Below are 110,796 nucleotides of genomic sequence, written 5' to 3'. Positions count from 1 at the left end.
AGCCTGGAACGCTGATCCAGCATTTCAAGGATGATGCCACCGCCTTCAACAACAAGAAGCACGAGGTCATCGACGGCAAGGGGGTGCTGAACAACCGTATCTCGGAATACATTTTCTCGCGGTTGAATGAAATCGGCGTGCCGACTCACTTCATCCGCCGGCTCAACATGCGCGAGCAGTTGATCCGCGAAGTGGAAATCATTCCGCTTGAGGTTGTGGTTCGCAACGTGGCCGCAGGTTCGCTGTCCACCCGCCTCGGCATCGAGGAAGGTACGGCCCTGCCGCGTTCGATCATCGAATTCTATTACAAGAACGATGCGCTGAACGACCCGCTGGTCTCCGAGGAGCACGTCACGGCCTTTGGCTGGGCGACCACCCAGGAAATCGACGACATCATCGCGCTCGCCATCCGCGTGAACGATTTCCTCTCCGGCCTTTTCCTGGGCGTCGGCATCCGTCTTGTGGATTTCAAGATGGAATGCGGGCGACTTTGGGAAAACGACATGATGCGTATCGTGGTGGCCGATGAAATCAGTCCCGATTCGTGCCGTCTGTGGGACGTGAAGTCCGCCGACAAGCTCGATAAGGACCGGTTCCGTCGCGACATGGGCGGTCTGGTCGAAGCCTATTCGGAAGTCGCCCGGCGCCTCGGCATCCTGGGTGAGAACGAACCGACCCTGGCGAAGGGCCCGATCCTGGTGAAGTGAGCGGACTGACGCTTGATCCCAACTGCGACGGGGGCCATAAGGCCCCCGCTTCTGTTAAGAATGGTGCTTCATGAAGGCGCGTGTGATCGTCACGCTGAAATCCGCAGTGCTTGACCCGCAGGGCAAGGCCATCGAGGGCGCTTTGCGCTCGCTCGGGGTCTCCGGGGTCCAGAGTGTGCGGCAGGGCAAGGTTTTCGACGTGGAACTGGCGGGCAATGACAAGGCGTCCGCCGAAGCCGTGTTGAAGGATGCTTGCGACAAACTGCTCGCAAACACCGTGATCGAGACCTATCGGGTCGAGTTTGCCGAATGATCGCACGCGACATCGGTTCACGGCGCAGGTCAAGTTCAAGATGCTGTCGCAGGTCTAAGCCATGAAGTCTGCCGTCATCCTCTTTCCCGGGACCAACCGCGAGCGCGACATAGAGCGAGCCTTGAAGCTCGTCTCGCACTCACAGGTCACGACAGTCTGGCATACCGAGACAGAACTGCCTCAGAACACCGATCTGGTGGTTCTGGCTGGCGGCTTCTCCTATGGCGACTATCTCCGCTGCGGCGCCATCGCCGCGCGCGCCAAGATCATGGATGCGGTGCGGGTTCACGCCGACAAGGGCGGTCTGGTGCTGGGCATCTGCAACGGATTTCAGATTCTCTGCGAGGCGGGCATGCTGCCAGGGGTTCTGGTGCGCAATGCCAAGCTGCGCTTTGTGTGCCGTGAGGTGCATCTGCGCGTCGAGCGCGCCGACACCGCGTTCACGCGGGCCTATCGCAAGGGCGAGTTGCTGCGTGTTCCCGTGGCGCACGGGGAGGGCAACTACACCGCCGACGAGGAAACCATCCGCGTGCTTGAGTCGGAAGGCCGCGTGGCGTTCCGATACGCCCGGCGGGATGGCGACATCGACGAGGCGGACGGCCCCAACGGCGCCATTAATGGCATCGCGGGCATCTATTCCAGGAAGCACAACATTCTCGGCATGATGCCGCATCCGGAAAATCATATCGAGCCGGAGATCGGCCCGATCGATGGTCGCGGCTTGTTTGAAAGCTTGGCCGCCTCGTTGAAGGCGGCGTGATGATCACCTTGGATAAGATCGCGGCGCGGTCTTATCTGTGGGCTCGGCTCATTTCTCCATTAGTGTGAATTTCGATGCGACCGGGGTCCGTATGCCGCGGCGCGCCATCGGATGGGATCGGACGAACGTGAACCAAATTCCGAACACCCCCCGCATCTCCCCCGCGCTCGTGGCCGAGCACGGGCTGAAGCCGGATGAATACCAGCGTTTCCTCACGCTGATCGGCAGAGAGCCGACGATAACCGAACTGGGTATCGTCTCGGCCATGTGGAACGAGCATTGCTCCTACAAATCCTCGAAAGTCTGGCTCCGCACCCTGCCGACCACCGGTCCGCGCGTGATCCAGGGGCCGGGGGAGAACGCAGGCGTCGTAGATATCGGCGACGGAATGGCTGTGGTCTTCAAGATGGAGAGCCACAACCACCCCTCCTTCATCGAGCCCTATCAAGGTGCGGCCACCGGCGTCGGCGGCATCCTGCGCGACGTCTTCACCATGGGCGCGCGGCCGGTTGCGACGCTGAACGCGCTGCGGTTCGGCAATTGCCACCATCCCCGCACCCGCCACCTTGTGGCCGGCGTGGTGGCGGGCATCGGCGGCTATGGCAATTCCTTCGGCGTGCCCACGGTCGGCGGCTCGGTCGGCTTTCATGGCCGCTACAACGGCAACATTCTGGTGAACGCCATGGCTGTCGGCCTGGCGAAAACCGATGAGATCTTCTACGCGGCCGCGAGCGGCGTGGGGCGGGCCATCGTCTATCTCGGCTCCAAGACCGGCCGCGACGGCATCCACGGCGCGACCATGGCATCCGCCGAATTCGGCGACGGCGCCGAGGAAAAACGCCCGACCGTGCAGGTTGGCGACCCCTTCGCCGAGAAGCTGCTTCTAGAAGCCTGCCTTGAGATCATGAAGGCCGGTTGCGTGGTGTCGATCCAGGACATGGGCGCGGCGGGCCTCACCTGTTCCGCGATCGAGATGGGCGCCAAGGGCGACCTCGGGATCGAGCTGAACCTCGACGCGGTGCCGTGCCGGGAAACCGGCATGAGTGCCTATGAGATGATGCTCTCGGAAAGCCAGGAGCGCATGCTCATGGTTCTGGCGCCAGGCAAGGAAGAGGAAGCGGAGGCTATCTTCCGCAAATGGGGCCTGGATTTCGCGGTCATCGGCCAGACCACCGACACGCTGCGCTTCGTCGTGAAGCACAAGGGCATCGTCGAGGCCGATCTTCCCATCAAGGAACTCGGCGACGAGGCACCGGAATACTACCGGCCCCACACCGAACCTGAGCCCCGCAAGATCATCAAGCCCTCGGACGTGCCGGACGGCGTGTCCCTGGCGGATGCGCTTGAGCAACTCGTCATGTCGCCGGATCTCTGCTCGAAGCGGTGGATCTGGGAGCAGTACGACCACCTCATCCAAGGCAACACGGTGCAGAAGCCGGGCGGCGACGCCGCCGTGATCCGCGTCGAGAATGGCCCCAAGGCACTGGCGCTGACCACCGACGTCACCCCCCGCTATTGCGAGGCGGACCCCTTCGAGGGCGGCAAACAGGCAGTCGCGGAAGCATGGCGCAACCTGACCGCTGTGGGCGCCATGCCGATCGCGGTGACTGACAATCTGAATTTCGGCAACCCCGAGAAGCCCGATATCATGGGCCAGTTCGTGGGCTGCGTGAAAGGCATCGGCGCCGCCTGCGAGGCACTGGATTTCCCGGTCGTCTCCGGAAACGTGAGCCTTTACAACGAGACCAACGGCAAGGCGATTTTGCCGACCCCCACCATTGGCGGCGTCGGGCTGATCGATGATCTCGACAAGGCGATGACCCTGGCCTTCAAGGCCGCTGGTGAGCCGGTCTATGTGGTGGGCAAAACCGAGGGCTGGCTGGGCGCCTCGGCCTATCTGTTCACGGTCTGCGACAAGGAAGAAGGCGCGCCGCCACCGGTCGATCTGGTGGCCGAGAAGCGCAACGGCGATTTCGTCCGTGGGCTGATCCTGGAAGAACTCGTCACCGCCGTCCACGACGTGTCGGACGGTGGCCTCCTGGTGGCGATCGCGGAAATGGCGATCGCAGGCAACATGGGTGCCTCGCTCGACCGGCCCCATAATATTCCGGCTCACGCCTTCTGGTTCGGCGAGGATCAGGCGCGCTACGTGATCGTGGCCGCGCACGGGCAAGGGGCCGAACTGGTGCGGCGGGCCGAGGCCGCTGGCGTTCCCCTGACCAAGCTCGGCAAGACCGGCGGGGACCGGCTTGTCTTGCCCGGCGAACGCTCGATCTTTGTCGAGGGCCTGCGGGACCGCAATGAAACCTGGCTGCCGATCTACATGGGCGCGAGCGCCTGACGGAAGGATGACACCATGGCCATGCCTGCCGCCGACATAGAACGACTGATCAAGCAGGCGTTTCCCGACGCCGAAGTGAGCATCCAGGACCTTGCGGGTGACGGCGACCATTACGCCGCAACCATCGTTTCCGAGGCGTTCCGCGGAAAGAGCAGGGTGCAGCAGCACCAGATGGTTTATGCCGCCCTCCAGGGCAATATGGGCGGCGCGCTCCACGCGCTCGCCCTAAAGACCTCGGTGCCGGCCTAAAGCCATCCGCGCCTGAAATGGCCCTGCGCATGGCAGGGCCATCTTGCGCTTTTGATGTCGAGGACCGATCTTGAGGCATGAACCGGCGCGGCCGGCCCATTTTTAGGCGCAAGACATGAGCATTCGCGAATTCATCGACCGCGAGGTCAAAGGCAACGATGTGGTGGTGTTCATGAAGGGCACGCCGCAATTCCCCATGTGCGGCTTCTCCGGTCAGGTGGTCCAGATTCTCGACCACATCGGCGTGCCGTTCAAAGGCGTCAATGTTCTTGAATCCGACGAGCTGCGCCAGGGCATCAAGGACTATGCAAGCTGGCCGACCATTCCCCAGATCTACGTGAAGGGCGAATTCCTCGGCGGTTGCGACATTATCCGCGAGATGTTCCAGGGTGGCGAACTGCTTCCGCTTTTCGAGGAAAAGGGTGTTCCGATCGGCGATCGCGCCATCGGCTGATACGCCTTCGTCAACGCGAATAAAAAATGCCCGGGCAAGTCCCGGGCATTTTCGTTTTCAGGCGCGCCCGATTCAGGCGTGGCCGAACACGCGCTTGAAGATCGTATCGGCGTGCTTCAGGTGATAACCGAGATCGAACTTCTCGTTGATGTCGTCTTCGGAGAGGTATTTGCGCACATCCGAATCGTCCAGCAGGAAAGTCCGGAAATCCCCTTCGCCGCGCCAGACCCGCATGGCATTGCGCTGGACCAGACGATAGGAATCCTCACGGCTCGCGCCCTTCTGGGTCAGGGCCAGGAGCACGCGCTGGGAGTGGATAAGCCCTCCCAGCTTGTCCATGTTCCTCTGCATATTGTCCGCGTGCACCACCAGCTTGTCCATCACGCCGGCAAGGCGGGCGAGGGCGAAATCCAGGGTCACCGTGGCGTCGGGGCCGATCATGCGCTCGACCGAGGAATGGGAGATGTCCCGCTCGTGCCAGAGCGCGACGTTCTCCATAGCGGGCAAGGCGTAGGCGCGGACCATGCGGGCAAGGCCGGTGAGGTTTTCCGTCAGCACCGGATTGCGCTTGTGCGGCATGGCCGAGGAGCCCTTTTGGGACTCGGAGAAATACTCCTCCGCCTCAAGCACCTCGGTGCGTTGGAGATGGCGGATTTCGGTCGCGAGCCGCTCCACGGATGAGGCCACGACGCCCAGAACGGCGAAGAACATGGCGTGCCGGTCGCGCGGGATCACCTGCGTGGAGACCGGCTCCACCTGCAATCCCATCTTCGCCGCAACATATTCCTCAACCCGCGGGTCGATGTGCGCGAACGTACCCACCGCGCCGGAAATGGCACATGTGGCGATCTCCGCACGCGCCGCCACAAGCCGGGCACGAGCGCGCTGGAACTCCACATGGGCAATGGCGAGCTTGATGCCGAAGGTGGTGGGTTCGGCATGGATGCCGTGAGACCGGCCAACGGTGGGGGTCAGCTTGTGCTCGAACGCCCGGCGCTCCAACACAGCCAGCAGATGATCGACGTCCGCAATCAGCAGATCCGAGGCGCGGGCAAGCTGCACCGCGAAGCAGGTGTCCAGCACGTCTGAAGAGGTCATCCCCTGGTGGACGAAGCGCGCGTCGGGGCCGATGAATTCCGCGAGATGGGTCAGGAAGGCGATGACATCGTGCTTCACCTCGCGCTCGATGGCGTCGATCCGCTCCACGTCGAATTCAGCCTTGCTTCCAAGCTCCCAGATTTTCGCGGCGGCTTCCTGCGGGACGATACCAAGGTCCGCCATGGCCTGGGCCGCATGCGCTTCGATCTCGAACCAGATTCGAAAGCGGGCTTCGGGGGTCCAGATGGCGGCCATTTCCGGCCGGCTATAGCGGGGGATCATATCAGCGCTCGCGTGGTGTTCTGAAGGCAGCGATCTAACAGATCGCGGCGCGTTCGGGTAGGCGGCCGGTCAAGGCGTGCGGTTGCGGGCCAGCCGCGCCATCAGCGGGCGGAGCAGGGCCGGCATCAGATAGATCGGGAATTGGGCGAGGGCGACGTAGAGCCATGTGCTCTCCGGCATGATGCCGCCCGCCGCCGCGATCATGATGCCGAGGTTGCGATTGCCGGCGGCATAGCCGAGCATCACGTCCTGCCCCGCGCCCGCCCAGCGGAACACGAACACCGTTGAGAGCAGCCCGCACACGGAGACCAGGCAGGCGAGGGCCGCGATCCCCGCCACCAGGGCCGGTGCTTCCAGAAAGCGCAGGGTCACGCCGTCCATGAACGCCACCGCCAGCACCAGGAGAACCAGGACGTTCACGCCGTTGAAGTGGTCGTTGTACACGGCGAGGCGTCTTGGCCCCATCATAGCGCGCAGCAGCAGGCCCGCACCGGCCGTTGCGATGAGGATGAAGGCGAGCCGGCCCGCGAGAGCGAGCCCGTCGAGAGCAAGCGCGCCGTCGGTGAATGCCGACACCATCACCGGGGCGGTGAACGGCACGATGATGAGCGAAAGCAACATCACCGCAAGGCTCAGGGTGGCATCCACCCCGATCAGAATCGCGACCGCCGGCGTGGACATGAGCGGCGGGCCCGCCGCCTGGAGCACCATGGCCAGCATCACGCCGCTGTCGGATGGCGGCAGGATCCGATTGACCATGAAGCCGAACACCATGGGCAGCACCCCCATAATCCAGGCCAGTGCTGGGAGGATTACCCGAAGCTCACGCGCCTTGCGCAGGCGGGCGAGATCGGTGCGCATAAACGACATGACCAGAAGCGTGAACACGCAGGGCATCAGCAGCGGCTTTGCCGCCGCCGCGAGCGGAGGCACCGCCAGCCCGAGAAAAATGCTGGCGGCCACGGCGCGCGTGCCTTGCCGGCCGGTTGCGGCCAGCAGTCTTGAGGGGAAAGAGAGAAGCATGTGATCCGTCAGGCGGGGGCGCCATCCTGTCCTTCGCGGCAATGAAGGGCAACCCGTGCTGGCGTCGCGGCGCTTTGCCGGATAAGACCGCCGAACCTCGCCTGCGCTTTGCCTTTGCCACGCGCCGCGAGAGGTTTACCTTGGACGCGCCCATTCTCGCGCGTCGACGCCGGAGCGAGACATTGAAGTACGTGTCCACACGCGGCGAGGCGCCGCCACTGTCTTTCGCCGATGCACTCCTCGCCGGGCTCGCCAGGGATGGCGGGCTCTATGTGCCCGAAGCGTGGCCCACACTGTCGGCCGACGAGATCGCCGCGTTGGCCGGAAAGCCTTACGCAGAAGTGGCGCGACGGGTGATCAGCCCGTTCGTGGCCGGCGCGATCCCACAAGCCGCGCTCGACCTGATGATCGATGATGCCTATCGCAGCTTCCGCCACCCGGCCACCACGCCGCTGGTGCAGATCGCGCCCAACCGTTTCGTGCTTGAGCTGTTCCACGGTCCGACCCTGGCCTTCAAGGACGTGGCGATGCAACTGCTGTCGCGGTTGATGGACCACGTCCTCTCCCAGCGCAGCGCGCGGGCAACCATCGTCGCGGCGACCTCGGGGGATACCGGCAGCGCCGCCATTGAGGCATTCCGCCATTCGGATGCGGTGGATGTCTTCGTGCTCTTTCCGCACAACCGGGTGTCGGAAGTGCAGCGCCGTCAGATGACCACGGTCGGCGGCAGCAATGTCCACGCAATCGCCGTGGAAGGCACCTTCGACGACTGCCAGGCCCATGTGAAGTCCATGTTCAACCACCACCAGTTCCGTGACCGGCTGGCACTGGCGGGCGTCAATTCGATCAACTGGGCGCGCATCGTCGCCCAGGTGGTCTATTATTTCTATGCCGCCGTGGCGCTGGGGGCACCGTCCCGGGAGGTATCGTTCGTGGTGCCGACCGGCAACTTCGGCGACATCTTTGCCGGCTGGGTCGCCAAGAGCATGGGGTTGCCGATCCGCGACCTGACTATCGCTACCAACGTCAACGACATATTGGCGCGCACCATCGAGAGCGGTCGATATGAGGTGAGGGGGGTTCTGCCTTCCTCTTCGCCCTCCATGGACATTCAGGTTTCCTCGAACTTCGAGCGCCTGCTGTTCGAGGCGCTGGACCGGGATTCAGCAACGTTGCGCTCGCTGATGGCATCGCTGGCGCAGTCCGGCACGTTCACCGTCCCGCGCGATGCCTTCGCTGCGATCGTCGGCGAATTCTCCGCCGGCCGGTCGGACGAGCCGGAAACCGCGGCCATGATCTCGCGCATGTATCGCGAGGCGGATTATGTGGTCGATCCCCATACGGCTGTTGCGCTGAGCGTGGCCGGGAAGGTGGAGCACGCGCCGCGCGTTCCGCAGGTGGTCCTTTCCACCGCGCATCCCGCGAAATTCCCCGACGCTGTGGAAAGCGCGACTGGGCGCCGGCCCAGCTTGCCTCCGCACCTCGCGGACCTCATGACCCGCAAGGAGCGCGTGACCGTTCTGCCAAACGATCTTTCAGCCATAGAGACTTTCATCTCGACGCACGCGCGTATCGCGGCGGGAGCCGCCGCATGAGCGTTCAGCGTACGACACTTGAGAACGGCATCACCGTTATCTCCGATTCCATGCCCCACTTGGGCACAGCATCGCTCGGCATCTGGGTGGGAGCCGGCGCGCGGGACGAGAACGAGCACGAGCACGGTATCTCCCATCTCCTCGAACACATGGCGTTCAAGGGGACGCGGCGGCGCTCGGCGCGTCGCATCGCCGAGGAGATCGAGCAGGTCGGTGGCGACATCAACGCTGCAACCTCGGTCGAGCAAACCTCCTACAATGTGCGCGTGCTGGGCGAGGACGTGGGGCTGGGCCTCGATATTCTCTCCGACATTCTCACCGAGCCGGCCTTCGCACCGGACGAATTGGCGCGTGAGAAGAATGTGATCGTCCAGGAAATCGGTGCGGTCATGGACACGCCGGACGATCTCGTGTTCGACCTGTTCCAGGAATCCGCCTTTCCCGGCCAGGCGATGGGACGCTCGATTCTCGGCACGCCCGACACGGTGCGCAGTTTCGACCCGCAGCGCCTCGGGGCCTATCTCGGGCGCACCTATCGCGGCCCGCGCATGGTGGTCGCCGCCGGCGGGGCGGTGGATCATGAACGGTTCGCGGCGGAAGCCTCGGAACGCCTGCGGTCCATCAAGCCCGACGAAAAGGCCCCCGCGCCCAACGCCCATTATAAGGGCGGCATCTCGCTGACACCGCGCGATCTTGAGCAGGTGCATGTGGTGCTGGGGCTTGAGGGCCGCTCCTTCAGGGAGCCGGGCTATCACGCCCTCCAGGTGCTCACTAACGTACTCGGCGGCGGCATGTCCTCGCGCCTGTTCCAGGAGGTGCGCGAGGAGCGCGGCCTTTGCTACTCGATTTACGCGTTCCACTGGGCCTATGCGGACACCGGCCTGTTCGGGATTTATGCCGGCACTGATGTGGGCGATGTGGGGGAATTGACCGAGGTCGTGATCGACCAGCTCATTGCTGCCGGCGAGACCGCCAGCGAAATCGAGGTCGCCCGCGCCAAGGCTCAGATGAAGGTCGGTCTGCTCGCGGCGCTTGAAAGCTCCGGCGCCCGCGCCGAGCAATTGGCACGGCAGATCCTTGCTTTCGATCGGGTGGTGCCGGTGGAGGAGATCGTCGCCAAGGTCGAAGCCGTCACCGTGGAAGATGTGCGGACCGCCGCGCGCGAACTCGTGAAGGGCGGACGGCCGGTTCTCGCCGCGATCGGGCCGGGCAAGGGGCTTGAACCTGCGGCGCGCGTGGTGGAACGTCTGAGATAATCCGGCGTTTGGGCAACCCCGGTGCGCTGGTGTGACCTCGAAATAGACTCGGCATGTGGTTTCTAAAGTCGTTTCTCTCTCCCGAAATCCTGCCCGCCATTACGGGCGATGGCGTCTATCTGCGCGTGCCGCAGATGAAGGACTACGCCCAATGGCGCGATCTTCGGGAAGAGAGCCGGGCATTTCTGATGCCTTGGGAGCCGATTTGGCCGGCTGACGATCTCACGCGCGGCGCTTTCCGCCGGCGCCTGCGCCGCTATGCCCGCGACATGCTGCGAGACGAGGCGTATCCGCTATTTCTGTTCCGGAGCGCGGATCATCAACTGATCGGCGGCCTCACGCTCTCGAACGTCCGGCGCGGCATCTGCCAGGCCGCCAGCCTCGGCTATTGGATGGGTGCGCCCTATGCCGGAAAGGGCCATATGCGCGCGGCGGTCCGGGCGCTGCTACCGATCGCCTTCGATGCACTTGGCCTCCACCGTATCGAAGCCGCCTGCATGACCAACAACATGCCGTCCATCCGCCTGCTAGAGACTCTGGGCTTCACGCGCGAGGGCTTCGCCCGGCAATATCTCTGCATCAATGGGATGTGGGAAGACCACTTCCTGTTTGCCCGTCTGTACGATGATTTGGCAGCGATGAGCGAGCCGCGCGCCGAGAACGGCGCCACTGCACCGCCGCTGGCGGCGCAATAGACTCAGTTGCCAGAGGCTTTGGCGGGTGCGGGGGGAAGGGCCGTCGGCTGGGCCAGATGCTCCAGCACCGAACGCACCGCCGCCTCGCCGCCGCCCTTGTTGCGCACCGCCTCCAGCAGCGGCTGCGCTGCGCCCGAGCGTTGGATCAGGCTTTGCGGGTCGAGCATCACAAATGGGCTGCTCCACGATCCCTGAACGATGAAGGGAAGATCGAACGGCTGCGCGGGACGATCGCCGGAGATGCTTGTCGGCGGCTGAAGCACGGCGCGGCCCTGCAGGTCGATATCCCGGGAGCCGATGGCGACTTCGCCGCCAAGAGACAAGCGGACCTGCTTGCCCTCCATATTCGCCTGATCCAGCCGCGCGATGCCGTCGGAAATGGTGATCTTGGCGGTAAGCTGGTCGAACGGCGTGCGCCCGCCGCGAATGTCGCCGCCACCCGACAGGGGACGCCGCTCGATCCGCCGCATCACTTGACCGATGTCGATCCCGGCGATGGCACCGTTCGCCACCAGCATCGTTACATTGCCGGAAAGCGCCTGGGCCATGGCGTAATAGCTGGTGCCCTTGCTTTCCAGCACCGCTTCCAGATCGCCGATCCCCTCAATGCGCCGTATGCCGAGCACGTCGCCCAGCGCGCGGTCGAGCGCGATGCCCTTGCCGTCCGCTTGCAGGCGCAGGGCGCTCCCGCTGCCATCCGGTGCAGGCGCCAGATCGAGCGAGGCGCGCACGTTTCCGCCCCATGCCTGGGCGGTTGCAAGCGCCACCACCAGACGGCCGGAGCGCAGCACCGCGCTGGTCGCGACCCGCTCGAACAGCGTGTCGTCCATCCGCATGCGGGCGGCTGAGAGGCGCAGGTCGAGGTCGATCCGCGAGAGCGGGTTAACGTTGAGCCGTCTGCGATCCCAGGCGCCATCCGACGGCTCGGTCATCGCGATGCGGCCGTAGGGGGTGAGGTCGAGGGCGTCGGCCGCAAACGTTCCCTGGACGGCGGGCCGGTCGCCATCCAGCTTCAGGTTCACCGCACCTTCGCTGCGGTTGCCGTCCAGCTCCGCGCTCACGTCGGAAAGCTGCAAGCCTGCCCGGTCTGCGGACATGCGGCTGGAAAATGTAAAGCGTCCAAGGCCGCCAGACGCGGGAACCGGCAATCCAACCCAGGAGAACATGTCCCTTAAGGAGCGGGCTTCACCGCTGAAATCGCCCAGCGCTTTGGCGTGCGTGCCGCCGGACGAGGTGCCGCGAAAGCGCAGCCACGAAGGGCCTGATGTCACGTCGAGCCGCGCGGCGCTGGACTGCCCGGACAGGAAGGCGGCGACATTCATCAACTCGATGTCGACATCCGTGACACGGTCGCGCCATGCGAAGGCCACTTTGGCAACCAGCCCGGCACCCCCGGCGGACCGATCCAGACGGGCATCGATGCCGCTGACCAGTTCTTCGGTGAGCCCGTCAGCATTGCGCAAGGCAATCGTGCCGCCCACCAGCCGCAATTCCGGCATGTTCGGCCCGGCGACCAATGCCACCAGCGCAGACTTGAGCACCGGCGACTTGCCCGTGACCACCAGCGTCGGGCGCGTCAAGGTGACGTCCGCCACCTCCAAGTCGCCGACCAGCAGGGGAAGTAGCCGCAACCGGGCGACCATGCCGTCGGAATCCAGGGAAAGGCCGCCCCCCATGGGGAAGACCACCTTGTCCAGCGTCAGGCCCGGCGCCGGGAAAAAAGTGACGCGTGGCTCGCCCGCGAAGCGGGCGTGCTGGCCGGTGGATTTGGAAAGCGCCTCCTGCACCACCTTGCGCAACTCGGCGGCGGGGATGAGCAGGGGGGCAAGGGAAATGAGGCCAAGCCCGACAACAGCCAGAACGCCGACCACAATGGCCGATGCAAACATGACCTTGCGGGCGGTTGCGCCGAAAATCACCACCAAAACATCCGATTGTTCGGTCTGAGACAGACAGGGCCAGCCACGCAAAATGCGGCACTAATCTCCCGCCCCGAGAGAGCGCCACCTTCTAGCGGCTCTGTGTCTCTTTCATGGCTGGGACGGCCAAGGTCAGCCCAGCCGATGCAGCCGCGAAAGCCGCGCCAGAAAAAGGACGGGTATCAAGCCCACCAGTACGATCAGCAGGGCCGCGACCGCACCGTCCTCGTAGGTGCCGCGTGCCGCCTCGCCATAAACATGGGTGGCAAGCGTTTCGACCCCGAGGGGGCGCAACAGCAAGGTGGCGGGCAGTTCCTTCATGCCATCCACGAATACGATAAGGGCAGCCGTCGCCAGCGCGGGGCGCAGGAGCGGGAGATGAATGCGGCGGACCACGCTGGCCCGGGAGCGCCCGAGGCTGCGTGCCGCCATGTCGAGATGCGGAGAAAAGCCGGCGAACCCTGCCTCGACACCCCCGATTGGGATCGTCAGAAAGCGGATCGCGTAGGCGATCACCAAGGCCGCACCGGAGCCGGAGATCAAGAGCCCGGTGGAAATGCCAAACACCTGGCGCACCAGTTGATCCACCCAATTGTCGAACCCCGCCAGCGGCACCAGCAGGCCGATAGCCAGCACGGTTCCCGGCACCGCATATCCAAGACTCGCGATCCGAGAGAACAGGGAGGCCAGCGGCGACGCCGTGAGCCTGTAGGACACCGCGACCACCAGGCCGAGCGCCAGCGCGAGCGCTGTGCCGCCAAGTGCAAGAAGCGCACTGTTGCGCGCTTCCAGAAATACGCTGGGTGAAATCCCGTTCGCCTCGGCTCGCGCCAAGGCGGCCCAGCACAGGTGCGCCACCGGCACGACGAAGCCCAGCAAAACCGGCAGCGCGCAAAAGCCCAGAGCGGCCCAACCGCCCGGCCCGCTCAAGACCGTGCGCACAGGGGGGCGGGCGGACGCGCTGCTCGAATAGCGGGCGCGGCTGCGGGCGGCCCGTTCCGCCGCCACCAACGCGAAGACCAGGGCGAGCATCACGAGCGCGATCTGCGCGGCGCCGGGCAAATTGGAGCGGTTGACCCAGGTGGCGTAGATGGAAACGGTCAGGGTGCGGATGCCGAGAAATTCGGAGGCGCCGATATCGCCCAGTACCTCCAGCAGGGCCAGGGTGACGCCCGCGACGATCGCCGGCCGAGCCATGGGAAGGGCGATGCGCCATGTGGTGCGCCAGCGGCCGGCGCCCAGCGTACGCGCCACATCGAGCGCCGCCGCCGACTGCACCAGGAAGCTCGCCCGCGCCGAGAGGTAGACATAGGGATAAAGCACGCAGGACAGGACGAAGATGCAGCCCCCGATGGAGCGCACATCCGGAAGGCGCAAATCGCGCGGGCTGGAAATGCCGAGCCCCCAGCGCAGCGCGCTTTGGACCGGCCCCAGCGGGTGCAGAACATCGAGATAGGAATAGGCGACGATGTAGCCGGGCAGGGCGAGCGGCAGGAGAAGTGCCCAGTCGAGCACGCGGCGTCCGGGAAAATCGCACGTCGACACCAGCCATGCGCAGGGCACGGCCACCAGGGTCGACATCAGGCCGACGCCAACCAGAAGAACAAGCGTCTGCCACAGCGCGGTCGGCAGGACGTTTTCGATCAGATGCGGCCAGAGATCCCCCGAGCTCTGCGCCGCGATTCCGACCAGCGCTGCCACCGGCAACAGCACGAAGGCTGCGACGATGCCCGAGGCCGCCAACGGGCCGGTTCCGCGTCCGCGCATGAAGCGCGGGCGCGAAATCAAAGCGGATGTCGATGAAAGTCCGGACAAAACTCAGCTATCGAAGCCGACCCGGTCGATCAGTTCGCTGGCCTTCTTCCGGGCCTTGGCAATTTCCACGAGGGGAATGGAATCCACCTTCAAGGGACCAAGCGCCGCGATGACGGGATCGATCGCCGCGCCGGCCAGCACCGGATATTCAAAATTGGCTTTCGCATAGATCGCCTGCATCTCGGGGGAGACGGCAAACTCCAGCAGCTTGATCGCATTGGCCTTATTGGGCGCATTCTTGGCCACAGCGGCGCCGGTGGCGTTCACATGCGTGCCGTCGCCCTCGAAGACCGGAAGCACAACGTCGATGCCGTCGCCCCACTTGCGCTGATCCGGGCCGCCGGCGCCGGAGCGCATGAGGCCGATATAATAGGAGTTACCCACTGCCAGATCGCAGAGACCGCCGAGGATATCGCGCGCGCCTTCACGGTCGCCGCCGGCCGCCTTGCGGGCGAGATTTGCCTTAACCCCGCGCAGCCACGCTTCGGTCTTCGCCTCACCGTGATGCACCAGGTAGGCGGCGGTCAAGCCGACGTTATAGGGGTGCTGGCCGGAGCGGGTGCAGATCTTTCCCTTCCACTTCGGGTCCGCAAGGCTCTCATAGGTGAGCGACGCCAGCTTCAGGTCCTTCGCCGCATAGACGAGGCGCGCGCGCAGGGAGAGGGCATACCAATTGCCGGCGGGGTCGCGCAGGTTCGCGGGCACGGCACCGGTCAATACTGGGGTCTGCACTGGCTGTGTGACGCCCGCATCGACGATATCGAGCAGGTTGCCCACATCGACCGTCATGAGCAGATCAGCCGGGGACGCCGCGCCCTCTGCCTTCACCCGTTCCGCAAGGCCGTCCTTCACGAAGACGCTGTTGACGGTTATGCCCGTCGCCTTCGTGAACGCCTCGAACAGCGGGGCCGCCAGGGCAGGTTCGCGTGTGGTGTAGACATTCACGTCGGCAGCATATGCGGCAGGCGCGGCGAACCCGACGCAGGCGACGGCGGCAAACAGCGCCCGGTGCAGCACGTTTCTTGGCATGGCTTCCTCCAAGGGCGAAGCGACCGCATCAAACGGGGGCTTCGCACTGGATGTCGCCTAACGTAGGGGAATATTTCGCGTCAATAAAAGAGCGTGTGAGTCCGCAACGTTGGAGATGATCTAAACAGAGCCTTGGGCCGCCACAAAAACAAAAGCCCTGCACGACGGCCGGGCTTCCGTAGCGGAGTTTGTGACCAACTCAGTCGCTTTCGAGTTCACCGATGTGGTGCTGCGCATAAAGCTGCACGCCAAGCCGGGCGACCAGATCGAGCTGGGTCTCGAGAAAATCGATGTGACCCTCTTCGTCCGTCATCAGCTCTTCAAAGAGATCGCGGCTCGGGAAATCCTTCACCGTGGCGCAATAGGCGGCGGCTTCCTGATACAGCGCGCGCGCACCCTCTTCGGCCGCCAGATCGGCTTCAAGGATTTCCTTGATGTCCTGGCCGATCTTCAGCGGGTCGAGAACCTGAAGGTTCGGGAAGCCGTCGAGGAAAAGGATGCGGTCCACGAACTTGTCCGCATGCACCATCTCTTCGATGGATTCGGCGCGCCACTTCTTGGCCAGGGCCTTGAAGCCCCAATTGTCCAGCATGCGGTAATGCAGCCAGTATTGGTTGATGGCGGTCAGTTCCGACCGAAGGCCTCGATTGAGATATTCGATGACCTTGGAATCGCCCTTCATTTTGAAAGCTCCTTGCCCCGCATCCGCAGGGATGACCCTGTGTACCCTGGAATGATAGTTAGAGGAATTCTAAATTAAGCGCAATACCACAGATATCTCGGTGGAAAGCCCGATCCTGAAACAGGATCACTCTGCGGCGATCAGCTTTGCGGAGAGGGAAGCGGCCGGGCATTCTGCGGGGCATTCCGCGCACGATCCATGAACCTGGTCCAGGATTGCCCGGATCGTCCGCGCGCAGCGACCGCACTGAGGAGAGCAGCCAAGGCAACGGTACACCGCGCCAGTCGTGCGCACACCATCCGTGGCCGCGAGAACATCGCGAACCTGATGGTCTGAGAATACGTTGCAAGAGCAAACAATCATCGCGCTGACTGGCCGTTCGCAGTTTAGATTTCTTCTAAAGCATTGTCCTGTCTTCATTTTTCGCGACAGGGCCGGTCTGCGTCAATCCCGACAAGATGCGACATGGTGGCGAAACGGCATAAAATAAAGAACCGCTACCGCAGTTTCTAATCATTCTACTCTGGAAAGGTGGGATGAAAGCTTGGGGGTTGGCCTGGATATGCCCTGGCCAGCGGAAGTATCACGCGGGCAGGTAGATCTCGCAGAGCATTCCACTGTCGACACCACGTCGCAGCCGCAGTTCCCCGCCATTCGCCTTGAGCGCGGCCGAGATGCGCGCCATGCGGAACGGCTGGCCGGCGGCACTGAAGCGGTCCGAGATCATCACGGCGCGGGTCGGTGAAAGCGCCTGAGCGATCTCTTCTTCGGTCAGGCCCAAGCCGCCGTCGCGGATCATGATGACCACACCCTCGGCGCCGGTGTCCCGGCCGTCCTGACGGGCAGAGATGATGACCTGGCCGCCGGCGGGCGTTGCGCGCACGCCTTCCTCAAGCAGCAAGCGGACAATGCGGGAGAGAGCCGGCGCATTGAACCAGGCTTCCAGCGGCGGCATGGCATCCTGGCGGATCAGGATGCGGCGGCGGCGGGCGCTGGGTGCCACATGGTCTATGGCCTCCTGCACAAGTCCCTTTACATCCACAGTCTCACGGCCGCCGTCGAATTCGCCGGGGATGAGCTGCTCGATATCTTCCAGGCTCGCCAGCAATTGCAGGCCGGCCGCGACCGCAGCCTCTGCCTGCTTGGAATAGCGGCTGTTCCCTACCGGGCCGAATGTGGAGGAGCGCACCGCATCCACAAACCCGAGAATGCTGGTCAGAGGCACGCGCACGGCATGGGAGATCCGCCGTACGAAGGGCTCCATGGCCTGCGCCATCGCCGCTTCCTCATCGATCTGCGCCGCCCGGTGGACCGGGCGCTCCATGTGGGAGGTCGGTCCTGAAAGCTCAGCGGGCGCGTCCCGCAGCACCAGGCAGAAGCGCGGTGGCGCCTCCGTTGCCCTGACAAGCGTGGCTTCCATGACGGTTTCGGCACCCAGGCGATGGCGAAGCGTCACCTTGGCCTGTCCCGGTGCCGCCCCCGGGAATGCTTCCGCAGCCTGATCAAGCAGCGAGACCGCCGCCGTCTGGCTACCTGAGGCAAACAGCAGAGTGAAGGGCTCGCCCTGAAGCTCACTGCTCCTGAAGCCACACAACGCGGCGGCGGCTATGTTCATGTCCTCGATCGCGCCGGAATAATCGAGAAGCAAAACCCCGAAAGGGATCACATCGAGGGCTTCGGACCGCGCCTTGGCCTGTACCGCACCGATATCGACCGCAGGCAAAGCCACCTGAACCGGCGGCGGGGGCGGGGGCGCATCGATGATGCGCACCAGATGCACGATCGCCGGTTGCCCTTTCCAGGTGGAAGATAGCAGCCGTGCCTCGACCGGAATGCGATTGCCACCGCTGGTTTCCAGTTCAAGCGGTCCATCGGGAGACGGCCGGCTCAGGCGTGGAGAGAGCCCGCCAGAATTCCGGAACGCTCCGGTGTCCGCAACTCCGGTCCAGGTGAGGAGAGTGGCATTCACATGCACCAACTCGCCGCGCTGTTGGACAGCAAGACCGATGGGCAGACCATCAAGCAGCCCATCGTCCAGCCCGGACGGCGGCGCGGGCGGAGGTGGGGGAGGCGGCGGCAGTTCGACGGTGCGCACCACATGCACGATCGCCGGCTGCCCGCGCCAATCCGCCGGTACCAGCTTCACCTCAACCGGCTGCCGCCCTCCAGCGAGCGACTCGATCTCAAGCGGCCCGTCCGCAGACCGGCGGTTCAGGCGCGGCGACAATCCCCCTGACGCTCGGAACGCATCAAGGTCGGCGACACCGGCCCAATTGAGCAGGGTAGAATTGACGTGCACCGTCTCGCCGCGCTGCTGCACCACGAGACCGACCGGCAACCCATCCAGCAGGGCATCATCCACCCCACGCGGCGGCGCGGGCGGAGGTGGAGGAGGCGGCTCCGGCACCGCGGCGGGCACCTCGATGGTGCGCACGACGTGCACGATTGCCGGCTGTCCGCGCCAGGTGGTCGAAACCAGCCGAGCCTCGACGGGCAGCTTGGTTCCGTTGACGGATTGAAGCTCCAGCGGCCCGTCGAGAGACAAGCGATCAAGGCGAGGTGTCAGCCCGCCTATGGCCCGGAAGGCTTCGATATCGGCGACACCCACCCATCCAAGAAGCGTGGCATTGGCATGCACCATCTCGCCGTCTTGCTGAATCATGAGCCCGATGGGCAGACGATCGAGCAGCCCCTCATCCACGCCACGCGGTGGAGGGGGAGAGGCATAGATAGGTTGAACCGAAGTGGGCGCGACGATGCTCTCGGTAGCCGGCTTGGCAGGCTCCGTCGGCGGCTCGGGAGAGAGCGGCGCCGGCTTCTGCCAGCCATCGATCGCATCGTTGAGCGTGCGGGCGATCTCATGAAAGGCGGATCGTTCGCGGGCGTTCAGCGCGCCGGCCCGCAAGGGCACGACGTTGCGCGCCGCCTCAGGCTCTTTCTGCGCCGGGCGGGGCGGCGCTTCCCAAATCAAGCCGAAGCCGCGCACGCCAATGCGCCGCTTGGCCCCATCGAACAGCGGAACGCCACCGATCTCGATTCGCCGCGCAGGATCTTCGCCGGTCCACAGAACCGTGTCGGAAAAACTCGCGCCATCGGTGAGAAGCGCTGAGATGGCGGAGGCATCCTTCAATACGCCGTCGCTCGCGAGATCCGCGAAGGTCCTCCCCTGCCAGGATCGCAGGCGGGGCGCCAGCGCATCGAGAAACGAGCGCGAAAGGGCCGAAAGCCGGCCCTGCGCATCAGCCTCCCAGGTGAAGCGCACGGGCCGCGTCGCTTCCGGCACGGCGGGAGCAGGGCTGGAGGGCTCTTTTGGCGGGGCGGGGGTGTCGCCGATTACCACGGCCTGCGGGTCCGCGAACACCACGAGACGCCCCAGCGGAGAGTTCACCGCGAGGCACGAGAACATGTGGGGCACGAAGCTGGACGGCACCCGAACCCGCTCCAGCCGGGGCGTGCCGCTGGTGTGCTCCCCGAGGCGGTGGGCGACGCTCTTCACACCCATGGGGGCAGGCACATCACTCTCGATGCCCAGCGCCGCGCAGGGCGGAGTGGCGAGCAATATCTTGGAATCGGAGAGCGAGACCACGAATGACGCGAGATCCGTCCGTCGAAGCGGCGCAAGCGCCGGCTCGTTCAACGACAGAAGACGGGACGTGTGCTCGCTCATGACCTCGGTCTAGGCAACTGCCTCAAGAGGAAACTCGGGAAATCTCGCGGCGGGAGTATATTTCGCGCCGCATCACGAGTGTGTCATTCAAAGATTAACAGGGCCGCAATCGCATCATTGTCGCAGGGTTGCCGCATGATCGATGCTGGGAGCGAATAATCGCCCGCAAGCGAGACCTCCGCAGCAATGGGGGACGCCCGCCTCAACACCCGTCAACACCCTAAGCCATTGAGCAAATATGGTTTCGCGGGAGGGATTAGCGTCAAATTAATTCCATCCCGCGCGATCCGCATTTATCATCGCCTTGGACCCGCAAATTGCCGGTGATCCCCAAACGCCCGAGGAGTACCAACGATGACCAGCAAGTTCGGTCCCGACCTCGAGTTGCCGCCTGAGCTGCGCGCCATTGCGGAAAAGAATGTCGCCCAGGCGCGGCAGGCTTTCGACACCCTGTTCGATACCGCCCGCACCGCCGTGGGTGAGTCGGAGGAACGCCTTCAGGAGGTTCACTCCGGCATCAAGGAGATGCGTGCCAAGACGCTCGGCCTCGTCGAAACCAATGTGAATGCCTCATTCGATTTCCTGTTCAAGGTGATGCAGGCGAAGACGCCCCAGGAGGTTCTCAGCCTCCAGACCGCGTTCGTCACCCAGCAGGTCCAGGCGGTCGCGAGCCAGGCCGCAGCGTTCGGCAGCGATGCGCGCACGCTGGGCGAATCCACCGTCCGCTCGCTGGACGAGCACGCCCGCGCCCTCTCGGAACGCGTCCAGGCCCTGGGTGCGGCCGCTGCCGCGCATGCCAAGTCTGTCACCGAGGACTTTCAGACCGCCGGTGCCGCAGCTGCGAAGAACATGCAAAGCACGGCGGAAAAATTCGCCGAATCGGCTCCCAAGCCCTACGACCCGAACCGATCATACTGAACGGTTTGCGACGCTTTCTCGGGAATATGGTGCGGCGCAAAAATTTCATTTTGTGCCGCACATAACGTGGGTTAATATCGCAGTGGGATCGTGGATCACGGGTCCGGGGCGTGCGCGCAGCCGGTTTCCCTGGACCTGTAAGCCCACTCGCGCACCAACCCGCCTAACAGCGCACCGAGGACGCCATGAACGAGAGCTTTACCAAAGCGTTCCAGGACCAGATGGCCGCCGCCAGCAGTGCATTTTCAAAGTTTGAAGTGCCCGCTCCGTTCCGTGACATGGCGGAAAAGGGCGTGATCCAGGCCCGTGGCAATTACGAGAAGTTCAAGGCCGCCGCCGAGCAGACCTCGGGCGTGGTCGAGAGCACCTACTCCACCGCCGCCAAGGGCGTCGCCGAATACAATGTGAAGTCGCTGGAAATCCTGCGCTCCAACATAAACTCGGCCTTCGATTTCTTCTCCACCGTGCTGACCGCCAAGAGCGCAGCCGAAGCGGTGGAACTCTCGACCACGCACCTGCGCGGCCAGTATGAGAGCCTCCAGGCCCAGGCCAAGGAACTCTCCAGCCTCGCGCAGAAGATTGCCACCGACAGCTCCGAGCCCATCAAGAGCTCGGTCGAAAAGACCTTCCGCAGCGCGGCCTGATCTTTTTCGTTTGTCTCTATGCGAAGGGCGCCGGGCTTCCGGCGCCCTTCGTATTTCTAGGGTGGCGATGTGCTAGGGGAGCGACGGCCGTCAGGCGAAGCTGCCTTGACGCCGCCGCGTCCCCTTGCGAAGACCTCGCCGATTGCGCCATCGTGCCTTGCCTTGTCGGCCGGCGATGGACATCTCCGGAACGGCGTCCCACGAGCCAGCCATGCGCGCCTTAGGTACGATTTCTCCCATCCTGGTTGTCGGCCCCTCCTGGGTCGGCGACATGGTGATGGCGGGAAGTCTCATTGAGAGCCTGCGCATCCGCGAGCCTGGCCGCCCGATCGATGTCATCGCGCCTCCATCTGCCCTTCCCGTCGCCCGGCTCATCCCCGGTGTGCGCCGCACAATTCCGCTCGGCCTCGGCCATGGTGAATTCGGGCTCATGGCCCGGTGGAAGGCCGGCCGCGCCCTTCGGGAGGAAGGCTATGGCAAGGCCATCATTCTGCCGCGCGCCTTCAAGGCCGCCATCGTTCCCTTTGCCGCCGGCATTCCCGAGCGCATCGGCTATGCCGCCGAGGGCCGCAGCGTGCTGCTCACCGAGGCGCGAGCCGACCGCGAGCGCAAAACCGCCCGCACGATCGATCGTTTCGTGGCACTCGGCGCCCCCTATGGCGACCATCTGAAGGCGCCGCGTCCGGTCCTCTATCTCCCCGACGGCGCCATGGAAGCCGCGACCTCGCGCTTTCCCCTGTTGGGGGAGGGGCCGATCATGGCCCTGTGCCCCGGTGCGGAATATGGCCCCGCCAAGCGGTGGCCGGCCCGCAAATTCGCGCGGCTCGCCGCCATGGCCCACGCGGCCGGCTATCGTATCCGCGTGCTCGGCGGCCCGAAGGATGCGGAGATCGCGGCTGAGATTGGCGCATTGGCTGGCGTGCCGGTGGACAATCTGGTCGGTCGCACCAGCCTGATCGAAGCAGCCGCGATTCTCGCCGGCGCCGATGTGGTCATTTCAAACGATTCTGGCCTCATGCATGTGGCCGGCGCGCTCGATCGCCCGCTGGTGGTGCTCTACGGCTCCAGCTCCGAAAAGATGACCCCGCCGACCGGCCCCCGCTATCAGATCGTGTCACACGAACTTCCCTGCCGGCCCTGCTTCAAGCGGGAATGCCCGCTGAAGACATTGGCCTGCCTGGAAAGCATCCAGCCCAACGAGGTTCTGGCGGCGGCGGCGCGGATCAGGGGATGAAGCTTCTCATCGTGAAGCTCTCGTCGCTGGGGGATGTGGTCCACACTTTCCCCGCTCTCACCGATGCGGCGCGCGCCATTCCCGGCCTCGTGGTGGATTGGGCGGTGGAAGAAGCGATGGTGCCGCTGGTGCGGCTTCATCCGGCGGTGCGACGCGTCATCCCCGTGCCGCTGCGGCGCCTGCGCAAATCACCGCTTGCCGCGTGGCGCTCGGATGAAGGCAAGGCCATGCGCGCGGCGCTCGGTGCCGAGACCTACGACGTTGTCATCGATGCACAGGGGCTGATGAAAAGCGCCGCCATCGCAAGATTCGCCAAGGGCCCGCGTCACGGTTTCGGCTGGGGCAGCGCGCGCGAAGGCATCGCGACGCTTCTCTATCATCGCCGCCACGCCATTCCCGAGCGGGAACACATGGCGCAGCGCATTCGCAAGCTGTTCGCCGCCGCGCTCGGCTATGACCTGACGGGCCTCTCGCCCGATGCCGGGCTGAACGTTCAGCCGTTGTCCGCGCAGGCGCCCTATCTGGTGCTGCTCCATGGCACCACCTGGGCCACCAAGACCTGGACCGTCCTGCGCTGGCGGGAATTGGCAGAGACCGCAGCGACTGCGGGGCTGCGTACGCGAGTGTTCGCACTGGGCGAGGAAGAAACCCGCCGCGCCGAGGCCATCGCCCGCGATCTTCCCAGCGTGGAGATCGTTCCGCCCGCGCCGATCGAACAATTGGCGCCGGTCCTTGCCGGCGCAGCGGGTGTCGTCAGCGTCGATACCGGCCTTGGGCATCTCGCGGCCGCGCTGGGCGTGCCGACCATCGGCCTCTATGGGCCGACCGACGCGCGGCTGACCGGGCTCTACGGTCCAAGGGTACTGGAGCTGAAATCCTTCCGCCCCTGCGCGCCCTGCGAGCGTTCACACTGCAAGATCGCCCCCCACACGGTGGAGGGCCCGCCCTGCATGGTGGACCATGGCGCGCGCGGCGCATGGCGCGCGCTGAACGTGCTGCGCTTCGGCAATGCCGACAAGATGGACAAAGCCGGCTCAAGCGTGGCACAGGAAACCGCTTCGGCGCCGCAGGTGCCCCCGCTTTCATGACTGGAGCGAACCGCTCCCCAAGGTAGGCTCATGGCTTCTCCGGGCTCCCGCGACACGATCCTGGTCACCGGCGGCGCGGGCTTCATCGGCTCCAACATCGCCCGGGCCTGTGCGGCCGACGGGTTTCGCGTGGTGGTCGCCGACTGGCTGGAAGATGGCCCGAAATGGCGCAACATCTCCGACATCCCGCTCGATGACGTGATCCGGCCGGAAGCCGTCCTTTCTTTCCTGGAGCGGGAGGCAGGACGGGTTGGTGCGGTGGTCCACATGGGCGCCATTTCCGCCACCACCGAGCGCGACGGCGACAAGATCATCGCCCGCAATGTGCGCCCGACCCTGGATTTATGGGACCTCTGCGCCCGCAAGGGGCTGCGCTTCCTCTACGCCTCCTCGGCCGCGACCTATGGCGACGGCTCGAACGGTTTCCGCGATGAGGAGACCATCTCCGACCTTCTCGACCTCGCCCCGCTCAATGCCTATGGCTGGAGCAAGCTGATGGCGGACCGGCGCTTTCTCGCCGACATCCAGGCGGGCAGGCTGCATCCCCCACAATGGGCGGGGCTGCGCTTCTTCAACGTCTATGGGCCGGGCGAGACCCACAAGGGCGACATGCGATCGGTGATCCACAAGATCTACCCCACCGCTGCCGCCGGCGAGGCCGTCACCCTCTTCAAGTCCCACGATCCCGGCTACGAGGACGGCGGCCAGCTCCGCGACTTCGTTTATGTCGCCGACTGCGTCGCGGTCATCCGCTGGCTGCTCGAAACCCCGTCGGTGAGCGGCCTGTTCAACATCGGCACCGGCGAGGCGCGCAGCTTCGCGGATCTGGCACGCGCGGTATTCGCGGCGGCCGGAAAAGAGCCGCGCATCGATTATGTCGACATGCCCGAGACGATCCGTAGCGCGTACCAATATTTCACCCAGGCGGACATGACGAAGCTGCGCGCCGCCGGTTTCTCCCAGCCCTTCACCTCGCTGGAGGAGGGGGTGCGCCAGTATGTGACCGGGCATCTGCGCGGACGGAATCTGGCGACATGAGGCGCGATCTCCATGCTCTCTGAAGCCCATCCGGGACCCATAGCGGTGATCGGCGATGTGATCGTCGATCTTTACGTGACCGGCTCGGTCTCCCGCATCTCGCCGGAAGCGCCGGTTCCGGTGCTGGTGCACGGTATGGACAGGCTGGTGCCGGGAGGCGCCGCCAACGTCGCGGCGAATGCGGCAGCCATGGGTGCGCCGGTGCATCTCGTCGGCCTCGTGGGCGACGATCTCCGCGCCAACGAACTTCGCGCCGCCCTAGCGGCATTTCCTCAGATTTCGCTCGACGGGCTCGTTGCCGACCAGAGCCGACCCACCATCACCAAGACCCGCGTGATGAGCGGGCGCCAGCAGATCGTGCGCATCGATGCGGAAGAAACCCGCCCGCCCTCGGCCGAGGTAGAGACCCGCCTGATCGCCGCTGCAATCGCCGCGATCGCCAAAAGCAGCGTCGTGGTCCTCTCCGATTATGCCAAGGGCGTGCTCGGCGATGCGGTGATCGCGGCCATCATGGCGGAAGCGCAGGCGCGCGGCGTGCCGGTCATCGTCGATCCCAAACGGCGCACCTTCGGCGTCTATCGCGGGGCGACCCTGGTGACACCCAACCGGCGTGAACTGATCGAGGCCACCGGCCTTCCCGATTCAACCGACGCGGAAGCCGCAGCGGCGGCGGAGGCGGCCTCCGCCCAATTCGGCGGCGATGTCCTGGTTACGCGCGCCGAGAAGGGCATGACGCTCTGGCGCCGCGACGGCACGGTCCTGCACGTCCCCGCCGAGGCGCGTGAGGTCTTCGACGTATCCGGAGCCGGGGATACCGCGCTTGCCGCGCTGGCGACGTCGCTCGCCTCGGGCGAGGAACTTGAGACCTGCGTGCGCATCGCCAACGCGGCGGCGGCCATTGCTGTCGGCAAGCTCGGCACGGCGGTGGTGACGCGGGCGGAACTGGCGGCGGCCCTCGATCAAGCCCTGCCGCAGATGGAGACCCCCGGCGCCCTGGTCTCGCTCGAGCGCGCTGTTGAAATCGTGACGCGCTGGCGCTCGGGTGGGGCAACCGTGGTGTTCACCAACGGCTGCTTCGACCTTGTGCACCCCGGCCACGTCGCGCTTCTGGAGGCCGCCGCCAGCGAGGGCGACCGCCTCGTGGTGGCGTTGAACACCGATGCTTCCACCCGGCGCCTAAAGGGGCCGACGCGCCCGCTTCAGGACGAAACCGCCCGGGCACGCGTCATCGGCGCCATGCGCTGTGTCGATCTGGTGGTGCTGTTCGACGAGGACACACCGCTGGAGAGCATCACGGCCTTGCTGCCGGATGTCTTGGTGAAAGGCGCCGACTACGCGCCCGAAGCGGTGGTGGGGGCGGATGTCGTCATCACCAACGGCGGACGGCTGGTGCTGGCAAATATCGTCCAGGGCCGCTCCACCTCGTCTCTCGTGGAGAAGGCGCGCGGCTGACTCATTGCCGCGTGGCGAGCGGACGATATAGTCAAACGACATGGCACGCATGACGAGACAGGACAGGCGGATGCGGACAGCATTGAGCGCATCGGCTGCGCCCACCGCGCCGCAATGAGCCGGCGCGTCCTCGTTCTCGGCGGCGCGCGCTCCGGCAAGAGCCGGCATGCGGAAGCCTTCATCGAGGCGGCACCGCCGCCTTACGCCTATCTTGCCACCGCACAGGCCCTCGACGCGGAGATGGACGCGCGAATCGCGCTTCATCGCACGCGGCGCGATGCCCGCTGGCAGACCCACGATTGCCCGCTGGCCGTGGCGGACCTTCTGGCGGCGCTCCCACCGGAGATGCCGGTGCTCGTGGACTGCCTCACCTTGTGGCTGACAAATCATCTACTGGCGGACCATGACCTTGAGGCTGAGCAGGAGCGGCTGGTTTGCGCGCTCCACGCGCGCAGCGGCTTGACGGTTCTGGTGGCAAACGAGGTCGGCCTCGGCATCGTCCCCGACAACGCGCTGGCCCGGCGGTTTCGCGATGCCGCCGGGCGGCTCAATCAAGCCGTTGCAGGCGTTGCCGACCATGTGGTCTTCATGGTCGCCGGCCTGCCCATGGTCGTGAAGGAGAGTGCCCCGTGAACGCCGAGATCGAGGATGCCGAGGTCGCCCGCCATCGGGAAAAGATGGCGAAGCGCAAGGCGGTCCAGGATGCAGAGGTGGCCGGCAAGACCCTGGAGAAGGGCCTGCTGATCGTCCACACCGGTCCCGGCAAGGGCAAGAGCACCGCCGCCTTCGGCCTCGCCTTGCGTATGCTCGGACGGGGCCGGCGGGTCGGCGTGGTGCAATTCATCAAGGGCGCGTGGCAGACCGGCGAGCGGGACGCCTTCGCGGCATTCAGCGATCGGGTCGCATGGCACACCATGGGCGAAGGATTCACCTGGGAAACTCAAGACCTGTCCCGCGACGTCGCCGCAGCCGAACGCGCCTTCGAGAAGGTGCGCGAGCTGATGGCGGACGAGACCATTTCTCTCCTAATCCTCGACGAACTGAACATCGCCCTGCGCTACGCCTATCTCGACCTTGGCGAGGTGGTGGCGACGCTTTCCGCGCGCCGTCCGGACCTGCATGTCGTCGTCACCGGCCGAAACGCCAAGCCGGAGCTTATCGCCGCCGCCGATCTTGTGACGGAGATGGGGCTCGTGAAGCACCATTTCGCGGCCGGAGTTAAGGCGCAGGAAGGCATCGAGTTCTAGCCCGCCATGCCAGCACTCATGTTTCAGGGAACAGGGTCGGATGTGGGCAAATCCCTGCTGGTGGCGGGATTTTGTCGGGCATTCGCCAACCGCGGGCTCATCGTGCGGCCGTTCAAGCCGCAGAATATGTCGAACAATGCTGCCGTGACGGCGGATGGCGGTGAAATCGGCCGCGCCCAGGCGCTTCAGGCCCGCGCCTGCCGCGTTGCGCCTTCGGTGCATATGAATCCGGTGCTGCTGAAGCCACAGAACGAAACCGGCGCGCAGGTGGTGGTGCAGGGCAGGGTGATCGGCAACGCGAAGGCGGCCGCCTACCAGGGCATGAAGAAAGACCTGTTGCCGGCCGTGCTGGAGAGCTTTCAGCGCCTCAAAGGCGAAGCCGACCTCGTTCTGGTGGAGGGGGCGGGGAGCGCCTCGGAAGTGAATCTCCGGCGCAACGACATTGCCAACATGGGCTTCGCGCGTGCAGCAAATGTGCCCGTGATTATCATCGGCGACATCGATCGCGGCGGGGTCATCGCCAGCGTGGTCGGGACCAAGGCGGTTCTTGATCCCGAGGACGAGAGACTGGTTTCCGGCTTCATTATCAATCGCTTCCGGGGCGACCCCCGGCTTTTCGACGATGGAATGAAGCTGATCGCCCAGCACACTGGATGGGCTGCGCTGGGGCTCGTGTCACACTTTCCCGCCGCGGCAAGGTTGCCGGCGGAAGACGCGCTCGCCCTTGATGGCCCGCCGCCCCCCAAGCCCGGCGCAAAGGTCCGAATCGCCGTTCCCATTCTGCCGCATATCTCCAACTTCGACGATCTCGATCCGCTCGACGCCGAACCAGGTCTGGAGGTGCGCCGCCTGAGACCGGGCGACGTGCTGCCGACGGATACGGATCTCGTCCTCCTGATCGGCTCCAAGGCCACCTTGGCGGACCTCGCGGCGCTGCGCGCCTGGGGACTGCATCACGACATCATCGCCCACGCGCGGCGCGGCGGACGGGTGCTCGGCCTCTGCGGCGGCTACCAGATTCTCGGAGAGAGGGTGGACGACCCTCATGGCCTGGAGGGGCCGGCGGGAAGCATGGAGGGGTTGGGCCTGCTCAAGGTCGGCACGGTTTTGACCCCACATAAAAGGCTGGAGGCGGTTGAGGGCACCTCGCACCTTGGCGCGCGGTTCAGCGGCTATGAAATGCACATGGGCGAAACCACCGGCCCCGACTGCACCCGCCCCTTCGCGATACTGTCAGGCGGCGCGCAGGACGGTGCGTTGTCACCCTCCGGCCAGGTGATGGGCACCTATGTCCACGGCCTGTTTGGCGACGACCAGCAGCGCGCGGCATGGCTGGCACGGCTGGGCGCCGGCCCGGCGCGAGTGGCCTATGAGGCGCAGGTGGAGGAAACGCTGGATGCGCTCGCCGCGCATCTCTCAGCCCATGTGGACCTCAACCGCCTACTCAGCCTCGCGCGATAAGCAGGATCCCGGCGCCAATGCAGGCGAGGGCGATGAGCAGGCCATCGGCGATTTTGAAAAGCCGAAGTGCCGCGCGAATGTCCGCCGCATCGATCTCACGCCGGCCATCGCCCATGAACGCCGCCTCTGCCCGAATCCCGCCGTAAGATCTCGGCCCGGCGATGGAAATGCTGAGCGCTCCCGCCATCGCCGCCTCCGGCCAGCCGGCATTGGGCGAGCGGTGCTTTCGCGCATCGCGCAGCATGCTTGTCCAGGCTCGGGGCAGGGAGGCACCGGGCATCAGACCCGCCGCCAGCACGATCAGCACGCCGGAGAGGCGCGAAGCGGGCAGATTCGCCACATCGTCCAGCCGCGCGGCCGCCCATCCGAATGCCTGATGGCGCGGCGTCTTGTGGCCGATCATGCTGTCCGCGGTGTTCAAGGCTTTATAGGCGGCCGCGCCCGTGAGGCCTCCGCATGCCATCCAGACTGCCGGAGCGACGATGCCGTCCGAGAAATTCTCCGCGAGGCTCTCGATGGCCCCCCGCGCGACGCCGGCGACATCAAGCTGGTTCGGGTCACGGCCGACGATATGCGACACCGCCACACGGCCCGCATCGAGCCCGCCCGTCTCCAACGCCCGCGCCACCGCGGCGACGTGCTCGTAGAGGGACCGCTGGGCCAGCAGGGAAGACGCCAGCAGAGCCCCCAAAATCAAGCCGAAGGGCAGGGCGAGCAAAAAATGCTGGATGGCAATGGCGGGCAGGGCGGCGGCGAGCAGGAGCGTCAGCAGAGCGACGATCCCAAGTCCCCGCCGCAGTGCGAAAGAGAAGCCCTCCCGGTTCCAGCACCGATCCAGTGTGGCGATCAGCCGGCCGATCCAGATGACCGGATGCCCCGCAAGGCGCATCAGCCAGCGGGGATATCCGAACCCCACCTCTATCAGGAGAGCCAGGGCGGTCAGCGGAAAGAATGGCACGCGGTCGCCCCCGGAAGGCGCCGAGTCAGATGGTCCAGTCCAGATCCTCGGCCCGTTCCAGATAGCCGTTCTCTGCGAGATAGGCGATCACCCGATCGGCCAATTCCTCCGGCGTCGAGGTACTTGCGGGGAGACGCAGTTCCGGCGCCTCTGGCGGCTCGTACGCGCTATCGATACCGGTGAAATTCTTGATCAGCCCCTCGCGCGCCTTGCGGTAGAGACCCTTGGAATCGCGCTGCTCGGCAACTTCAAGCGGCGTATCGACGTAAATCTCCACGAACTCGTCTTTTCCCACGAGGTCACGGGCGAACTGGCGCTCGGCCCGGAACGGCGAGATGAAAGAGACGATCGCGATCAGCCCCGCATCCGCGAACAGCTTCGCCACCTCCGCGACACGCCGGATATTTTCCACCCGGTCGGCGTCGGTGAAGCCGAGGTCCTTGTTCAGGCCGTGGCGGACATTGTCGCCGTCCAGCACATAGGTGTGCCGGGAGGCCGCGTGAAGCTTCTTCTCCACCAGCGTCGCGATGGTGGATTTGCCGGCGCCGGACAGGCCGGTGAACCACAGCACCACCGGCTTCTGATGGTTCAAGGCCGCCCGCGCCGTCTTCGAGACCTTCAGTTCCTGCCAATGCACATTGGTCGCGCGCCGCAGGCCGGAGAGGATCATGCCCGCACCAACCGTCTGGTTGGTCATGCGGTCGATGACGATGAACGCGCCGGTGCCGGGGATCGTGTCGAACGGGTCGAACGCGATGGCCTCGCGCAGCGCGATGTGGACTTCGCCCACCTCATTGAGCGCCAGCGCGCGTGCCTGTTCGGGCGCGTAGGTGTTCACATCGATCTTGTGGCGAATCGAGGAAACGCTCGCCCCCACCGTGTGGGTGCCGATCTTGATAAGATAAGGACGGCCGGCAACCAACGGCTCGTCGTGCATCCAGATGATCTGGGCGGCGAACTGGTCGGCCAGTTCCGGGCGGGCATTCGCGGCAGCAAGAATATCGCCGCGCGACACGTCGATCTCGTCATCGAGCGTCAGCGTCACCGCCTGGCCGGCGCCCGCCTCGGGGAGGTTGCCATCCGCGGTGACGATAGCCTTCACTTTGGACACATGGCCGGAAGCCGCAACGGCGATCCTCTCGCCCGGCCGCACCATCCCGCTGGCGATGGTGCCGGAGAAACCCCGGAAATCCAGGTTCGGCCGGTTCACCCACTGCACCGACATGCGGAAGGGTAGCCCCTCAGCCGAGCGCGAAACGTCGACGCCTTCCAGATAGCGCACCAGGGTCGGCCCCTGGTACCAGGGCGTCCGCTCGCTCCGGGTCAGCATGTTGTCGCCGAAGCGGGCGGAAAGCGGCACCGCCTGGAAGCTGGTGAAGCCGAGGTCCGCGACCATCGCGCGATAGTCCGCAACGATGGCATCGAACCGCGCCTGCGAGAAATCCACGAGGTCGATCTTATTCACCGCCAGCACCACATGACGGATGCCCAGCAGCGAGACGATGAAGGAATGGCGCCGTGTCTGGGTCAGAATGCCCTGGCGGGCATCCACCAGAATGACCGCGAGGTCCGAGTTCGAGGCCCCGGTCGCCATGTTGCGGGTATATTGCTCATGCCCCGGCGTATCCGCGACGATGAACTTGCGCCGCTCCGTGGCGAAGAACCGATAGGCGACGTCGATGGTGATGCCCTGCTCGCGTTCCGCAGCGAGGCCATCCACCAGAAGCGCGAAATCGAGATCGTCACCGGCGGTACCGTATTTGCGGGAATCGCGGGCGAGGGTCTCGACCTGGTCCTCGAACAGCAGCTTGGTGTCGTAGAGCAGGCGGCCGATGAGGGTGGACTTGCCGTCATCCACGCTGCCGCAGGTGAGGAAGCGCAGCAGGCTCTTGGTTTCGGGCGCGAATAGGTCCAAGCGGGGAGCGGCGTTCATCAAAAGTAACCCTCCCGCTTCTTCTTCTCCATGGAAGCGGCCTCGTCATGGTCGATTAGACGGCCCGAACGCTCCGAGGTGCGAGCCGCCAGCATCTCGCGGACGATGGCCTCCAGCGTGTCCGCCTCGCTGTCGATCGCGGCGGTGAGGGGATAGCAGCCGAGCGTGCGGAAGCGGACCTTACGCTGTTCCGGCACTTCACCGGGCTCGAGGCGCATGCGCGCGTCATCCACCATGATCATCTGCCCGCCGCGCCACACCACGGGGCGCTCGGCGGCGAAATACAGCGGCACGATGGGGATCTGCTCGGCCAGGATATATTGCCAGATATCAAGCTCGGTCCAGTTCGACAGAGGAAATACGCGGATCGATTCTCCGGGCTTCACCCGTGCGTTGAACAGGTTCCACAGTTCCGGCCGCTGGTTCTTGGGGTCCCAGCCGTGATTGGCGGTGCGGAAGGAAAAGATGCGCTCCTTGGCGCGACTCTTTTCCTCGTCGCGCCGGGCACCGCCGAAGGCCGCATCGAACCCATGGGCGGTCAGGGCCTCCTTCAAGGCGTCGGTCTTCATCACGTTGGTATAGAAGGACGAGCCATGGTCGAAGGGGTTGATGCCCTGCGCCGCGCCGGCCTTGTTGGTGTGGACCATGAGGTTGAAGCCCAACTCCTTCGCGATCCGATCGCGGAAGGCGATCATCTCCTGGAACTTCCAGCCCGTGTCGACATGCAGCAGAGGGAAAGGCGGCTTGGCAGGGAAGAAAGCCTTCACCGCCAGATGCAGCATCACGGCTGAATCCTTACCGATGGAATAGAGCATCACCGGATTGGCGAATTCCGCCGCGACCTCGCGCATTATGAAGATGGCTTCAGCTTCAAGACGCTGGAGATGCGAAAGACGATCCGGTGAGATCCCTGCGGTGAGCGCGTCGGCGCTGTTCACTGCGGCCATCAATTTATTCCTGCTGCAGGGGCGGTCACCTGGACCAGCCGCAAATCGCCATAGGCGATGAAGGAGGGATTGGCGTAGGGCGCATCGCCCCCCGCTTGATCCTTGCCATAGAGGAATGGAGAGCCATCGACCTGGGTCACCAAGCCCCCTGCGGCGCGCAGCACAGCGTCCCCCGCAGCCGTGTCCCATTCCATGGTGCGTCCGAACCGGGGATAGACATCGGCCTGCCCTTCCGCCACGAGACCGAACTTCAGCGAGGAACCGGCAGCCAGGAACGACGTCACCGAGAGGCGGCGCAGCCATTCGTCGGTCTCGGGATTTCCATGGGAGCGGCTGCCCACGGCCGCGATCCCCTCGGAGGGTGCCGCGCGCACGCAGATCGGCTCTGCCGGCCCGAGGACATCATTCGCCACCAGCCGCCGGAACGCGCCCAGCCCCGCAGCGCCGGAATAAAGCACACCGAGGGCAGGGGCGTAGACCACGCCGATCATCGGCACCCCGTTTTCCACCAGCGCAATATTGACCGTGAACTGGCCATTGCGGGATACGAACTCCCGTGTCCCGTCCAGCGGGTCCACAAGGTAGAAGCACGCGCACGCGGCCGGCACGTTGCCCGCGGCCGCTTGCTCCTCGGCCACCACTGGAATGCATGGGGAAAGGCGCGCGAGACCTTGCAGAATCACCGCTTCAGCGCGGGTATCGGCTTCGGTCACAGCGGACGCGTCGGACTTGATCGCAACGGTGAAGTCGGTCGAATACACCGCCATGATCTCCCGCCCCGCCGCGATAGCGAGCAATTCCAGATCGGGGAGAAGAAGACTGGCGGCAAAATTCGTCTGCATCCAAAGGCCCTGATTGTGTGGCGATCCTTAGCCCTCGAAAGCCTTGATTGCAAGAATTTGAATGTGAATTAAAATAATAACATATTTTAATTGTATTTTATAATTTTGATGTCCTACAACATTTCACGGGACGTTGCCCTCTTCCTGTTATAAGGGCGCGTCAATCTAGCCGGCATAATGGCCCGCCGTGGCACCGCGGGAAAGTATAGCAAGGGAAAGCATCCATGCGCGTCGCAATGATCGGTACGGGATATGTGGGCTTGGTCTCCGGCGCCTGTTTCGCCGACTTCGGGCACCATGTGACCTGCATCGACAAGGATGCCTCCAAGATCGCCATGCTGAAGGAGGGGCGCATCCCCATCTTCGAGCCGGGCTTGGACGAACTTGTTGCGCGCAACGTCGCCGCAGGCCGCCTGGACTTCGACACCGACCTCACCCAGGCGGTAAAGGATGCGGAAGCGGTGTTCATCGCCGTGGGCACGCCCTCGCGCCGCGGCGACGGCCATGCCGACCTCAGCTACGTCTTCGCCGCCGCGCGCGAAATCGCGGCCGTGGCAGAGGGCTATACGGTCGTCGTCACAAAATCGACGGTTCCGGTGGGCACCGGCGATGAAGTGGAGCGCGTGATCCGCGAAGCGCGCCCGAATGCTGACATCTCCGTGGTCTCGAATCCCGAATTCCTGCGCGAAGGCGCGGCCATCGAGGACTTCAAACGACCCGACCGAGTGGTGGTGGGCGCAGAGGACGCACGCGCCGAAGCGGTGATGAGGGCCATCTACCGCCCGCTGTCCCTCAACAATCTGCCCTTGATGTTCACGGCGCGCCGCACGTCGGAGCTGATCAAATACGCCGGCAACGCCTTCCTCGCGACGAAGATCACCTTCATCAACGAGATCGCGGATCTCTGCGAGCAGGTGGGCGCCAATGTGCAGGACGTGGCGCGCGGCATCGGCCTCGACAACCGGATCGGTGCAAAATTCCTGCATGCCGGCCCTGGCTATGGCGGCTCCTGCTTCCCTAAGGACACGCTGGCTTTGACACGCACCGCCCAGCAGGTCGGCGTGCCGCTGCGGATCGTCGAGACCGTGGTGGCGGTAAATGATGTGCGCAAGCTGGCGATCGCACGGAAGGTGGAAAAGGCGCTCGGCGGGCAGGTGCGCGGCAAGACCGCCGCCATCCTCGGCCTCACCTTCAAGCCCAATACCGACGACATGCGGGACAGCCCGGCGATCTCGATCATCAACTCGCTCGTCGACAAGGGCATGCGCGTGCGCGCGTTCGACCCCGAGGGCATGGAGGAAGCCAAGCACCTCCTGCCGCCGTCGGTGGAATACGGGCAGGGGCCTTACGAGGTGGCCGAAGGCGCGGACTGCCTCGTCATCATCACAGAATGGGATGCCTTCCGCGCGCTGGATTTCGACCGTCTCAAGACCATCATGCAGCAGCCCGTGCTGGTGGACCTGCGCAACATCTACCTTCCGGAACAGATGGCTCAGCTCGGGTTTGTCTATGAAAGTGTCGGCCGGCCGGCTGGCGGACCCGATGCCGTCGTGCTCAGCGCGGCTGAATAGAGCAGGGCGCCTCATTCAATAGCCAAGATTTTCATAAGCTTGGCATGCGTAACAAGCTTGGCGTGAGGAACAAGCACGCGGGGCTCACGTTCGATGTTCAGGGTACAGGCAACAATGTCTGCCTTGAGATTTCAATCGAACGGGAGCTTCGCAATGGGCATCTTTTCCAAAGACATTCAGAACATGGATGATCTCTTCGTGCACACGCTGCGCGACATCTATTACGCCGAGAAGCGCATCCTGAAGGCGCTTCCCAAAATGATCGAGAAGGCGAGCGATCCCACGCTTAAGCAGACGTTCCAGTCGCACCTCGCGGAAACCGAAGTCCATGTGAAGCGTGTGGAGGAGGTATTCCGCATGCACGGCGTGGAAGCCAAGACGGTAACCTGTCCGGCGATCGACGGCATTCTCGACGAGGCCGACGACATCGCGGGCGAGGTCGCCGACAAGGAAGTGCTCGACGCCGCGCTGGCGGCAGCCGCGCAGGCGGTCGAGCATTACGAAATCACGCGCTACGGCACGCTGATCGCCTGGGCCAAGCGCCTCGGCCGCGCCGACTGTGCGCAGGTGCTGTCGAAGAACCTCGCCGAGGAAAAAGCGGCGGACCAGAAGCTCACTGCAATTGCCGAAGCCAAGCTCAACATCCGTGCGGCGGAGTAGGGCCGGCAATCATCTGTTCTCGGGAGCGGGCGCGGATTGGATCGGCGCCCGCTTTTTTTGGCTTCAGGGCGGAGCGGGACAGAGGACTTGGGCGGCTGAAATCGAAAACACTTAATTCGCAGAAGAGATATTATGGAACATATTTATATCCATTAACTCAAATGGTTGGTGCCGGGATCAAGGCGCGCGCCCTGATCGGCTCCCAACTGAGCATACGTCCCTTGTCGGAATCCTGGGCAACACTCGATAAATGGGGGAATGGAGCGGCTCGCTCTGCCTCGATAGGCCCGCACGCGACGCACGACGTGTAAGAGACGCCATCTCCCTGGGCTCGCTGTCATGCATGCTCGGCCGAGAGATAAGCCCGATGACGAATGGGCTTAAGGGAGAGATGCCTGCAGAGGATTGAGGCGCCAAGGATGGCCGGTTCAGCCGAGGATCAAGACCCTCCAGGCCGGAAGCGACCAACGACGGGCCGCGATACCGCTCTTGAGGCGATTCGTTACGTGAGTGGTGAAATACGTGCAACGGCCACCACTTAAGTCGACCCTCTCATCCTAAGGCAAAGATTCAGCAGCCGATTGAAAGCTCATCATGTCGTAGGCAGGCTCGACATTTTCGGGCAGGCGCGCGGCCAGTTCCGCATAGTCCAGATCGGTGTGCAGATTGGTCAAAATCGCCCGCCGGGGCTTCAGCGCTGCGATCTCGGCAAGGGCTTCCTCGACCGTGAAATGGGTCGGATGGGGCAGGTCGCGCAGCGCATCGAGGATCCACACATCAAGATTCCGCAGATGCTCGAGGCTATTTTTCGGGAATGCGCTCACATCGCTGGAATAGGCGACATCGCCAAAGCGGAAGCCGAATGCGTCGATATCGCCGTGGTGCATGCGGAACGGCAGGGCGCTAATTGACCCCCCTGCTCCGTCCACGACGATCTCCCGCCCTTCATGGAAGCGGCGCTCGATGATGATCGGCGGATAGCTGCTGCCGGCCGGCGTCTCGAAGCAATAGCCGAACCGCGCATGAAGCGCCTTGGAGGTTTCCTCGTCGATATAGGCGGTCAGCCGTTTGCGGTGGTGAATGACCAGGGGCCGCACATCATCGATGCCGTGTGTGTGGTCGGCATGGGAATGGGTGAACAGGACGGCATCGATATTGGTCACGTCCGCGTCGAGAAGCTGCTCGCGCAGATCCGGCGACGTGTCGATCAGAACCGTTGTGACGCCATCCGGCCCGGTCCGGCGCACGAGCAGCGAACAGCGCCGGCGACGGTTGCGCGGATTGGCGGGATCGCAGGCGCCCCACCCCTGCCCGACGCGCGGCACACCGCCGGACGAACCGCAACCCAGAATGGTGAAGGTCAAGGACATTGGAGAACCGATCCGTCTGCGTCTCGTGCTTACCCGCACCGGCGGGCTCAACCAAGCCCCCGCGTGCAGTAAGTGCGCAACCATCCACGCGCTGCGGCGTTAAAGGCAAGCTCGGCCGTTGGCCCTGCATGGCCCGCCGCTCCGGAGACGTCTCGTGCCCGCTTTTTTCTCCTCGCGCTGCCGGGTTGCCTAAATGGAAAATGGTGCCAACGGCCGGGCTTTGCAGCCACCACTCCTGACCACCGAGCAGGATGCCCCCCGCCCCCACCTGGGCAATGGCACAGTCAGCACGCTGGTGGGCTTCATCGCAATCGTCAGCATGTTGTATTTCGGCCGGGACGTGTTCGTTCCGGTGGCGCTCGCCGTGCTGCTGAGCTTCGTCCTGTCCCCCGTCATCCTCGTGCTGCGGCGGATCAAGGTGCCCCGCACGCTGTCGGTGGCGATCGTGGTGGTGGTCGCGTTCCTGGGCATCATCACGCTGGGCGGTGTGGTGGCGACGCAGGTGGGCGAACTCGCCAGCGATCTGCCGCGATACCAGCAGACCATGCGGGAGAAGATCCGCACGCTCAAGGAGACCACGGAGGGCTCCGGCACCTTCGACCGCCTGGCGCGCATGCTCCAGGAATTGGGCCGGGAAATCGATCCGCCCACCGCGCAGACTCAAAGCAACGCGCCGATGCCGGTGGAAATTCACCAGCCCTCCCCCGGCATGCTCGCCATGCTCCAAACCGTGGTCGAGCCTCTGCTCCACCCGCTCGCCACCATCGGCATCATCTTCATTTTCGTGATTTTCATCCTCCTGCAGCGGGAGGACCTGCGAAACCGCTTCATCCGGCTTGCCGGCGCCCACGACATCCAGCGAACCACCGCCGCGCTCGACGATGCGGCGGCACGGCTCTCGCGCTTCTTCCTCACTCAGGTGGCCCTCAACGCTGCATTCGGCCTGGTCATCGGCCTGGGACTGTGGGCCATCGGCGTCCCCAGCGCGGCCTTGTGGGGTCTTTTGGCGGCCGTGCTGCGCTTCGTGCCCTATATCGGCGCGGCGATCGCGGCGATCCTGCCGCTGATCCTCGCGGTCGCCATGGACCCCGGCTGGAGCATCGCGCTTTGGACTCTGCTTTTGTTCGCGATTGTCGAGCCATTGGTGGGGCACATCATCGAGCCCCTGGTCTATGGCCGCAGCACCGGTCTCTCGCCCGTGGCGGTGGTGGCGTCAGCCACCTTCTGGACCTGGCTGTGGGGGCCCATCGGCCTGGTGCTGGCGACGCCGCTGACGCTTTGCGTCGTGGTGCTCGGCCGGCATGTGGACCAGTTGAATTATCTCGACGTGATGCTGGGGGACCGCCCTCCCCTCACCGCCCCGGAACTTTTCTACCAGCGGATGCTGGCGAGCGACCCCACCGAAGCCACCAGCAAGGCGGAGGAATTCCTCAAGGAGGGCACGCTGCTCGCCTATCTCGACGACGTCGCCCTGCCCGGCCTGCGCCTTGCGGAACGTGATGCCGAGCGTGGCAGCCTGGACCCAGAGCGGATCGAGCGCCTGACCACCAGCGTGTCCGAACTGCTCGACAATTTGTCGGATCACGACATCGGCGCCCCGCATGGCGACACACGGGACCTCGAAGCCGAGGCGGCGCTGGAACTCGCGGGCCCGAGCCCCCGGTCATTTCCCACACTCGATCCCGAGATCCTGTCGCAGCGCTGGCGCGGCGAATCCGCGATCATCTGCCTGCCGGTTCGTCCCGGTCTCGACGATGCCGCCACTTCCATCGCCATCGACCTGTTGGCACGGCATGGATTTTCCGCGCGCCTGGAGGCGCCGGAGCGCATGTCGCGCAGCAATCTCGCCCATCTGGAAGGTTCGGGCGTGGCGGTGGTGGTGCTGTCCACGCTGGAGGCGCGCTCGGCCGCGCTGATGCGCTATTCCATCCGCCGCCTGCGCCGGCAGATCCCGGACGCCCGGATCGTGCTGTGTGGATGGGGTGCGCTCGACGACCGGGCATTGCGCAGCGCGCTGGAAACCGCGTCGGGCGCCGACATGGTGGTCGCAACCCTTGAAGAGATGCTGGCCGGCCTGCTGGATCTTGCCACCGAAAGTGCCGACCATGTCCCGGTGCCGTTGGCAACGACAGAACCGAGCGGACGCGACGTCCGACGCCCGGCTCCCACAACGATGTGAACCGGCTCCCACAGGCCACCTTTGAAATCGCCGCCACGCTCATGGCGCATGATGTAAAGGCCGTCGACCGACAGGATCGATCCCGCGGTGGCATCGATCATGGCGGTGGGACGGGCTATGGCGAACGATGGGACGCGGTTCATCACGCTGATGCCGGAAAAGCTGTTTGCGTGAGGGTGAATTCGAAAATGGGCGAGGCACATCAGCCTCGCCCTGAATTGTACGGCGAGGCTCAGAAAGCCACGGTCACGCGCGTATTGAAGGAGCGGCCTTGGCCGGCCACGGGATACCCCCATGCCGCCGACGTGCCCATCATGCTGGACACCTGATAGTTCACGAGGTTCGAGCCTCCGAGCGGCAGGTCATATTCTGTATCGAGGATGTTATCGATTCCGAAATCAAACTTGAATTGACCCAACTGATAGCTGGTTCGAAAGTTGAGCAGCGCATAGGCTGACGTCTCAAGTTCGTTGTGCACTTGGCTTACCTGGGTTTTTGCGCCAACCAATTGAACCTCGACGCTTGAACTCCAATTCCCGAGCACATGGTCTAGCGCCAACGTCGCATTGACCGGCATGATGTGATAGAGGTTGGTACCATCGGTGCGCTGCCCCCGGACGAAGTTCAGAGCGCCGCGAAAGCCACCCTGGCCCCACTTCGGATCATCCCATAGGGCCAGCTTTCCATCGATGTTTACGCCATATAGCCACGCATCGAAGTTGGCGAACTGGAGATAGACGAACGTGTTATCGGCGACCAGGTTGGTCGGCAGGTTGGAGAGGCAGCCCGCCAGATTGCACCGCTGGACGTCGATGTAGTCCTGCACATAGCTGTAATAGGGTGAGACGCGGACCTGCCAGACCTTCTGAGCGGGATCATGCCAATCTGCTGTGAAGCTAACGGTGTGAGCCTTTTCTGGCTCCAGATTGATGTTCCCGACGTATCCGTTGCCATCGCCGAACCAGCCGATCATCTGCATGGCCATGGCGTTGGTCGACCACGTATAGCGTTCGTAGAGGTTGGGTGAACGTGTCTTCCGAGACAGGCCAAGTTCATAGAGGCTGAACGGGTTCGCCTCATATCGGACGATGGCAGAGCCATCGATGTTGAAGTCTGTGCGAGCGTGGCTTTGCGCATTGAACGCGGCAGCGTCTGCTCCATACATCATCTGATCATAGCCCTGCACATCGCCCGTATTCATCCAGACGATGTCGTTGCGTAGGCCCACAATGGTGGTCCATTGGGCATCGATATGCCGCTCCCATTCTCCGAAATATCCGAAGCGCAGGCGCTGCCCGTTGTTAATGTTTTCGAACGTGTCCGGGCCCATCATCATGGAGCCAGCCACGGGGGGCCACCAGTCGTCGAGTTTGTTGTAGTAAAGCTCGTTGCCGATGCGGATGATATCGTGAGGCGAAAGACCTAAGGTCGCCTTGACCCGATAGCCCATATCCGTGCTGCGGGTGTCCATGGGCATGTCGCCGGTCTTGTCCGGCTGGATGAAGCCCATGGTGTGACGGACGCGGTTGGCGAAGACCGATGCTTCCAGCCGCCCCCAGTCGAAGTCCCCTTCATAATTGCCGTTGGCGTAGACGCTCTTGTTGTCGACCAGGTCCATGTACTGGTTCACATACCCTTGGTAGGGGATGAACTGTCCGCCGATTTGGAAGGTGAACAGGCTCTGATTGAACTGCTTGGCCACAGTCAAAGAGTGATTCTGGGTCTCGTACATGGTGGACTTGATGACAGTGCCGTTGCCGGACGTGTAGTCACTGGCGCGCGCCCACCCACCCGTATAGCGCACACTGGTGTCCTCGTTGGACACCGTGCCATTGAAGTCCGTCCCGTATGAGTTGCCGTTGCTCCGGTAAAAGCCGGAGAGGCTGCCGGAAACCGAAAGCGCCTGTCCTTGTGTGAACTTTGGCGGCGCCACCGTGACGTCGGCCTTTGCTCCCGTATAGTCGCCGCCGACACTGACGGGTGCGGTGCCCTGATAGATCTTAATGGTCGAAATCATCGCCGGGTTTACGTAGGACATCGGCGGGTTCATCTCGTTCGGACACGCCGGACTGAAGATCATGTTGTTGATCGCGATCTGCACCCGATCCGCACCCATGCCGTTGATTGCAGGCAGGCTCGATACGCCGCCAGCCCCCCAAGCAGCCCCACCGGGGACGCGCGTGAACAGAGAGCCGGAATCGCTTGTCCAAAGGGTCGCGTTCTGAGCCTCCTCTTGCGAGATGACGGTGCTATCCGCGGGAAGAAAGCCCCCGAGACCCGCCTGGCCCGCCAAGGGGGCTACAACGACGACAGTGGGGAGTTCCGTTATCGTCTGGGCGGCCACCCCGCCTGAAGCGAGCGGGGTCAAGCAAAGGGCGGCCAGGGAGGATCCCATAAACAGTGTCCTTCGGCATGCATGGGCGTGAAACGTTCGGCTGGTCATGGCGATTCCAGAAATGCTTGGAGGCTGGCCATAGCGCATTGCAAGACCGCGCAAGACCGCGCGCCTATCAGGCAGGCTCAGCAATGTTGTGATTGGTTAGGTGCCGGGATCGCGACCGGCGACGCCTCAGGCTGCGGTAGGTGGTCCGCGGGGCCTATGTGCCACACGGCCTTCTGCCGGCACGAGGGCAAGGCTGTGGGGCGCTGGAAAACTGACTTCCGCTGCCGCCCGCTCGACCAAGGGAATAGCCGGCGGCGTAGGCAAAATTCCGACGTCTACCCGAGATAGGCAGAGGGGGCAGTGCGAGAACGCCTTGGTGCCGTCGTCCGTACCGCTATCGTGCGGACTCGATGGGTCGTTGGCACAAAACTGGTAGAGGTCGGGCGAGGCTTCCAGCGAACGGCTGGTGGCGAAAGCGCTGGTCAGAACAAGCTGGAGCAACAGAGCATAGGCTAGGGTCCACGCAATGGTGCGCGTTCCCTTCCACCCCTGTCCCAGACGTTTGATCATGTCCCGCTCCCGGCGGGACTATGGCGCCTATCCCTACGGAAAAACAGGTCGGTCAGTCGGACAATGTGTCCCACAAAAGGCAGGGCCTCGCTCTCGCCTCAGCCATCGTTCGCCGATGACAACTGCGCCGGCCTAAGCCCGTCCTCCGAGCCAGCCTTCAACGCTACATCAGGGGCGATCGACGCTCAGCATCCGGATTCCGTGTTGCATCCGTGTTGCACGAAGATTTTGGAAGCGGTTGGAAACCGTTGAAAACCACGAAAGCGGATTGCAGGACAAAACGGGCGAAAAGAGCAGCCGGAGCACGCTTCTAAATAGTTAAGTATTTGATTTTAATATATCTTTTTTGGTTCCAGATGAAGGGATTGAACCCCCGATCTTCGGTTTACAAAACCGATGTCGGCTGCCACGGCTTCAAGTCCCTCTGGCGCCCTCTCCTTCCGCTCGCTGTAACGATCCACCAGGTAGTCGGCGTGGTCGCGGGTCAGCAGCGTGAACTTGAATAGCTCCTCGCACACGTCCACCACGCGGTCATAGAGCGGGCCTGGTTTCATACGGCCGGCCTCGTCAAACGCCTCGAATGCCTTCGGCACCGATGACTGGTTGGGGATGGTGATCATCCGCATCCAGCGCCCAAGCACGCGCATGGCGTTCACCGCGTTGAACGACTGCGACCCGCCCGAGACCTGCATCACGGCAAGGGTGCGGCCCTGGGTCGGCCGCACCGAACCTTCGGCCAGCGGAATCCAGTCGATCTGGCTCTTCATAACCCCGGTGAGGGTGCCGTGGCGCTCCGGGCTTACCCAGACTTGCCCCTCGGACCACAGTGAAAGATCCCGCAGTTCGCGGACCTTCGGGTGGTCGGCTGTGGTGTCGTCGGGGAGCGGCAGGTGGTGGGCATCATAGATGCGCACCTCGCCGCCCATATGCTCGAGCAGGCGCGCGGCTTCGAAAGCCAGGAATCGACTGAAAGAACGTGGCCGCAGCGATCCGTAGAGGATCAGGAAGCGCGGCGCGTGGGGGTGCTTTCCGGCAATGCCGAAGCTTTCATAGGTCGGCACCTGGACGTGGGACTGCACCAGGTTGGGCAGACCATCTGAGAAAAGAGGAATGGACTTGCTCACGGTTTCGTTGTCACCTATTATTCAATATATATTGAGATATTGAACTGATGATCAACGAACCGCAAGCCCTGTCCGCCTTCGCCGCGCTCTCGCAAGAGACGCGCTTGCGCATCGTGCGCCATCTGGTGAAGGCCGGCCCAGATGGCATGGCAGCCGGCGTCATCGCCGAAGCGGTCGAGGCCTCCACCTCCAATCTCTCCTTCCATCTGAAGGAGCTGGAGCGCGCCGGGCTGATCCAGTCCCGCCGGCAATCGCGCTCGATCATCTACAGCGCCGCCTATGGCGGATTATCCGACCTTGTGGAGTTCCTGATGCGCGACTGCTGCCAGGGACACCCAGAAGTTTGCACCCCCGCCGTCGCGGCCCTCGCCGCGTGCGGCTGTAACCCTGACCAGGAGCAGATTCATGGCTGATCGCGTCTACAATGTACTGTTCCTCTGCACCGGCAATTCGGCGCGCTCGATCATCGGCGAAGCGATGCTCAACAAGCTGGGAGAGGGGCGCTTCCGCGCCTATTCCGCCGGAAGCCAGCCAAAGGGCGCGGTGAACCCTTTAACCGTCGAGGTCCTGCAAGAGACCGAGTTCTCAATCGACGGTCTCAGCTCCAAAAGCTGGTCCGTGTTTGCTGAGCCCGGTGCGCCTGCGATGGATTTCGTGTTCACCGTCTGCGACGACGCAGCGGGGGAGGCGTGTCCGGTGTGGCCGGGCCATCCGATTACGGCCCATTGGGGGATCGAGGATCCGGCGGCTGCCACCGGCACGGCAATCGAGCGCAAGGCGGCCTTCGTGAAGGCGCAGCGCTATCTCATGAACCGAATCACCGCGTTCACGGCGCTGCCTATCGCTAGCCTTGACCGCATGGCGCTGTCGCTGCGCGTCCGCGACATCGGCCATCTTGCCGGCACCACCTCCACCCGGCCCGAGGTGGCATGATGGACGTGATTATCTATCACAATCCGGACTGCGGCACCTCGCGCAACGCCCTGGCGCTGATCCGCAATGCTGGCGTCGAGCCCCATGTCATCGCGTATCTGAAAACCCCGCCTTCGCGCGTTCTGCTGCGCCAGCTCATCGACCGTGCCGGCATCACCGTGCGGGCGCTGCTGCGGGAGAAGGGCACCCCCTATGCCGAGCTGGGATTGGGGGACACCTCGCTGAGCGACGACCAGTTGCTCGACGCAATGATGGCGCATCCGATCCTGATCAATCGGCCACTGGTGGTGACACCCAAGGGTGTGCGGCTCTGTCGGCCGTCTGAGGCGGTGTTGGACCTCCTGCCCCCGCAGCTCGGTGCCTTCACCAAGGAAGACGGCGAGCGCGTCATGGACGCGGCCGGACATCGTATCGGATAGCTGACCCTCCCACCTGCAAGAAAACCCACCCATGCTCGCCCTCGCGATCTTCATCGCCACCCTGATCTTCGTCATCTGGCAACCGCGTGGCCTGGGCATCGGCTGGAGCGCCCTTGCCGGCGCCGCCATTGCACTGCTGAGCGGCGTCATTGGCATCGCCGATATTCCGGTGGTCTGGCACATTGTATGGGACGCCACCTTCACCTTCGTGGCGCTGATCATCATCTCGCTGCTGCTGGATGAGGCGGGTTTTTTCCACTGGGCGGCGCTGCACATTGCCCGCTGGGGCAAAGGCCGGGGTGCCCTGCTGTTTCCGCTGGTGATCCTTCTCGGCGCGGCAATCGCCGCCGTGTTCGCCAATGATGGGGCGGCACTGCTGCTCACGCCGATCGTGCTTGCAATCCTGCTGCGGCTGAACTTCCCGCCGGCCGCTGCTATAGCGTTCATCATCGCCTGCGGGTTCGTGGCCGACAGCACCAGCCTGCCGCTGGTGATCTCCAACCTGGTCAACATCGTCAGCGCCAACTTCTTCGGTGTCACCTTCGGCCGCTACGCGGCAGTGATGGTGCCCGTGAATCTGGTGTCGCTCGCCGCCACACTGGTGGTGCTGTGGCTGTTCTACCGGCGCGACGTTCCCACCACCTATTCTGTGGCGGATCTCGAACCGCCGGCCGGGGCCATCCGCGACCGGACGGTGTTCCGTGCCGCGTTTCCGCTGCTTTCCGTGCTGCTGCTGGCCTATTTCCTCACGGCGCCCCTCGGAGTCCCGGTGTCCGTCGTCACCGGTGCCGGCGCTCTGGTCCTGTTGCTGCTCGCCGGCCGCGGTGAGGTCATTTCGGTGCGCAAGGTCGTTGCCGGCGCACCCTGGCAAATCGTGCTGTTCAGCCTGGGCATGTATCTCGTGGTCTATGGTCTGAAGAATGCCGGCCTCACCGATCATCTCGCCGGGCTGCTGACTTGGTTCTCCGGACACGGCATCTGGGCGGGAGCGATCGGCACGGGCATCGCCGCGGCGCTGCTGTCATCCGTCATGAACAACATGCCGAGCGTCCTGATCGGTGCCATCGCCGTGCAGCAAGCGCCGGACCTCTCGCCGCTCATGCGCGAGGTGATGCTGTACGCCAACATCATCGGCTGCGACCTCGGCCCCAAGTTCACGCCGATCGGCAGCCTGGCGACGCTGCTGTGGCTGCACGTCCTGGCCAGCAAAGGGCAGCGCATCAGCTGGGGCCAGTACATGAAGGTCGGCCTTGTCATCACCCCGCCCGTTCTGCTGATCACCCTGGCAGCGCTGGCGGTCTGGCTGCCGCTCCTCGGCGCGCAGTGATGGTCTCCGCCCGCCGCTGGCCGGTGGTAACCGCGCTCGGCGTGGTGCAGATTCTGGCATGGGGCTCCTCGTTCTACCTGCTGGCGGTGCTCGCCACTCCGATCGTCGCGGACACCGGCTGGCCGCTGCCCTGGGTGATGGGTGGCGTCTCGCTAGGCCTGCTGATCGCGGGGCTCGCGTCGCCGCGCATCGGCATCACAATCGGCATCCATGGCGGCCGGCCGATCCTTGCATCTTCGGCGCTTTTGCTGGCGCTGGGCCTGACTCTGCTCGGCTCCGCACCGAACCTGGTTGTGTTCTTCAGCGCCTGGATGTTGCTGGGTCTCGGCATGGGAGGCGGGCTCTACGACGCCGCGTTTGCCACCCTCGGCCGGCTCTATGGCGGCACGGCACGCAGCGCGATAACGACACTCACCCTGTTGGGCGGCTTCGCCAGCACTGTCTGCTGGCCGCTGGCCGCCCTACTGGCCGACCAAATCGGTTGGCGCGGCACCTGTTTCACTTTCGCAATATTGCAAGTGGCGGTGTCGCTTCCGCTGATCTTGTGGCTGATTCCAGCGGCTCCAAACCTGGGGTCTTCCTCAGTGAATGCAGCCCCCGTCATGCTGCGGCGCGGAGAAGCTCGCGCCTTTTACACCTTCGCGACCATCCTGACGTTTGGCGGATTGGTGATGACCCTGCTGGCGATCCATCTCATCGCTCTCCTGGAGGCGCGTGGGCTGCCTCCAGCCGTGGCTGTAGGGTTAGGGACCCTGATAGGTCCGGCTCAGGTTGGTGCTCGGGTGGTAGAGATGGCTGGGCGCGGTCGCTATAGCCCGATGTGGACACTAACCGTTGCGATCAGCTTCATCTCACTCGGGATTATTCTATTGGCCACAGAGGCGGCGCCCGCGGCTCTCGCCATCATTCTCTACGCAGGCGGTAACGGTATTTATTCAATATCACGCGGTACTGTGCCGCTCGCGCTATTTGGCCCGGACCGGTATCCGGCGCTCATGGGTCGCTTGGCTCGACCTGGCCTGATCGCCCAGGCTACGGCACCTTTGGTTGGTGCCTACGCTCTCACGACGTTCGGCGCGAATGCCACGTTCGAGTTTCTCGTCGCGCTCTCGCTCATCAATGTTGCGCTCGTCCTGGTTCTTTGGCGGGTGGACGGCTGTTCGCCGACCATAAGCAAGGGTGCGCATCAAGGTCGCTGATGGAAGCGACACTCCGATGAGGAACTGGCCGGCAAGGGAGCTGAAAGAGAGTCGCACAGATGCGACTCTACTTCGTGGCAGCCCTGAACCCCGGCGGCCTCAGGTAAGGGTCTGTGCGCTCTGGAGCATCGTCGCACCTCGCCTCCGCTAGATCGCGGCGCATCGCACTGGCGCGTCGGGACGTCGACTGGCGTACCCGAGCTTGAATGCCCTGGAGGCGAATTTTCTGGTCCAGCGTCTGGGCCTTGTTCATGTTCGTGCCTCCTTTGCTGGACTAAGTCGGACGGTCGCCGAAGCGTTCCAGTTGGGACGATCACAGGTTCCTGAGGGCACTTGAGTGTGACAGTCGCATGACCTACCGGTGTCGAGAGCGCTGCACATTATGTGGGCACACTGATCGGAGCCCGACATGTCGGAAAAGAAACAGGCCATTCAAGACGCTCTTGTTGCGGGGGCAAAACAGGACCTTCGCGGCCAGCCTCTCTATGATTTCGTTAAGCAGGAATGCCCCGAAGCTAAGTCCAAGAAAATCGTAGATGCGGCCCTTCACGCCCTGAGCGACCCGAAATTGCGGGAGCGCCACATCCTCGACATCATCTATGATCTGGCTCTCAGCCGTCGCCTTGCCGCCGACGAAAAGCATCATCCTCAGGGCGAGCCGGGTACTGGCTCATTTGGCCCCAAGTTAGACAAGCGCCCGAAGTCCTGAACTGAAGCCGGAGGACCGCGAGCGGGTGACAGCGCGCTGGCGCGGTGTCGGCTACCCAGCCGTCTCGCGGACCTACGAGCGACAGGGCCGCCCTCGTTGCCGCAGAATCCCCGGCGTGCAGCGCGCCGCGCGAAAGCCGGCAGGCTACTCGATGAGGCCGGTCTCAGCCGGCCCTGCACTCCCGGCAGGAATCAGCCCCGTCGCCCTCTCGGGTGGCGGGGTTTTTCTTTCCCTGCCCTACATAGCGCTTCCATCGTCCGTGGCGACTCGGCGGTCACCGACGCCCAGAGACGAAAAAGGCCACCCGAGGGCGGCCTATTTTCTTCAATTTTTTCAAGAGTTTAAATGGTCGGAGCGAGAGGATTTGAACCTCCGACCCCTAGTCCCCCAGACTAGTGCGCTAACCGGGCTGCGCTACGCTCCGACGTGGGGCGGAGGCTTAGACCATGACGGCACGCCGGACAAGCCCTCTGTTGTCGACCGGCCGGATGTGCCCTTTGATCGTGGCGCGCACCGTGTAATTGTCCCCACCTTGCCGAACGGGGGCGGATTTGGATTTTTCCTTCACACTGCTGGATCTTGCCGGCTGCGTTGCCATGCTGCTCTGGGGCACCCACATGGTCCAGAACGGAGTGCAGCAGGCGTTCGGGCCGCGCCTCAGAACCTTGCTTGCCGGCGCTCTGAAGACGCGGCTGCGGGCGTTTTTCGCGGGAATCGGTGTCACGGCCTTGCTTCAGAGCAGCACGGCCACCGGCCTGATGGTGGCGGGCTTCACGTCGGCCGGAATGGTGGAACTGGTTCCGGCGCTTGCCGTGATGTTGGGCGCCAATGTCGGCACCACGCTGGTCGTGCAATTGCTGTCGTTCGATGTGTCGGCATTCGCGCCGGCCCTGCTTCTCATCGGCGTTGTGATGTATCGCCGTAAGGGCAGCGCGACGTCGAAGGAGATCGGCCCGGCCTTCATCGGCCTCGGCCTAATGCTTTTCGCGCTCCATCACCTCATCGACATCTTCACCCCGTTCGAGGATGCGCCCTCGCTGCGCATTCTCATGGGCGCAATTTCCACCACACCGCTGATCGCTGTGATGGTCGCCGGCCTGATCACCTGGGTGGTGCATTCCAGCGTCGCGGTGGTCCTTCTGGCCATGTCTCTGGCCAGCAAGGGGGTGATTCCCCCGGAAGCGGCCATCGCCCTCGTCATCGGGGCGAATCTGGGCAGCGCGCTCAACCCGGTGCTGGAAGCCAGCAGCACTTTGGACCCCATGTCGCGCCGCATGCCGATCGGCAACCTGCTGAACCGCGTGTTCGGCACGCTGATCGGCCTCGCCCTGATCGGGCCGATCTCGGTGGCGATGATCAAGCTACAGCCGGATATCACCCGCGCGGTGGCGGATTTCCACACGCTATTCAACGTCGTGCTGGCGCTGCTTTTCCTGCCGTTCCTTGGATATTATGGGCGCCTTCTCACCCGCATGTTCCCCGATAAGGTGGATACTGCCGACCCGGCGCGGGCGCATTACCTCAATCCGGCGGCGGTCGAGACCCCGGTGGTCGCCATCGGCAATGCGGCACGGGAGGCGCTACGGCTTGCCGACATGCTGGAGAGCATGCTTCTGGACGTGCGCGTGGCGCTGGAGAAAGGCACCACCGACAGCATCGCAGAGGCGCGTAAGCTCGACGACGTGATGGACAAGCTCAACAGCGCCATCAAGGCCTATCTGCTCAGCATCGATCGCAACAGCCTGAGCGAACGCGACGAGCAGCGAATCGCGGAAATCCTCGCCTTCTCCACCAACATGGAACAGGCCGGCGATGTGATCGACAATTCCATGCTGTCGCTGGCGGCCAAGCGGCTGCGGCGCGGCCTGCCCTTCTCCCGTGAGGGGGAAATGGAATTGAGGGCGGTTTTCGAGCGCGTCATTTCCAATTTGCGCACGGCGGCGGCGCTGTTCGTGACCGACGATCCGCGCGCGGCACGCCTGCTCGCGGCGGAGAAGGCGATCTTCCGGGACATCGAGACCAAGGCCACCCAGGACCATATGGAGCGCTTGCGCGCGGGGCAGAACGACACCGCCGAGGCGAGCGGCCTACACCTGGAGGTGGTGCGCGACTTGAAGCGAATCAACGCTCACCTCGTCTCCGGAACCGCCTACCCGGTTCTTGAAAGAGGTGGAGAACTTCTGTCTAGCCGCGTTCCCAGTTAGCAAAATGAAGTATAGTTGGTTATGTCAATGTAGCTTCTGATTTGGATGGTAAGAACGTAGCTAATAGCGCGTGTTGATTATGTCGCAGTTTGCGATTTATCAACCAGAATAGAACAGATTCATCCACTCAAGTCCCCGCTGCCACCTTTCTGCCTGCCACAGGTGACATTCCTGCCGCATTAGCTCGTCATTGGGCTGACCTCCATCAACGATACGGAGGTTTTGGGCATGGTGATTGGGAAGGGGATTTTGCTCGCGTCGATGGCTCTTGCAATGGGTGTGGCAACGCAACCTGCACGGGCTGACGCGGGACAGACCGGCCTCGCATCCTACTATTGGCAAGGAAAGGGAACCGCGAGCGGAGAGCGCTTTAATGCCGGGGGATTGACCGCCGCGCATCGCTCATTACCGTTCAACACCAAAGTAAAGGTCACCAATCTGCGCAATGGGCGCACGGTGGTGGTCCGCATCAACGATCGCGGCCCGTTTGTTCGTGGGCGCATCATCGACGTCTCCCGCGCCGCAGCGTCCGAGCTTGGCTTCACCGGCCACGGCATTACCCGCGTCAGCGTTGCCGTTCTCGGCCAGGACGAGGAAAACACTGCCGCGCCGGCGCCAACCAGCCGCCGCACCCAACTCGCCTCCGCGATGGAAAGCCAGGAGCCGGAGCGCAAGGCCGAACCGCAGGTGAACGCACCTGCCACCGGTGCCGAGGGTTGGACCCTCGTTCCGCCGCCCGTCGCCGCAGCCACGACTGCGCCCCAAGCGACGGAAGCCCAAACACCGTAAGACAGCAGATTGTAAGCCGGCTTATTGTCCGGGCAAAACGCGCCCCGTGGACCCAGTCAGCCGCCTTCAGCTTTGATCAGGATCGAGTGCCGTGGTCAGGATGCGACGGCACTCGCCAAGCTCATAGAGCGTTGCTTGAAGCCGGTGCACGTCATCTCGCGACAGCACCGGCTGAGGCGGATGTACCGGCTGGGCCGCAAGACGCGGTTCGGATCGCAAGTGCGGCGGCAGATACTGCTCCGGCGGGCCATGACGGCGCGGCTCCGGGGGGAAATGATGCCCCTCCCCGTCGTCCTCGCCATATTGCCACGCGTCGTCGTCCGGCCCACCCAGCACACCGGTCAATGGACCCACCCGGCCGACACGCGCCGCTGCGTCGGGATCGGCGCGCCGGCGTGCGCGCGCCGGGATGTATTCCTCCGGAGGCCCCTCCGGAGGCGGCGTGTGTTCCTTGAGGCGGCGGATGCGCGCGTCCAGCGGTTCGGAAATATTGTCCACCGGCAGCGCCAGAACATCGTCCTCGAAGAAGGGAAGCAGCGGGTCTTCCAGTTCCGGAAGCTGCGCGGCGTCGGGAAGGCGCGATGCAGGCCCGCGCGAGGGTCGGCGCGCCACCGGTGCTGGCCTTGGCTCCGGCACCACGGGCGGCGGCACATGCCGAACCTCGGGCGCCCTGGGGTGGTCTAGCGGCGCATGGGCGCGGTAAAGCTCCGGCTCCGGCACGTCCGCCGCATCGTCGTCGAACGCCTCATCATCAAACGGCTCGAACGGCTGGCTCTCCAGCCGCACGGCTTCGAGGTGCTCTGCGCGGGCACGCTCCGCCAACGCGCGCTCGTGCGAAGCGCGATCCTGCAACGCGCGCTCTGCCAGATGGCGCTCCGCGAGGTGACGCTCGACCTCAATGCGGGTGTTTTCAAGCGGCTGATGCGCGGGCTGAGGCGGGATATAGGGTGCCGCCTCGAAGCCCGGCAGGAAATCCTCGAAGTGCGGCTCGGCGCCGGCGTGAGAGGTCTCGGGCATCTCCATGAACGACGGTTCGGACGCATCGCGCTCCACCGCCCGGTCCGGCTGGCGCTCCTTGCGGCGCGGCAGCAGCCCGAGCAGGCCGCCGCGCGGGGTGCCGGACGCCGCCGGTGCCGGCGCCACATCGGGAGCGGGCTTGCCGAGCGGGAGAATTGCCCGCCCTTCCAGAAGATCAGCGCCCATCGCCTGAACCTGGCGCGGACCATTGTCCTTCAGAATGCGCTGCACACCCTTGATGGTGTAGCCTTCGCTATAAAGCAGGTGCCGGATCGCGCGCAGCAGGTCCACATCGTCGGGACGATAGAAGCGCCGGCCGCCGGCACGCTTGACCGGCTTGATTTCGCTAAAGCGGGTTTCCCAGAAGCGCAGGACATGCTGGGGAAGGTCGAGGTGATCCGCCACCTCGCTGATGGTGCGAAAGGCGTCGGGCGATTTGTCCGAGGGCCTCGCTTCTGCCACCTGCCTTACGCCCCCGTTATCGGCACCGTCGCGCCCATGCCGTCACTGGCGAGCATCAATCGCGGTCGTCGCCATTTGCTGTGCGCCCGTTTATGCGATTCTTCAAGATGCTGGAGGGCTTGAAGACCATGACGTGGCGCGGTTCGATGGGGACTTCTTCGCCCGTCTTGGGGTTTCGCCCAACACGCTGACCTTTTGCGCGAACCACAAACGAGCCGAACGAAGACAGTTTTACGGTCTCCCCTCGCGCGAGAGCGTCGGCGATTTCGCCCAAAACGGATTCAACGAGAGTTGCGGATTCGGTTCGTGACAAGCCTACCTGCTGGTAGACGGCTTCGCACAAATCCGCACGCGTGACGGTCTTCCCAGCCATGTGTCTCCCCGGCCCCATGAGAGAAAGACAGCAACGGTCGACCCTATCCACTCGGGACAAGACCGGTCAATGTCATTAACGACTTATTACCATCTCACCAGGGCTGAACCCCAGGTGAACCCACCGCCCATGGCTTCCAAAAGGACCAGATCGCCCTGCCCGATCCGGCCATCCTTGCACGCCACATCGAGCGCGAGAGGAATGGATGCCGCAGAGGTATTACCGTGACGGTCCACAGTTGTCACCACCTTCGCAGGCGCAATATGCAACTTTTGCGCGCTGGCATCGATGATCCTGCGGTTTGCCTGATGCGGGACGAACCAGTCGATGGTTTCAGCGCTCTCTCCGGTCGCGGCGAAGGCGTCTTCGATCACATCGGTGATCATACCGACCGCGTGGCGGAACACCTCGCGGCCTTCCATGCGCAGATGGCCGACCGTCCCGGTCGATGAGGGACCGCCATCCACGAACAGCTTCGCGCGATGGCGACCATCGGTGCGTAAATGAGTGGTGATAACGCCCCGCCCGCCGCTTTCGGCGTCCGGAACACCCTCGAGAACCACCGCCCCTGCCCCATCGCCGAACAGGACGCAGGTGCCGCGATCCTCCCAATCGAGGATACGCGAAAAGGTCTCGGCGCCGATCACCAGGGCGCGTTTGAAGGATCCGGTGCGCAGATGGGCGTCGGCGGTCGCGAGGCCGAACACGAAGCCAGAGCACACCGCCTGGAGGTCGAACGCCGCGCCGCGAGTGATTCCAAGCTCGGCCTGCACCGTCGCGGCGGTTGCAGGAAAGGTCTGGTCGGGGGTCGAGGTTGCGAGCACAACCAAGTCGATGTCGTCCGCCCCGAAGCCCGCATTGGCCAGCGCGCGGGTCGCCGCCGCGATCGCGAGGTCCGATGTCTTCTCACCGTCCGCGGCGATATGGCGCTGGCGAATTCCTGTCCGCTGGACGATCCACTCGTCCGTGGTATCGACCCGCTGGACGAGATCGGCGTTTGTCACAACGTTTTCGGGAAGATAGGAGCCAATCCCTCGGACCACGGACCTTATGACGCTCACGATTGGCCTTCCGCTTCCACAGCCACCGTCTCGGACGCTACCGCCTCTTTGGGCAGGCGGTTGACGAGGCTGGTTTCGATCCGCGTCAGCAACTGGTGACGCACCATGTCGTAACCGACGTCGACGGCTGATGCGAAGCCGTCGGCATCGGCGCCACCATGGCTCTTGATGACGACACCATTGAGGCCGAGGAAAACGCCGCCGTTGGAGCGGCGTGGGTCCATCTTCTCACGCAGCATCTTAAACGCGTCGCGGGCCAGAATGTAGCCGATGCGGGCGCGCCAGGTGCGCCCCATGGCGGCGCGCAGATACGTTGCGATCTGCTTGGCCGTGCCCTCCGCGGTTTTCAGCGCGATATTGCCGGAGAAGCCCTCCACCACCACCACGTCGACGGTGCCCGCACCGATATCGTTGCCCTCCACGAAGCCGTGGTAGCGCATGTCGGGGTAGGTATCCTCGCGCAGAATGCGCCCGGCTTCCTTGACTTCCTCCACGCCCTTGATCTCCTCGACCCCCACGTTCAGCAAAGCAACGCTCGGCTGGGGGATGTCGAAAATGGTCCGCGCCATGGCAGCGCCCATGATCGACATTTCCACCAGGCCCTGAGCTGTCGCCCCGATGGAGGCGCCCACATCGAGCACGATGCTTTCGCCGCGCAGAGTGGGCCATATGGCGGCGATCACGGGCCGTCCGATCCCCGGCATGGTGCGCAGGTTGAACTTGGCCATTGCCATCAGCGCGCCGGTATTGCCGGCGGAGATGGCAGCGTCGGCTTCGCGGGTCTTCACCGCGTCGATGCAGCGCCACATGGTGGATTTGTAGCGGCCGTTGCGCAGCGCCTGGCTGGGCTTGTCGTCCATGCCGACCACGATCTCGGTGTGGACGATGCGGGAGACCGCCGCGAGCGCGGCATGCTTTTGGAGAATGCCGCGAAGCCGCGTCTCATCGCCAAACAGGATGAATTGCGCATCCGGGTGTCGCGCTTGAGAGATGGCGACACCGGCGAGCACGACCTCGGGGCCATGGTCCCCGCCCATGGCGTCGATCGATATGCGGACGGGCGCGCTCATTCAGGCCGAAATTCCCGTTGATTCCTTGCGATGCGCCTTGCCGGGCGCGCCGGGACAATAGCGGCTCGGGTGAACGCCGCAACTACCGGACACGCTCTTAGCGCATGTTCTCAAGATTTATCCTTTAGCCGGGCAAGCGCCGAAAACGGAGAGGCGGCGGTGGCGTCTTCCACCGGCGCCTCGAATATCTCGCCCGCACGACGCGGATAAGGGTCGATGCCAATCGACAAAAACTCGGTGACGAGCACGCCCAGGTCGATCACGCCGCCCACGATCACGTCCGGCGGGTCCAGGTCAGGCTCGTCGGTTTCGACCATGGGCTTGGGCGGCGCGTCGCTTTCAGGCTCGAAGCGGGCCTCGACCTCTTCCGCGATTTTTTCGTCGAACGGCTCAAGCGAAACCACGGACACATGACGGATCTCGCCGCTGATCCGCCCGGTCACCACGGCGCGATCACCCGATTTCGGCGTCACCTTGAGTTCGGCGACAAAACTGTGGAGCGCGACGATATTGACGTGCCGGGCAAGACGGGCGCGCGCCTCGGCGTCCGGCTCCAGCCGCACATTGAGGCCGCTGGCCGGCAGTTCGGCGACGCGCACAGGATAGGTATAGGGCAAATCAGACATGGACCTGACCCCGGTCGGTGGCAGCTTCAGGGAAGATATTGTCCCCAAGCATCAACTCAGCGAAAGGCTTAGCGGCGAGAATGGCAACCGCATCGCGGGCATACACGGCAAAGCGGGAGGCGGCGGCATCCGCCGGAGCGCATTCCAACACGTTGCGCGCCAGCGCAATGGCGAGCGCGTCGCCCTGCTCTTGAAGCGCCGAGTCATAAGCGGCGGTGCGGCCGTAGAACGCCTGCCCGATCTTCTTCATCCGCTTGGGAACCCCGAGATCGCCGATGCCCATTTCGCGCAGCGTGCGGTCCATGTCGTCAAGGAATGCATCGAAAACATCCTGCGACACGGCGCGCCCGACCCCGGTTTCGCCCTTCAGACGATGGCAAACCAGGAAAGTGTGCAGCAATAGCAGCTCGAAGCGCCCCTCGACTGTATCGGGAACGCAGAAGTCGGTGTAGAAAACCGGCCGCCGCGCCTGCGCCACGATCGCGCCATACAGGCGCTCAATGGTGGGTTGCGGCTGGTGTCGGCGAAACAGGCTGAACATCTTATCTTGACGGTTTGCGAGTTGGCTGCCGGACGCGGACGCCGGGCGAGCGCCTGGAATAACAGCGGCGTAGCGTGCTGACGCCGCAGTTGCAAGCGTTGCAAGTGGGTCGCTTAAAAGTGGGTCGCACGAGTGGGTCGCATTGGCTGGCAAGGCGAAGACGAGGGATTTGGCGTGGCGTCATCGGAACTTGAACGCAGAACCGGGCCCGGCCGCATGGCGGCCTGTGCCCTGCTCATGGCGGGGTTGCTCTCGGGCTGCGGCAACGGCGGCGTGAATTTGGTGGGCGGCTCCGGCACCAGCCTGAGCGGCGTCGTGCGCACCTATCAGCGCGGCTACGTGCTGTCGGAGGGCGCGCTTGAGCAGATTCCGGTCGGCTCCAGCCAGGAGCAGGTACTGCTGGTGCTCGGCACCCCCTCGACGGTCTCCACCGTGCAGGGCGACGTCTTCTATTATATCTCGCAGGTCGAGAGGAAGGTCGCGTTCCTGAAGCCTGAGATCACTGAGCAGAAGGTGCTCGCGGTGTATTTCGGCAAAGACCGCCGGGTTGCCCGCATCGCCAATTACGGGCTTCAGGACGGCAAGGTGTTCGACTTCGTCTCGCAGACGACACCGACCTCCGGCGCGGAACTCAGCGTGCTGAAGCAACTGCTCCAGGCGACCAACTTCTCGCTCTGACAAACCATCGCGTTCCGCGCGATCCCCCTCTCCCGCTTGCGAGAGCTCTGCGAAAGGGCTCTCGCAAGCGCCCTCGGTTCGCTATGCAAAGGCCGACCTGCTTTTACCTCTCCCCGAGGGGGAGAGGTCGGCTGCGAAGCAGCCGGGTGAGGGGGCTCCGACATTTCAGGACTGGAACGGGTGTCCCCCTCACCCCAGCCCTCTCCCCCTCGTGGAGAGGGGGCATGCCGCAGTCACTCGACAAACACCCCCAAACGCGTGCCATGCATTTCGCAGAGCTGCCGCTTGCGGGGGAGGGCTGGGGAGCGAGCGCGACGACCTCGCCCCTCGCCGACCCTCATGCCCGGCTTGTCCCGGGCAATCCTCCGGTCGCTGGAAATGAACTCTCAAAGATAAGCGCGGGCGATGGCGAGAAAATCCTTCGCCTTCAGGCTCGCGCCGCCGACCAGCGCTCCGTCCACGTCGGCGGCATTGAGCAGGGCGACGCAGTTTTCCGGCTTCACCGAGCCACCGTAGAGGATGCGCACCTGTGCGGCCGCCGCGCCGATTCGCTCGGCCAGCACCCGGCGAATCGCGCCGTGGATTTCCTCCACATCGCCGACCGTGGGAACGAGGCCGCTGCCGATCGCCCAGACCGGCTCGTAGGCGACCACGAGATTTTCACCCGTCGCGCCCTCCGGCACCGAGCCGCGCACCTGTTCAGCCACCACCGGGAGGGCCTCACCCGCCTCGCGCTGCGCCTGCGTCTCGCCGACGCAGACGATGGAGACCAGCCCGGCGCGCCAGCCCGCCTCGGCCTTGGCGCGGACCTCGGCGTCGGTCTCCCCATGGTCGGAGCGCCGCTCGCTGTGCCCCACGATCACGAAGCGCGCACCGGCATCCGCGAGCATTTCCGCAGAGATATCGCCGGTGTGGGCGCCGGACACCTTGCCGTGGCAATCTTGCCCGCCGAGCGCGATGGCAGACCCCGACGCTTCGTTCGCAAGGCTGGCAACGAGCGTCGCGGGGGGGCAGATCAGCAGGTCGACCTTGTCGGAAATCCCCTCCCCGCATCCCTCGATCATGGCGAGAAGTTCGGCTCCCGAATGCCTCAGCCCATTCATCTTCCAGTTTCCGGCGACGAGCGGGCGGCGGGCAACGGACATTCGGACCTCCTGATTGATTAGCATTTCCCTGGCGTTAGCAGAGCATTGGGCGGCCTGCAAACTGGCTTGCTCCGCTCCGTTGCGACAAGCCCGCCCCCTCCCTATGATGCGCGCCTTCCGCGCCGGACTCAGGCGCTCCTCCGATCAGAAGCAAGATGGTACTCCAGACTCTCCGCAAGGGCGCATCCGGGCTCATCGCCAAAGCCTTCCTCATCATCCTCACCATCAGCTTCGTCGTCTGGGGGATCGCCGATGTCTTCCGGGGCTATGGCGCCAGCGCCGTTGCCACGGTGGGCGGAACCGAGATTCCGGTCGCCGCCTTCCGGCAACAGTATCTCGACCAGATTCAGCGCATCAGCCGCAACACCGGCCGGGCCATCACGCCTGAACAGGCGCGCGCGTTTGGGCTGGATCGTCAGGTCCTGAACCAGATGATCGCCGAAGCGGCGCTGGACGATGATATCCAGCGGCGCGGCCTAGCCCTGTCCGACACCGAGATCGCGCGCGAAATCCGCGCCAATCCCGCGTTCCGGCGTCAGGGCTCGAAGGAATTCGAGCCGGCCTATTTCGAGCAGCTCCTGCGGGCGAACAGCCTCACCGAGATGCGCTTCATCGCCATGGAAAAGAAGCGCGTGCTGCGCGCGGAGATCGTCGAATCGCTCGCCGGCGACATGACCGCTCCCGCCGTGCTGCGCGATGCCCTGCATCGCTACGAGAGCGAACAGCGCGACATCTCCTTCGTCTCGGTGACGCCCGCCGCCATCGGCACGCTGCCCGAGCCGACGGAAGACCAGCTCAAAGCGTTCTACGAGGCGCACAAGATCACCTTCCGCGCCCCCGAATATCGCAAGATCGCGTTCCTGGCCCTCACCCCGGCCTCGCTCGCACCCTGGATTCAGGTGTCGGACGCGGACGTGAAGGCGGCCTACGACAGCAATCCCGGCCGCTTCGGTGCGCCGGAGAAGCGTCAGGTGCAGCAGATCGTCTTCCCCGACGCGGCCAGCGCGCAGGCGGCGGACGACAAGATCAAGGCCGGCGCCACCTTCCTTGAGATCGCTGCGGCGCGTGGGCTTGGGCCGAATGATATCGATCTCGGCCTGGTCGCCAGGACGGACCTGATAGACCCGAAGATCGCCGAAGCGGCGTTCTCCCTGCCGGCAGACGGCACCAGCGGGCCGATCCCCGGCGCGTTCGGCTCAGCCTTGGTCCATGTGGTGAAGATCGAGCCCGGCCAGCAGCAGCCGCTGGAACAGGTGGCGGGCCAGTTGCGCCAGCAAATCGCGCTGGAGCGCGCGCGGCGCGACCTGCTCGACAAGCACGACGCCATCGAGGACGAGCGCGCGTCAGGTTCCACCCTAACGGAATTGACGCAGAAGCTCGGCCTGTCGCTCGAAACAGTCGAGGCGGTGGACCGCTCCGGCCGCGACGAGACCGGCGCTGAGATCACCGTCATTCCGGCGCGCAACGACGTGGTGGGCGGGGTGTTCGCCACCCCGCCCGGCACCGAGGCGGATGCGGTGCAACTGCCGCAGGGTGCGGGCTATGTCTGGTTCGATGTCCTTGAGGTCATGCCCTCCCGTGAGCGCCCCTTCGACGAGGTGAAGGATCAGGTCCGCGCCCGCTGGACCGAGGACGAGACGGTGAAGGCCGTTGATGCCAAGGCCAACGAACTGCTCGCGGCGGTTCAGGGCGGCAAATCCCTGACTGAAGCGGCAGCTAGCGCCAATCTGGAAGTGAAGCCCGGCAATGCACTCCAGCGTGGCCGCGCCACGTCCGACTTCTCGGTCGATTCCCTGAACCATGTATTCGATGCCAGGGCCGGCGGTTTCGGCCTCGCATCCGGCACGGTTCCGGCCGAGCGCATCCTGTTCCAGGTCAACAAGATCACCGTGCCTGCCATGGGCCCGGCGGATCAGGAGATCGCGGGGCAGCTTGCCAAGCAGATGCAGAACGACCTGCTGTCGCAATATGTCGACGGCCTGCGCAAGGAAGTCGGCGTCACGGTCAACGAACGGTCGTTCCTGACGGCCGTCGGCTCCGGTCAGTGAACGCCATGACAGCGCCCACGGACTTCGACACGTTTTCGCAGCGCTACGCGCGCGGCGAAGCGCAGGTGGTGTCCGCCACCTTGATCGCCGATCTGGAGACGCCGGTCTCGGCGTTCCTGAAGATCGCAGGGGAAAACCCCAACACGTTCCTGCTCGAATCGGTTGAGGGCGGGGAGACGCGTGGGCGCTATTCGATGATCGGGCTGGAGCCGGACATCATCTGGCGCGCCAATGGCGACAAGGCCGAGATCAATCGCAGCGCGCTGACCGACAAGACCGCGTTCGTCGCCTGCACCGAGCCGCCTTTGGCTGCGCTCCGGGCGCTGCTGGCGGAATCGGCGATTTCCCTTCCCGAGGGCGCGCCGCCCATGGCCGCCGGCGTGTTCGGCTATCTCGGCTACGACATGGTGCGCCAGATGGAGCGGCTTGGCCCTGCCAAGCCCGACCCGATCGGCGTGCCGGAGGCGCTGCTCATCCGCCCCACAATCATGGTGGTGTTCGACGCGGTGAAGGACGAGATCACGGCCGTTACGCCGGTGCGTCCTCAGCCGGGCGTTTCGGCAAAAGCCGCGCTCGAGGCCGCGAACGATCGGCTGAACGGCATCATCGCCGCCCTCGACCGGCCCATCTCTCATCCCGCGCCCGAGCCGTTCCACGGCCATGTGGAAGCGGTGTCGAACACCGGCGAGGCCGAATTCTGCGCCATGGTCGAAAAGGCCAAGGAGTATGTGCGCTCAGGCGATGTGTTCCAGGTCGTGCTGTCCCAGCGGTTCGAGAGCCCGTTTACCCTGCCCCCATTCGCGCTGTATCGCGCGCTGCGGCGCATCAACCCCGCGCCGTTTCTGGTTTATCTGAATTTCGAGGGCTTCTCGGTCGTCTGCTCGAGCCCCGAGATTCTGGTGCGGCTGCGGGCCGGCAAGGTCACGATCCGCCCGATCGCCGGCACCCGCCGGCGCGGCGCGACGCCCGGCGAGGACGATGCGCTGGCGAGCGAGCTTCTGGCCGACCCGAAGGAGCGTGCCGAACACCTGATGCTTCTCGACCTCGGCCGCAACGATGCGGGACGGGTGTCGCAGATCGGCACGGTGGAGGTCACCGACAGCTTCTTCATCGAACGCTACAGCCAGGTGATGCACATCGTCTCCAACGTCGAAGGCCGCATCGATGGCCGCTTCGACGCACTCGATGCGCTGGCGGCCGGGTTCCCGGCCGGCACGGTCTCCGGCGCGCCCAAGGTGCGCGCCATGGAGGTGATCGACGAGTTGGAGAAGGACAAGCGCGGCATCTATGCCGGCGCCATCGGCTATTTCGGCGCCGACGGCGAGATGGACACCTGCATTGTCCTGCGCACCGCGGTGGTGAAGGATGGGCGCATGTACGTCCAGGCGGGCGCCGGCCTCGTCTATGATTCCGTGCCGCTCAGCGAGCATCAGGAATGCATCAACAAGGCGAAGGCGCTGTTCCGCGCCGGCGAAGAGGCCGTTCGCTTCGCGGCGCGCGCTGGCAAGGGTCAGTAATTACAGCCGCTTACGCGGACTTGCTCGACCGTCGCGCCAACTGCGCGGCGGGCCAGGAGAGGGCGATCAGGCCCAGGCCCGCGCCAATGAACAGGCCATGCGGCCCGATAAACGGGACCACCTGCGCCATCGCCACCGCCCCCGCTGCCTGTCCGAACCAGAACGACGTCGCGTACATGGCGACGCTGGAGCCGCGCGCGGTGGGCACGAGTTCCGTCGCCATGATCTGAATGGTGTTGTGGATCATGTAGAAGCCGAACCCGGCAATCGCGAACAGGGTGACCACCACAGACAGGATCGGCACCTCGGCGATCAGCATGAAGCAGACGCCCGCCATCACCGCCCCGAGGCGCGCCATGCCGGGCAAGCCAAGGCGCCGCAGCACCGGGGTGACGACCGCCGTGTAGAGAATGCCGCCCGCACCGAAAGCGCCGAGCGAGATGCCCGCCTCCAGCGCGCCGCCGAACCCATGGTCGATCATGTGCGCCGCGACGAACGGGAAGCAGCCGAAGATCAGCGCGCCCTCGATAAAGACGATGACGAACAGCGGGATCGAGAGCGGATTGCGTAGAACTTCGCGATATTTGGCGAATGAATTGCCGAACGAGAGCTTCTTACGTGGGGCGGTCTCGGTGATGAAGCCCATGACCCCTATCGCCGCCAGGATCGTCAGAGCGGTGGAAACCCAAAAAACCGCGCGCCACCCCAAGGCATTTGCAATGACACCGGAGGCAGCCGCGCCAATCAGTTGTCCCAGAACCACCAGCATGAGGATGCGGCCGAGAGCGGCGGGCCGCTTATCCAGCTCGAAACGATCCCCCACAAGAGCGAACGACACCGGAATGATGCCCCCCGCCCATGCGCCCGAGAGAATGCGCGCCACCAGCAGCGTGGCATGCGAAGGGGCGAGCGCACAGGCGACGAGGGAGAGCGAGAGCAGCAGCAGCGTGGCACGGATCACGCGCACCTTGCCGACCGCATCGCCGATCGGCCCGAACACCAGTTGCATCCCGGCATAGGGCAGCGCGAACGCCGTCGAGAGCAGCGCCGCCTGTTCCAGGGAGACGTGCAAATCAGCGGCGATGAGGTTGAGGGTGGGCTCCACCGCACGCAGTGAAAATGCGCTGGCGAAGCCGGCCAAACCGAGAATGAAAATGAAGGGCATCAGGTGACGATAAATGGAAGGCGACCTTACATTCGCCTCCATGACGCCGCTGTCAAGGCGCGTCACGCCCCCCGCCCAAAAGGCGACGCTAGGGCCTGGGCTTGGCCGTGCCCGGACGCATGCATTGACACAGCGCACAAAATCCTTATTTTACAAGGCGTCGTCCGAGTTTTTCGAATCCAAGCGCGCCGAACGACGACCACTCGCATAGCTCCGTTCGGCATGGAGCGCGCGATAGGCGGGGCGCTGCCGCATCAAGCGACGCAATGTCATTTTCCGAACTCGGCCTGAGTGAAAAAGTCCTCGCGGCCGTAGAGGCTACGGGCTACACCACGCCCACTCCCATTCAGGCGCAGGCCATTCCGCATGTGCTCGCACGTCGCGATGTGCTCGGCCTCGCCCAGACAGGCACCGGCAAGACCGCTGCCTTCACGCTCCCCATGCTCACCCTGCTGGAACAGGGCCGCGCCCGTGCGCGGATGCCCCGGACGCTCATTCTCGAACCTACGCGCGAACTCGCGGCGCAGGTGGAAGAAAGCTTCATCCGATACGGCAAGCATCACAAACTGAATGTCGCGCTGCTGATCGGCGGCGTGTCGTTCGGCGACCAGGATTCCAAATTGGCGCGCGGCGTCGATGTCCTGATCGCCACGCCCGGCCGGCTGCTCGACCATGTGGAGCGCGGCCGCCTCCTGCTATCCGGCATCGAGGTTCTCGTCATCGACGAGGCGGACCGCATGCTGGACATGGGCTTCATCCCCGATATCGAGCGGGTCTGCAAGCTGGTGCCGTTCACCCGGCAGACGCTGTTCTTCTCCGCAACCATGCCGCCGGAAATCCAGCGGCTGGTGTCGCAATTCCTGTCCAATCCGGTGCGCGTCGAAGTCTCCAAGCCTGCATCGACCGCCGCCACCGTCACGCAGGTGCTGGTGGCCACGGGCAGTGAGGATTTTGAGAAGCGCGAAGTTCTCCGTGAACTGATGCGCACGGTTGAGGGATTGCAGAACGCCATCGTGTTCTGCAATCGCAAGCGCGAAGTCGCGGTGCTTCATCGCTCCTTGCAGAAGCACGGCTTCAACGCCGTCTGCCTGCACGGCGATATGGATCAGCACTCCCGCACCCAGGCACTCGACCAGTTCCGCAGCGGCGAAGCGGCCATTCTCGTCGCCTCCGACGTGGCGGCGCGCGGCTTGGACATCCCCGCCGTGAGCCACGTCTTCAATTACGACGTGCCCCACCATGCCGAAGACTATGTGCACCGCATCGGCCGCACCGGCCGCGCGGGTCGCAGCGGCAGCGCCATCTCGCTGATGACGCACGAGGACGGCAAGTCCCTGGCGGCGATCGAGAAGCTCATCGGCAACGCGATCCCCTGGAGCGGCGAGCCGCTGGGCGAGGCTCCGGCCCGCGCGCGGCGCGACGACAAGCGCGCCGGCGGACGTGGTGAAAGCGGACGCGGCGAAGGTGGACGCGGCGAAGGACGTGGTGAAAAGAACCGCGCCTCAGGCCGCGGCAAGGATCGGAGTGGCGAGAAGGAACGCGGTCCCGACAAGGAACGCGCACCCCGCCGCGAGGAACGCGCCCCTGAAACCGCGCCTCGCGTGGAAGCAGCAGACGCTCCCGTGCGTGAACGCACCCCGCGCCCGCCCCGTGCGCCCCGCCCTGCGGCCGAGCACACCGAACAGCGCGACCAGCCGGAACGTCAGCAGCAGGAACGCCAGCCGGAACGGGCGCCGCGCCAAGGCGCCCGCCCGCCGCGCCGCGACAGCGACCGCGCTGCGAGCGAGCCGGCCGATATGTCCCACCTGCCCGCCTTCCTCCTTCGCCCCGTGCGGGTTAAGACCGGTTGAGCGGTTCACGGATGTCCTGAACGAAAAAATGCCCGGCTAAACGCCGGGCATTTTTTATAGGTTCATCGCCTTTGAGATCCGTTATTTTGCCGGCTTCTTTTCCTTCGGTTTTTTCTTAGCCGCGCTTGCTCTTGCAATTCCCAGAGCCCGGCGGGCGAGTTCCGCGAGCAGGTCGGGCGCGTCCAGGGCCTCCTCAGGGAGCGACCAATATGGCAGGCGCACCTCCCGCTCCTTGGCCGAATAGGTGAAAGGCGCACAGCCGCGCTCGGCGAGATCGGCGGCGAATGCTGGGTCGGTCTTGAGGAAGATGCCCTGCCCCGTATCGATGGCGAACATCACGCCATCCGCATAAAGCCCGGCCCCGCCGAACATGCGGCGCGAGCGCACCGGGCCGAAGGCGGAGAACAGATCGGCGAGTTCATCCTCGTCCATCATGGCAGTTCAGCCCAGTTGCAGAAGCTGCGCCGCTGCCTGCATCTCCACGGACCGCCCGGCGCGGCGCGCGCGGGCCTCCTCGTCCTCGCCCCATTGCGCGATGTTCCAGTCCTCGTCCACATGCGCGGCCGCCCATGCCGCGTCGGCCGAGAGCCGCCCGTGCGCCACCGCGAGCGCCAGCAGGGCCGATCCCATCAGCGTGGTCATGGAGGCGACCGCCGTCAGCCGCAGCGGATCGCGCGGCACCAGATCGGCAATGCGCGCCAAGGCTTCCGCCGGCTGCGCCACATGCCGGATGCCGGCGCTGAGCATGAAGCGAGCGCCGTGCTCGCGCCGATACCAGTCGAGCACCGGGTCCCAGTGCTCCCCTTGGCGCGCCACCAGCCGGTCGGGACCTTCCGCGCGATAGCAGATCAGGTCGGTGCCGGCGTATTTCACCACTTCATCGAGCGAGGCATCCGGGTCCCTGGACACCCCGTCGAGCGCCACATTCACCAGGCGCGTCAGCGGCATGGCGGTGGGGTCGATCAGCGTGTCCTGGGCGCGCCATTCCTCCGCCAGCGCCTCCGCAAGCGCACGGACGGGAACCGCGAGCAGCGCGCGTGCCGGCGTGCGCACCGGGCGGCCGTCCAGCAGCACCTGGAAGGCGCCGCCCTCCCCCTCGCCGACCGAGACCTCCTTATAGAATCGCTTGGGCAAGGCCCGCCGCTGCCCCGCCCGCGCGGCGGTCATCGGGTCCTGAGCGTCCTCGATATCTTCAAAGAGATCGCGCATGTCGGGCTCCGGGTTTGGGCTTCAGGCGGCCGCGCGGGCGAGCAAGGCCCCCACAGCCGCGGGAAGTGCCGCTGCATCCTCGACCAGCAGGTCGGCGCCCGCGGCCAGGAGTTGGGCACGATGATGGTAGCCCCAGGTCACGCCGATCGCCCACGCGCCGGCAGCCTTGGCCATTTCCATGTCGTAGGTGGTGTCGCCGATCACCACGGTCGCATGCGGCACGCCGCCGAGTTCCTGCATCGCCTGATGCACCATGCCGGGGTGCGGCTTGGAGGGCGCATCCTCGGCGGTCTGGATGGTCGAGAACCATCCAGCCATCGCGTGGGTCTCCAGCACCCGGCGCACGCCATTCTGCGACTTGCCGGTGACGATGCCGAGCAGCGTGTCCGGCTGGGCACGCAGGAGATCGACGGTGTCACGGATATTCTCGAACATCGGCTCGGAGAACTCGGCGTCCCGCAACTGGTGGAACGCGTCCTTGTAGGCATCCACCATGGCGAAGACCGGATAATCCGCGTCGCCCTGCGAGAGCACGGCGAACGTCTCCGGCAGCGAAAGCCCCACCACTGAGAGGATCGCCTCCCGCGTCGGTACAGCGACGCCATGAGCCTGATGCGCGGCCGTCATTGCGGCGACGATCATGTGCTGCCCGTCCACCAGGGTGCCGTCGCAATCGAACAGGATGAGCTTGAGGTCGGTCATTTCTGGCTCAGCTTGTCGGTCGAAAGGTCATAATTCCAGGTGGCGTTCGTGCTGTCCGTGAAGACGATGGACGTGAAGCCGCGCGCCCGACACTGGTTGGGAAACGGCCCGGACGAGATCAGTTCGACGGCGGATTTTGCGGGAAAATTGAAGACGATGTTCATCACGGTGGACTGCGGGCCGGTCGCCTGAACCTTCAGTTCGAGGCCGTTCTGAACGAAATTGTCCTGCGTGCTCTTGGCATAGGCTTCCCGCGTCGGCGCGTCTTTCCCCGGCATGGGAATGCCCGGCTGCACATGCGGCAACGGCAGCGGCGGGTCATTGCTCGGCGGGCCTTGCAGCGCCGCCGGTCCGCCCGGCAGCAGCGGCGCGCTGGGTGCCACGGCAACCGGGGACAGCGTGCCCGGCGCGCTGGCAAGGATATCAGATGGCGCTGCGGCGGCAGACGGCGCCTGCGGGCGCGATGCACTCGGCGCGCCGGGGCTCAGGGCGAGCCAGACGCCCACGCCGGCGAGCATCGCGACGCCCACGCCGGCAACCGCCACAACCATCGGCAAAGCACCGGAGCGGGGGCGCAACGCGCTGCCGCATTCCGGGCATTCGTGCGCCTTGGGATGCACATCTGCCCCGCAGCCCGGACACCGGTCTGGCTGTCGGCCCATGCACCACCTCCGTCGAACGCGCACCCCCGCCCGCAGCGTTTAGCGCCATTTTGGGCCGATGGAAACGCCCTCGACAGCGGCCGGGCGCGACGCCGTACCGGCTCAGACCTCGGGCGCTTCCAGGATGGGGTCATATTGCGTGGCATCGAGCCCCAGCACCGCCCAGGACTGCACCATATGCGGCGGCAGCGGCGCGGACACATCGATGACGCCCGTGCCGCGCGGATGCGGAATCACGATGCGGCGCGCCAGCAGGTGCAGCCGGTTCTGCATCCCGCCGGGAAACTCCCAGTTCTCGATATTGAAATATTTCGGGTCGCCGACGATGGGGTGGCCGACATGGGCCATGTGCGCGCGCAATTGATGGGTGCGGCCGGTCACCGGCTTCAGCGAAAGCCAGCTCATCTTCTGCGCCGCCTGGTCGACGACCGCATAATAGGTGATGGCGTGGCTGGCCTCGTCTTCTCCGTGGCGGGCGACCCGCATGCGCTCCTCGGCCTCGTCGCGGGCGAGATAGGTGGAAATGCGCCCCTGGCGGGGCCTGGGCACACCGGGGACCAGGGCCCAATAGATCTTGCGCGCTTCGCGCGAGCGGAAGCTCTTGGCGAGAACCGAGGCGGCGAGACGGGTCTTGGCCACCAGCAGGCAGCCGGCTGTGTCCTTGTCGATGCGGTGGACCAGACGCGGCTTCTGCCCGTCCTTGTCGCGCATCGCTTCGAGAATGCCGTCGAGGTGCCGCACAGTGCCCGAGCCGCCCTGCACGGCGAGCCCATAGGGCTTGTTCAGCACCATCACATCCTTGTCTTCGTACAGGATGATGGAACGCAGGAATTCGAGGTCCGTGGTTTCCTTGCGGGCGGCGCGGGCCGGGCTGAGCGCGCGCGGCGCGTCTCCCTCGCGTCCGGACGCCTCGCGTTCGGCATCATCGCCCTCGCGCGGCGGTGCGCCGGGCACCACCTCTTCCACATCGCCGCCCAACGGCGGCACGCGCACGGTCTGCCCGTCCTCGAGCCGGGCCGAGGTCTTCACCCGCCCGCCCTCGACGCGCACCTGCCCGGTGCGCACCAGCTTTTGCAGGTGGCCGAACGACAGGTCCGGATAATGGAGCTTGAACCAGCGGTCGAGGCGCATGCCTGCCTCGTCCGCCACTACCTTTTTCATCTCGACCGCCATCGGCCTCACCTCCGCAACGGTCGGATTGAAGATGTCCTTCTAATCCGCGCGGAACGGCATGTCACGAAATGGCGCGGATCAGCGTCAAACCAGCGAATACCGCGATCAGGCACAGCACCAGCGAGCCGACGGCGTAAACGGCGGCGTGGCCCATGGCGCCCCGTTCCACCAGCACCGCGAACTCCAGCGAAAAGGTGGAGAAGGTGGTGTACCCGCCCAGCATTCCGGTGGTCAGGAACAGCCGCACATGCTGCGGCACGCCTCCGGCGCGCATCGCGAACCAAGCGGTGAAGGCGCCCATAATGAAGCAGCCCGTCACGTTCACCGCCATGGTGACATAGGGAAAATCCAGGAAGCCGAACAAGCGGACCCCCGCCATATTCGCGAGATGACGCATCAGGCCGCCAACACCGGCCCCCAGGAAAACCACCAAAGCCGCCGTCATGCCCGCCCCCACCCGTAAACCCGTCCGGCGCCCATCCTGCCTCAGGCGCGCAGGCCATGCCCAGCAAGCCAGTCGATCGCCATGCGCGCGATTTCGTCGCTGTTGTCGTCCAGCATCAAGGCGTGGCTGTTGCCGCGTATCCCATGAGCCGGCAGGTCGATCCAATCGACGGATGCCCCAGCCTTCCCCAGCGCCTCGGCCCAGCGTTCCACATTCGGCCGGTACTGGGTCCAGAACACGCTGCCGTCGAGATGATCGCCCCAGATGAACAGGTGCGGGATATGCGCGAGACGGGCCGCATCCTCCCGTGACGGGTCGGGCGCACCCGACGGCTCCAACGCGATCACCGCCTTCACGCGATCCGGCGCATGAAGCGCGGCGTGGAAGCCGAAATTGCCGCCCTGGCTGTGCATCAGCAGGACGCTGGCCTCCAGGCGCGCCACCTGCGCGTCATAGGCCGCCTGCGTCAGTGCGTCGTTGCACCCCCAGCGCGGGACGCACCCTTTCATGAAGGCGTCGAAATCCCGAAGCGGAAAGCGGCAACCCGGATAATCCCCGCGAACGGCGGGGTCCCTGTGATAGGAGCCGTGCGGGCCGAAGCGGAACACCTCCTCCCACGCTTCCTCCGCCGTGCGGAAAAACGGGTCTTCGGGATAGACCTGCGGGGAAGGCGCGAAACCGGCCCGGCCACGCTCCACGGCATCGGAAACGAACACGTCGAAGCCGGCGCGCAGGAAGATGCTCTGCCATCCGGCCCGCCCGTCGGGCGTCGCCTCCCAATTCGCCCCGGTCATGCCGCCCCCATGCCACATGAGCACGGGCACCGGCGAGCGCGGCGCCGCGAGACGCACGTATTGGACATACATCTGCCCGACCGCCATCTCGCCATTCTGCTCGATGGGCCGGCTCGGTCCTCCCTGCGTGCTGACGCGGTGGCGCGGCGGCAGGCCGGTGAGGGTGACGATCTGCCCGCCGACATGGAAGCTGCCCATGTCGCGAACGCAAAAGCTGTCTGGCAGAGGCTCGGACACGGCTGGTTTCCTCCCACGCACCATTCGATGAATGATCAGTGCGCCAGTCTCCAGCGCACCCGTCTAGGGCTCGCCGCGCTCGGCGCGAAGCTTGGCCCAATAGTCCATGCGCTTGCGCACCTCCCGCTCGAAGCCGCGCTCGACGGGATGGTAGAAGCTCTGCCGGCCCAATTGCTCGGGGAAATAATTCTGGCCGGAGAAGGCGTCGGGCTGGTCGTGGTCGTAGCGATAGCCGGCGCCGTAGCCTTCGTTCTTCATCAGCTTGGTGGGCGCGTTGAGGATGTGCTTGGGCGGCATCAGGGAGCCGCCCTCCTTCGCCGTGCGCGACGCGGCCTTCCAGGCGGTATAAAGCGCGTTGGATTTCGGCGCGGTGGCGAGATAGACTGCCGCCTGCGCCAGCGCCAGTTCGCCCTCCGGCGAGCCGAGGAAATCGAACGCATCCTTCGCCGCATTGGCGACGGTCAGCGCATTGGGGTCGGCAAGGCCGATGTCCTCGACCGCCATGCGCACCAGCCGCCGGGCGAGGAACAGCGCGTTTTCCCCGGCATCCAGCATGCGCGCGAGATAATAGAGCGCGGCGTCGGGGTCCGATCCGCGCACCGCCTTGTGCAGGGCGGAGATCAGATTGTAGTGGCCGTCCTCGCTCTTGTCGTAGATCGGCGCCCGTCGCTGCACCACCTCTTGCAGGCCGGCTGAATCGAACACCTCGCCGGGCCGGGCGGCGCGCCAGACCTCCTCCAGAAGCGTCAGCGCCGCGCGCCCATCGCCATCCGCCATCCGCAGCAGCGAGGCGCGGGCCTCGTCATCCAGCGGCAGGGGCAGGCTTTCCATCTCTTCCGCGCGGGCGATCAGCCGCCCAATCGCGGCATCGTCCAGCGGCTGGAACACCAGAACGCGGGCGCGCGAGAGCAAGGCGGCGTTCAGCTCGAAGGAGGGGTTTTCCGTGGTCGCGCCGACCAGGACCACCGTCCCGTCCTCCATGACGGGCAGGAAGCTGTCCTGCTGGGCACGGTTGAAGCGATGGATTTCGTCCACGAACAGCAGCGTTCCCTGCCCCATCGACCGGCGATGGCGCGCCTGCTCGAACAGCTTCTTGAGATCGGCCACGCCCGAGAAAATTGCCGAGATCTGCTCGAAATGCAGGTTGGTGGTCTGCGAGAGCAGGCGGGCGATGGTCGTCTTGCCGGTCCCCGGCGGCCCCCAGAGAATCAGCGAGCCCAGAGACTTGGCTTCGACCATCCGGGTCAGGATGCCGTCGCGGCCCACCAGATGGTCCTGGCCGACCACCTCGTCCAGGCGGCGCGGGCGCAGGCGATCCGCGAGGGGGCGCGGTGCCCCCTCCTCCATTCCGGCCGCCTCGAACAAAGTGCTCATGCGATCCTCGGTCCCGCGCGCCGTGCGTCCTGCTCCCGCGTCAGCCCGCGAGAACGGCCGTGATGGTGCGCCCGCCGCGCATCACCGTCACGCGCCAAGCGCGCGAGGTCCCGCGCGTTGCCGCGTCCAGATCCTTGGTCGTGGCGATCTTGGCGCCGTTGACCTCCAGGATGATATCGCCCGGCTTGAAACCGGAGGCCTCCGCCGGCGAACTGCCGGTGATTTCCGACACGACGACCCCGGTGCCCGAAGCATCGATGCGCATTTCCTCGGCAACCGCCGGGGAGATGTTCACGGCCTTCAGCCCCGCGAACGGCGAGCGGCCGCGCAGGGAGATTTCATCGCGCGGCACGCTCTCCGGCGCCGGGGCAAGCTTCAGGGATACCTGGGCTTCCTTGCCCTGCCGGTTGAGCGTGATCAGCGCGCTGCCGCCGATCGGCAGGGTGGCGAGCCGATACGTCAGGGATTCGGGATCATCCACCCCCTGCCCTTCCACGGCGATGATGAGATCGCCGACCTTCAGCCCGGCGACATCGGCCGGGCCGGAGACGGTGATGGTCTGCACCAGCACGCCGGTGGGGCGTGGCAGGCCGAGGCTCTCGGCGATCTCCGGCGTCACGCGCTGGAGCTTGGCGCCGAGCCAGGGCCGGCGCACGGACTTGCCGCCGCTCATGGCCGACTCCACCACCACCCGCACCATGTTCACCGGAATGGCAAAGCCGATGCCCAGGGAGCCGCCGGAGCGCGAATAGATCGCCGAATTGATGCCGACCAGCCGTCCCGCCATATCCACCAGTGCGCCGCCGGAATTGCCAGGATTGATGGCCGCATCGGTCTGGATGAAGAACTGATAGTCAGAAATGCCGACCTGTGTGCGCGCGAGCGCCGAGACGATGCCCTGCGTCACGGTCTGCCCGACGCCGAAGGGATCGCCGATCGCGAGAACCAGGTCGCCGACCGACAATTCATCGGAATTGCCGAGGTCGATGGTGGGAAACCGCTCCTTGCCGTCGCCCTTGAGCCGCAGCACCGCGAGATCGGTGCGCTGGTCGCTGAGCACGACGTCGGCGTCATATTCGCGCCGGTCGTTCAGGGCGATGCGGATCTGGTCGGCACCGGCCACCACATGGTGGTTGGTGACGACGATGCCGCTGGCATCCACCACGACCCCCGAGCCGAGCGAGCGCTGCATCCGCTCGGGCCCGCCGAGCCCCGGACCGCCGCCGAAGAATCGGCGGAAGAACGGGTCGTCCATATACGGGTTGTTCTGCCGCACGCTTTTCATGGCGTAGACGTTGACGACTGCTGGCGCCGTCCGCTTCACCACCGGGGCGAAGGACAATTGCACCTCGTTGCGCGAGGCTGGCACGCGGGCCGCTTCCTGCACCGCGCTCTGCGCGAACGCGGGCGAAAGCGGGCCGGCCATGACGGCCAGCAATCCAAAAGCGCAAACCCTGAGAATCCGCCGATTCATGTTCGTCCCCTTACAGCCCGACGATCAGTGTTGCGCGTCGCGCTCCCACCGTGCTTGCCGCCCGATTGAAACGAAAAAAGGGCGGCCGAAGCCGCCCTCCCATAACGACACTGGGTCGTTTCGGGTTCGTCAGGCCGCGGCAGCTTCCGCCGCAGCGGTGCGGGCGTGATCCGCGGCGCCCTTGGCGTCCACGTCACGATCCACGAACTCGATCACGGCAATGGCCGTGTTGTCGCCATAGCGGAAGCCCGCCTTGACGATGCGGGTGTATCCACCCGGACGCTCCTTGTAGCGGGGCGCCAGCACGTCAAAGAGCTTCCTGACGGCCGACTGGTCGCGCAGCTCGGCGATGGCCTGGCGACGCGCGTGAAGATCACCCTTGCGGGCCAGGGTCACAAGCTTCTCCACCACCGGGCGAAGATCCTTCGCCTTGGGCAGGGTGGTGACGATCTGCTCATGGGTGATGAGCGCGTTGCACAGGTTCATGAACATCGCCTTGCGATGTTCCCAAGTGCGGTTGAACTTGCGGTGTACCTTGCCGTGACGCATGACGGCGAACTCCTAAGATGCCTCCGGCGTTTCGAGCCGAAATTGGTTAAGCGGCTCGAGCCGCGGAGTGAATTGGTCAGTAATGATCTTCGAAGCGCTTCGCCAGCTCTTCGATATTCTCCGGCGGCCAGCCCGGCACTTCCATGCCGAGATGCAGGCCCATGGAGGCCAGCACTTCCTTGATCTCGTTGAGCGACTTGCGGCCGAAATTCGGCGTACGGAGCATCTCCGTCTCGCTCTTCTGGATCAGGTCGCCGATGTAGACGATATTGTCGTTCTTCAGGCAGTTCGCCGAACGAACCGACAGCTCCAGCTCGTCCACCTTCTTCAGAAGCGCCGGGTTGAAGGGCAGCTCCTGGATGGCCGTGCTCTCGCTCTCGCGCTTGGGCTCCTCGAAATTCACGAAGATCTCAAGCTGGTCCTGCAGGATTCGCGCGGCATAAGCGAGCGCATCCTCGGCCGAAATCGAGCCGTCGGTCTCGATCTGCATGATCAGCTTGTCATAGTCGAGAATCTGGCCCTCGCGGGTGTTCTCGACCTTGTAGGAGACCTTGCGCACCGGGGAATACAGGCTGTCGATCGGGATCAGGCCGATCGGCGCGTCCTCGGGACGGTTCCGGTCAGCGGCGACATAGCCCTTGCCGGTGTCCACGGTGAATTCCATCCGCAGCTCCGCGCCCTCATCCAGCGTGCAGATCGCCAGATGGGGGTTGAGGATCTGAATGTCGCCGACCGTCTGGATGTCTCCGGCGGTCAGAACGCCGGGGCCGGTCTTCTTCGCGATCAGACGCTTGGGGCCTTCGCCCTGCATCTTGATGGCGACGTCCTTCACGTTGAGGATGATGTCGGTGACATCCTCACGCACGCCCGGGATGGACGAGAACTCGTGCAGCACACCATCGATGTGCAGCGAGGTCACGGCCGCGCCCTGAAGCGAGGACAGAAGGATACGGCGCAGGGAATTGCCGAGCGTCATGCCAAAGCCACGCTCCAGCGGCTCGGCGACGACCGTCGCGAGGCGCTTGGGATCGTAACCGGCGCTCACCTGCAACTTTTCGGGCTTGATAAGCTCTTGCCAGTTCTTTTGAATCACTTGCGTCACCTTGCCTTCTCGCCGGGCCGCGGCACTCGAACGAACTTAAGGGTTTCGAGGCGCCGGCCCGTCCCGCATACGGGAGAGGAACGGGGCATATGGCTCGCCGGGTTCGGCCGGCGCGCCGCTGGTACGCTCAGACGCGCCGACGCTTGCGCGGACGGCAGCCGTTGTGCGGGATGGGCGTCACGTCGCGGATCGAGGTCACGAGGAAACCCGCGGCCTGCAGCGCGCGAAGCGCCGACTCACGTCCCGAACCCGGGCCGGAAACTTCAACTTCGAGGGTGCGCATGCCGTGCTCGGAAGCCTTGCGGGCTGCATCCTCGGCCGCGACCTGCGCGGCGTACGGGGTCGACTTGCGCGAACCCTTGAAACCCATGGCGCCGGCGGACGACCAGGAAATGGTGTTTCCCTGCGCATCGGTGATGGTGATCATGGTGTTGTTGAACGACGCATTCACATGCGCGACGCCGGAGGCAATGTTCTTGCGCTCGCGGCGTTTAACGCGGGTAGCTTCCTTAGCCATCTTGTCTTCGATCCTTCAGGCGCGCCCGTAACACCAGGCGCTCGGGACAATGCTCTTTGGGGAGCAGTCGGGAATGGAGGGCCGGACCAGCCGGCCCCGTCTTAACGGGCGGAGTGTCCGCCGATCACTTCTTCTTGCCGGCGATCGCCTTGGCCGGACCCTTGCGGGTGCGGGCGTTGGTGTGCGTGCGCTGGCCGCGAACCGGCAGGCCGCGACGATGGCGCAGGCCGCGATAGCAGCCGAGGTCCATGAGGCGCTTGATGTTCATCGACACTTCGCGGCGCAGATCGCCTTCGACGATGTAGTCGCGATCGATGGTCTCGCGGATCTGGAGCACTTCCTGGTCGGTGAGCTGGTTCACGCGGCGCTCGGCCGGGATGCCAACCTTCTCGACGATCTCTTCGGCCTTCTTGGCGCCGATGCCATGAATGTACTGAAGCGCGATGATCACGCGCTTGTTGGTCGGGATGTTAACGCCTGCGATACGAGCCACGAGTCTTCTCCATGTGGGCCACCAGCAAGCTGGCGGCACTTTGATCCCCGCGTCCGGTGGAGGCCGGTCCTTGCGGAGAAAGCGAATCATCCCCTGCGGGATAAACAAAACCGCGCGCCTTGCCCCTCCTCAAGGAAGAGCAAGTCGCACGGATTGCGAAATGAGGTTGCGCCAATACTCGCTTTTCGTCGAAACGTCAAGCGAAAGCAGCCTCACACCGCCTCCAGCACTCCCGATATGGCGCTCGTCACATCATCGATGGGACGCATGCCGTCAATCTGCTGCAACTGGCCGCGCGCCTTGTAGTAAGGCGCCACAACGGCGGTGTCGCGGTTGTAGGCGTCAAGGCGGTGCTTGAACACGTCCGGGTCGTCGTCCTTGCGAACCGGCTCGCCGCGCGCCTTGGTTTCTTCGGCCCGGCGGACGATTCGCGCGGTCAGAGCGGTCTGGTCCACCACCAGCTCGATCACCGCGTCGATCTTCAGGCCCTTTTCCGCGAGCATGCTGTCCAGGGCTGCCGCCTGGGCCACCGTGCGCGGGAAGCCGTCGAGGATGAAGCCCTTGCGGGCATCCGCGTGATCCAGCCGCTCGGCGATGATGCCGATGACGATGTCGTCCGAGACAAGCTCCCCCGCCTCCATCACGGCCTTGGCCTTCTGGCCGATGGCCGTTCCGGCCGCCACGGCCGCCCGCAGCATGTCGCCGGTCGAGAGGTGCACGACGCCGTGCTTCTCGACGATGCGATGGGCTTGCGTGCCCTTCCCTGCTCCGGGCGGTCCCAGCAGTATCAACCTCATTTCCGTCTCCCCCCACGCAGCTTGGATTTCTTCACCAGTCCCTCGTACTGGTGAGCCAAGAGGTGTCCCTGAACCTGAGCCACGGTGTCCATGGTCACGCTGACCACGATCAACAGCGATGTTCCGCCGAAATAGAACGGAACCGCAGCATAGGATATCAGCAGTTCGGGGAAGAGACATACCGCTGCGATATATGCCGCACCTACCACGGTGATTCGCGTGAGCACGTAGTCGATATATTCAGCCGTGCGCTCGCCCGGGCGGATGCCTGGAATGAAGCCGCCGTGCTTCTTGAGGTTGTCCGCCGTCTCCACCGGATTGAACACGATCGCGGTGTAGAAGAAGCAGAAGAACACGATCAGCACCACGTACATGAGCATGTACAGCGGCTGGCCATGGCCCAGCAGGCGCGTCACCGTGTTGAACCATTCCGGCCCGGAGCCCTGCGAGAAGCTGCCGATGGTCGCGGGAATCAGCAGCAGCGAGGACGCGAAGATCGGCGGGATGACGCCCGAGGTGTTGAGCTTCAGCGGCAGATGCGAGGACTGCCCCTCGTAGAGCTTATTGCCCACCTGGCGCTTGGGATACTGGATCAGCAGCCGGCGCTGGGCCCGCTCCATGAACACGATGAAGGCGATGATGCCCACCACCATCACCAGCACCAGCAGGATCAGCGGGGTGGAAATGGCGCCCTGGCGACCGAGTTCCAGGGTGCGCACGAAGGCGCCCGGAAGCTCGGCGACGATGCCGGCGAAGATGATCAGTGAGGTGCCGTTGCCGATGCCGCGCGAGGTGATCTGCTCACCCAGCCACATCAGGAACATGGTGCCGCCGGTGAGCGTCAGGACCGTGCTGATGCGGAAGAACCAGCCGGGATCCGAGACGACCGTACCGGAGCTTTCGAGCCCGACGGCGATGCCATAGGCCTGGAACACCGCGAGGATGACGGTGAGGTAGCGGGTATATTGATTGAGCTGCTTGCGTCCGCTCTCGCCTTCCTTCTTCAGCGTCTCCAGCGTCGGCGAGACGGTGGTGAGAAGCTGAATGATGATGGAGGCCGAGATGTACGGCATGATGTTCAGGGCAAAGATGGCCATGCGCTGCACGGCGCCGCCCGAGAACATATTGAACAGGCCGATGATGCCCTGCTGCGCGTGCTTGAACACTTCCTGCAGCGCGTCGGGATTGATACCGGGCAGCGGGATATAGGTCCCCAGCCGGTAGACCAGGAGAGCGCCAAGAGTGAACCAGATGCGCTTTTTGAGTTCCTCGGCCTTGCCGAGAGCGCCGAAGTTCAGGTTTGCCGCGAGTTGTTCCGCCGCCGAGGCCATGCCTTGCTCCGCTTGAGCCGTTCTTGAAACGAGCGGCCTATATATGTGAGGCGCGAGGGCGCGGCGTCAGGGGCACGCACCACAACTTTCCTGACGGTCTTCAACGCAATCTCCGGCCAAAATAGCGGCCGGCTGCCACGCCCAGCATAAATACCGCCGCTCCAGGGGTCGGAAGCGGCGGTTGAACGCAAAAAGAGGGCGCCATGAGGCACCCTCTCGATTTGCTCAGTCGGCCGAGGCTTCCGCCTTGGGCGCCTTCATGGTCACAGAGCCGCCGAGCTTCTCGACCGCCTCGATCACCGACTTCGTGGCATACGTCACGTCGAGGTTGATCTTGGTGGTGAGTTCGCCGGAACCCAGCACACGCACGCCGTCCTTAACGCGGCGCACGACGCCGGCTGCCACGAGGGCCGCCGCATCCACGGTCGCGTTCGCGTCGAGCTTACCCGCCGCAATGGCGGTCTCGATACGGCCCAGGGTGACCTGGTTGAAGTTGAGGCGGAAGATGTTGTGGAAGCCACGCTTCGGCAGACGCCGATGCAGCGGCATCTGCCCGCCTTCAAACCCCTTCACGGCGACGCCGGTGCGGGCCTTCTGACCCTTCACGCCGCGTCCCGCAGTCTTGCCTTTGCCGGAGCCAATGCCACGGCCGACCCGCATGCGCTTCTTGCGCGCACCGGGATTGTCCCTGATCTCGTCGAGCTTCATCGCGCTGTTCCTCAGTCGATGACGCGAACGAGATGAGCGACTTTCGCGATCATCCCGCGCACCGACGGCGTGTCCTGAAGGGTTGAACGGCGGTGACGCTTGTTCAGCCCGAGGCCCACGAGGGTTGCTTCCTGATCAGCCGGCCGGCGGATCGGCGAACCGACCTGCTCGACGGTGACCGTCTTTCCATCAAACGCCTTAGCCATGGCGCGCTCCTAATCTTGCGGGCCCGGCTCAGTCCGTCGCTTCCGCGTCTTCGACGCGGCGGCGGGACTGAAGCTGTGAAACCTTGATGCCACGACGGGCCGCGACGGAGCGCGGGCTGTCCTGGTTCTTCAGGGCGTCGAACGTGGCGCGCACCATGTTGTAGGGGTTCGAAGACCCGAACGACTTGGCGACGACATCGTGCACGCCCAGGGTCTCGAACACGGCGCGCATCGGGCCGCCGGCGATGATGCCGGTACCCGCCGGGGCGGCGCGAAGCACCACCTTGCCGGCGCCGTGATGACCATGAACGTCATGGTGAAGGGTGCGGCCCTCGCGCAGCGGCACGCGGATCAGCGAACGCTTGGCGCTTTCCGTGGCCTTGCGGATGGCCTCGGGGACCTCGCGGGCCTTGCCGTGGCCGAAGCCGACGCGGCCCTTCTGGTCACCCACCACCACCAGGGCTGCGAAGCCGAAGCGCCGTCCGCCCTTCACAACCTTCGCGACACGATTGATGTGGACCAGCTTGTCCACGAACGTGTTGTCGCGATCTTCCCGCTCTCCGCGGTGTTCCCTTTCACGGGCCATTTCGCTCGTCCTTCGCGTCAGAACTGAAGACCGCCTTCGCGGGCGGCCTCAGCGAGCGCCTTGACGCGCCCATGATAGATGTAAGCGCCACGATCGAAGACGACCGTGGTCACGCCCTTCTCGGCTGCCCGCTCGGCGACCAGCTTGCCGATGGCCTTTGCGGCATCGACGTCAGCGCCGGTCTTCAGCGAGGAACGCAGGTCCTTCTCGAGGCTGGAGGCGGCGACCACGGTCTCGCCCTTCGCATCGTCGATGATCTGCGCATAAATATGCTTCGAGGTGCGGTGGACCGACAGGCGCGGACGCCCGTTGGCCGCGACGCGAATCGCGCGACGCACCTTGGCCTTGCGGCGCTGCTGCGCCTCCAAATCCTTAGCCATGGTTCGTCTCCGTTACTTTTTCTTGCCTTCCTTGCGGAAGATGAATTCGCCAGCATATTTGACGCCCTTGCCCTTGTAGGGCTCGGGGCCGCGGAAATCACGGATCTCGGCGGCGACCTGGCCGACCTTCTGCTTATCCATGCCGGAGACCAACACTTCGGTGGCCTTCGGGGTGACGATCTGGATCCCTTCGGGGATCGCAAAGATCACGTCATGGCTATAGCCGAGGGACAAGTTCAGGTTCTTGCCCGCCACCGCCGCCTTGTAACCGACGCCGGTGATCTCAAGCTTCTTCTCGAAGCCCTTGGTGACGCCTTCAACCAGGTTCGCCACCAGCGTGCGGGACATGCCCCACATCGCCCGATGACGCTGGGTGTCGCCGCGCATGGCCACCTTCAGTTCGCTGCCTTCGAGTTCGGCGCTGATCTCGTCGACCAGAACCACCTCAAGAACGCCCTTGGGGCCCTTAATCTTCACCGTCTGACCATCCACATTGGCGGTGACGCCAGCGGGGATCGCAACGGGATTCTTGCCGATTTTCGACATGTCTTTCTCCGTTGCTCGTCAGAATACGGTGCAGAGCACTTCGCCGCCGACATTCTTCTCGCGTGCATGGTGGTCGGCCATCACGCCCTGGGGCGTGGAGACGACTGCAATGCCGAGACCGTTGGCGACGCGGGGAAGGGCCTTCACCGAAGCGTAGACCCGGCGGCCGGGCTTGGACACGCGAGCAATCTCGCGAATCACGGGCTGGCCGTCGAAATACTTCAGCTCAATCTCGAACTCGGTCCGGCCATCGCCGGATTCGGTCGAGGTGTAGCCGCGGATGTAACCTTCATCACGAAGAACGTCGAGCAGGCTGGCGCGCAGGCGCGAACCGGGGGTCGACGTCTTGTCCTTGCGGCGCATCTGCGCGTTGCGGATACGGGTGATCAGGTCGCCGATGGGATCATTGATGGACATCGGGCCCTCCTCACCAGCTCGACTTCACGAGGCCCGGAACGAGCCCCTGCGAACCGAGTTCGCGCAGCGCGATACGGCTCATCTTCATCTTGCGATAGAACGCACGGGGACGTCCTGTCACTTCGCAACGGTTGCGCACCCGGATCCGAGCCGAGTTACGGGGCATCTCAGCGAGCTTGAGGGTTGCCGCAAAGCGCTCCTCGATCGGCAGCGTCTTGTCACTCACGATCTTCTTGAGACCCGTGCGCTTGCCCAAAAGCTGCTGAGACAGCTTCCGGCGACGCTCGTTTGTCTCGATCGCGCTTTTCTTCGCCATGTCCTGCTCCAGTTCTCCGCGTCTGAGGGGAAACCCCTCACAGCCGGAAAGCATTCCAAATCGCCAACGGCGGAATCCGCCGCTTCTACATCTTCACTGCCGAAAGGGGAAGTTGAAAGCCTTGAGCAGAGCCCGAGCCTCGTCATCCGTCTTTGCGGTGGTGCACACGATGATGTCCATGCCCCAGATCGCCTCGACCCGGTCATAGTTGATCTCGGGGAACACGATGTGCTCCTTGATGCCCATGGCGTAGTTGCCACGACCATCGAAGCTCTTCGGGTTCAGGCCACGGAAGTCCCGCACGCGGGGCAATGCCATGGTCACAAGCCGGTCAAGGAACTCGTACATGCGAACCTTGCGAAGGGTGACCTTCGCGCCAACCGGCTGGTTCTCGCGCAGCTTAAAGTTCGAGATCGCCTTGCGGGCCCGTGTCACAACCGGCTTCTGGCCGGCGATGAGCGCGAGATCCGCGGCAGCGGTCGTCACCTTCTTGGTATCGGCAGTGGCTTCGCCGACGCCCATGTTGATGACGATCTTATCGATGACCGGCACCTGCATGGGGTTCACGTAACCGAACTGCTCGATCATCTGCGCCCGCACGACCTCATCATAATGAGCGCGCAGACGCGGGGTGTAATTCGCCTCAGCCATCGATCCTCTCCCCGGAACGCTTGGCCACGCGGACCTTGGTCCCGTCTTCCAGCACCTGGAAACCGACGCGAGTCGGCTTGCCGTCCTTGGGATCGGCAACCGCGAGATTGGACAGTTGGATCGGGGCCTCCTTAGAGATGATCCCGCCTTCCTGGCTCGCGGACTGGCGCTGATGACGCTTCACGACGTTCACACCACGGACGAGCGCACGGCCCTCCGTCGGCATGACCTGGATGACCTCACCGGTGCGACCTTTGTCGCGGCCGATGAGCACGACAACTTTGTCGCCCTTCTTGATCTTCGCGGCCATCACAGCACCTCCGGTGCCAGCGAGATGATCTTCATGTGGTTCTTCGCGCGAAGTTCGCGCGGAACCGGTCCGAAGATGCGGGTTCCCACCGGCTCTTTCTGGTTGTTGATCAGCACGGCCGCATTGCGGTCGAAACGGATCACCGAACCGTCGACGCGGCGGATGTCCTTGGCCGTGCGAACCACGACCGCCTTCATCACGTCGCCCTTTTTAACGCGGCCGCGCGGAATCGCTTCCTTGATCGACACCACGATGATGTCGCCAACATGAGCGTATTTCCGCTTCGAGCCGCCCAGCACCTTGATGCACATGACGCGACGCGCACCGGAATTGTCCGCCACGTCGAGATTGGTCTGCATCTGGATCATGACGCACCTGCTCTCGTCATCCAGCGCCGCCGGCATGCCGGCATTGCCCGTTCAAACAAACCGTGCCCCGCTCATCGGGACACGGGCCTTCACTGCGACGCGGTCTCCATTCACCCGGTAGCCCGGGAGGCGGACCCAGCGTCGGAGCTTTCTCGTCAGACTTCGACGCGCTTCTCGCCCTGGACAACGATCCAGTTCTTCAGCTTAGAAAGCGGCCGATGCTCCTCGATCCACACCGTGTCACCCTGATGCCAGGCATTCGCCTCGTCATGAGCATGATACTTCTTGGACCGACGAACGGTCTTCTTCAGCAGCGGATGAGTGAAGCGACGCTCCACCCGGACCACAACCGTCTTGTCCTGCTTGTCGCTCACCACGACGCCTTGGAGCACGCGCTTCGGCATCGTTTCCTCACTTCGCCTTCGACGCGGCCACGCCGCGCTTGGTGGTCTGCACGGTCTTGATCCGCGCAATGTCACGGCGAATTTCCTTCGACCGCGACGTGTTTTCCAGCTGACCTGTCGCCTTCTGAAAGCGCAGGTTGAACTGTTCTTTTTTCAGCTTCAGCAGCTCATCGGCGAGCTGATCGGGGCTGAGGGCCCGAACGTCCTCGGCTTTCATGAGCCTCTCCTTACTCGGCGATGCGCTGAATGAAGCGCGTCTTGATGGGCAGCTTCGCCGCCGCGAGGGTCAACGCCTCGCGAGCGGTTTCGACGCTGACCCCGTCGATCTCGAACATGATGCGGCCAGGCTTCACCTTGGCCGCCCAATATTCAGGTGCACCCTTGCCCTTGCCCATGCGGACTTCGGTGGGCTTGGAGGTCACCGGAACGTCCGGGAATACGCGGATCCACACACGACCGGCACGCTTCATGTGACGGGTCAGCGCGCGGCGGGCGGCTTCGATCTGGCGCGCAGTCACCCGCTCGGGCTCCAGCGCCTTCAGGCCGAATTCGCCGAAATTGAGTTCCGTGCCGCCCTTCGCGGTACCGTGGATACGGCCCTTGAACTGCTTGCGGAATTTCGTGCGCTTGGGTTGCAGCATGGCTTATCGCCTTTCTTCTCTCTGGCCCGTCACGCCGCGTCGCGGCCGTGATCGCGATCACGGTGGTCGCGGTCGCCACGTTCACGGCGCGGGGGACGGCTGCTCGGGCCATCACCCTGTTCCATGCGCTTGTCCTGAGCCATGGGATCGTGCTCGAGGATTTCGCCCTTGAAGATCCACACCTTCACGCCGCACGTCCCGTAGGTCGTGAAAGCGGTGGCGGTGCCGTAATCGACGTCCGCACGCAGCGTGTGCAGCGGAACGCGACCTTCGCGGTACCATTCCAGGCGCGCGATTTCCGCTCCACCTAGACGGCCGGAGCAGTTGATGCGGATGCCCTCGGCGCCGAGACGCATGGCCGACTGAACGGCCCGCTTCATGGCGCGACGGAAAGCGACGCGACGCTCAAGCTGCTGCGCGATGGACTCGGCGACAAGGCGCGCGTCGACTTCCGGCTTGCGGATTTCGACGATGTTGATGAAGACTTCCGACTTGGTCATGTCGGCGACCTTCTTGCGCAGCTTGTCGATGTCCGCGCCCTTCTTGCCGATCACCACGCCCGGACGGGCGGAGTAGATCGTCACGCGGCACTTCTTGTGCGGACGCTCGATCACCACCTTGGACACAGCCGCCTGCTTGAGCTGCTTCATCAGCATCTCGCGGATCTTGATGTCCTCGTGGAGCAGCTTGCCGTATTCGCCCTTGTTGGCGAACCAGCGGCTGTCCCAGGTGCGGTTAATGCCGAGCCGAAGCCCGATCGGATTGACCTTCTGACCCATCAGGCCCGCTCCTCGACTTCCCGCACCACGATTGTGATGTGGGCGAAAGGCTTCTCGATGCGCGAGGCGCGACCACGCGCCCGCGGCGAGAACCGCTTCATGACAAGTCCCTTGCCCACATGCGCTTCGGCAACGATCAGGTCGTCGACGTCCAGCTCGTGGTTGTTCTCGGCGTTGGCGATCGCGCTCTCGAGGCACTTCTTCACGTCGCGGGCGATCCGCTTACGGGAGAATTCGAGATCTGCGAGAGCCGTTGCCACTTTCTTGCCGCGGATCAGACCCGCGACGAGATTGAGCTTCTGGGGCGAGATGCGCAGATTGCGCAGCACTGCCTTGGCTTCGTTGTCCGCTTCAGCGCGGGGCTTTGCCTGCTTACCCATGACCGATCACCGACGCTTCGACTTTTTGTCGGCCGCATGCCCGTAGTAGGTACGGGTCGGCGCGAACTCGCCGAACTTGTGGCCAACCATGTCTTCAGACACATGCACAGGCACATGCTTCTGACCGTTATAAACGCCGAAATTGAGGCCCACGAACTGGGGCAGGATCGTGGAGCGGCGGCTCCAGATCTTGATCGTTTCGCTGCGGCCCGAAGCGCGCGAGGTCTCTGCCTTCTTGAGCAGATAGCCGTCGACGAACGGGCCCTTCCAAATCGCTCTTGACATCAGTCAGGCCCTCACTTCTTCCGCTTGTGGCGACTGGTGACAATGAACTTGTCGGTCGCCTTGTTGTTGCGGGTCTTCTTGCCCTTCGTGGGGAAGCCCCACGGGGTGACGGGATGACGGCCACCCGAGGTGCGGCCTTCGCCGCCGCCGTGCGGATGATCGACCGGGTTCATGGTCACGCCGCGGTTATGCGGCTTGCGGCCCAGCCACCGGCTGCGCCCCGCCTTGCCCAGCGACGTGTTCATGTGGTCGGGGTTCGAAACCGCTCCCACCGTCGCGTAGCAGGCGCCGTGCACCAGACGCTGCTCGCCCGAATTCAGACGAACGATCACATAGCCCTGGTCGCGGCCGACGATCTGCGCGTAAGCGCCGGCGGAACGAGCGATCTGGCCGCCCTTTCCGATCTTCATCTCGACGTTGTGGACGATCGTGCCCACCGGCAGGCTGGAGAGAGGACCGGCATTGCCGGGCTTCACGTCCACTGCGTCACCGGCGATCACGCTGTCGCCAACCGCCAGGCGCTGCGGCGCCAGGATGTAGGCAAGCTCGCCGTCCTGATACTTGATCAGGGCGATGAAGGCCGACCGGTTCGGATCATATTCGATCCGATCCACCACCGCCGACACATCGCGCTTGGAGCGCTTGAAGTCGACGAGGCGGTAGGTCTGCTTGTGACCGCCGCCGCGGAAGCGGACGGTGATCCGGCCATTATTGTTGCGGCCGCCCGACGAGCTTTTGCCCTCGGTCAGCGTCTTTACCGGCTTGCCTTTGTACAGGCCGGAGCGGTCCACGATCACGAGCTGGCGGAGGCTCGGCGTGACCGGCTTGAAATGCTTCAGCGCCATGGTCTTGCTCCCGTCCCTCTGCTCACAGGCCCGTGGTGATGTCGATGGTTTGACCCGGCTCAAGGGTCACAACCGCCTTCTTCACGTCGGACTGGACGCCTTTACGGCCTTTGAAGATCTTCACCTTGCCCTTGCGGAGCAGGGTGTTGACACTCTTCACCTTCACGTCGAACAGCCGTTCCACTGCCTCTTTGATCTGAGGCTTGGTGGCGGTGCGGGCGACGTTGAAGACGACCTTGTTGAATTCGCTCTGCGCCGTCGCCTTTTCGGTGATGACGGGCGAAATGATCACGTCGTAATGACGCGGTTCGATATTGGGCTGCGGGCTCATTTGAAGCGCGCCTCCAGCGCATCCAGTGCGGCCCGGGTCAGCACCAGGGTGTCGCGACGCAGGATGTCATAGACGTTGATGCCCTGGATCGGAAGCACATCCACGTAAGCCAGGTTGCGCGCCGCCAGAGCGACGTTGGCCTCGACTTCCGCGCCGTCCACGATCAGCACCGACGCCCATCCGAGCTTGGCGAACTGGTCCTTGAGGGCCTTGGTCTTCGGATCGTTCAGCGACACCTTGTCGAGAACGACGATCTTTTCCGCCTTCGCCTTGGACGAAAGCGCATGCTTCAGCGCCAGGGCGCGCACCTTCTTCGGCAGGTCGATGGCATGCGAACGCACCACCGGGCCGAAGGCGCGGCCGCCGCCACGGAACTGCGGCGCAGACGCCGCGCCGTGACGCGCATTACCGGTGCCCTTTTGCTTATAGAGCTTCTTGGACGTGCGGTTGATTTCCGAACGGCCCTTGGTGCGGTGCGTACCGGCCTGGCGGCGCGAAAGCTGCCAGGTCACGCAACGGTGCAGGATGTCAGCACGCGGCTCGAGACCGAAGATCTCGTCCGAGAGCGTGACCGAACCGACGTCGGTTCCTTCGAGCGTCTTGACGGCGATTTCCATCACGCGCCCTCCCCGTTCGTCGCTTCAGCCTGCACCTCGGCCGCGCCGCCGTTGCCGTCGCGCAGCTTGAACGCGCCGGGCTTGGGGGCTTCGGTGGGCAGGCGCTTCTTAACAGCGTCACGCACCGTGATCCATCCGCCGGCGGAACCGGGAACAGCACCCTCGACCGCGATCAGCCCGCGCTCGACGTCCGTCATCACCACCTTGAGATTCTGGGTGGTGACGGTGACGTCGCCCATGTGTCCCGGCATCTTCTTGTTCTTGAAGGTCTTGCCTGGATCCTGGCGACCACCGGTAGAACCGATGGAGCGGTGGGAGACCGACACGCCGTGAGAGGCGCGCAGACCACCGAAATTGTGCCGCTTCATACCGCCGGCAAAACCCTTGCCGATGGTGGTGCCGGTCACGTCCACGAACTGACCGACCACGAAATGGTCGGCAGTGATCTCGGCCCCGACGGGGATGAGATCCACCTCTTCCACGCGGAACTCAGCAAGCTTGCGCTTGGGCTCCACCTCGGCGACGGCGAAGTGTCCGCGCTCGGCGCGGGTCACGTTCTTTGGCTTGCGCCGGCCAGCTCCGAGCTGGACCGCAACATAGCCGTTCTTATCGAGCGTACGGTGGGCAACCACCTGGCAGCTCTCAACTTTCAGCACAGTGACCGGGACATGTTCACCTGCATCCGTAAAGATGCGGGTCATGCCGACCTTCTGGGCGATGACGCCTGACCGCATGGTCGTGTCTCCTCGCCTCACGTTCAGAGCTTGATTTCGACGTCGACGCCGGCGGCGAGGTCGAGCTTCATCAGCGCGTCCACCGTCTGGGGCGTCGGATCGACGATATCGAGCAACCGCTTGTGAGTACGCATCTCAAACTGCTCGCGCGACTTCTTATCGATGTGCGGAGAACGATTGACCGTGAACTTCTCAATCCGGGTCGGCAGCGGGATCGGTCCGCGCACCTGGGCGCCAGTGCGCTTGGCCGTGGCGACGATCTCGCGCGTCGACGCGTCGAGAATGCGGTGATCGAACGCCTTAAGGCGGATCCGAATGTTTTGGCCGTTCATGGCTCTGTTGCTCCAACAAAAAGAGGCGCGCGGGCGGCCCACGCGCCCCGTTTCATTTATTCATTCACTCGATGATGGATGCGACGACGCCTGCACCGACGGTGCGGCCGCCTTCACGGATGGCGAAGCGGAGCTTCTCCTCCATGGCGATCGGCACGATCAGCGCCACGTCCATCGACACGTTGTCTCCGGGCATCACCATTTCGGTGCCCTCGGGCAGCGTGCAGATGCCGGTCACGTCCGTTGTCCGGAAGTAGAACTGGGGACGGTAGTTGGTGAAGAACGGCGTATGACGGCCGCCTTCTTCCTTGGTCAGGATGTAGGCTTCGGCCTTGAACTTGGTGTGTGGCTTCACCGTACCCGGCTTGCACACGACCTGGCCGCGTTCCACGTCCTCGCGCTTGGTGCCGCGCAGCAGCACGCCGACGTTATCGCCGGCCTGGCCCTGGTCGAGCAGCTTGCGGAACATTTCCACGCCGGTGACGGTGGTCTTCACTGTCGGGCGGATGCCGACGATTTCGACTTCTTCACCCACCTTGACGATGCCGCGCTCGACGCGGCCGGTCACCACGGTGCCGCGGCCCGAGATCGAGAACACGTCTTCGATCGGCATCAGGAACGGCAGGTCGATCGGCCGCTCGGGCTGCGGGATGTAGGCGTCGACCGCTTCCATCAGCTTCAGCACGGCGTCGTGGCCGAGTTCCGGGGACTTGTTCTCGAGCGCCATCAGCGCCGAGCCGTGGATGATCGGGATATCGTCGCCCGGGAAGTCGTACTTGGAGAGCAGCTCGCGCACTTCCATTTCGACCAGTTCGAGCAGTTCCGGATCGTCGACCATGTCGCACTTGTTCAGGAACACCACCAGCGCGGGCACGCCGACCTGGCGGGCCAGCAGGATGTGCTCGCGGGTCTGCGGCATCGGGCCGTCGGCCGCCGAAACCACCAGGATCGCGCCGTCCATCTGCGCCGCGCCGGTGATCATGTTCTTCACATAATCCGCGTGGCCTGGGCAGTCGACGTGGGCGTAGTGGCGGTTCTTGGTCTCGTATTCGACGTGCGCCGTCGAGATCGTGATGCCACGCGCCTTCTCTTCAGGCGCCTTGTCGATCTGGTCATACGCCGTGAACGTCGCCCCACCGGACTCCGCAAGGACCTTCGTGATCGCAGCCGTCAAAGACGTCTTGCCATGGTCGACGTGACCAATCGTCCCGATGTTGCAGTGCGGCTTGTTGCGTTCAAATTTTGCTTTGCCCATGGGACTCTCCGTTGGGTCTCGCTGGCAGGAATACCATTTACGGGTTCAGGCGGGGGCTCAGGCGTATTTCGCCTGAACCTCCTGAGCGACGTTCGACGGCACCTGCTCGTAGTGATCGAACTGCATTGTGAAGGTTGCGCGGCCCTGGCTGAATGAGCGCAGGGTGTTCACGTAACCGAACATGTTGGCCAGCGGCACCATCGCATTGATGACGTTCGCATTGCCGCGCATGTCCTGGCCCTGGATCTGGCCGCGCCGGGAATTCAGGTCGCCGATGACGGAGCCGGTATAGTCTTCCGGGGTCACCACTTCGACCTTCATGATCGGCTCCAGCAGAACCGGACCGCCCTTTTGCAGCGCCTCGCGGAAGGCGGCGCGGGAGGCGATTTCGAACGCGAGGGCGGACGAGTCCACCTCGTGGTAGGCGCCGTCGGTCAGGGTGACCTTGACGTCCACCACCGGGAAGCCGGCGAGAACGCCAGCACCCAGAACGCTTTCGAGACCCTTGTTGACGCCGGGGATATATTCCTTCGGCACCGCGCCGCCAACGACGGCGCTTTCAAAGGCGAAGCCCTTACCGACTTCATTCGGCTCGACCGTGAACTTCACCCGAGCGAACTGACCGGTACCACCGGTCTGCTTCTTATGGGTGTAGTCGATGTCGGTCTTCTTCGTGATGGTCTCGCGATAGGCGACCTGAGGGGCGCCGATGTTCGCGTCGACCTTGTATGTGCGCCGCAGGATGTCGACCTTGATGTCGAGGTGCAGTTCGCCCATCCCCTTGAGGATGGTCTGGCCGCTTTCGAAATCGGTCGACACGCGGAAGGACGGATCCTCGGCGGCGAGCTTCGCGAGAGCGATGCCCAGCCGTTCCTGGTCCGCCTTGGACTTCGGCTCGATCGCGATCTCGATGACCGGCTCGGGGAATTCCATCTTCTCAAGGATGACCGGCTTGACGGTGTCGCACAGGGTATCGCCGGTGCGCACGTCCTTCAGGCCAGCCAGGGCGACGATGTCGCCGGCATAGGCTTCCTTGATATCTTCCCGGTTGTTGGCATGCATCAGCAGCATCCGGCCGACGCGCTCACGCTTGTCGCGGGTGGAGTTGAGCAGGCCCATGCCGGTCTCGATGACGCCAGAATACAGGCGGCAGAACGTGATGGTGCCGACGAAGGGGTCGTCCATGATCTTGAACGCGAGCAGCGAAAGCGGCTCGGAGTCCAGGGGAAGACGAACGGTGTCTTCTTCGGTCTTGAAGTCGATACCCTTGATCGCGCCGCGATCCACCGGGCTCGGCAGATACGCAACCACCGCATCAAGAAGCGGCTGCACACCCTTGTTCTTAAAGGCAGAACCGCAGAACACGGGGTTGAACTTGCGGGTCACGACGGCCTTACGGATCAGCTTCTTCAGCGTCTCTTCGTCAGGCTCGTTGCCGTCCAGGTAGTTGGACAGCGCATCGTCGTCGAGTTCGACAGCCGCTTCGATCAGCTTGCCGCGATACTCGATCGCCTGGTCGAGCAGCTCGGCCGGGATGTCTTCGTCGTGATACTTCGCGCCGAGAGCTTCGTCTTCCCAAACGACCGCCTTCATGCGGACCAGGTCGATGATACCCTTGAAATTGTTCTCGGAGCCGATCGGAAGCTGCACGCACACCGGGTTGCCGGCGACGCGATCCTCGATCATTTCCACGCAGCGGAAGAAGTCCGCGCCGGTCTTGTCCATCTTATTGACGAACACGATACGCGGCACGTTGTACTTGTCCGCCTGGCGCCACACCGTCTCGGTCTGGGGCTCGACGCCCTGGTTGCCGTCGAGCACGCACACCGCACCGTCGAGCACACGCAGCGAACGCTCGACTTCGATGGTAAAGTCGACGTGCCCTGGGGTGTCGATGATGTTCAGACGCTTGCCGTCCCAAAAGGCGGTCGTCGCAGCAGAGGTGATCGTGATGCCACGCTCCTGCTCCTGCGTCATCCAATCCATGGTGGCAGCGCCATCATGGACTTCGCCGATCTTATGGCTCTTGCCGGTGTAGTAGAGAATGCGCTCGGTGGTCGTGGTCTTGCCGGCATCAATGTGCGCCATGATGCCGAAATTACGGTAGTCTTCGATGGCGTGAATGCGGGCCATAGCTCAGTCCTTCCCGATCACCAGCGATAATGCGAGAAGGCGCGGTTGGCTTCCGCCATCCGGTGCGTGTCTTCACGCTTCTTCACGGCATTGCCACGGTTGTTGGCAGCATCGAGCAGCTCGCCAGACAGGCGCTCCACCATGGTCTTTTCGTTGCGAGCGCGGGCCGAAGCGATCAGCCAGCGGATGGCAAGCGTCTGACGACGCTCGGTGCGCACCTCGACGGGGACCTGGTAGGTCGCGCCGCCGACGCGGCGGGAACGCACTTCCACGGCGGGAGCAACGTTCTCGAGCGCCTGGATGAACACTTCCACCGGATCGTGCTTGGCCTTGGACTCGACGGTGTCGAGCGCGCCGTAAACGATGTTTTCAGCCACCGACTTCTTTCCGTCACGCATGACGGAGTTCATGAAGCGGCTGAGGGTGAGGTTGCCGTACTTGGCGTCCGGAATGACTTCGCGGCGCTCGGCTTTATGACGACGTGACATAGCTCAGAGCTCCCTGATCACTTCGGACGCTTCGCGCCGTACTTCGAACGGCGCTGCTTGCGGTTCTTGACGCCCTGGGTATCCAGCACGCCGCGGAGAATGTGATAACGCACGCCGGGAAGATCCTTCACGCGGCCGCCACGGATCATCACCACGGAATGTTCTTGAAGGTTGTGACCTTCACCGGGGATGTAACCGATCACTTCGTAGCTGTTGGTCAGCCGCACCTTGGCAACCTTACGAAGCGCCGAGTTGGGCTTCTTGGGGGTCGTGGTGTACACGCGGGTGCAAACACCGCGCTTCTGCGGGCTCGACTGAAGAGCAGGAGCCTTGTCCCGCGCCTTCTGCGCTTCCCGTGGCTTCCGGATCAGCTGGTTGATCGTCGGCATACGCCTTCGCCTCGTCCTGACCTGCGACTTGCGTCGCATTCTTGAATTTATGCGGCCCGAAAGGACCGCCGCTCACTGACGGCTCAAGGCCGCCACGAAACAGTATTTACGCCGAAGGGGAAAACCCCATCGGCGTGCCAGGAACGGTCGGGCACAGAGCATTGCCAAAGCAACGCAAGCGCCTCGTTCGCGACAGAGGATCACGCCACTTTGCTTCTTACGAAGCCAGCACCGCGATCATGCACCCTTATCTAAGTGTGCTGTTCCTGGCAGCGTTTCGGCGTTCCGATCGGGGCGCCCATGTCTGGGAGTGCCGCACCGATCCTTGGAAGTGCCAATCGCTTACCGCGAAAGTAGGCGGCTTCTAACCGGAGAGTCGGTTTGCGTCAAGGCCCGCCAAGCGCGGCCCGTTGAAAATACCGGATCTCACGGCTTAAACCGCCCAAAAGGCCGTCTAGGGCTCACTTATAGCATGACCACGCGGTCCGGCACCTCGTTCTTGTCACCCACTTTACTTGGCATTGGCATCGCCAGCAGTTCGCCGGAAAGGGCGACTCCGGCGATGATTCCCTCGACCAGACCGCCCTGCCCGGCCTTTTCGGCCACGGAATCGCAGATTTTCTGCCAGGCCTTTGCGCCGAGCAGTTCGTGAATGCCGGTATCCGCCACCACCTCCACCAGTCGGTCCGCTGGCGCCACAAGAACCAGGATGCCGGTCCTGTGCTCGGTCTGGTGCAGGCCGTGGGCCAGGAACACATGACGCGCCAAGGCATTGGCCGCGATTTTCTTCTCCCGCCGGGGAATCAGCCGGCGCGCCACGGCGGGAATCGTGAAGATCGCGCACAGAATCAGAAACGTCGCCGCCTGCACCGCCAGCAAACGCGCCGTAGGGACAGGCGCGAAGGCCAACACGCCCCACGGCACCATTAGGGCGATCAGCGCCGCCCAGAGGGCAATATGGTGGCTATGCCCCACCAGGGGCGCTGTCGTGACCGCCACCCTGATCTCCGCCGAGGTCTTATCCTCGGCCAGGGCGATCGCTTCAGCGATGCGGGCGTGATCCTCAGGGCTCAAAGTCAAATTCTCAGCCATCACCACCCCCCGGACGCGCCGCCGCCGCCAGACGAGCCCCCTCCCCCGGAAAAGCCACCCCCGCCGGAGCTTCCCCCGCTCCAACCGCCGCCGCCCGAGGTGGGAAAGAACACCGCCCCGCCGCGACGTCCGCCACGGCCGCCGCCGCGATAGATCAGGAAGAGGAAGATCAGCAGCATCACGACGAAGATGATGAACTGCACCCCCTCGCCGTCGTCGTCCTGCGCTTCCAGAGCCTTGGCACGCTGGCGCGCCTCCTCCGGGTCGAGATTGAGAATCTCGAGCACCGCGTCCGCGCCCTTGACGATCCCGCCGGCCATGTCGCCGGCCTTGAAGGCGGGAACGATGGCGGTCTGGATGATGGTGCTGGAGACGGCGTCCGTGATGATGCCTTCGAGGCCGTAGCCGACCTCGATGCGCACCTTGCGCTCGTTCGGCGCCACCAGAAGCAGGACGCCATTGTTCTTCTTGGCCTGGCCGAGCTTCCAATAGCGAAACAGGCGGTTAGCATAATCCTCGATCGAGGTGTCCTGGAGCGAGGGCACCGTCGCCACCACGAACTGGTCCGTCGCCTTGACCTCCTGGTCGGCGAGCTTCTTGTCGAGCGCCACCAGGGTCTGCCAGTTCAGCACATGGGCAGCGTCCACCACCCGGCCGCTGAGCGGCGGGAAGGTCAGCTCCGCCAGCGCGGGCACAGCCAGCACCAGCAGGAGCAAAACGCCTGCCCAGCCCCATCCCGCGCGTCCCCGTGAGGGGAACCGGCGGCGAGGCGGCAAGAAGGGAACCGGCATGCCGCGCATTCCCTTAGTTGAACTTGACCTTCGGCACCTGCATCTGCTGCTCGGAGATGGTGAAGGTCTCCATCGGCTTCGATGCGCGATAGAGCGTCGCCGCCCAGAGCGATCCGGGGAAGGTCCGCAGCTCGGTATTATAGAGACGCACCGCCTCGATATAATCGCGTCGCGCCACGGCGATGCGGTTCTCGGTGCCCTCGATCTGCGATTGCAGCGCCAGGAAGTTCTGGTTCGACTTTAGGTCGGGATATGCCTCCGCCACCGCGATCAGGCGGCCCAGCGCCCCGGACAGCTGCGACTGGCTGTCCTGGAACTGCTTGAACTGCGCCGGGTCCGTGATGGTCGAGGCATCGACCCGGATCGAGGTCGCCTTGGCGCGGGCCTCCACCACCTGGGTGAGCACATCCTTCTCCTGCTGGGCGAAGCCCTTCACCGTCTCCACCAGATTGGGGATCAGGTCGGAGCGGCGCTGATACTGGTTCAGCACCTCGCTCCAGGCTGCCTTGGCGCGTTCTTCCTCGGTCGGGATGTTGTTGACGCCGCAGCCGGCCAGAAAGACCGACACCAGCACCATGAGGGCAGGAATTTTCAACCGGTGAGCGGCGGGACTGAGGGCCAGCATATCGGAGCCTTCCTAACCACGAAATTGATGTGATGATCCGGGGCGGTCATGCGGCGCGTGCCGCCGCTCCCCCGATCCGCGTAGAGCTACTTCGTCTTGCCGAGAAAGCCGGGCAAATCTTGGGCTTCATCCAGCTTAGCCAGTTCAAGTGCCAGCCCCTCCGCAAGTTCCAGGCTGGTCTCGATAAGCCTACGGCTCATGAAGGTCCGGAAATACTCCCCCCACATGAATTCCTTGAACGGCGTATCGTCCTTGTCCTGAAATGCCTTGCCGCGCACGCCACGGGCGAGCGTGCGCCAGGGATTGTCGGTGAGGTCGCGCACATGGCTGGGGATGCGCGCATAGGGCCGGCGGTTGCCGTCGGCATCGATAGGCCAGCACATGCCGGCGCGATCCATGGCGGGCCAGAACTCCTGGCTGTCCATATGCGACCAGTCGATGGTGCGCGACACGTCCTGGATGACACTGGCGCGGCCGCAGGCCAGCAGCGCGCGGCAGAGATGGTGGTGGTCGATCATATAGAGACGGCCCTTGGGGCCGATGACGCACGGCACGGGGCGGTCACGGATGAAGTCATCCAGATCCCGCTTCTTCATGTCCGCCATGCGCGCGGCCCGGCGCACCACTTCCAGCATGCCCAGGGTCAATTGGGTGGGATGCAGATCGGCGATGTCGACTTCGCGCTTTGCCATTTCCACCTTTCAGGGTGAACGGGCGGCGCCGTGGCGCAGCCCGCAATCTCGTGTCGGAGGTCGTCGCCGCGGAGCGGATCAGCCCGGAGAGATCATGTTTTCCGGGCGCACCACGGCGTCGAACTCCTCGTTGGTGACGTAACCGCCGCCGACCGCTTCCTCGCGCAGCGTGGTGCCGTTCTTGTGCGCGGTCTTGGCGATCTTGGCCGCATTGTCATAGCCGATGCTCGGTGCCAACGCCGTGACAAGCATCAAGGACCGCTCCAGCGCTGCCTTGATGTTGTCCTCGCGCGGCTCGATGCCGAGCACGCAGTGCTCGGTGAAGCTCACCGCCGCATCCGACATCAGCCGCACCGACTGAAGGAAATTATAGGCCATCACCGGATTGTAGACGTTCAGCTCGAAATGCCCCTGGCTGCCGGCGAAGGTCAGCGCGGCATTGTTGCCGAAAATCTGCACGCACACCTGGGTGAGCGCCTCGCACTGGGTCGGGTTCACCTTGCCCGGCATGATGGAGGAGCCGGGCTCGTTTTCCGGCAGCGCCAGTTCACCAAGGCCGGAACGCGGGCCGGAGCCCAGGAAGCGGATGTCGTTGGCGATCTTGAACAGCGAAGCCGCCACCGTGTTGATGGCGCCGTGCGAGAACACCATGGCGTCGTGCGCCGCCAGCGCCTCGAACTTGTTGGGCGCCGTGGTGAACGGCAGCTTGGTGATGGCCGCGATGTGCTCCGCAACCTGCTCGGCGAAGCCGACCGGCGCATTGAGGCCGGTGCCGACCGCCGTGCCGCCCTGGGCCAGCTGCATCAGCGCGGGCAGCGTGGATTCGATCCGCTGGATGCCGTGCTCCACCTGGGCGGTGTAGCCCGAGAATTCCTGGCCGAGCGTCAGCGGGGTCGCATCCTGGGTATGGGTGCGGCCGATCTTGATGATGCCCTTCCACTTCTCGGCCTTGTCGTTCAGCGCGTTGCGCAGCGTCTGAAGCGCCGGCAGCAGGCGATGCACGATTTCTTCCGCGCAGGCGACATGCATCGCGGTGGGATAGGTGTCGTTGGACGACTGGCTCATGTTGACATGATCGTTGGGATGAACCGGCTTCTTGGAGCCCATCACCCCGCCCGAGATCTCGATCGCCCGGTTCGAGATCACTTCATTGGCATTCATGTTGGACTGGGTGCCGGACCCGGTCTGCCACACAACCAATGGGAAATGATCGTCGAGCTTGCCCTCGATCACCTCGTTGGCGGCCTGCACGATGGCGGCGCCGATCTTCGGATCGAGCCGGCCGAGGGCCACATTGGTCTCTGCGGCGGCGCGCTTGACGATGCCGAGGGCCCGCACGACGGGAAGCGGCTGGCGCTCCCAACCGATTTTGAAGTTGCCGTAGGACCGCTGCGCCTGCGCCCCCCAATAACGGTCCGCGGGGACTTCGATGGGGCCGAACGTATCTGTTTCCGTGCGTGTCGCAGTCATCTGGCTCGCCTCTCCAGGGTTCCCGAATGGGTCTGGCTTCTAAAACGCCTCGGCGCCGGAGGGAAGCGGAACCGCGATCCACCCGCGCGCCAACGTAAAATAGTTAGTCGGAGGTAGCAGAAGATGGCTCGACCGGCTCACACTTGCCATAGCTTCGCCCATGATTGCAGGCTTACTGCGTCAGTCCATATGTCGAAGTCGGGGGTCAGGTCCTTGGGGGGGCCGCGAGGCACTGGAAAGTCCGGTTTGGTTTTGGGGAAAGCCAGCCGTTTGTAGAGGTCTGAAGTGGGCGAGATCGTCAACCTCCGCCGCGTGCGGAAATCCATCAAGCGGACGCAGGCCGAGGCGGAAGCCGAGGCCAACCGCGCCAAGTTCGGCCGCACGAAAGCAGAGCGGCAAAATGAGGCGGCGCAGCAGCGCCTGCTGGGTGAAAAGCTTGACGGTCACCTGCTCACGAAGAGGGAACAAACATGAAAAGCCCCGTGGTGAAGAGATCGATCGTTATCGCCGGCCACAAGACCAGCGTCAGCCTTGAGGATGCGTTTTGGGACGCGCTGAAGGAGATCGCTGCGAGCCGCAGGTTGACCTTGTCTGACCTCGTGGCGACCATCGACTCGTCGCGCAGTCAGGGAAATCTGTCTTCGGCGATCCGCCTGTTCGTTCTCGATCACTATCGCGCGCACGGCGGTGCCGGTCGCGCGCAGGGGTCCAGTGAGCGAACCGGGGCCGGAGCTACCGTTGCGTAATCTGAGACGCTTCCCTATCTGAATGTCATTGCCAGGCACGCGCTACGTTGAAACGTGACGCGTGCCTTTCTATAACCCGCTGCCTCCGTTGCTCAGCGCGCTGTCTTTTGACGGCCGCGCCGGGCCCCTGGATGGGGCGGAGAACAAGATACGCGGACCGCTGCCTATGCGGCGCTCCGACGGGAGACGGCGGATGTCGTGGAAGAATCAGAGTGGAGGCCCGTGGGGGAGCGGCGGCGGCGGCGGCGGCGGACCGCGCGGCCCCTGGGGATCGGGACCTTCCTCCTCAGGTCCAACACCACCGGATATCGAGGATCTGATCCGGCGCAGCCAGGACCGGCTGCGCAACCTGCTGCCCGGCTCCATGGGCGTGAAGGGCGTCATCCTCCTGGTCGCGCTGGTCGTGGCGGGATGGCTGCTCTCCGGCTTCTATCGTGTCGAGCCTGACGAGCAGGGCGTGGTGCTGCGGTTCGGCAAGTTCGTCCAGGTGACCCAGCCCGGCCTCAACTACCACCTGCCCTATCCGATCGAGACCGTGCTGACCCCCAAGGTCACGCGCGTCAATCGCATCGACATCGGCATGCGCATCACCGACGACCCGCGCCGCGGCAGTGCCGTGCTGCGCGATGTGCCCGAGGAAAGCCTGATGCTCACCGGCGACGAGAACATCGTCGACGTGGACTTCGCGGTGTTCTGGGTCATCAACAATGCAGAACACTTCCTGTTCAACGTCCAGAACCCGGAAGGCACCATCAAGGCGGTGGCGGAAAGCGCCATGCGCGAGGTGATCGGCCGCACCAACATCCAGCCGATCCTCACCGGCGCCCGCCAGGGCATCGAAACCGGCGTGCACGATCTGATGCAGCGCACCCTGGACAGCTACGGCGCCGGCGTGCGCATCACCCAGCTCCAGTTGCAGAAGGTCGACCCGCCCCAGCAGGTCATCGATTCCTTCCGCGACGTGCAGGCGGCCCGCGCGGACGCCGAGCGTGCGCAGAACGAGGCCCAGACCTACGCCAACCGGGTTCTGCCCGAGGCGCGCGGCGAAGCCTCCCGCATCGACAACGCGGCGCAGGCCTATCGTGAACGCACCGTGGTGGAAGCCCGTGGACAGGCGGCGCGCTTCATCCTGATCTACGATCAATATGCGAAGGCGAAGGACGTGACCCGCCAGCGGATGTATTTCGAGACCATGGAACGTGTGCTCGGACCGATGGAAAAGGTCCTGATCGACCAAAGCTCGGCCGCGCGCACGGGCGGCGGCGGCGTCATTCCCTTCCTGCCGCTCGGCGAGCTTGGCCGCCGAACCCCGACACCACCGGCCCCCTCCACACAGGGCGGACCTAGCCAGGGAGCGGCCCGATGAGATCGTCTTTCCTCGGCGGCCTCATCACGGTCGTCATCATCGTGGTGCTGGTGGGGCTCTACTCCTCGGCATTCACCGTCAGCCAGACCCAGCAGGCGCTGGTGCTGCGGCTCGGCAGCCCGCTGCCGCCCATCACCACGCCCGGACTGCATTGGAAAATGCCGTTCATCGACAACGTGGTCTATATCGACAATCGCATCCTCGACCTGGAAAACCCCCAGCAGGAAGTGATTGCCTCGGACCAGAAGCGCTTGGTGGTGGATGCGTTCGCGCGCTATCGCATCTCGAACCCGCTGAAGTTCTACCAGTCGGTCGGCACCATCGAGGCCGCCAACTCGCGGCTCGCCACCGTCCTAAATTCGGCTTTGCGCCGGGTTTTGGGCGAGAGCACCTTCATCAGCGTGGTGCGCGACGAGCGTGAAACGCTCATGGGGCGGATCAACGAGCAGGTGAACCGCGAAGCCGCCAATTTCGGCATCACGGTGGTCGACGTGCGCATCCGCCGGGCCGACCTGCCGGAGGCGAACAGCCAGGCGGTGTTCCAGCGCATGCAGACGGAACGCCAGCGTGAAGCGGGCGAGATTCGCGCGCAGGGTGCGGAAGCGGCGCAGCGCACCCGCGCCAGGGCAGAGCGTGAAGCGACCATCGTGGTCGCGGAAGCGAACTCCAAGGGCGAGGAACTGCGCGGTGCGGGCGATTCCGAGCGAATCCAGATCTTCGCCGAAGCCTATAGCCGCGACCTCGACTTCTTCGCCTTCTATCGCTCGATGCAGGCGTTCGAGAACAGCTTGAAGTCGAACGACACACGCCTGGTCATCAGCCCCGATTCGACGTCCTTCTTCCGCTATTTTGCGGATCCGATGGGCGGCGCCGCGGCGGCTACGGCCCCAACCGCGCCTGCTCCCGAGCCGGCGCGCTAGGACAAGGCCGAACCCCATGCGGGACCTTCTGGCGGCGATCGGACTCGTGCTGGTGCTCGAAGGGCTCGTCCTGGCCGCTTTCCCCGGCGCCTGGCGCAGCGCCATAAAGGCTGTGCTCAAGGCGCCGGAGATGCCGCTGAGGATCAGCGGCCTCCTGGTGGGGATTGTTGGCGTGATTGTGGTTTGGCTCGTGCGAAGGTGATGGGGCACACTCGCGTGTGTCCCGTTTTCGCCCCATTGGCGGGCGAGGCATGGTTGCATTGGTGTGCGGCGGCGCCCGCAGGGTCCGTGCGCCGCATTTAGCTCCGCGAGGAAAGCTCATGTCTGCTGGAAGCCGCCTGTTGTCCGTGCCGGCCCTCGCGCTCGCATTGAGCCTGAGCGCGGTCACCGCGTTCGCACCGGGGTTCACACCGGCCTTGGCCGCATCCGCCAAAGGCCCGGACACGGTCGCCGACACGGCGGCGGTGGTGATGGATGCGGTGGTCAACATCTCCACCTCGCAGAATGTGGCGGCGGCGCGCAGCGTTCCCGCCCCCCAGCTTCCGCCCGGCTCGCCGTTTGAGGAATTCTTCGATGAATTCTTCAAGAAGAAGCAGCAAGAGGACGGCGCCGACAAGGATGGCGGCGCGAGCCGCTCGCGGAAGGTCTCTTCACTCGGCTCCGGCTTCGTGATCGACCCCTCGGGCCTGATCGTCACCAACAACCACGTCATCGCCGACGCGGACGAGATCTACGCCAATTTCAACGACGGCACGAAGCTGAAGGCCGAACTGGTCGGCAGGGACGCCAAGACCGATCTCGCGCTGCTGCGCGTCAAGCCGGACAAGCCGCTCACCGCCGTGAAGTTCGGAAATTCCGACCAGTTGCGCGTCGGCGACTGGGTGATGGCCATCGGCAACCCGTTCGGCCTCGGCGGCACGCTGACGGTGGGCGTGGTTTCCGCCCGCAACCGGAACATCAATTCCGGCCCCTATGACAATTTCATCCAGACCGATGCCGCCATCAATCGCGGCAATTCCGGCGGCCCGCTGTTCAACATGAACGGCGAGGTCATCGGCATCAACACCGCCATCATCTCCCCCTCGGGCGGCTCCATCGGCATCGGTTTCGCCGTCCCCTCCTCCACCGCCGCGCCGATCCTGGCGCAGTTGCAGGAGTTCAAGGAAGTGCGGCGCGGCTGGATCGGCGTGCGCATCCAGCCGGTCACCGACGAGATCGCCGAGAGCCTGGGCCTCGGCAAGGCGCGCGGCGCCCTGGTCGGCGGCGTCAGCGACGGCGGGCCTGCGGCGAAAGCCGAGATCAAGGCCGGCGACGTGGTGGTGAAGTTCGACGGCAAGGACGTGAAGGAAATGCGCGACCTGCCGCGCATCGTCGCCGACACCCAGGTCGGGAAAGAAGTCGACGTGGTCGTGATCCGCAAGGGCAAGGAAGAGAGCCTGCGCATCACCATCGCCCGCATGCCGGAAGACGAGAAGCAGGCAGCGGCCGCCGATCCCAAGCCCGACGCGGCGCCGAAGGCCACCACCCAGCGCTCGCTCGGCCTCGAACTCTCCGGCATCACCGACGACCTGCGCAAACGCTTCAAGCTGAAGGACAGCGTGAAGGGCGTCGTCATCGTCAATGTCGACCGCAATTCTCCCGCCGCCGACAAGGGCCTCAAGCCGGGATACGTCGTGGTCGAGGTCGGCCAGGAGGCCGTGATGAGCCCCACCGACGTGCAGCGTCGCGTCGAGGCGCTGAAGAAGGACGGCAAGAAATCCGCTCTGCTGCTGATTTCCGACCCCGACGGCCAAGTCCAGTTCGCCGCCATCCCGCTGAACTGAAGCCCCTCCCTCACCCAATAGACTGCTCCCTCCCCCCTTGAGGGGGAGGGTTGGGGTGGGGGGTATGGCGCCGCCAGGACCACCCTCGCCTGAGCAGATGGAAAGATACCCCCCACCCTGCCCTCCCCCTCAAGGGGGGAGGGTCGCCAGCGGAAGGTGTGTGGGGGTTAAGACCTGCCGTTCGAGACGCTCGAAGCCCGAAAGCGCCCGCGCGATCTCGTCCACGGTATAGCACTGCATGTAGAGCAGCACGGTCAGGTCTGCCTGCCCCCTCCCAACCCTCCCCCGCAAGCGGGAGAGGGCTTTTGGGCCGTTTCGGGCTGATGGTGTGCGCTCCCCTGGATCCGCCCGAAATCCCCTCTCCCGCTTGCGGGGGAGGGTTAGGGAGGGGGCTTTCGGGGACGGTCCGGAGCTATCCAGGACCTCAGAAAGCCCCCCTCACCCCCGCGCGATCTCATCCACGGTATAGCCCTGCATGTAGAGCAGCGCGGTGAGGTCGGAATGGTCGATCCGCACATGGGCGGCTTCCGCGACCTTGGGCTTGGCGTGGTAGGCGACGCCGATGCCGGCTTCGGACAGCATGCCGAGATCGTTCGCCCCATCGCCCACCGCCATGGTCTCGGAGGGCGAGAGGCGCAGGCGGTCGCGGTAGGCGATCAGTGCCGCGGTCTTGGCGTCGCGGCCGAGGATCGGCTCCTGGACCAGGCCGGCAAAGCCGCCGTCCTCGATCAGCAGCACGTTCGCCCGGTTCTCGTCGAACCCGATGCGCGCGGCCACCGGATTGGTAAACAGCGTGAAGCCGCCCGAGACCAGGACCGTGTAGGCGCCGTGCGCCTTCATGGTGGCAACCAGCTCGGTGCCGCCCGGCATCAGGGTGATGCGATCGCGCAGCACCTCTTCCACCACGCCCACCGAAAGCCCCTTCAGCAGCGCGACGCGCTCGCGCAGCGCCGGCTCGAAGGCGATCTCGCCGCGCATGGCGCGCTCGGTGATGGCGGCGACATGCTCCTTGATGCCGATCATGTCGGCGAGTTCGTCGATGCACTCCTGGCCGATCATGGTGGAATCCATGTCCGCCACGAACAGGCGCTTGCGTCGGTCGGCGGCGAGTTGCACTGCAACATCCACCGGCGCGCCCTTCAGGGCGGCGCGCACGGCGGCGGCAAGTTCGCGCGGCTCGGCGCCGAGCGGCGGGTCGAAGGGAATGTCCACGGCCACCTCGGGCGCAAGCACATGCCCCTCCCCCGCCGCCGGCAAAACGGCGCGTGCCGCCGCGACCATCTCACGCTTGAGCAGCGCGTCGGCGGGATTTGAGATAAGGGTCGCGACGTAGACCATGGAGAACATCCCGATGAGGACGGCCTGATGCCCGGCCAGATAGACCGAGTGTGCGGTGCACACTTGGAAGCGGTGCTCATCGCAGGTCCGACGGCCAGCGGCAAGTCCGCGCTTGCCATCGAGATCGCGAAGGCCACGGGCGGCGTGGTGGTCAATGCCGATTCCATGCAGGTGTATCGCGACCTGCGGGTCGTCACCGCCCGCCCCGGCCCCGAGGACGAGGCGGCGGTGAGCCATCTGCTCTACGGCCAGATAGATGCCGACACCGACTATTCGGTCGGCCGGTGGATGGAGGATGTGGCAGCCGTCCTCTCCGCGCTCAAGGCGGCCGGGCGCCTGCCGATCATCGTCGGCGGCACCGGGCTCTACTTCCGCGCGCTCACCGTGGGCCTGGCCCCGATCCCGCCGATCCCGGAGGCGGTGCGCGCGCGGGTGCGGGCCGAGGCGGAGGGCGAGAGCAGCGCCATCCTGCACAGCCAGCTCGCCACGCGCGATCCGCTCACCGCGTTCCGGCTTCGCCCGAATGATCGCCAGCGCATCCTGCGCGCGCTCGAAGTGGTTGAGGCCACCGGCCGCCCGCTTGCGGAATGGCAGGGCACCGGCGGCGAGCCGCTGGTCTCGCCCGAGCGCAGCTGCAAGGTGGTGCTGGACCTGGAGCGCGAGACCCTCAAAGCGCGGATCGACGGCCGGTTCGCCCAGATGATGCAGGCCGGCGCATTGGACGAGGTGCGCAATCTGGTGGCGCGAGACCTGCCGGCGGACCGGACCATTATGAAGGCGCTTGGCGTGCCCCCCCTGATGCGTCATCTCGCGGGCGAGCTTTCCCTTGAACACGCCGTGACGCAGGCCCAGACCGACAGCCGCCGCTATTCCAAGCGGCAGCAGACCTGGTTCCGCCACCAGATGCCGGGCTGGGAACGCCACGCCCCGCAGGATGCCCGCGCGGCGATCCTCGCCCAGCTCACCTGATCAGCGCGCCGGCGCAGCCACCGGCACCGCGCTTTCGCGGGCAGGGCCGGCGAGCCGCAGCCATGCGGCCGCCACGAACAGAAGCGCGAAACCGATGGGCCCGTGGGGGCTGGCGTGGCTGACCTGGATCTCCCAGCCGAAGCCCACCAGCAGCACCAGCGCCGGCCACGGTGCCTGCTTGCCGAGATGCAGCGCCCCGGCGGCGCAGACGGCGGCAATGAAGATCGCCCATGACCCGGTGAGGCTGACGACCGAACCCATGCCGCCGATCCAGGGATCGGCCCAGTTGGTATCGAGCAGCGTGACCGCGCCCTCCATCTGCTCGGCGGTGAGTTTCCCTGAAGCGCGCAGCGTGTCCATGTTCATCATGGTGCGGCCAAGCCCGACACCGCCGATGGAATCAAGCGCGGTGTAAGAAATGAGGAACACGAAGGTGGCCGCGCGGGAGATCCAGGCGAAGACCGCGCCAAGGCCGTCCTCGATCCCCTCCATCGCCAGCCACAGCCCCACCGAGACCAGCCCGAGCAGCGGCAATTGGATCATGTGCAGCGTGAACCACCACTCCGGGCCGAAATAGGCCAGCGCCCAATAGCGCGGGTTGAAGGATTGCGGGATGCAGAGATAGGCATACATGCCGGGGTCTCTGCTGAACCCGGCGGGATGAAACAATTGCATCCCCGCCAGCACCAGCGGCGCCACGCCCAGGCACACCCACCACAGCACGTTCTTGATCGACGTGTTGATCGACGTGTTGATCGCCATGTTCATGGCCCCCTCCCATTTCCCGGGGTGGAGGATAGAGCCATTTCGCGGCCGGCGGAAATTCTCAGGCGGGCGAGATGCGGGGCGCCGGCTTCTTCGGCGGCGCGGCCTTCGCCGCCTTCTTCGGCGGGGCGAACCGGTGCCGCAGGAACGCGGCAATCGTCAGGGCGAAACCCGCCAGAAGCACCCACAGGGCGGGGCTGAAACCAATCTGGGGCTGGAAGTTGGCTTCGAACACCAGCCAGGGATTGATCCCGGTCGCCGCCGCATACCAGGCAACCTCGCCGGCGGCGGTGAGCGCGGCGGAGACCAGCGCGAGCAGACCGAGCATAGGGATGGTCACGTTGTTGGTGAGCCGGTGCGCGATCCGGTAGGCGAACAGGAAGATCAGGAACCCGCCCATCATCACCGCCTCGCTCACGTCGAGCTTCGACTGGATCATGAAATGGGCGATGGCGAGGATGGCGATGCCATAGACGCTGGTGTGCAACGCATTCCAGCGTTTGCCGCCCATGCGGCGGATCACCTTGTCGAACGAGGTGCCGCCGAGCGCTAGCAGCAAGGCCACCGCCACCGCGCCGATGGTGAGATAGAAGCGCAGCGCGATCTCCTTCGCCGCCGCCGTGACGTTCCATCCCTGGTCCATCACGAACAGCCCGAGATGGAGCGCGGCATAGCCGAGCGCCGCCAGCCCGAGCGTGCGCCGGATCAGCACCAGCTTCGGCCAATGGAAGATCCGCCGCACCGGCGTGACCGCCAGGCTGAGCAGCAGAAAGCGCACCGCCCAGAGCCCGGTGAAATGGATCGCCGCCGCCACCGGCCGCCCGCCGAGATCACCGGCGATCGCCCGGCCAGCGAGCCAGAGCAGCGGCAGGATCACCCCCACCAGGGCGACCGTCTTCTCGACGCTGAACTTGCCGGACTTTTCGTGAAACAGCGGCATGGGTGGTCATCCCCGAGGTGATGATCCCTTTTACGATCCCGCGAACGGCGATGGCGTGGCGATGACGCGCACAATGGCGTGAAATCAGCCGTTCGGCGTCGACGGAGGGGCCAAGTGGATGTGCCCCGTTGATCAACCGACTAGATCAACGGGTTGGCGGGCACTTAGACCGTGTAGATCTGCACCACGTCGAGACGTCATGTCGGCACGGCGGGGTAGCACGGCCGGGCGGAGTTTATACCGCCACATCCGCCTTGATCGCGGCGTGGGGTGCGTATCCCTCGACGATGAAATCCTCGATTTTATAGCCGTCGATGCTCTCCGGCTGGCGGGCGAGCCGCATGGTCGGGAAGGGGCGGGGATCGCGCGTCATCTGTTCGCGCGCCTGGTCGAAATGGTTGCGGTAGAGGTGGACATCGCCGCCCACCCAGACCAGTTCGCCGGGCTGCAAACCGGCCTGCTGTGCCAGCATCAATTGCAGCGCCGCAGCGCCGACGAAATTGAACGGCGCGCCCAGCAGAAGATCGCAAGAGCGTTGAAGCAAAAGGCAATTCAGCCGCCCATCGCTGGTGCAATGATATTGGTAGACCATGTGGCAAGGCGGCAAAGCCATGCTCGGAATCTCGGGTACGTTCCAGGCATGGAACAGCATCCGCCGGCTGCTGGGATTGGTGCGCAGCATATGGATCAGGTCGGCGATCTGGTCGTATTCGCGCCCATCCGCCCCGGCCCAACGCCGCCACTGCTTGCCATAGACCGGGCCGAGTTCACCCCACGTCGCGGCGAAGGCGTCGTCCGCGACAATCCGGGCCTCGAATGTTTCCTGTGAAACATCCTGCCCGGTCTCGCGCCGGTACCGATCCAGCGGCCAATCGCTCCAGATCCGCACATTTTCCCGCAAAAGCGCCTGGATGTTGGTTCCACCCGAAAGGAACCACAGCATCTCCTTGACGGCGGTCTTCCAATACACCCGCTTCGTGGTCAGGATCGGCACTTGGCCTTCCGACAAATCAAACCGCAGCAAGGTGCCGAACACGGAGCGGGTGCCGACGCCAGTGCGATCCATGCGCGGGTCCCCGCGCTCGAGCACCTGCGCCATCAGGTCGAGATATTGGTGCTCCGGGTGCCGCATGCCCAAGCCTCTCGCCGGGAAGTCCTCTGCCGGCACCTTAAGGGGTCCGACCCCGCATGAAGTGCCGCCCCGCCTCTCGTCGGTCAAGTGGGCGGACGGTGCAAGCCGTGAATGCACAATCCTGTTGCCAACCAAGCCGGCAAACTGCTCCGATAAACCCGTGAGCCAAACCCCACCGCGCCCGGACCTGTCTTTCACCGTATCTGCGGCCACCCGGACCGGGCCGTCCCATGTTGAGAACGAGGATTCGCACCTCGTCCTCAAGGCGGCGGGACTTGTGGCGGTGTCTGATGGGGTGGGCGGACTTGCCGATGGGGCGGTGGCGAGCCGGGTGGTGGTTGAATTGCTGGCGCGGACGGTCACAGCGGGCACCCTCGACGAGCGGGTGGCGCAGGCCCGGGCCGCGCTACACCTCGCAAACACGGCCCTGTTCCAGGCGGGCTGTGGCCAGGCAATGGCCGCCACCATCGTGCTCGCGATCCTTGGCGAAGGCTGCGCCGTCTGCCTCTGGGCCGGCGATTCGCGGGCCTTTCTCGCCCGTGACGGTGTGGTGCACCAGATCACCAACGACCATTCCGTCTATGCCCAGGTGCCGGGCCAACGCGCCCCGCGCTCGCTCATCACCCGCGCCGTCGGCGGCGATGAGGGAATCGAGGTGGACTGCTCCATCACTGAACTCCTGGCGGGCGACACCCTGCTGCTGGCCTCCGACGGGGTATTCAATGCGCTGACCACCGTGCGGCTGGACCCTTTGATGATCAAAGCACCGCCCGCCACCGCTCAACAGGTGGTGGCGCAGGCGGCGGCATGTGGTACGCGTGACGATGCTACGGCGGTGGTTGTACGCATCTGCCCGCAGGAGGAGACGTATGTCCCGCGCCGTTGATCCGAACGTCATGAGAGCGCCATGACCGGAAACACCGACGCGACGTTCCGAACGCTTCAGCAACTCGATTTGCTCTGCCGGGACATCGCGCGGGGAAACTACGACAATTCCGACGATCTGTTCGCCCTCACCCATGCCGAGGAAGCGCCCGAAAGCATTCGCGAATTGGCGGAATCCTTCGGATTCATGCTGGTCAGCGTGGAAGCGCGCGAGCTTCGTCTCACGGAACTGGTCGAAGAACTGCGCGTGGCAAAGGCGGAGCTTGAAATCGCCAACGGCCGCCTGATCCAGGAAAACGCCAGCCTGAACACCACGGTTGCGCAATTGACGGTGGAAATCGACCGGCACCGCTTCAAGCGCGAGGTGGGCGCCATCACGGAATCCGACTATTTCCAGAACCTGCAACGCCGCGCCCGGTCCCTGCGGGAGCGGCATAAGCCCACAGAGCCGGAGAGCCGGGAATGACCCGCATCGTTTCCACCCATTCCTATCGCGGCGGCACCGGCAAATCGACCATCACGGCCAATGTGGCCTATCTGCTGGCCCGGCAGGGCTATCGCGTCGGCGTGGTGGACACCGACATTCTCTCCCCCGGCATCCATGTGCTGTTCGGGCTTGAGGCCGACACGCCACGCTTCACGCTGAACGATTTTCTCTGGGGGCGCTGCGCCATCGAGGAAGCGGCCATCGACGTCACCGCCCGGGTCTTCCCCGAGGGGGAAAACCCGGGCACCGGGCATATCAGCCTGCTGCCCTCCAGCATGCAGACCGGCGAAATCGCCCGCGTTCTCAAGGAAGGCTTCGAGGTGGACCTTCTGAACGAAGGTTTCCAGCGGCTGTGCCAGAAACTCGCGCTCGACTATCTGCTGATCGACACCCATCCGGGGGTGAACGAGGAGACCCTGCTTTCCATCGCCATTTCCGACACGCTGCTTCTGGTGTTGCGCCCGGACCATCAGGACTACCAGGGCACGGCCGTCACCCTGGAGTTGGCCCGGCGGCTCGACGTTCCCCAATTGCTTCTGGTGGTCAACAAGGCCCTGCCCGCGTTCGACCCCAAGCAATTGTCCGATCGCATCTCCACCGCGTTCCGTGCCCCGGTGGCGGCGGTTCTGCCGCTGACCGAAGACCTGGTGCGTCTGGGCAGCGCGGGCATCCTTGCCGCCCTCACCCCCCAGAGCAGCTATGCGAAGGCGCTGCTGCCGGTGGTCGAGCTGGTCAAGGCCTGACCGCTCAGCGCCCCTTGAACGCGCGCAGGAACACCCCCGCGTCCGCGTGGCGATAGGCTTCATCGAACGAGAGCGCGCTGGCAACAGCCGACTGCATGGCGTCGTTGAGGCCCGGAATGGGCGGCGGCTTCAGGCCGCGCTCCTTCGCCTCGGTGGCCGGGGTGCGGTCGAACGGATGCTGGTTGGTCAGCAGCAGGTGGATGATGCAGCCGAAGGCATAGACATCGTCGCGGGGATCGCGCGGCGCCCCGCGCAACTGTTCGGGGCTGGCATAGGCGGGCGTCATGGCATCCAGCGACATCGCATCGAAATCACCCGTGCGGGCCGCGCTGGCGATGCCGAAATCGAGGATTTTCAGCGGGCCGTCCTTGCACAGGAACAGGTTGGCGAGCTTCAGGTCCGCGTGCGTCACCTCCCGCGCGTGAGCCAGGCTCAGGCCCGCGAACATGTCGCGAATCGCGTTCCAGGCGGCCGGACTGCCGGCGAAGGACGTATCGTCCCGCAGCACCACGTCCAGCGAGCGGCCCTCGAGAAGCTCCATGACGATGAAGGGATGGGTGCCGTCCCGGTCGAAATCATGGACGGTGACGATGTTGGGATGGGCGAGATCCTGGGTGCGCCGCGCCTCGGCCTCCATCGCCCGCAAGGCATCCGGGTGGGCACCGAAATCGCCGTTCAGCAGCTTGATCGCGACATAGGGCCGGTTGTCCGACGCCTCGATGCGGCGGCGATCCACGGCGCGGTAGACCACGCCCATGCCGCCTCGGCCGAGTTCCTCATCAAGCACGAACCGGTCGCGCAGGATCTGGCCGACACGATTCTCCTCCCGCCCGTCCCGTCCCAGCACCAATGGGCGCCCCTTGCCCGCCACGCTGTTGCGCGCATCCTGGCGAAGACGGGCACTGCGGAAGGTCGAGAGCGCATCGTCGAGCTGGCGCTGATTCTGCCGCTCCCGCGCCGCGCCGCCTTTGCGCAAATCCTTGAATTGGCCGAGCAATGCGGACAGCACCACCGCGTCCACCCGCTCGCGCAGGGTCTCGTCTTCCGCAGCCGATGACGGCGCCTCCGGCAGGGCCGGAACGGGCGGATCGGCCGTCTGGGCCACCGCCTGGAACAATTGCATGGCAAGATCATACGCCATGCGGCCGTCGTCGATCTCCTCCTGCAAAGCATCCGAAAGCGCGTTCAACTCGGCATCGTTGCCCTTGCAATGCGCACGCAGATCAAGCGTGAGCTGGTCGAACGAGCGCCGGCCGGACTGAAATGCCGCGAAGAGTTCAGCAAAACGCGCGTCTATGGTCGCTCTCCCCCGAACCGGCAAAGCCCGAAATACGCCCCTCTTATACCTGCCCGTTGCGTGGATTGCGCGATCGCTCGCGCCAACTGAAGGCAGATTTTCCACGCTCCACCATGTTGCACCGCAGCGTTGACATGCCGGCACACCATCCGCACTGTGAAGGAATTCCAAGGGGAGCCCCGCGACGGGGCTGAGAGATCGCATTTCGGATGGTCACATTGACCACCGGCGCAGCGATGACCCTTCGAACCTGATCCGGGTCATGCCGGCGAAGGGATCGGAACAGCTTGCGGCTCCCGCGTGGAGTCCATGGCGCCAACCGTCTCCTGAAGCTCATCCCGGATCTCATTTGGAGCGCAAGCTTAAAGGAGATCCGTATGCTCGACGAAGCCTCTACCTCGTCCCTCAAGGTGACGACGGGACCCCTGCCCTATTCCCACAAGGTCCTGATTCCCACGAGCCGCCCCGACGTCCAGGTGGCGATGCGCGAGATCGTGCTCTCGGACAAGAACGAACCCCCGGTTCGGGTCTACGACACCTCCGGCCCCTATACCGACCACAACGCGCTGATCGACCTGACCAAGGGCTTGTCAGAACTGCGCCGCCAGTGGGTGCTGGAGCGCGGCGATGTCGAGGAGGTCGAAGGCCGGGCCCAGAAGCCCGAGGATGACGGGCTGAAAGCCGGCCAGGTGAGCCACCTGCCCGCATTCGACCGCACCGGCCGCAAGCCCCTGCGCGCCAAGGCCGGCAAGCGGCCGACCCAGATGGCCTATGCCCGCGCCGGCATCGTCACCGCCGAGATGGAATATGTCGCGGCGCGCGAGAACCTCGCCCGCGCCAATGGCGGCGCCCATCCCAAACACATGGCCATGAGCCTCGGCGCCTCTATCCCCGTGGACATGACCGGCGAGTTCGTGCGCCAGGAAGTGGCCCGCGGCCGGGCCATCATCCCCAACAATATCAACCACCTGGAAACCGAGCCGATGATTATCGGCCGGAACTTCCTGGTGAAGATCAACGCCAATATCGGCAATTCCGCCGTCACCTCAGGCATCGCGGAAGAGGTGGACAAGCTGGTGTGGGCCACCCGCTGGGGCGGCGACACGGTGATGGACCTC

General features: G+C 64.6%; 117 protein-coding genes, 1 tRNA gene, 1 pseudogene and 1 riboswitch (2 of these 120 running past the window's edge). Of the genes and pseudogenes, 44 read left to right on the top strand and 75 right to left on the bottom strand.

The features are described 5' to 3' along the window. The 6 genes from purC to grxD form a co-directional block, all read left to right on the top strand. A protein-coding gene (purC, locus tag ADADO0_RS18940; RefSeq protein ID WP_511306759.1) for a phosphoribosylaminoimidazolesuccinocarboxamide synthase crosses the window boundary here: on the top strand, positions 1–707 show its 3' portion. 88 nt of this gene lie to the left of the window's left edge; the window shows 707 of its 795 coding nt (coding positions 89–795); its start codon lies off the left edge, out of view; the stop codon is at positions 705–707. 70 nt (positions 708–777) lie between these two features. Beyond that, a complete protein-coding gene (gene purS / locus ADADO0_RS18935) occupies positions 778–1,020 on the top strand; it encodes a phosphoribosylformylglycinamidine synthase subunit PurS (RefSeq protein WP_511306758.1) in 243 nt (80 codons plus the stop codon). Positions 1,021–1,081: 61 nt separating this feature from the next. Then, entirely contained in the window at positions 1,082–1,780 is a 699-nt protein-coding gene (purQ, locus tag ADADO0_RS18930) for a phosphoribosylformylglycinamidine synthase subunit PurQ (protein WP_511306757.1), read from the top strand. A gap of 91 nt (positions 1,781–1,871) precedes the next feature. Next, a complete protein-coding gene (purL, locus tag ADADO0_RS18925) occupies positions 1,872–4,121 on the top strand; it encodes a phosphoribosylformylglycinamidine synthase subunit PurL (RefSeq protein WP_511306756.1) in 2,250 nt (749 codons plus the stop codon). Between the two features lie 15 nt (positions 4,122–4,136). Further along, positions 4,137–4,370, top strand: a complete 234-nt coding sequence (locus ADADO0_RS18920) for a BolA family protein (protein ID WP_511306755.1) — start codon at positions 4,137–4,139, stop codon at positions 4,368–4,370. Positions 4,371–4,485: 115 nt separating this feature from the next. Continuing rightward, positions 4,486–4,824 (top strand): Grx4 family monothiol glutaredoxin, encoded by a 339-nt coding sequence (grxD, locus tag ADADO0_RS18915; protein ID WP_511306754.1) that lies wholly within the window; start codon positions 4,486–4,488, stop codon positions 4,822–4,824. 72 nt (positions 4,825–4,896) lie between these two features. Here grxD and purB read toward each other — a convergent pair whose 3' ends face one another. Both purB and ADADO0_RS18905 read right to left on the bottom strand, forming a co-directional pair. Continuing rightward, positions 4,897–6,204, bottom strand: coding sequence for an adenylosuccinate lyase (purB, locus tag ADADO0_RS18910; RefSeq protein ID WP_511306753.1), 1,308 nt, complete (start codon positions 6,202–6,204; stop codon positions 4,897–4,899). 69 nt (positions 6,205–6,273) lie between these two features. After that, entirely contained in the window at positions 6,274–7,167 is an 894-nt protein-coding gene (locus tag ADADO0_RS18905) for a hypothetical protein (protein ID WP_511306752.1), read from the bottom strand. A 242-nt stretch (positions 7,168–7,409) separates the two neighbouring features. Here ADADO0_RS18905 and thrC point away from each other — a divergent pair, with 242 nt between their 5' ends. The 3 genes from thrC to ADADO0_RS18890 are packed head-to-tail and all read left to right on the top strand — an operon-like array spanning position 7,410 to position 10,773. Continuing rightward, positions 7,410–8,822, top strand: coding sequence for a threonine synthase (thrC, locus tag ADADO0_RS18900; protein WP_511306751.1), 1,413 nt, complete (start codon positions 7,410–7,412; stop codon positions 8,820–8,822). Next, positions 8,819–10,078 (top strand): M16 family metallopeptidase, encoded by a 1,260-nt coding sequence (locus ADADO0_RS18895; RefSeq protein WP_511306750.1) that lies wholly within the window; start codon positions 8,819–8,821, stop codon positions 10,076–10,078. Before thrC ends, ADADO0_RS18895 begins: the two co-directional genes overlap by 4 nt. A gap of 53 nt (positions 10,079–10,131) precedes the next feature. After that, the gene (locus ADADO0_RS18890; RefSeq protein ID WP_511306749.1) at positions 10,132–10,773 is read left to right on the top strand and encodes a GNAT family N-acetyltransferase; all 642 of its coding nucleotides are present in this window, start codon (positions 10,132–10,134) and stop codon (positions 10,771–10,773) included. A gap of 2 nt (positions 10,774–10,775) precedes the next feature. Here the strand turns inward: ADADO0_RS18890 and ADADO0_RS18885 are convergent, their stop codons facing one another. The 6 genes from ADADO0_RS18885 to ADADO0_RS18860 form a co-directional block, all read right to left on the bottom strand. Then, positions 10,776–12,695: an AsmA family protein gene (locus ADADO0_RS18885; protein ID WP_511306748.1), complete on the bottom strand. Its 1,920-nt coding sequence runs from the start codon at positions 12,693–12,695 to the stop codon at positions 10,776–10,778. Positions 12,696–12,824: 129 nt separating this feature from the next. After that, entirely contained in the window at positions 12,825–14,459 is a 1,635-nt protein-coding gene (locus ADADO0_RS18880; protein WP_511306747.1) for an ABC transporter permease, read from the bottom strand. A 51-nt stretch (positions 14,460–14,510) separates the two neighbouring features. Further along, positions 14,511–15,536, bottom strand: coding sequence for an extracellular solute-binding protein (locus ADADO0_RS18875; protein WP_511306746.1), 1,026 nt, complete (start codon positions 15,534–15,536; stop codon positions 14,511–14,513). A 199-nt stretch (positions 15,537–15,735) separates the two neighbouring features. Continuing rightward, positions 15,736–16,218: a bacterioferritin gene (gene bfr / locus ADADO0_RS18870; protein ID WP_511306745.1), complete on the bottom strand. Its 483-nt coding sequence runs from the start codon at positions 16,216–16,218 to the stop codon at positions 15,736–15,738. A gap of 126 nt (positions 16,219–16,344) precedes the next feature. After that, positions 16,345–16,581: a (2Fe-2S)-binding protein gene (locus ADADO0_RS18865; RefSeq protein WP_511307225.1), complete on the bottom strand. Its 237-nt coding sequence runs from the start codon at positions 16,579–16,581 to the stop codon at positions 16,345–16,347. Positions 16,582–16,801: 220 nt separating this feature from the next. Further along, on the bottom strand, positions 16,802–19,885 hold the full coding sequence (locus ADADO0_RS18860) for a PAS domain-containing sensor histidine kinase (RefSeq protein ID WP_511306744.1): 3,084 nt from the start codon (positions 19,883–19,885) through the stop codon (positions 16,802–16,804). Positions 19,886–20,239: 354 nt separating this feature from the next. On the opposite strand from ADADO0_RS18860, the gene ADADO0_RS18855 reads away from it, so the two are divergent. The 9 genes from ADADO0_RS18855 to ADADO0_RS18815 all read left to right on the top strand — a co-directional run bounded on the left by ADADO0_RS18855 (position 20,240) and on the right by ADADO0_RS18815 (position 28,967). Then, on the top strand, positions 20,240–20,803 hold the full coding sequence (locus tag ADADO0_RS18855) for a phasin family protein (RefSeq protein ID WP_511306743.1): 564 nt from the start codon (positions 20,240–20,242) through the stop codon (positions 20,801–20,803). 185 nt (positions 20,804–20,988) lie between these two features. Continuing rightward, positions 20,989–21,447: a phasin gene (locus ADADO0_RS18850; protein ID WP_511306742.1), complete on the top strand. Its 459-nt coding sequence runs from the start codon at positions 20,989–20,991 to the stop codon at positions 21,445–21,447. A gap of 211 nt (positions 21,448–21,658) precedes the next feature. Further along, a complete protein-coding gene (gene waaF / locus ADADO0_RS18845; protein ID WP_511306741.1) occupies positions 21,659–22,681 on the top strand; it encodes a lipopolysaccharide heptosyltransferase II in 1,023 nt (340 codons plus the stop codon). Beyond that, on the top strand, positions 22,678–23,769 hold the full coding sequence (gene waaC / locus ADADO0_RS18840) for a lipopolysaccharide heptosyltransferase I (protein ID WP_511306740.1): 1,092 nt from the start codon (positions 22,678–22,680) through the stop codon (positions 23,767–23,769). The genes waaF and waaC overlap by 4 nt, the downstream gene beginning before the upstream one ends. Before the next feature lie 30 nt (positions 23,770–23,799). Next, complete coding sequence (gene rfaD, locus ADADO0_RS18835) at positions 23,800–24,807, top strand: ADP-glyceromanno-heptose 6-epimerase (RefSeq protein ID WP_511306739.1); 1,008 nt, start codon at positions 23,800–23,802, stop codon at positions 24,805–24,807. 12 nt (positions 24,808–24,819) lie between these two features. Beyond that, positions 24,820–26,259: a D-glycero-beta-D-manno-heptose-7-phosphate kinase gene (gene rfaE1, locus ADADO0_RS18830; RefSeq protein WP_511306738.1), complete on the top strand. Its 1,440-nt coding sequence runs from the start codon at positions 24,820–24,822 to the stop codon at positions 26,257–26,259. Positions 26,260–26,373: 114 nt separating this feature from the next. Beyond that, positions 26,374–26,892: a bifunctional adenosylcobinamide kinase/adenosylcobinamide-phosphate guanylyltransferase gene (cobU, locus tag ADADO0_RS18825; RefSeq protein ID WP_511306737.1), complete on the top strand. Its 519-nt coding sequence runs from the start codon at positions 26,374–26,376 to the stop codon at positions 26,890–26,892. Beyond that, positions 26,889–27,506: a cob(I)yrinic acid a,c-diamide adenosyltransferase gene (gene cobO, locus ADADO0_RS18820; protein WP_511306736.1), complete on the top strand. Its 618-nt coding sequence runs from the start codon at positions 26,889–26,891 to the stop codon at positions 27,504–27,506. The genes cobU and cobO overlap by 4 nt, the downstream gene beginning before the upstream one ends. 18 nt (positions 27,507–27,524) lie before the next feature. After that, positions 27,525–28,967 (top strand): cobyric acid synthase, encoded by a 1,443-nt coding sequence (locus ADADO0_RS18815; protein WP_511306735.1) that lies wholly within the window; start codon positions 27,525–27,527, stop codon positions 28,965–28,967. Here ADADO0_RS18815 and cbiB read toward each other — a convergent pair. From cbiB to cysQ, 4 genes are read right to left on the bottom strand one after another with little or no spacing between them, the layout of a single operon-like run. Continuing rightward, on the bottom strand, positions 28,951–29,925 hold the full coding sequence (gene cbiB, locus ADADO0_RS18810; RefSeq protein WP_511306734.1) for an adenosylcobinamide-phosphate synthase CbiB: 975 nt from the start codon (positions 29,923–29,925) through the stop codon (positions 28,951–28,953). The genes ADADO0_RS18815 and cbiB overlap by 17 nt on opposite strands. A gap of 25 nt (positions 29,926–29,950) precedes the next feature. Further along, on the bottom strand, positions 29,951–31,858 hold the full coding sequence (gene cysN, locus ADADO0_RS18805; RefSeq protein ID WP_511306733.1) for a sulfate adenylyltransferase subunit CysN: 1,908 nt from the start codon (positions 31,856–31,858) through the stop codon (positions 29,951–29,953). Next, complete coding sequence (cysD, locus tag ADADO0_RS18800; RefSeq protein ID WP_511306732.1) at positions 31,858–32,805, bottom strand: sulfate adenylyltransferase subunit CysD; 948 nt, start codon at positions 32,803–32,805, stop codon at positions 31,858–31,860. The genes cysN and cysD overlap by 1 nt, the downstream gene beginning before the upstream one ends. Next, positions 32,805–33,647, bottom strand: coding sequence for a 3'(2'),5'-bisphosphate nucleotidase CysQ (gene cysQ, locus ADADO0_RS18795; RefSeq protein WP_511306731.1), 843 nt, complete (start codon positions 33,645–33,647; stop codon positions 32,805–32,807). Before cysQ ends, cysD begins: the two co-directional genes overlap by 1 nt. A gap of 224 nt (positions 33,648–33,871) precedes the next feature. Between cysQ and ADADO0_RS18790 the strand changes: the two genes are divergently transcribed. Both ADADO0_RS18790 and ADADO0_RS18785 read left to right on the top strand, forming a co-directional pair. Next, positions 33,872–35,218: a UDP-glucose dehydrogenase family protein gene (locus ADADO0_RS18790; protein ID WP_511306730.1), complete on the top strand. Its 1,347-nt coding sequence runs from the start codon at positions 33,872–33,874 to the stop codon at positions 35,216–35,218. A gap of 153 nt (positions 35,219–35,371) precedes the next feature. Next, positions 35,372–35,878, top strand: coding sequence for a YciE/YciF ferroxidase family protein (locus ADADO0_RS18785; RefSeq protein WP_511306729.1), 507 nt, complete (start codon positions 35,372–35,374; stop codon positions 35,876–35,878). 557 nt (positions 35,879–36,435) lie between these two features. Here ADADO0_RS18785 and ADADO0_RS18780 read toward each other — a convergent pair. Beyond that, positions 36,436–37,248, bottom strand: a complete 813-nt coding sequence (locus ADADO0_RS18780) for an MBL fold metallo-hydrolase (RefSeq protein ID WP_511306728.1) — start codon at positions 37,246–37,248, stop codon at positions 36,436–36,438. A gap of 193 nt (positions 37,249–37,441) precedes the next feature. Between ADADO0_RS18780 and ADADO0_RS18775 the strand changes: the two genes are divergently transcribed. Then, a complete protein-coding gene (locus ADADO0_RS18775; protein ID WP_511306727.1) occupies positions 37,442–39,427 on the top strand; it encodes an AI-2E family transporter in 1,986 nt (661 codons plus the stop codon). A gap of 232 nt (positions 39,428–39,659) precedes the next feature. Here the strand turns inward: ADADO0_RS18775 and ADADO0_RS18770 are convergent, their stop codons facing one another. From ADADO0_RS18770 to arsH, 3 genes are all read right to left on the bottom strand, one after another. Then, on the bottom strand, positions 39,660–41,822 hold the full coding sequence (locus tag ADADO0_RS18770) for a TonB-dependent receptor (RefSeq protein ID WP_511306726.1): 2,163 nt from the start codon (positions 41,820–41,822) through the stop codon (positions 39,660–39,662). 174 nt (positions 41,823–41,996) lie between these two features. Then, entirely contained in the window at positions 41,997–42,380 is a 384-nt protein-coding gene (locus ADADO0_RS18765; protein WP_511306725.1) for a DUF2946 domain-containing protein, read from the bottom strand. A gap of 332 nt (positions 42,381–42,712) precedes the next feature. Beyond that, the gene (gene arsH / locus ADADO0_RS18760) at positions 42,713–43,504 is read right to left on the bottom strand and encodes an arsenical resistance protein ArsH (protein WP_511306724.1); all 792 of its coding nucleotides are present in this window, start codon (positions 43,502–43,504) and stop codon (positions 42,713–42,715) included. Positions 43,505–43,554: 50 nt separating this feature from the next. On the opposite strand from arsH, the gene ADADO0_RS18755 reads away from it, so the two are divergent. The 6 genes from ADADO0_RS18755 to ADADO0_RS18730 all read left to right on the top strand — a co-directional run bounded on the left by ADADO0_RS18755 (position 43,555) and on the right by ADADO0_RS18730 (position 48,091). Further along, on the top strand, positions 43,555–43,917 hold the full coding sequence (locus ADADO0_RS18755; protein WP_511307224.1) for an ArsR/SmtB family transcription factor: 363 nt from the start codon (positions 43,555–43,557) through the stop codon (positions 43,915–43,917). Further along, positions 43,910–44,437 (top strand): arsenate reductase ArsC, encoded by a 528-nt coding sequence (locus ADADO0_RS18750; protein WP_511306723.1) that lies wholly within the window; start codon positions 43,910–43,912, stop codon positions 44,435–44,437. The genes ADADO0_RS18755 and ADADO0_RS18750 overlap by 8 nt, the downstream gene beginning before the upstream one ends. Beyond that, positions 44,437–44,856, top strand: coding sequence for an arsenate reductase (glutaredoxin) (gene arsC, locus ADADO0_RS18745; protein ID WP_511307223.1), 420 nt, complete (start codon positions 44,437–44,439; stop codon positions 44,854–44,856). Before ADADO0_RS18750 ends, arsC begins: the two co-directional genes overlap by 1 nt. A 31-nt stretch (positions 44,857–44,887) precedes the next feature. Next, positions 44,888–46,183, top strand: coding sequence for an arsenic transporter (locus ADADO0_RS18740; protein WP_511306722.1), 1,296 nt, complete (start codon positions 44,888–44,890; stop codon positions 46,181–46,183). Further along, positions 46,183–47,382, top strand: coding sequence for an MFS transporter (locus ADADO0_RS18735; protein WP_511306721.1), 1,200 nt, complete (start codon positions 46,183–46,185; stop codon positions 47,380–47,382). The genes ADADO0_RS18740 and ADADO0_RS18735 overlap by 1 nt, the downstream gene beginning before the upstream one ends. Before the next feature lie 409 nt (positions 47,383–47,791). Then, entirely contained in the window at positions 47,792–48,091 is a 300-nt protein-coding gene (locus ADADO0_RS18730) for a hypothetical protein (protein ID WP_511306720.1), read from the top strand. Positions 48,092–48,437: 346 nt separating this feature from the next. On the opposite strand, the gene ADADO0_RS18725 is transcribed toward ADADO0_RS18730, so the two are convergent. Continuing rightward, positions 48,438–48,515, bottom strand: a tRNA-Pro gene (locus ADADO0_RS18725). A gap of 127 nt (positions 48,516–48,642) precedes the next feature. On the opposite strand from ADADO0_RS18725, the gene ADADO0_RS18720 reads away from it, so the two are divergent. After that, complete coding sequence (locus ADADO0_RS18720) at positions 48,643–50,295, top strand: Na/Pi cotransporter family protein (protein WP_511306719.1); 1,653 nt, start codon at positions 48,643–48,645, stop codon at positions 50,293–50,295. 228 nt (positions 50,296–50,523) lie between these two features. Next, entirely contained in the window at positions 50,524–51,084 is a 561-nt protein-coding gene (locus ADADO0_RS18715) for a septal ring lytic transglycosylase RlpA family protein (RefSeq protein ID WP_511307222.1), read from the top strand. A 1,200-nt stretch (positions 51,085–52,284) separates the two neighbouring features. Here ADADO0_RS18715 and ADADO0_RS18710 read toward each other — a convergent pair. From ADADO0_RS18710 to ADADO0_RS18685, 6 genes and pseudogenes are all read right to left on the bottom strand, one after another. Beyond that, positions 52,285–52,563, bottom strand: a pseudogene (locus ADADO0_RS18710) (MerR family transcriptional regulator); the annotation flags it as partial. 55 nt (positions 52,564–52,618) lie between these two features. After that, positions 52,619–52,936, bottom strand: coding sequence for an integration host factor subunit alpha (locus tag ADADO0_RS18705; protein WP_511306718.1), 318 nt, complete (start codon positions 52,934–52,936; stop codon positions 52,619–52,621). 86 nt (positions 52,937–53,022) lie between these two features. Further along, complete coding sequence (locus ADADO0_RS18700) at positions 53,023–53,997, bottom strand: beta-ketoacyl-ACP synthase III (RefSeq protein WP_511306717.1); 975 nt, start codon at positions 53,995–53,997, stop codon at positions 53,023–53,025. Then, positions 53,994–55,067 carry a phosphate acyltransferase PlsX gene (gene plsX, locus ADADO0_RS18695; protein WP_511306716.1) on the bottom strand — a complete coding sequence of 358 codons (1,074 nt, stop codon included), beginning with the start codon at positions 55,065–55,067 and terminating at the stop codon, positions 53,994–53,996. Before plsX ends, ADADO0_RS18700 begins: the two co-directional genes overlap by 4 nt. A 110-nt stretch (positions 55,068–55,177) precedes the next feature. Beyond that, positions 55,178–55,693, bottom strand: coding sequence for a YceD family protein (locus ADADO0_RS18690; protein WP_511306715.1), 516 nt, complete (start codon positions 55,691–55,693; stop codon positions 55,178–55,180). Then, positions 55,686–56,234 carry a ubiquinol-cytochrome C chaperone family protein gene (locus ADADO0_RS18685; protein ID WP_511306714.1) on the bottom strand — a complete coding sequence of 183 codons (549 nt, stop codon included), beginning with the start codon at positions 56,232–56,234 and terminating at the stop codon, positions 55,686–55,688. Before ADADO0_RS18685 ends, ADADO0_RS18690 begins: the two co-directional genes overlap by 8 nt. A gap of 216 nt (positions 56,235–56,450) precedes the next feature. On the opposite strand from ADADO0_RS18685, the gene ADADO0_RS18680 reads away from it, so the two are divergent. Beyond that, on the top strand, positions 56,451–56,912 hold the full coding sequence (locus tag ADADO0_RS18680) for an outer membrane protein assembly factor BamE (RefSeq protein ID WP_511306713.1): 462 nt from the start codon (positions 56,451–56,453) through the stop codon (positions 56,910–56,912). Between the two features lie 386 nt (positions 56,913–57,298). Here the strand turns inward: ADADO0_RS18680 and tpiA are convergent, their stop codons facing one another. Next, positions 57,299–58,057, bottom strand: coding sequence for a triose-phosphate isomerase (gene tpiA, locus ADADO0_RS18675; RefSeq protein ID WP_511306712.1), 759 nt, complete (start codon positions 58,055–58,057; stop codon positions 57,299–57,301). A 155-nt stretch (positions 58,058–58,212) separates the two neighbouring features. On the opposite strand from tpiA, the gene ADADO0_RS18670 reads away from it, so the two are divergent. Together ADADO0_RS18670 and trpE are read left to right on the top strand one after the other, a co-directional pair. Then, positions 58,213–60,105, top strand: a complete 1,893-nt coding sequence (locus tag ADADO0_RS18670; RefSeq protein WP_511306711.1) for a peptidylprolyl isomerase — start codon at positions 58,213–58,215, stop codon at positions 60,103–60,105. A 5-nt stretch (positions 60,106–60,110) separates the two neighbouring features. Then, on the top strand, positions 60,111–61,622 hold the full coding sequence (gene trpE / locus ADADO0_RS18665; RefSeq protein ID WP_511306710.1) for an anthranilate synthase component I: 1,512 nt from the start codon (positions 60,111–60,113) through the stop codon (positions 61,620–61,622). A gap of 10 nt (positions 61,623–61,632) precedes the next feature. Here trpE and ADADO0_RS18660 read toward each other — a convergent pair whose 3' ends face one another. Next, a complete protein-coding gene (locus ADADO0_RS18660) occupies positions 61,633–62,853 on the bottom strand; it encodes an MFS transporter (protein WP_511306709.1) in 1,221 nt (406 codons plus the stop codon). Positions 62,854–63,053: 200 nt separating this feature from the next. Here ADADO0_RS18660 and ADADO0_RS18655 point away from each other — a divergent pair, with 200 nt between their 5' ends. Then, positions 63,054–64,637 carry a DEAD/DEAH box helicase gene (locus ADADO0_RS18655; protein WP_511306708.1) on the top strand — a complete coding sequence of 528 codons (1,584 nt, stop codon included), beginning with the start codon at positions 63,054–63,056 and terminating at the stop codon, positions 64,635–64,637. 81 nt (positions 64,638–64,718) lie between these two features. On the opposite strand, the gene ADADO0_RS18650 is transcribed toward ADADO0_RS18655, so the two are convergent. The 45 genes from ADADO0_RS18650 to fumC form a co-directional block, all read right to left on the bottom strand. Then, a complete protein-coding gene (locus tag ADADO0_RS18650) occupies positions 64,719–65,072 on the bottom strand; it encodes a TfoX/Sxy family protein (RefSeq protein ID WP_511306707.1) in 354 nt (117 codons plus the stop codon). A 6-nt stretch (positions 65,073–65,078) separates the two neighbouring features. Continuing rightward, positions 65,079–65,846 (bottom strand): ATP12 family chaperone protein, encoded by a 768-nt coding sequence (locus ADADO0_RS18645; protein ID WP_511306706.1) that lies wholly within the window; start codon positions 65,844–65,846, stop codon positions 65,079–65,081. A 21-nt stretch (positions 65,847–65,867) separates the two neighbouring features. Continuing rightward, positions 65,868–66,548, bottom strand: coding sequence for an HAD-IA family hydrolase (locus ADADO0_RS18640; RefSeq protein ID WP_511306705.1), 681 nt, complete (start codon positions 66,546–66,548; stop codon positions 65,868–65,870). Then, positions 66,545–67,210, bottom strand: a complete 666-nt coding sequence (locus tag ADADO0_RS18635) for a hypothetical protein (RefSeq protein WP_511306704.1) — start codon at positions 67,208–67,210, stop codon at positions 66,545–66,547. Before ADADO0_RS18635 ends, ADADO0_RS18640 begins: the two co-directional genes overlap by 4 nt. Before the next feature lie 102 nt (positions 67,211–67,312). Then, a complete protein-coding gene (locus ADADO0_RS18630) occupies positions 67,313–68,383 on the bottom strand; it encodes an RluA family pseudouridine synthase (protein WP_511306703.1) in 1,071 nt (356 codons plus the stop codon). Positions 68,384–68,444: 61 nt separating this feature from the next. After that, positions 68,445–68,828: a fluoride efflux transporter CrcB gene (gene crcB / locus ADADO0_RS18625; protein ID WP_511306702.1), complete on the bottom strand. Its 384-nt coding sequence runs from the start codon at positions 68,826–68,828 to the stop codon at positions 68,445–68,447. Between the two features lie 41 nt (positions 68,829–68,869). Next, a complete protein-coding gene (locus tag ADADO0_RS18620; RefSeq protein ID WP_511306701.1) occupies positions 68,870–69,859 on the bottom strand; it encodes an alpha/beta hydrolase in 990 nt (329 codons plus the stop codon). A 63-nt stretch (positions 69,860–69,922) separates the two neighbouring features. Further along, the gene (locus tag ADADO0_RS18615) at positions 69,923–71,233 is read right to left on the bottom strand and encodes a replication-associated recombination protein A (RefSeq protein WP_511306700.1); all 1,311 of its coding nucleotides are present in this window, start codon (positions 71,231–71,233) and stop codon (positions 69,923–69,925) included. 40 nt (positions 71,234–71,273) lie between these two features. Beyond that, positions 71,274–72,707, bottom strand: coding sequence for a DegQ family serine endoprotease (locus ADADO0_RS18610; protein ID WP_511306699.1), 1,434 nt, complete (start codon positions 72,705–72,707; stop codon positions 71,274–71,276). Between the two features lie 129 nt (positions 72,708–72,836). After that, complete coding sequence (gene rplQ, locus ADADO0_RS18605) at positions 72,837–73,256, bottom strand: 50S ribosomal protein L17 (RefSeq protein ID WP_511306698.1); 420 nt, start codon at positions 73,254–73,256, stop codon at positions 72,837–72,839. A gap of 76 nt (positions 73,257–73,332) precedes the next feature. Then, on the bottom strand, positions 73,333–74,358 hold the full coding sequence (locus ADADO0_RS18600) for a DNA-directed RNA polymerase subunit alpha (RefSeq protein WP_511306697.1): 1,026 nt from the start codon (positions 74,356–74,358) through the stop codon (positions 73,333–73,335). 127 nt (positions 74,359–74,485) lie between these two features. Continuing rightward, a complete protein-coding gene (rpsK, locus tag ADADO0_RS18595) occupies positions 74,486–74,875 on the bottom strand; it encodes a 30S ribosomal protein S11 (RefSeq protein WP_348842236.1) in 390 nt (129 codons plus the stop codon). A gap of 124 nt (positions 74,876–74,999) precedes the next feature. Further along, a complete protein-coding gene (gene rpsM / locus ADADO0_RS18590) occupies positions 75,000–75,368 on the bottom strand; it encodes a 30S ribosomal protein S13 (RefSeq protein WP_511306696.1) in 369 nt (122 codons plus the stop codon). Between the two features lie 212 nt (positions 75,369–75,580). Next, positions 75,581–76,165 carry an adenylate kinase gene (locus tag ADADO0_RS18585; protein ID WP_511306695.1) on the bottom strand — a complete coding sequence of 195 codons (585 nt, stop codon included), beginning with the start codon at positions 76,163–76,165 and terminating at the stop codon, positions 75,581–75,583. Further along, positions 76,162–77,496: a preprotein translocase subunit SecY gene (secY, locus tag ADADO0_RS18580; RefSeq protein WP_511306694.1), complete on the bottom strand. Its 1,335-nt coding sequence runs from the start codon at positions 77,494–77,496 to the stop codon at positions 76,162–76,164. Before secY ends, ADADO0_RS18585 begins: the two co-directional genes overlap by 4 nt. 225 nt (positions 77,497–77,721) lie before the next feature. Continuing rightward, positions 77,722–78,204 carry a 50S ribosomal protein L15 gene (gene rplO / locus ADADO0_RS18575; RefSeq protein ID WP_511306693.1) on the bottom strand — a complete coding sequence of 161 codons (483 nt, stop codon included), beginning with the start codon at positions 78,202–78,204 and terminating at the stop codon, positions 77,722–77,724. An 11-nt stretch (positions 78,205–78,215) separates the two neighbouring features. Next, a complete protein-coding gene (gene rpmD, locus ADADO0_RS18570; protein ID WP_511306692.1) occupies positions 78,216–78,410 on the bottom strand; it encodes a 50S ribosomal protein L30 in 195 nt (64 codons plus the stop codon). A gap of 28 nt (positions 78,411–78,438) precedes the next feature. Next, positions 78,439–78,996, bottom strand: a complete 558-nt coding sequence (gene rpsE, locus ADADO0_RS18565; RefSeq protein WP_511306691.1) for a 30S ribosomal protein S5 — start codon at positions 78,994–78,996, stop codon at positions 78,439–78,441. 17 nt (positions 78,997–79,013) lie between these two features. Continuing rightward, positions 79,014–79,376: a 50S ribosomal protein L18 gene (rplR, locus tag ADADO0_RS18560; RefSeq protein ID WP_511306689.1), complete on the bottom strand. Its 363-nt coding sequence runs from the start codon at positions 79,374–79,376 to the stop codon at positions 79,014–79,016. 12 nt (positions 79,377–79,388) lie between these two features. Continuing rightward, positions 79,389–79,922 (bottom strand): 50S ribosomal protein L6, encoded by a 534-nt coding sequence (rplF, locus tag ADADO0_RS18555; RefSeq protein ID WP_511306688.1) that lies wholly within the window; start codon positions 79,920–79,922, stop codon positions 79,389–79,391. 18 nt (positions 79,923–79,940) lie between these two features. Continuing rightward, positions 79,941–80,339 (bottom strand): 30S ribosomal protein S8, encoded by a 399-nt coding sequence (rpsH, locus tag ADADO0_RS18550; RefSeq protein WP_511306687.1) that lies wholly within the window; start codon positions 80,337–80,339, stop codon positions 79,941–79,943. Between the two features lie 10 nt (positions 80,340–80,349). Next, a complete protein-coding gene (gene rpsN / locus ADADO0_RS18545; protein WP_511306686.1) occupies positions 80,350–80,655 on the bottom strand; it encodes a 30S ribosomal protein S14 in 306 nt (101 codons plus the stop codon). A gap of 93 nt (positions 80,656–80,748) precedes the next feature. Further along, positions 80,749–81,306: a 50S ribosomal protein L5 gene (gene rplE / locus ADADO0_RS18540; protein ID WP_511306685.1), complete on the bottom strand. Its 558-nt coding sequence runs from the start codon at positions 81,304–81,306 to the stop codon at positions 80,749–80,751. Beyond that, positions 81,299–81,616, bottom strand: a complete 318-nt coding sequence (rplX, locus tag ADADO0_RS18535; RefSeq protein ID WP_511306684.1) for a 50S ribosomal protein L24 — start codon at positions 81,614–81,616, stop codon at positions 81,299–81,301. Before rplX ends, rplE begins: the two co-directional genes overlap by 8 nt. Continuing rightward, entirely contained in the window at positions 81,616–81,984 is a 369-nt protein-coding gene (rplN, locus tag ADADO0_RS18530; protein WP_511306683.1) for a 50S ribosomal protein L14, read from the bottom strand. Before rplN ends, rplX begins: the two co-directional genes overlap by 1 nt. Before the next feature lie 155 nt (positions 81,985–82,139). Beyond that, a complete protein-coding gene (gene rpsQ / locus ADADO0_RS18525; RefSeq protein WP_511306682.1) occupies positions 82,140–82,388 on the bottom strand; it encodes a 30S ribosomal protein S17 in 249 nt (82 codons plus the stop codon). Positions 82,389–82,395: 7 nt separating this feature from the next. After that, positions 82,396–82,605 carry a 50S ribosomal protein L29 gene (gene rpmC, locus ADADO0_RS18520; protein ID WP_511306681.1) on the bottom strand — a complete coding sequence of 70 codons (210 nt, stop codon included), beginning with the start codon at positions 82,603–82,605 and terminating at the stop codon, positions 82,396–82,398. 10 nt (positions 82,606–82,615) lie between these two features. Beyond that, complete coding sequence (rplP, locus tag ADADO0_RS18515; RefSeq protein WP_511306680.1) at positions 82,616–83,029, bottom strand: 50S ribosomal protein L16; 414 nt, start codon at positions 83,027–83,029, stop codon at positions 82,616–82,618. Between the two features lie 29 nt (positions 83,030–83,058). Next, entirely contained in the window at positions 83,059–83,808 is a 750-nt protein-coding gene (gene rpsC / locus ADADO0_RS18510; RefSeq protein ID WP_511306679.1) for a 30S ribosomal protein S3, read from the bottom strand. Further along, positions 83,808–84,188 (bottom strand): 50S ribosomal protein L22, encoded by a 381-nt coding sequence (rplV, locus tag ADADO0_RS18505; protein WP_511306678.1) that lies wholly within the window; start codon positions 84,186–84,188, stop codon positions 83,808–83,810. The genes rpsC and rplV overlap by 1 nt, the downstream gene beginning before the upstream one ends. Positions 84,189–84,194: 6 nt before the next feature. Next, a complete protein-coding gene (rpsS, locus tag ADADO0_RS18500; protein WP_511306677.1) occupies positions 84,195–84,473 on the bottom strand; it encodes a 30S ribosomal protein S19 in 279 nt (92 codons plus the stop codon). An 11-nt stretch (positions 84,474–84,484) separates the two neighbouring features. Further along, positions 84,485–85,318: a 50S ribosomal protein L2 gene (rplB, locus tag ADADO0_RS18495; RefSeq protein WP_511306676.1), complete on the bottom strand. Its 834-nt coding sequence runs from the start codon at positions 85,316–85,318 to the stop codon at positions 84,485–84,487. A 22-nt stretch (positions 85,319–85,340) separates the two neighbouring features. After that, complete coding sequence (locus ADADO0_RS18490) at positions 85,341–85,649, bottom strand: 50S ribosomal protein L23 (protein WP_511306675.1); 309 nt, start codon at positions 85,647–85,649, stop codon at positions 85,341–85,343. Beyond that, on the bottom strand, positions 85,646–86,266 hold the full coding sequence (gene rplD, locus ADADO0_RS18485; protein WP_511306674.1) for a 50S ribosomal protein L4: 621 nt from the start codon (positions 86,264–86,266) through the stop codon (positions 85,646–85,648). Before rplD ends, ADADO0_RS18490 begins: the two co-directional genes overlap by 4 nt. Then, positions 86,266–87,000, bottom strand: a complete 735-nt coding sequence (gene rplC / locus ADADO0_RS18480) for a 50S ribosomal protein L3 (protein WP_511306673.1) — start codon at positions 86,998–87,000, stop codon at positions 86,266–86,268. The genes rplD and rplC overlap by 1 nt, the downstream gene beginning before the upstream one ends. Before the next feature lie 23 nt (positions 87,001–87,023). Next, a complete protein-coding gene (gene rpsJ / locus ADADO0_RS18475) occupies positions 87,024–87,332 on the bottom strand; it encodes a 30S ribosomal protein S10 (RefSeq protein WP_012113701.1) in 309 nt (102 codons plus the stop codon). A 64-nt stretch (positions 87,333–87,396) separates the two neighbouring features. Beyond that, positions 87,397–88,587, bottom strand: coding sequence for an elongation factor Tu (gene tuf, locus ADADO0_RS18470; protein WP_511305691.1), 1,191 nt, complete (start codon positions 88,585–88,587; stop codon positions 87,397–87,399). A 57-nt stretch (positions 88,588–88,644) separates the two neighbouring features. Beyond that, positions 88,645–90,720 carry an elongation factor G gene (fusA, locus tag ADADO0_RS18465; protein WP_511306672.1) on the bottom strand — a complete coding sequence of 692 codons (2,076 nt, stop codon included), beginning with the start codon at positions 90,718–90,720 and terminating at the stop codon, positions 88,645–88,647. A gap of 17 nt (positions 90,721–90,737) precedes the next feature. After that, on the bottom strand, positions 90,738–91,208 hold the full coding sequence (gene rpsG / locus ADADO0_RS18460) for a 30S ribosomal protein S7 (protein WP_511306671.1): 471 nt from the start codon (positions 91,206–91,208) through the stop codon (positions 90,738–90,740). A gap of 17 nt (positions 91,209–91,225) precedes the next feature. Continuing rightward, positions 91,226–91,597 carry a 30S ribosomal protein S12 gene (rpsL, locus tag ADADO0_RS18455; protein ID WP_012171083.1) on the bottom strand — a complete coding sequence of 124 codons (372 nt, stop codon included), beginning with the start codon at positions 91,595–91,597 and terminating at the stop codon, positions 91,226–91,228. 465 nt (positions 91,598–92,062) lie between these two features. After that, positions 92,063–92,689, bottom strand: a complete 627-nt coding sequence (locus ADADO0_RS18450; RefSeq protein WP_511306670.1) for a TPM domain-containing protein — start codon at positions 92,687–92,689, stop codon at positions 92,063–92,065. Further along, a complete protein-coding gene (locus ADADO0_RS18445) occupies positions 92,689–93,480 on the bottom strand; it encodes a TPM domain-containing protein (protein ID WP_511306669.1) in 792 nt (263 codons plus the stop codon). Before ADADO0_RS18445 ends, ADADO0_RS18450 begins: the two co-directional genes overlap by 1 nt. Before the next feature lie 13 nt (positions 93,481–93,493). Then, positions 93,494–94,105, bottom strand: a complete 612-nt coding sequence (locus ADADO0_RS18440) for a LemA family protein (RefSeq protein ID WP_511306668.1) — start codon at positions 94,103–94,105, stop codon at positions 93,494–93,496. Positions 94,106–94,191: 86 nt separating this feature from the next. After that, entirely contained in the window at positions 94,192–94,797 is a 606-nt protein-coding gene (locus ADADO0_RS18435) for a ParB-like protein (protein ID WP_511306667.1), read from the bottom strand. A 78-nt stretch (positions 94,798–94,875) separates the two neighbouring features. After that, on the bottom strand, positions 94,876–96,267 hold the full coding sequence (gene fumC / locus ADADO0_RS18430; RefSeq protein WP_511306666.1) for a class II fumarate hydratase: 1,392 nt from the start codon (positions 96,265–96,267) through the stop codon (positions 94,876–94,878). 285 nt (positions 96,268–96,552) lie between these two features. On the opposite strand from fumC, the gene ADADO0_RS18425 reads away from it, so the two are divergent. The 6 genes from ADADO0_RS18425 (at position 96,553) to ADADO0_RS18400 (ending at position 101,122) form a co-directional block, all read left to right on the top strand. Beyond that, positions 96,553–96,741, top strand: a complete 189-nt coding sequence (locus tag ADADO0_RS18425) for a DUF4169 family protein (RefSeq protein ID WP_511306665.1) — start codon at positions 96,553–96,555, stop codon at positions 96,739–96,741. After that, a complete protein-coding gene (locus ADADO0_RS18420) occupies positions 96,738–97,013 on the top strand; it encodes a ribbon-helix-helix domain-containing protein (protein WP_511306664.1) in 276 nt (91 codons plus the stop codon). Before ADADO0_RS18425 ends, ADADO0_RS18420 begins: the two co-directional genes overlap by 4 nt. A gap of 193 nt (positions 97,014–97,206) precedes the next feature. Then, positions 97,207–98,379, top strand: coding sequence for an FtsH protease activity modulator HflK (gene hflK / locus ADADO0_RS18415; RefSeq protein WP_511306663.1), 1,173 nt, complete (start codon positions 97,207–97,209; stop codon positions 98,377–98,379). Then, entirely contained in the window at positions 98,376–99,299 is a 924-nt protein-coding gene (gene hflC, locus ADADO0_RS18410; protein ID WP_511306662.1) for a protease modulator HflC, read from the top strand. Before hflK ends, hflC begins: the two co-directional genes overlap by 4 nt. A gap of 16 nt (positions 99,300–99,315) precedes the next feature. Then, positions 99,316–99,501 carry a DUF2065 family protein gene (locus ADADO0_RS18405; RefSeq protein WP_511306661.1) on the top strand — a complete coding sequence of 62 codons (186 nt, stop codon included), beginning with the start codon at positions 99,316–99,318 and terminating at the stop codon, positions 99,499–99,501. A 118-nt stretch (positions 99,502–99,619) separates the two neighbouring features. Next, positions 99,620–101,122: a Do family serine endopeptidase gene (locus ADADO0_RS18400; RefSeq protein ID WP_511306660.1), complete on the top strand. Its 1,503-nt coding sequence runs from the start codon at positions 99,620–99,622 to the stop codon at positions 101,120–101,122. Positions 101,123–101,560: 438 nt separating this feature from the next. Here the strand turns inward: ADADO0_RS18400 and serB are convergent, their stop codons facing one another. Next, on the bottom strand, positions 101,561–102,460 hold the full coding sequence (serB, locus tag ADADO0_RS18395) for a phosphoserine phosphatase SerB (protein ID WP_511306659.1): 900 nt from the start codon (positions 102,458–102,460) through the stop codon (positions 101,561–101,563). 27 nt (positions 102,461–102,487) lie between these two features. On the opposite strand from serB, the gene miaA reads away from it, so the two are divergent. Further along, positions 102,488–103,429, top strand: coding sequence for a tRNA (adenosine(37)-N6)-dimethylallyltransferase MiaA (gene miaA / locus ADADO0_RS18390; RefSeq protein WP_511306658.1), 942 nt, complete (start codon positions 102,488–102,490; stop codon positions 103,427–103,429). On the opposite strand, the gene ADADO0_RS18385 is transcribed toward miaA, so the two are convergent. The 3 genes from ADADO0_RS18385 to thyA form a co-directional block, all read right to left on the bottom strand. Continuing rightward, complete coding sequence (locus ADADO0_RS18385) at positions 103,430–104,197, bottom strand: hypothetical protein (protein WP_511306657.1); 768 nt, start codon at positions 104,195–104,197, stop codon at positions 103,430–103,432. Between the two features lie 58 nt (positions 104,198–104,255). Next, complete coding sequence (locus tag ADADO0_RS18380; RefSeq protein ID WP_511306656.1) at positions 104,256–105,134, bottom strand: protein-methionine-sulfoxide reductase heme-binding subunit MsrQ; 879 nt, start codon at positions 105,132–105,134, stop codon at positions 104,256–104,258. A gap of 235 nt (positions 105,135–105,369) precedes the next feature. After that, the gene (gene thyA / locus ADADO0_RS18375; RefSeq protein ID WP_511306655.1) at positions 105,370–106,266 is read right to left on the bottom strand and encodes a thymidylate synthase; all 897 of its coding nucleotides are present in this window, start codon (positions 106,264–106,266) and stop codon (positions 105,370–105,372) included. A 160-nt stretch (positions 106,267–106,426) separates the two neighbouring features. On the opposite strand from thyA, the gene ADADO0_RS18370 reads away from it, so the two are divergent. From ADADO0_RS18370 to ADADO0_RS18360, 3 genes are read left to right on the top strand one after another with little or no spacing between them, the layout of a single operon-like run. Continuing rightward, a complete protein-coding gene (locus tag ADADO0_RS18370; protein WP_511306654.1) occupies positions 106,427–107,152 on the top strand; it encodes a PP2C family protein-serine/threonine phosphatase in 726 nt (241 codons plus the stop codon). A 21-nt stretch (positions 107,153–107,173) separates the two neighbouring features. Beyond that, positions 107,174–107,617 (top strand): hypothetical protein, encoded by a 444-nt coding sequence (locus ADADO0_RS18365; protein ID WP_511306653.1) that lies wholly within the window; start codon positions 107,174–107,176, stop codon positions 107,615–107,617. Then, positions 107,614–108,381 carry a MinD/ParA family ATP-binding protein gene (locus ADADO0_RS18360; RefSeq protein WP_511306652.1) on the top strand — a complete coding sequence of 256 codons (768 nt, stop codon included), beginning with the start codon at positions 107,614–107,616 and terminating at the stop codon, positions 108,379–108,381. The genes ADADO0_RS18365 and ADADO0_RS18360 overlap by 4 nt, the downstream gene beginning before the upstream one ends. A 4-nt stretch (positions 108,382–108,385) precedes the next feature. Here the strand turns inward: ADADO0_RS18360 and ADADO0_RS18355 are convergent, their stop codons facing one another. Then, complete coding sequence (locus ADADO0_RS18355; protein WP_511306651.1) at positions 108,386–109,570, bottom strand: serine/threonine-protein kinase; 1,185 nt, start codon at positions 109,568–109,570, stop codon at positions 108,386–108,388. Between the two features lie 268 nt (positions 109,571–109,838). Then, positions 109,839–109,973, top strand: a riboswitch (TPP riboswitch). An 82-nt stretch (positions 109,974–110,055) separates the two neighbouring features. Here ADADO0_RS18355 and thiC point away from each other — a divergent pair. Continuing rightward, a protein-coding gene (thiC, locus tag ADADO0_RS18350) for a phosphomethylpyrimidine synthase ThiC (protein WP_511306650.1) crosses the window boundary here: on the top strand, positions 110,056–110,796 show its 5' portion. Its footprint extends 1,107 nt past the window's final position; 741 of the gene's 1,848 nt are visible here — the first part of the coding sequence; it begins with the start codon at positions 110,056–110,058; the stop codon falls past the right edge of the window.

Source organism: Aquabacter sp. (assembly GCF_965279295.1).
Classification (GTDB): domain Bacteria; phylum Pseudomonadota; class Alphaproteobacteria; order Rhizobiales; family Xanthobacteraceae; genus Aquabacter.
Note: the sequence above shows the minus strand (reverse complement) of the source record. Positions and strands in the feature narration are given on the sequence as shown.

Excerpts from the sequence above, each read along its gene's own strand:
- purL (WP_511306756.1), top strand. The coding sequence starts at position 1,872 with ATGCCGCGGCGCGCCATCGGATGGGATCGGACGAACGTGAACCAAATT.
- fusA (WP_511306672.1), bottom strand. The coding sequence starts at position 90,720 with ATGGCCCGCATTCACGCCATCGAAGACTACCGTAATTTCGGCATCATG.
- ADADO0_RS18730 (WP_511306720.1), top strand. The coding sequence starts at position 47,792 with ATGTCGGAAAAGAAACAGGCCATTCAAGACGCTCTTGTTGCGGGGGCA.
- ADADO0_RS18715 (WP_511307222.1), top strand. The coding sequence starts at position 50,524 with ATGGTGATTGGGAAGGGGATTTTGCTCGCGTCGATGGCTCTTGCAATG.
- ADADO0_RS18440 (WP_511306668.1), bottom strand. The coding sequence starts at position 94,105 with ATGCTGGCCCTCAGTCCCGCCGCTCACCGGTTGAAAATTCCTGCCCTC.
- ADADO0_RS18895 (WP_511306750.1), top strand. The coding sequence starts at position 8,819 with ATGAGCGTTCAGCGTACGACACTTGAGAACGGCATCACCGTTATCTCC.
- ADADO0_RS18655 (WP_511306708.1), top strand. The coding sequence starts at position 63,054 with ATGTCATTTTCCGAACTCGGCCTGAGTGAAAAAGTCCTCGCGGCCGTA.
- ADADO0_RS18360 (WP_511306652.1), top strand. The coding sequence starts at position 107,614 with ATGACCCGCATCGTTTCCACCCATTCCTATCGCGGCGGCACCGGCAAA.
- rpsN (WP_511306686.1), bottom strand. The coding sequence starts at position 80,655 with ATGGCGAAGAAAAGCGCGATCGAGACAAACGAGCGTCGCCGGAAGCTG.
- ADADO0_RS18585 (WP_511306695.1), bottom strand. The coding sequence starts at position 76,165 with ATGAGGTTGATACTGCTGGGACCGCCCGGAGCAGGGAAGGGCACGCAA.
- rplP (WP_511306680.1), bottom strand. The coding sequence starts at position 83,029 with ATGCTGCAACCCAAGCGCACGAAATTCCGCAAGCAGTTCAAGGGCCGT.
- rfaD (WP_511306739.1), top strand. The coding sequence starts at position 23,800 with ATGGCTTCTCCGGGCTCCCGCGACACGATCCTGGTCACCGGCGGCGCG.
- ADADO0_RS18920 (WP_511306755.1), top strand. The coding sequence starts at position 4,137 with ATGGCCATGCCTGCCGCCGACATAGAACGACTGATCAAGCAGGCGTTT.
- cysN (WP_511306733.1), bottom strand. The coding sequence starts at position 31,858 with ATGAACGCCGCTCCCCGCTTGGACCTATTCGCGCCCGAAACCAAGAGC.
- rplC (WP_511306673.1), bottom strand. The coding sequence starts at position 87,000 with ATGCGGTCAGGCGTCATCGCCCAGAAGGTCGGCATGACCCGCATCTTT.
- ADADO0_RS18645 (WP_511306706.1), bottom strand. The coding sequence starts at position 65,846 with ATGCGCGATCTCTTTGAAGATATCGAGGACGCTCAGGACCCGATGACC.
- rpsE (WP_511306691.1), bottom strand. The coding sequence starts at position 78,996 with ATGGCCCGTGAAAGGGAACACCGCGGAGAGCGGGAAGATCGCGACAAC.
- rplB (WP_511306676.1), bottom strand. The coding sequence starts at position 85,318 with ATGGCGCTGAAGCATTTCAAGCCGGTCACGCCGAGCCTCCGCCAGCTC.
- ADADO0_RS18380 (WP_511306656.1), bottom strand. The coding sequence starts at position 105,134 with ATGCCGCTGTTTCACGAAAAGTCCGGCAAGTTCAGCGTCGAGAAGACG.
- waaC (WP_511306740.1), top strand. The coding sequence starts at position 22,678 with ATGAAGCTTCTCATCGTGAAGCTCTCGTCGCTGGGGGATGTGGTCCAC.
- ADADO0_RS18790 (WP_511306730.1), top strand. The coding sequence starts at position 33,872 with ATGCGCGTCGCAATGATCGGTACGGGATATGTGGGCTTGGTCTCCGGC.
- rpsQ (WP_511306682.1), bottom strand. The coding sequence starts at position 82,388 with ATGCCGAAGCGCGTGCTCCAAGGCGTCGTGGTGAGCGACAAGCAGGAC.
- ADADO0_RS18635 (WP_511306704.1), bottom strand. The coding sequence starts at position 67,210 with ATGGGCCGACAGCCAGACCGGTGTCCGGGCTGCGGGGCAGATGTGCAT.
- ADADO0_RS18770 (WP_511306726.1), bottom strand. The coding sequence starts at position 41,822 with ATGGGATCCTCCCTGGCCGCCCTTTGCTTGACCCCGCTCGCTTCAGGC.
- tpiA (WP_511306712.1), bottom strand. The coding sequence starts at position 58,057 with ATGTCCGTTGCCCGCCGCCCGCTCGTCGCCGGAAACTGGAAGATGAAT.
- tuf (WP_511305691.1), bottom strand. The coding sequence starts at position 88,587 with ATGGGCAAAGCAAAATTTGAACGCAACAAGCCGCACTGCAACATCGGG.
- ADADO0_RS18875 (WP_511306746.1), bottom strand. The coding sequence starts at position 15,536 with ATGCCAAGAAACGTGCTGCACCGGGCGCTGTTTGCCGCCGTCGCCTGC.
- ADADO0_RS18385 (WP_511306657.1), bottom strand. The coding sequence starts at position 104,197 with ATGAACATGGCGATCAACACGTCGATCAACACGTCGATCAAGAACGTG.
- ADADO0_RS18860 (WP_511306744.1), bottom strand. The coding sequence starts at position 19,885 with ATGAGCGAGCACACGTCCCGTCTTCTGTCGTTGAACGAGCCGGCGCTT.
- cysQ (WP_511306731.1), bottom strand. The coding sequence starts at position 33,647 with ATGCAGACGAATTTTGCCGCCAGTCTTCTTCTCCCCGATCTGGAATTG.
- crcB (WP_511306702.1), bottom strand. The coding sequence starts at position 68,828 with ATGACGGCGGCTTTGGTGGTTTTCCTGGGGGCCGGTGTTGGCGGCCTG.
- ADADO0_RS18765 (WP_511306725.1), bottom strand. The coding sequence starts at position 42,380 with ATGATCAAACGTCTGGGACAGGGGTGGAAGGGAACGCGCACCATTGCG.
- rplR (WP_511306689.1), bottom strand. The coding sequence starts at position 79,376 with ATGGCTAAGGATTTGGAGGCGCAGCAGCGCCGCAAGGCCAAGGTGCGT.
- rfaE1 (WP_511306738.1), top strand. The coding sequence starts at position 24,820 with ATGCTCTCTGAAGCCCATCCGGGACCCATAGCGGTGATCGGCGATGTG.
- ADADO0_RS18405 (WP_511306661.1), top strand. The coding sequence starts at position 99,316 with ATGCGGGACCTTCTGGCGGCGATCGGACTCGTGCTGGTGCTCGAAGGG.
- ADADO0_RS18855 (WP_511306743.1), top strand. The coding sequence starts at position 20,240 with ATGACCAGCAAGTTCGGTCCCGACCTCGAGTTGCCGCCTGAGCTGCGC.
- ADADO0_RS18670 (WP_511306711.1), top strand. The coding sequence starts at position 58,213 with ATGGTACTCCAGACTCTCCGCAAGGGCGCATCCGGGCTCATCGCCAAA.
- hflC (WP_511306662.1), top strand. The coding sequence starts at position 98,376 with ATGAGATCGTCTTTCCTCGGCGGCCTCATCACGGTCGTCATCATCGTG.
- ADADO0_RS18615 (WP_511306700.1), bottom strand. The coding sequence starts at position 71,233 with ATGAGCACTTTGTTCGAGGCGGCCGGAATGGAGGAGGGGGCACCGCGC.
- thyA (WP_511306655.1), bottom strand. The coding sequence starts at position 106,266 with ATGCGGCACCCGGAGCACCAATATCTCGACCTGATGGCGCAGGTGCTC.
- ADADO0_RS18735 (WP_511306721.1), top strand. The coding sequence starts at position 46,183 with ATGGTCTCCGCCCGCCGCTGGCCGGTGGTAACCGCGCTCGGCGTGGTG.
- rplF (WP_511306688.1), bottom strand. The coding sequence starts at position 79,922 with ATGTCGAAAATCGGCAAGAATCCCGTTGCGATCCCCGCTGGCGTCACC.
- rpsK (WP_348842236.1), bottom strand. The coding sequence starts at position 74,875 with ATGGCTAAGGAAGCTACCCGCGTTAAACGCCGCGAGCGCAAGAACATT.
- ADADO0_RS18420 (WP_511306664.1), top strand. The coding sequence starts at position 96,738 with ATGAAAAGCCCCGTGGTGAAGAGATCGATCGTTATCGCCGGCCACAAG.
- secY (WP_511306694.1), bottom strand. The coding sequence starts at position 77,496 with ATGGCCTCGGCGGCGGAACAACTCGCGGCAAACCTGAACTTCGGCGCT.
- rpsJ (WP_012113701.1), bottom strand. The coding sequence starts at position 87,332 with ATGAACGGCCAAAACATTCGGATCCGCCTTAAGGCGTTCGATCACCGC.
- ADADO0_RS18450 (WP_511306670.1), bottom strand. The coding sequence starts at position 92,689 with ATGGCTGAGAATTTGACTTTGAGCCCTGAGGATCACGCCCGCATCGCT.
- ADADO0_RS18750 (WP_511306723.1), top strand. The coding sequence starts at position 43,910 with ATGGCTGATCGCGTCTACAATGTACTGTTCCTCTGCACCGGCAATTCG.
- purQ (WP_511306757.1), top strand. The coding sequence starts at position 1,082 with ATGAAGTCTGCCGTCATCCTCTTTCCCGGGACCAACCGCGAGCGCGAC.
- ADADO0_RS18435 (WP_511306667.1), bottom strand. The coding sequence starts at position 94,797 with ATGGCAAAGCGCGAAGTCGACATCGCCGATCTGCATCCCACCCAATTG.
- ADADO0_RS18890 (WP_511306749.1), top strand. The coding sequence starts at position 10,132 with ATGTGGTTTCTAAAGTCGTTTCTCTCTCCCGAAATCCTGCCCGCCATT.
- waaF (WP_511306741.1), top strand. The coding sequence starts at position 21,659 with ATGCGCGCCTTAGGTACGATTTCTCCCATCCTGGTTGTCGGCCCCTCC.
- rplE (WP_511306685.1), bottom strand. The coding sequence starts at position 81,306 with ATGGCTGAGGCGAATTACACCCCGCGTCTGCGCGCTCATTATGATGAG.
- ADADO0_RS18690 (WP_511306715.1), bottom strand. The coding sequence starts at position 55,693 with ATGTCTGATTTGCCCTATACCTATCCTGTGCGCGTCGCCGAACTGCCG.
- rpsL (WP_012171083.1), bottom strand. The coding sequence starts at position 91,597 with ATGCCGACGATCAACCAGCTGATCCGGAAGCCACGGGAAGCGCAGAAG.
- ADADO0_RS18780 (WP_511306728.1), bottom strand. The coding sequence starts at position 37,248 with ATGTCCTTGACCTTCACCATTCTGGGTTGCGGTTCGTCCGGCGGTGTG.
- cysD (WP_511306732.1), bottom strand. The coding sequence starts at position 32,805 with ATGGCCGCAGTGAACAGCGCCGACGCGCTCACCGCAGGGATCTCACCG.
- serB (WP_511306659.1), bottom strand. The coding sequence starts at position 102,460 with ATGGTCTACGTCGCGACCCTTATCTCAAATCCCGCCGACGCGCTGCTC.
- fumC (WP_511306666.1), bottom strand. The coding sequence starts at position 96,267 with ATGACTGCGACACGCACGGAAACAGATACGTTCGGCCCCATCGAAGTC.
- rpmC (WP_511306681.1), bottom strand. The coding sequence starts at position 82,605 with ATGAAAGCCGAGGACGTTCGGGCCCTCAGCCCCGATCAGCTCGCCGAT.
- rpmD (WP_511306692.1), bottom strand. The coding sequence starts at position 78,410 with ATGGCTAAGGCGTTTGATGGAAAGACGGTCACCGTCGAGCAGGTCGGT.
- ADADO0_RS18880 (WP_511306747.1), bottom strand. The coding sequence starts at position 14,459 with ATGCGCGGACGCGGAACCGGCCCGTTGGCGGCCTCGGGCATCGTCGCA.
- cobU (WP_511306737.1), top strand. The coding sequence starts at position 26,374 with ATGAGCCGGCGCGTCCTCGTTCTCGGCGGCGCGCGCTCCGGCAAGAGC.
- rplV (WP_511306678.1), bottom strand. The coding sequence starts at position 84,188 with ATGGGTAAGCAGGCAAAGCCCCGCGCTGAAGCGGACAACGAAGCCAAG.
- ADADO0_RS18630 (WP_511306703.1), bottom strand. The coding sequence starts at position 68,383 with ATGGCGGTCGAGATGAAAAAGGTAGTGGCGGACGAGGCAGGCATGCGC.
- ADADO0_RS18680 (WP_511306713.1), top strand. The coding sequence starts at position 56,451 with ATGGCGGCCTGTGCCCTGCTCATGGCGGGGTTGCTCTCGGGCTGCGGC.
- rplD (WP_511306674.1), bottom strand. The coding sequence starts at position 86,266 with ATGGAAATCGCCGTCAAGACGCTCGAAGGAACCGACGTCGGTTCGGTC.
- ADADO0_RS18400 (WP_511306660.1), top strand. The coding sequence starts at position 99,620 with ATGTCTGCTGGAAGCCGCCTGTTGTCCGTGCCGGCCCTCGCGCTCGCA.
- ADADO0_RS18740 (WP_511306722.1), top strand. The coding sequence starts at position 44,888 with ATGCTCGCCCTCGCGATCTTCATCGCCACCCTGATCTTCGTCATCTGG.
- ADADO0_RS18490 (WP_511306675.1), bottom strand. The coding sequence starts at position 85,649 with ATGAGCCCGCAGCCCAATATCGAACCGCGTCATTACGACGTGATCATT.
- rplN (WP_511306683.1), bottom strand. The coding sequence starts at position 81,984 with ATGATCCAGATGCAGACCAATCTCGACGTGGCGGACAATTCCGGTGCG.
- arsC (WP_511307223.1), top strand. The coding sequence starts at position 44,437 with ATGGACGTGATTATCTATCACAATCCGGACTGCGGCACCTCGCGCAAC.
- ADADO0_RS18365 (WP_511306653.1), top strand. The coding sequence starts at position 107,174 with ATGACCGGAAACACCGACGCGACGTTCCGAACGCTTCAGCAACTCGAT.
- miaA (WP_511306658.1), top strand. The coding sequence starts at position 102,488 with ATGCCCGGCCAGATAGACCGAGTGTGCGGTGCACACTTGGAAGCGGTG.
- rpsC (WP_511306679.1), bottom strand. The coding sequence starts at position 83,808 with ATGGGTCAGAAGGTCAATCCGATCGGGCTTCGGCTCGGCATTAACCGC.
- purB (WP_511306753.1), bottom strand. The coding sequence starts at position 6,204 with ATGATCCCCCGCTATAGCCGGCCGGAAATGGCCGCCATCTGGACCCCC.
- ADADO0_RS18705 (WP_511306718.1), bottom strand. The coding sequence starts at position 52,936 with ATGGCTGGGAAGACCGTCACGCGTGCGGATTTGTGCGAAGCCGTCTAC.
- ADADO0_RS18775 (WP_511306727.1), top strand. The coding sequence starts at position 37,442 with ATGGAAAATGGTGCCAACGGCCGGGCTTTGCAGCCACCACTCCTGACC.
- rpsH (WP_511306687.1), bottom strand. The coding sequence starts at position 80,339 with ATGTCCATCAATGATCCCATCGGCGACCTGATCACCCGTATCCGCAAC.
- ADADO0_RS18850 (WP_511306742.1), top strand. The coding sequence starts at position 20,989 with ATGAACGAGAGCTTTACCAAAGCGTTCCAGGACCAGATGGCCGCCGCC.
- ADADO0_RS18685 (WP_511306714.1), bottom strand. The coding sequence starts at position 56,234 with ATGTTCAGCCTGTTTCGCCGACACCAGCCGCAACCCACCATTGAGCGC.
- rpsS (WP_511306677.1), bottom strand. The coding sequence starts at position 84,473 with ATGTCAAGAGCGATTTGGAAGGGCCCGTTCGTCGACGGCTATCTGCTC.
- ADADO0_RS18815 (WP_511306735.1), top strand. The coding sequence starts at position 27,525 with ATGTTTCAGGGAACAGGGTCGGATGTGGGCAAATCCCTGCTGGTGGCG.
- ADADO0_RS18640 (WP_511306705.1), bottom strand. The coding sequence starts at position 66,548 with ATGACCGACCTCAAGCTCATCCTGTTCGATTGCGACGGCACCCTGGTG.
- bfr (WP_511306745.1), bottom strand. The coding sequence starts at position 16,218 with ATGAAGGGCGATTCCAAGGTCATCGAATATCTCAATCGAGGCCTTCGG.
- ADADO0_RS18445 (WP_511306669.1), bottom strand. The coding sequence starts at position 93,480 with ATGCCGGTTCCCTTCTTGCCGCCTCGCCGCCGGTTCCCCTCACGGGGA.
- rplO (WP_511306693.1), bottom strand. The coding sequence starts at position 78,204 with ATGAAGCTCGACGAGATCAGGGACAATCCCGGTGCGCGCAAGAAGCGC.
- ADADO0_RS18865 (WP_511307225.1), bottom strand. The coding sequence starts at position 16,581 with ATGATTGTTTGCTCTTGCAACGTATTCTCAGACCATCAGGTTCGCGAT.
- purS (WP_511306758.1), top strand. The coding sequence starts at position 778 with ATGAAGGCGCGTGTGATCGTCACGCTGAAATCCGCAGTGCTTGACCCG.
- grxD (WP_511306754.1), top strand. The coding sequence starts at position 4,486 with ATGAGCATTCGCGAATTCATCGACCGCGAGGTCAAAGGCAACGATGTG.
- rplX (WP_511306684.1), bottom strand. The coding sequence starts at position 81,616 with ATGGCCGCGAAGATCAAGAAGGGCGACAAAGTTGTCGTGCTCATCGGC.
- rpsG (WP_511306671.1), bottom strand. The coding sequence starts at position 91,208 with ATGTCACGTCGTCATAAAGCCGAGCGCCGCGAAGTCATTCCGGACGCC.
- hflK (WP_511306663.1), top strand. The coding sequence starts at position 97,207 with ATGTCGTGGAAGAATCAGAGTGGAGGCCCGTGGGGGAGCGGCGGCGGC.
- plsX (WP_511306716.1), bottom strand. The coding sequence starts at position 55,067 with ATGAGCGCGCCCGTCCGCATATCGATCGACGCCATGGGCGGGGACCAT.
- trpE (WP_511306710.1), top strand. The coding sequence starts at position 60,111 with ATGACAGCGCCCACGGACTTCGACACGTTTTCGCAGCGCTACGCGCGC.
- rplQ (WP_511306698.1), bottom strand. The coding sequence starts at position 73,256 with ATGCGTCACGGCAAGGTACACCGCAAGTTCAACCGCACTTGGGAACAT.
- ADADO0_RS18650 (WP_511306707.1), bottom strand. The coding sequence starts at position 65,072 with ATGATGGACGAGGATGAACTCGCCGATCTGTTCTCCGCCTTCGGCCCG.
- ADADO0_RS18785 (WP_511306729.1), top strand. The coding sequence starts at position 35,372 with ATGGGCATCTTTTCCAAAGACATTCAGAACATGGATGATCTCTTCGTG.
- ADADO0_RS18610 (WP_511306699.1), bottom strand. The coding sequence starts at position 72,707 with ATGAATCGGCGGATTCTCAGGGTTTGCGCTTTTGGATTGCTGGCCGTC.